This is a genomic window from Pseudactinotalea sp. Z1732, assembly GCF_049724975.1.
Classification (GTDB): domain Bacteria; phylum Actinomycetota; class Actinomycetes; order Actinomycetales; family Beutenbergiaceae; genus CALKWS01.
This window is the reverse complement of the sequence record NZ_JBMPQC010000002.1, coordinates 225,823-341,165: the sequence shown is the minus strand read 5'-3', so window position 1 is coordinate 341,165 and position 115,343 is coordinate 225,823. Positions and strand designations below refer to the sequence as shown.

At 69.3% G+C, this 115,343-nt stretch carries 98 protein-coding genes, 3 tRNA genes and 1 other RNA gene (2 of these 102 only partly in view); 37 read left to right on the top strand and 65 right to left on the bottom strand.

Features of this window, described 5'->3' with window-relative positions; genetic code table 11:
• Positions 1–383 carry the end of a 3-methyl-2-oxobutanoate hydroxymethyltransferase gene (panB, locus tag ACPL7H_RS05380; protein WP_424796042.1) on the top strand. The gene continues 472 nt to the left of window position 1, outside the view, so only the last 383 of its 855 coding nucleotides appear in the window; the start codon falls outside the window, past its left edge; the stop codon is at positions 381–383.
• Positions 384–409: 26 nt separating this feature from the next.
• Here panB and ACPL7H_RS05375 read toward each other — a convergent pair whose 3' ends face one another.
• Positions 410–1,246 carry an N-acetylmuramoyl-L-alanine amidase family protein gene (locus tag ACPL7H_RS05375; RefSeq protein WP_424796041.1) on the bottom strand — a complete coding sequence of 279 codons (837 nt, stop codon included), beginning with the start codon at positions 1,244–1,246 and terminating at the stop codon, positions 410–412.
• Complete coding sequence (locus ACPL7H_RS05370) at positions 1,233–1,463, bottom strand: SPOR domain-containing protein (protein ID WP_424786099.1); 231 nt, start codon at positions 1,461–1,463, stop codon at positions 1,233–1,235. The genes ACPL7H_RS05375 and ACPL7H_RS05370 overlap by 14 nt, the downstream gene beginning before the upstream one ends.
• Positions 1,464–1,548: 85 nt before the next feature.
• On the opposite strand from ACPL7H_RS05370, the gene ppgK reads away from it, so the two are divergent.
• On the top strand, positions 1,549–2,358 hold the full coding sequence (gene ppgK, locus ACPL7H_RS05365) for a polyphosphate--glucose phosphotransferase (protein ID WP_424796040.1): 810 nt from the start codon (positions 1,549–1,551) through the stop codon (positions 2,356–2,358).
• Positions 2,359–2,511: 153 nt separating this feature from the next.
• Positions 2,512–2,772: a hypothetical protein gene (locus ACPL7H_RS05360; RefSeq protein ID WP_424796039.1), complete on the top strand. Its 261-nt coding sequence runs from the start codon at positions 2,512–2,514 to the stop codon at positions 2,770–2,772.
• A 52-nt stretch (positions 2,773–2,824) separates the two neighbouring features.
• Here the strand turns inward: ACPL7H_RS05360 and rnpB are convergent.
• An RNA gene (rnpB, locus tag ACPL7H_RS05355) (RNase P RNA component class A) lies at positions 2,825–3,190 on the bottom strand.
• Positions 3,191–3,322: 132 nt separating this feature from the next.
• Between rnpB and ACPL7H_RS05350 the strand changes: the two genes are divergently transcribed.
• Both ACPL7H_RS05350 and ACPL7H_RS05345 read left to right on the top strand, forming a co-directional pair.
• Positions 3,323–3,853 (top strand): pyridoxamine 5'-phosphate oxidase family protein, encoded by a 531-nt coding sequence (locus tag ACPL7H_RS05350; protein ID WP_424796038.1) that lies wholly within the window; start codon positions 3,323–3,325, stop codon positions 3,851–3,853.
• 46 nt (positions 3,854–3,899) lie between these two features.
• Positions 3,900–4,400: a GyrI-like domain-containing protein gene (locus ACPL7H_RS05345; RefSeq protein WP_424796037.1), complete on the top strand. Its 501-nt coding sequence runs from the start codon at positions 3,900–3,902 to the stop codon at positions 4,398–4,400.
• Positions 4,401–4,428: 28 nt separating this feature from the next.
• Here ACPL7H_RS05345 and ACPL7H_RS05340 read toward each other — a convergent pair whose 3' ends face one another.
• Positions 4,429–5,595, bottom strand: a complete 1,167-nt coding sequence (locus tag ACPL7H_RS05340) for an aminotransferase class V-fold PLP-dependent enzyme (RefSeq protein WP_424796036.1) — start codon at positions 5,593–5,595, stop codon at positions 4,429–4,431.
• Entirely contained in the window at positions 5,592–6,710 is a 1,119-nt protein-coding gene (locus tag ACPL7H_RS05335) for a tryptophan 2,3-dioxygenase family protein (RefSeq protein WP_424796035.1), read from the bottom strand. Before ACPL7H_RS05335 ends, ACPL7H_RS05340 begins: the two co-directional genes overlap by 4 nt.
• Before the next feature lie 161 nt (positions 6,711–6,871).
• Here ACPL7H_RS05335 and ACPL7H_RS05330 point away from each other — a divergent pair, with 161 nt between their 5' ends.
• Entirely contained in the window at positions 6,872–7,225 is a 354-nt protein-coding gene (locus ACPL7H_RS05330; RefSeq protein ID WP_424786106.1) for a cupin, read from the top strand.
• Positions 7,226–7,281: 56 nt separating this feature from the next.
• Here the strand turns inward: ACPL7H_RS05330 and ACPL7H_RS05325 are convergent, their stop codons facing one another.
• The 5 genes from ACPL7H_RS05325 to ACPL7H_RS05305 form a co-directional block, all read right to left on the bottom strand.
• Positions 7,282–8,673: an ABC transporter ATP-binding protein gene (locus ACPL7H_RS05325; protein ID WP_424796034.1), complete on the bottom strand. Its 1,392-nt coding sequence runs from the start codon at positions 8,671–8,673 to the stop codon at positions 7,282–7,284.
• Positions 8,663–9,685 (bottom strand): ABC transporter ATP-binding protein, encoded by a 1,023-nt coding sequence (locus ACPL7H_RS05320; RefSeq protein WP_424796033.1) that lies wholly within the window; start codon positions 9,683–9,685, stop codon positions 8,663–8,665. Before ACPL7H_RS05320 ends, ACPL7H_RS05325 begins: the two co-directional genes overlap by 11 nt.
• Positions 9,678–10,817, bottom strand: a complete 1,140-nt coding sequence (locus tag ACPL7H_RS05315; protein ID WP_424796032.1) for an ABC transporter permease — start codon at positions 10,815–10,817, stop codon at positions 9,678–9,680. The genes ACPL7H_RS05320 and ACPL7H_RS05315 overlap by 8 nt, the downstream gene beginning before the upstream one ends.
• Positions 10,817–11,845, bottom strand: coding sequence for an ABC transporter permease (locus ACPL7H_RS05310; protein WP_424786110.1), 1,029 nt, complete (start codon positions 11,843–11,845; stop codon positions 10,817–10,819). The genes ACPL7H_RS05315 and ACPL7H_RS05310 overlap by 1 nt, the downstream gene beginning before the upstream one ends.
• 116 nt (positions 11,846–11,961) lie before the next feature.
• Positions 11,962–13,578, bottom strand: coding sequence for an ABC transporter substrate-binding protein (locus ACPL7H_RS05305; RefSeq protein ID WP_424786111.1), 1,617 nt, complete (start codon positions 13,576–13,578; stop codon positions 11,962–11,964).
• A gap of 274 nt (positions 13,579–13,852) precedes the next feature.
• On the opposite strand from ACPL7H_RS05305, the gene ACPL7H_RS05300 reads away from it, so the two are divergent.
• A complete protein-coding gene (locus ACPL7H_RS05300; RefSeq protein WP_424796031.1) occupies positions 13,853–14,623 on the top strand; it encodes a YaaA family protein in 771 nt (256 codons plus the stop codon).
• A gap of 3 nt (positions 14,624–14,626) precedes the next feature.
• On the opposite strand, the gene ACPL7H_RS05295 is transcribed toward ACPL7H_RS05300, so the two are convergent.
• Positions 14,627–15,361, bottom strand: a complete 735-nt coding sequence (locus ACPL7H_RS05295; protein WP_424796030.1) for a zinc ribbon domain-containing protein — start codon at positions 15,359–15,361, stop codon at positions 14,627–14,629.
• Between the two features lie 2 nt (positions 15,362–15,363).
• On the bottom strand, positions 15,364–16,530 hold the full coding sequence (locus ACPL7H_RS05290) for a Nif3-like dinuclear metal center hexameric protein (RefSeq protein ID WP_424796029.1): 1,167 nt from the start codon (positions 16,528–16,530) through the stop codon (positions 15,364–15,366).
• A gap of 241 nt (positions 16,531–16,771) precedes the next feature.
• Between ACPL7H_RS05290 and ACPL7H_RS05285 the strand changes: the two genes are divergently transcribed.
• The 3 genes from ACPL7H_RS05285 to ACPL7H_RS05275 all read left to right on the top strand — a co-directional run bounded on the left by ACPL7H_RS05285 (position 16,772) and on the right by ACPL7H_RS05275 (position 20,063).
• Entirely contained in the window at positions 16,772–17,770 is a 999-nt protein-coding gene (locus ACPL7H_RS05285) for a carbohydrate ABC transporter permease (RefSeq protein WP_424796028.1), read from the top strand.
• A gap of 119 nt (positions 17,771–17,889) precedes the next feature.
• The gene (locus ACPL7H_RS05280) at positions 17,890–18,696 is read left to right on the top strand and encodes a carbohydrate ABC transporter permease (protein ID WP_424796333.1); all 807 of its coding nucleotides are present in this window, start codon (positions 17,890–17,892) and stop codon (positions 18,694–18,696) included.
• A 47-nt stretch (positions 18,697–18,743) separates the two neighbouring features.
• Positions 18,744–20,063: an ABC transporter substrate-binding protein gene (locus ACPL7H_RS05275; RefSeq protein ID WP_424796027.1), complete on the top strand. Its 1,320-nt coding sequence runs from the start codon at positions 18,744–18,746 to the stop codon at positions 20,061–20,063.
• A gap of 174 nt (positions 20,064–20,237) precedes the next feature.
• Here ACPL7H_RS05275 and ACPL7H_RS05270 read toward each other — a convergent pair whose 3' ends face one another.
• Genes ACPL7H_RS05270 through ACPL7H_RS05255 form a run of 4 tightly spaced genes read right to left on the bottom strand, consistent with a single transcriptional unit; the run spans position 20,238 to position 24,289 of the window.
• The gene (locus ACPL7H_RS05270) at positions 20,238–21,179 is read right to left on the bottom strand and encodes a sugar kinase (RefSeq protein WP_424796026.1); all 942 of its coding nucleotides are present in this window, start codon (positions 21,177–21,179) and stop codon (positions 20,238–20,240) included.
• Positions 21,176–21,808 (bottom strand): bifunctional 4-hydroxy-2-oxoglutarate aldolase/2-dehydro-3-deoxy-phosphogluconate aldolase, encoded by a 633-nt coding sequence (locus ACPL7H_RS05265; RefSeq protein ID WP_424796025.1) that lies wholly within the window; start codon positions 21,806–21,808, stop codon positions 21,176–21,178. Before ACPL7H_RS05265 ends, ACPL7H_RS05270 begins: the two co-directional genes overlap by 4 nt.
• Before the next feature lie 41 nt (positions 21,809–21,849).
• Positions 21,850–23,424 carry an N-acyl-D-amino-acid deacylase family protein gene (locus ACPL7H_RS05260; protein ID WP_424796024.1) on the bottom strand — a complete coding sequence of 525 codons (1,575 nt, stop codon included), beginning with the start codon at positions 23,422–23,424 and terminating at the stop codon, positions 21,850–21,852.
• Between the two features lie 52 nt (positions 23,425–23,476).
• Entirely contained in the window at positions 23,477–24,289 is an 813-nt protein-coding gene (locus ACPL7H_RS05255) for a serine hydrolase (RefSeq protein WP_424796023.1), read from the bottom strand.
• Between the two features lie 451 nt (positions 24,290–24,740).
• Between ACPL7H_RS05255 and ACPL7H_RS05250 the strand changes: the two genes are divergently transcribed.
• On the top strand, positions 24,741–26,270 hold the full coding sequence (locus tag ACPL7H_RS05250) for an MFS transporter (protein ID WP_424796022.1): 1,530 nt from the start codon (positions 24,741–24,743) through the stop codon (positions 26,268–26,270).
• A 34-nt stretch (positions 26,271–26,304) separates the two neighbouring features.
• Positions 26,305–26,889, top strand: coding sequence for a TetR/AcrR family transcriptional regulator (locus ACPL7H_RS05245; protein WP_424796021.1), 585 nt, complete (start codon positions 26,305–26,307; stop codon positions 26,887–26,889).
• A gap of 27 nt (positions 26,890–26,916) precedes the next feature.
• On the opposite strand, the gene ACPL7H_RS05240 is transcribed toward ACPL7H_RS05245, so the two are convergent.
• Positions 26,917–27,411, bottom strand: coding sequence for a beta-class carbonic anhydrase (locus tag ACPL7H_RS05240; protein ID WP_424796020.1), 495 nt, complete (start codon positions 27,409–27,411; stop codon positions 26,917–26,919).
• A gap of 262 nt (positions 27,412–27,673) precedes the next feature.
• On the opposite strand from ACPL7H_RS05240, the gene helR reads away from it, so the two are divergent.
• Complete coding sequence (gene helR / locus ACPL7H_RS05235) at positions 27,674–29,833, top strand: RNA polymerase recycling motor ATPase HelR (RefSeq protein ID WP_424796019.1); 2,160 nt, start codon at positions 27,674–27,676, stop codon at positions 29,831–29,833.
• Positions 29,834–29,848: 15 nt separating this feature from the next.
• On the opposite strand, the gene ACPL7H_RS05230 is transcribed toward helR, so the two are convergent.
• Positions 29,849–30,766, bottom strand: coding sequence for a phenylalanine 4-monooxygenase (locus tag ACPL7H_RS05230; protein ID WP_424796018.1), 918 nt, complete (start codon positions 30,764–30,766; stop codon positions 29,849–29,851).
• A 27-nt stretch (positions 30,767–30,793) separates the two neighbouring features.
• Between ACPL7H_RS05230 and ACPL7H_RS05225 the strand changes: the two genes are divergently transcribed.
• From ACPL7H_RS05225 to ACPL7H_RS05210, 4 genes are all read left to right on the top strand, one after another.
• Positions 30,794–31,261, top strand: coding sequence for an Lrp/AsnC family transcriptional regulator (locus ACPL7H_RS05225; RefSeq protein WP_424786127.1), 468 nt, complete (start codon positions 30,794–30,796; stop codon positions 31,259–31,261).
• A 151-nt stretch (positions 31,262–31,412) separates the two neighbouring features.
• Positions 31,413–33,998: an ATP-binding protein gene (locus ACPL7H_RS05220; protein ID WP_424796017.1), complete on the top strand. Its 2,586-nt coding sequence runs from the start codon at positions 31,413–31,415 to the stop codon at positions 33,996–33,998.
• A 125-nt stretch (positions 33,999–34,123) separates the two neighbouring features.
• Complete coding sequence (locus ACPL7H_RS05215; protein ID WP_424796016.1) at positions 34,124–34,684, top strand: OsmC family protein; 561 nt, start codon at positions 34,124–34,126, stop codon at positions 34,682–34,684.
• A gap of 9 nt (positions 34,685–34,693) precedes the next feature.
• The gene (locus tag ACPL7H_RS05210) at positions 34,694–35,476 is read left to right on the top strand and encodes a methyltransferase domain-containing protein (RefSeq protein WP_424796015.1); all 783 of its coding nucleotides are present in this window, start codon (positions 34,694–34,696) and stop codon (positions 35,474–35,476) included.
• 31 nt (positions 35,477–35,507) lie between these two features.
• Here ACPL7H_RS05210 and ACPL7H_RS05205 read toward each other — a convergent pair whose 3' ends face one another.
• The 7 genes from ACPL7H_RS05205 to ACPL7H_RS05175 form a co-directional block, all read right to left on the bottom strand.
• Positions 35,508–37,061: a serine hydrolase domain-containing protein gene (locus ACPL7H_RS05205; protein WP_424796014.1), complete on the bottom strand. Its 1,554-nt coding sequence runs from the start codon at positions 37,059–37,061 to the stop codon at positions 35,508–35,510.
• Positions 37,062–37,119: 58 nt separating this feature from the next.
• A tRNA-Val gene (locus ACPL7H_RS05200) sits at positions 37,120–37,193 on the bottom strand.
• Positions 37,194–37,212: 19 nt separating this feature from the next.
• Positions 37,213–37,701, bottom strand: coding sequence for a hemerythrin domain-containing protein (locus ACPL7H_RS05195; protein WP_424796013.1), 489 nt, complete (start codon positions 37,699–37,701; stop codon positions 37,213–37,215).
• Positions 37,702–37,786: 85 nt separating this feature from the next.
• Positions 37,787–41,083 carry a S41 family peptidase gene (locus tag ACPL7H_RS05190; protein ID WP_424796012.1) on the bottom strand — a complete coding sequence of 1,099 codons (3,297 nt, stop codon included), beginning with the start codon at positions 41,081–41,083 and terminating at the stop codon, positions 37,787–37,789.
• Positions 41,084–41,194: 111 nt separating this feature from the next.
• Positions 41,195–42,064, bottom strand: a complete 870-nt coding sequence (locus ACPL7H_RS05185; RefSeq protein WP_424796011.1) for a glycerophosphodiester phosphodiesterase family protein — start codon at positions 42,062–42,064, stop codon at positions 41,195–41,197.
• The gene (locus ACPL7H_RS05180; RefSeq protein WP_424796010.1) at positions 42,061–42,573 is read right to left on the bottom strand and encodes a redoxin domain-containing protein; all 513 of its coding nucleotides are present in this window, start codon (positions 42,571–42,573) and stop codon (positions 42,061–42,063) included. The genes ACPL7H_RS05185 and ACPL7H_RS05180 overlap by 4 nt, the downstream gene beginning before the upstream one ends.
• Before the next feature lie 18 nt (positions 42,574–42,591).
• On the bottom strand, positions 42,592–42,972 hold the full coding sequence (locus ACPL7H_RS05175; RefSeq protein WP_424796009.1) for a DUF3052 domain-containing protein: 381 nt from the start codon (positions 42,970–42,972) through the stop codon (positions 42,592–42,594).
• A 319-nt stretch (positions 42,973–43,291) separates the two neighbouring features.
• Here ACPL7H_RS05175 and aceE point away from each other — a divergent pair, with 319 nt between their 5' ends.
• On the top strand, positions 43,292–46,000 hold the full coding sequence (aceE, locus tag ACPL7H_RS05170) for a pyruvate dehydrogenase (acetyl-transferring), homodimeric type (protein ID WP_424796332.1): 2,709 nt from the start codon (positions 43,292–43,294) through the stop codon (positions 45,998–46,000).
• A 104-nt stretch (positions 46,001–46,104) separates the two neighbouring features.
• Here the strand turns inward: aceE and ACPL7H_RS05165 are convergent, their stop codons facing one another.
• Entirely contained in the window at positions 46,105–46,803 is a 699-nt protein-coding gene (locus ACPL7H_RS05165; protein ID WP_424786137.1) for a hypothetical protein, read from the bottom strand.
• 65 nt (positions 46,804–46,868) lie between these two features.
• On the opposite strand from ACPL7H_RS05165, the gene ACPL7H_RS05160 reads away from it, so the two are divergent.
• The 5 genes from ACPL7H_RS05160 to ACPL7H_RS05140 all read left to right on the top strand — a co-directional run bounded on the left by ACPL7H_RS05160 (position 46,869) and on the right by ACPL7H_RS05140 (position 52,030).
• Positions 46,869–48,071: a PucR family transcriptional regulator gene (locus ACPL7H_RS05160; protein ID WP_424786138.1), complete on the top strand. Its 1,203-nt coding sequence runs from the start codon at positions 46,869–46,871 to the stop codon at positions 48,069–48,071.
• Positions 48,072–48,294: 223 nt separating this feature from the next.
• Entirely contained in the window at positions 48,295–49,230 is a 936-nt protein-coding gene (locus tag ACPL7H_RS05155; protein WP_424796008.1) for an ACP S-malonyltransferase, read from the top strand.
• Positions 49,227–50,270, top strand: coding sequence for a beta-ketoacyl-ACP synthase III (locus ACPL7H_RS05150; RefSeq protein WP_424786140.1), 1,044 nt, complete (start codon positions 49,227–49,229; stop codon positions 50,268–50,270). Before ACPL7H_RS05155 ends, ACPL7H_RS05150 begins: the two co-directional genes overlap by 4 nt.
• A gap of 112 nt (positions 50,271–50,382) precedes the next feature.
• Complete coding sequence (locus ACPL7H_RS05145) at positions 50,383–50,631, top strand: acyl carrier protein (protein ID WP_424786141.1); 249 nt, start codon at positions 50,383–50,385, stop codon at positions 50,629–50,631.
• Positions 50,632–50,785: 154 nt separating this feature from the next.
• A complete protein-coding gene (locus tag ACPL7H_RS05140; RefSeq protein WP_424796007.1) occupies positions 50,786–52,030 on the top strand; it encodes a beta-ketoacyl-[acyl-carrier-protein] synthase family protein in 1,245 nt (414 codons plus the stop codon).
• Positions 52,031–52,043: 13 nt separating this feature from the next.
• Here the strand turns inward: ACPL7H_RS05140 and ACPL7H_RS05135 are convergent, their stop codons facing one another.
• The 5 genes from ACPL7H_RS05135 to ACPL7H_RS05115 form a co-directional block, all read right to left on the bottom strand.
• Positions 52,044–52,544 (bottom strand): DUF3145 domain-containing protein, encoded by a 501-nt coding sequence (locus tag ACPL7H_RS05135; protein WP_424786143.1) that lies wholly within the window; start codon positions 52,542–52,544, stop codon positions 52,044–52,046.
• 158 nt (positions 52,545–52,702) lie between these two features.
• Positions 52,703–53,188: a peptide deformylase gene (def, locus tag ACPL7H_RS05130; RefSeq protein ID WP_424796006.1), complete on the bottom strand. Its 486-nt coding sequence runs from the start codon at positions 53,186–53,188 to the stop codon at positions 52,703–52,705.
• Between the two features lie 118 nt (positions 53,189–53,306).
• Entirely contained in the window at positions 53,307–54,665 is a 1,359-nt protein-coding gene (locus tag ACPL7H_RS05125; protein ID WP_424796005.1) for a hypothetical protein, read from the bottom strand.
• 289 nt (positions 54,666–54,954) lie between these two features.
• Positions 54,955–55,027, bottom strand: a tRNA-Asn gene (locus ACPL7H_RS05120).
• Positions 55,028–55,160: 133 nt separating this feature from the next.
• Positions 55,161–55,661 carry a hypothetical protein gene (locus tag ACPL7H_RS05115; RefSeq protein WP_424796004.1) on the bottom strand — a complete coding sequence of 167 codons (501 nt, stop codon included), beginning with the start codon at positions 55,659–55,661 and terminating at the stop codon, positions 55,161–55,163.
• 71 nt (positions 55,662–55,732) lie between these two features.
• On the opposite strand from ACPL7H_RS05115, the gene ACPL7H_RS05110 reads away from it, so the two are divergent.
• A tRNA-Ile gene (locus ACPL7H_RS05110) sits at positions 55,733–55,809 on the top strand.
• 190 nt (positions 55,810–55,999) lie between these two features.
• Here ACPL7H_RS05110 and ACPL7H_RS05105 read toward each other — a convergent pair.
• The 7 genes from ACPL7H_RS05105 to ACPL7H_RS05075 all read right to left on the bottom strand — a co-directional run bounded on the left by ACPL7H_RS05105 (position 56,000) and on the right by ACPL7H_RS05075 (position 64,563).
• Positions 56,000–58,003 (bottom strand): alpha/beta fold hydrolase, encoded by a 2,004-nt coding sequence (locus tag ACPL7H_RS05105; RefSeq protein ID WP_424796003.1) that lies wholly within the window; start codon positions 58,001–58,003, stop codon positions 56,000–56,002.
• A gap of 76 nt (positions 58,004–58,079) precedes the next feature.
• The gene (dnaG, locus tag ACPL7H_RS05100; RefSeq protein WP_424796002.1) at positions 58,080–60,065 is read right to left on the bottom strand and encodes a DNA primase; all 1,986 of its coding nucleotides are present in this window, start codon (positions 60,063–60,065) and stop codon (positions 58,080–58,082) included.
• Between the two features lie 89 nt (positions 60,066–60,154).
• On the bottom strand, positions 60,155–61,429 hold the full coding sequence (locus ACPL7H_RS05095) for a deoxyguanosinetriphosphate triphosphohydrolase (protein WP_424796001.1): 1,275 nt from the start codon (positions 61,427–61,429) through the stop codon (positions 60,155–60,157).
• Between the two features lie 47 nt (positions 61,430–61,476).
• On the bottom strand, positions 61,477–62,232 hold the full coding sequence (ehuA, locus tag ACPL7H_RS05090) for an ectoine/hydroxyectoine ABC transporter ATP-binding protein EhuA (RefSeq protein ID WP_424796000.1): 756 nt from the start codon (positions 62,230–62,232) through the stop codon (positions 61,477–61,479).
• A 7-nt stretch (positions 62,233–62,239) separates the two neighbouring features.
• On the bottom strand, positions 62,240–62,881 hold the full coding sequence (ehuD, locus tag ACPL7H_RS05085; protein WP_424786170.1) for an ectoine/hydroxyectoine ABC transporter permease subunit EhuD: 642 nt from the start codon (positions 62,879–62,881) through the stop codon (positions 62,240–62,242).
• The gene (gene ehuC / locus ACPL7H_RS05080; RefSeq protein ID WP_424795999.1) at positions 62,878–63,591 is read right to left on the bottom strand and encodes an ectoine/hydroxyectoine ABC transporter permease subunit EhuC; all 714 of its coding nucleotides are present in this window, start codon (positions 63,589–63,591) and stop codon (positions 62,878–62,880) included. The genes ehuD and ehuC overlap by 4 nt, the downstream gene beginning before the upstream one ends.
• A gap of 3 nt (positions 63,592–63,594) precedes the next feature.
• On the bottom strand, positions 63,595–64,563 hold the full coding sequence (locus tag ACPL7H_RS05075) for a transporter substrate-binding domain-containing protein (protein ID WP_424795998.1): 969 nt from the start codon (positions 64,561–64,563) through the stop codon (positions 63,595–63,597).
• A gap of 468 nt (positions 64,564–65,031) precedes the next feature.
• Between ACPL7H_RS05075 and ACPL7H_RS05070 the strand changes: the two genes are divergently transcribed.
• From ACPL7H_RS05070 to ACPL7H_RS05045, 6 genes are all read left to right on the top strand, one after another.
• Entirely contained in the window at positions 65,032–66,054 is a 1,023-nt protein-coding gene (locus ACPL7H_RS05070) for a siderophore-interacting protein (RefSeq protein ID WP_424795997.1), read from the top strand.
• A 34-nt stretch (positions 66,055–66,088) separates the two neighbouring features.
• Positions 66,089–67,150 (top strand): FecCD family ABC transporter permease, encoded by a 1,062-nt coding sequence (locus ACPL7H_RS05065; RefSeq protein WP_424795996.1) that lies wholly within the window; start codon positions 66,089–66,091, stop codon positions 67,148–67,150.
• Positions 67,147–68,229 (top strand): FecCD family ABC transporter permease, encoded by a 1,083-nt coding sequence (locus ACPL7H_RS05060; RefSeq protein WP_424795995.1) that lies wholly within the window; start codon positions 67,147–67,149, stop codon positions 68,227–68,229. Before ACPL7H_RS05065 ends, ACPL7H_RS05060 begins: the two co-directional genes overlap by 4 nt.
• Positions 68,226–69,038, top strand: a complete 813-nt coding sequence (locus tag ACPL7H_RS05055; RefSeq protein ID WP_424795994.1) for an ABC transporter ATP-binding protein — start codon at positions 68,226–68,228, stop codon at positions 69,036–69,038. Before ACPL7H_RS05060 ends, ACPL7H_RS05055 begins: the two co-directional genes overlap by 4 nt.
• Positions 69,039–69,114: 76 nt before the next feature.
• Complete coding sequence (locus ACPL7H_RS05050) at positions 69,115–70,149, top strand: ABC transporter substrate-binding protein (RefSeq protein WP_424795993.1); 1,035 nt, start codon at positions 69,115–69,117, stop codon at positions 70,147–70,149.
• Between the two features lie 75 nt (positions 70,150–70,224).
• Positions 70,225–71,955 (top strand): alpha-amylase family glycosyl hydrolase, encoded by a 1,731-nt coding sequence (locus ACPL7H_RS05045; RefSeq protein ID WP_424795992.1) that lies wholly within the window; start codon positions 70,225–70,227, stop codon positions 71,953–71,955.
• A 54-nt stretch (positions 71,956–72,009) separates the two neighbouring features.
• On the opposite strand, the gene dusB is transcribed toward ACPL7H_RS05045, so the two are convergent.
• Together dusB and ACPL7H_RS05035 are read right to left on the bottom strand one after the other, a co-directional pair.
• A complete protein-coding gene (gene dusB / locus ACPL7H_RS05040) occupies positions 72,010–73,194 on the bottom strand; it encodes a tRNA dihydrouridine synthase DusB (RefSeq protein ID WP_424795991.1) in 1,185 nt (394 codons plus the stop codon).
• A gap of 110 nt (positions 73,195–73,304) precedes the next feature.
• The gene (locus ACPL7H_RS05035; protein ID WP_424795990.1) at positions 73,305–74,573 is read right to left on the bottom strand and encodes a YibE/F family protein; all 1,269 of its coding nucleotides are present in this window, start codon (positions 74,571–74,573) and stop codon (positions 73,305–73,307) included.
• A 166-nt stretch (positions 74,574–74,739) separates the two neighbouring features.
• Between ACPL7H_RS05035 and ACPL7H_RS05030 the strand changes: the two genes are divergently transcribed.
• The 5 genes from ACPL7H_RS05030 to ACPL7H_RS05010 all read left to right on the top strand — a co-directional run bounded on the left by ACPL7H_RS05030 (position 74,740) and on the right by ACPL7H_RS05010 (position 78,628).
• Positions 74,740–75,819, top strand: a complete 1,080-nt coding sequence (locus tag ACPL7H_RS05030) for a metal ABC transporter substrate-binding protein (RefSeq protein WP_424795989.1) — start codon at positions 74,740–74,742, stop codon at positions 75,817–75,819.
• On the top strand, positions 75,810–76,580 hold the full coding sequence (locus tag ACPL7H_RS05025) for a metal ABC transporter ATP-binding protein (protein ID WP_424795988.1): 771 nt from the start codon (positions 75,810–75,812) through the stop codon (positions 76,578–76,580). The genes ACPL7H_RS05030 and ACPL7H_RS05025 overlap by 10 nt, the downstream gene beginning before the upstream one ends.
• Before the next feature lie 95 nt (positions 76,581–76,675).
• Positions 76,676–77,551, top strand: coding sequence for a metal ABC transporter permease (locus ACPL7H_RS05020; RefSeq protein WP_424796331.1), 876 nt, complete (start codon positions 76,676–76,678; stop codon positions 77,549–77,551).
• Positions 77,552–77,564: 13 nt separating this feature from the next.
• Complete coding sequence (locus tag ACPL7H_RS05015; RefSeq protein WP_424786183.1) at positions 77,565–77,957, top strand: Fur family transcriptional regulator; 393 nt, start codon at positions 77,565–77,567, stop codon at positions 77,955–77,957.
• Complete coding sequence (locus ACPL7H_RS05010) at positions 77,957–78,628, top strand: DedA family protein (protein WP_424795987.1); 672 nt, start codon at positions 77,957–77,959, stop codon at positions 78,626–78,628. Before ACPL7H_RS05015 ends, ACPL7H_RS05010 begins: the two co-directional genes overlap by 1 nt.
• Before the next feature lie 34 nt (positions 78,629–78,662).
• Here ACPL7H_RS05010 and ACPL7H_RS05005 read toward each other — a convergent pair whose 3' ends face one another.
• The 19 genes from ACPL7H_RS05005 to hrcA all read right to left on the bottom strand — a co-directional run bounded on the left by ACPL7H_RS05005 (position 78,663) and on the right by hrcA (position 107,423).
• Complete coding sequence (locus ACPL7H_RS05005) at positions 78,663–79,448, bottom strand: isoprenyl transferase (RefSeq protein WP_424795986.1); 786 nt, start codon at positions 79,446–79,448, stop codon at positions 78,663–78,665.
• Positions 79,445–80,176, bottom strand: a complete 732-nt coding sequence (gene recO, locus ACPL7H_RS05000; RefSeq protein ID WP_424786186.1) for a DNA repair protein RecO — start codon at positions 80,174–80,176, stop codon at positions 79,445–79,447. The genes ACPL7H_RS05005 and recO overlap by 4 nt, the downstream gene beginning before the upstream one ends.
• 57 nt (positions 80,177–80,233) lie before the next feature.
• Positions 80,234–81,964 (bottom strand): 2-isopropylmalate synthase, encoded by a 1,731-nt coding sequence (gene leuA / locus ACPL7H_RS04995; RefSeq protein WP_424786187.1) that lies wholly within the window; start codon positions 81,962–81,964, stop codon positions 80,234–80,236.
• Positions 81,965–82,149: 185 nt separating this feature from the next.
• Positions 82,150–83,520 carry an FHA domain-containing protein gene (locus tag ACPL7H_RS04990; RefSeq protein ID WP_424795985.1) on the bottom strand — a complete coding sequence of 457 codons (1,371 nt, stop codon included), beginning with the start codon at positions 83,518–83,520 and terminating at the stop codon, positions 82,150–82,152.
• A 127-nt stretch (positions 83,521–83,647) separates the two neighbouring features.
• On the bottom strand, positions 83,648–84,961 hold the full coding sequence (locus ACPL7H_RS04985; RefSeq protein ID WP_424795984.1) for a lactate racemase domain-containing protein: 1,314 nt from the start codon (positions 84,959–84,961) through the stop codon (positions 83,648–83,650).
• Positions 84,962–84,987: 26 nt separating this feature from the next.
• On the bottom strand, positions 84,988–87,291 hold the full coding sequence (locus tag ACPL7H_RS04980) for a transglutaminaseTgpA domain-containing protein (RefSeq protein WP_424795983.1): 2,304 nt from the start codon (positions 87,289–87,291) through the stop codon (positions 84,988–84,990).
• Positions 87,288–88,532, bottom strand: a complete 1,245-nt coding sequence (locus ACPL7H_RS04975; protein ID WP_424795982.1) for a DUF58 domain-containing protein — start codon at positions 88,530–88,532, stop codon at positions 87,288–87,290. Before ACPL7H_RS04975 ends, ACPL7H_RS04980 begins: the two co-directional genes overlap by 4 nt.
• 6 nt (positions 88,533–88,538) lie before the next feature.
• Positions 88,539–89,525, bottom strand: coding sequence for an AAA family ATPase (locus tag ACPL7H_RS04970; RefSeq protein WP_424786192.1), 987 nt, complete (start codon positions 89,523–89,525; stop codon positions 88,539–88,541).
• Between the two features lie 39 nt (positions 89,526–89,564).
• Complete coding sequence (locus ACPL7H_RS04965) at positions 89,565–95,828, bottom strand: Ig-like domain-containing protein (RefSeq protein WP_424795981.1); 6,264 nt, start codon at positions 95,826–95,828, stop codon at positions 89,565–89,567.
• A 195-nt stretch (positions 95,829–96,023) separates the two neighbouring features.
• Positions 96,024–96,752, bottom strand: coding sequence for a hypothetical protein (locus tag ACPL7H_RS04960; RefSeq protein WP_424795980.1), 729 nt, complete (start codon positions 96,750–96,752; stop codon positions 96,024–96,026).
• Between the two features lie 24 nt (positions 96,753–96,776).
• A complete protein-coding gene (locus tag ACPL7H_RS04955; RefSeq protein ID WP_424795979.1) occupies positions 96,777–98,312 on the bottom strand; it encodes a serine/threonine-protein kinase in 1,536 nt (511 codons plus the stop codon).
• The gene (locus ACPL7H_RS04950) at positions 98,313–100,175 is read right to left on the bottom strand and encodes an FHA domain-containing protein (RefSeq protein WP_424795978.1); all 1,863 of its coding nucleotides are present in this window, start codon (positions 100,173–100,175) and stop codon (positions 98,313–98,315) included. It lies immediately after the preceding gene.
• Positions 100,172–101,083: a PP2C family protein-serine/threonine phosphatase gene (locus tag ACPL7H_RS04945; protein ID WP_424795977.1), complete on the bottom strand. Its 912-nt coding sequence runs from the start codon at positions 101,081–101,083 to the stop codon at positions 100,172–100,174. Before ACPL7H_RS04945 ends, ACPL7H_RS04950 begins: the two co-directional genes overlap by 4 nt.
• Before the next feature lie 67 nt (positions 101,084–101,150).
• Complete coding sequence (locus tag ACPL7H_RS04940; protein ID WP_424795976.1) at positions 101,151–102,608, bottom strand: alpha/beta hydrolase family protein; 1,458 nt, start codon at positions 102,606–102,608, stop codon at positions 101,151–101,153.
• 42 nt (positions 102,609–102,650) lie between these two features.
• A complete protein-coding gene (gene era / locus ACPL7H_RS04935; protein ID WP_424786199.1) occupies positions 102,651–103,616 on the bottom strand; it encodes a GTPase Era in 966 nt (321 codons plus the stop codon).
• Positions 103,613–104,098, bottom strand: a complete 486-nt coding sequence (gene ybeY / locus ACPL7H_RS04930; RefSeq protein WP_424786200.1) for an rRNA maturation RNase YbeY — start codon at positions 104,096–104,098, stop codon at positions 103,613–103,615. Before ybeY ends, era begins: the two co-directional genes overlap by 4 nt.
• Entirely contained in the window at positions 104,095–105,138 is a 1,044-nt protein-coding gene (locus tag ACPL7H_RS04925; protein ID WP_424795975.1) for a PhoH family protein, read from the bottom strand. The genes ybeY and ACPL7H_RS04925 overlap by 4 nt, the downstream gene beginning before the upstream one ends.
• 113 nt (positions 105,139–105,251) lie before the next feature.
• Positions 105,252–106,370 carry a molecular chaperone DnaJ gene (gene dnaJ / locus ACPL7H_RS04920; RefSeq protein WP_424795974.1) on the bottom strand — a complete coding sequence of 373 codons (1,119 nt, stop codon included), beginning with the start codon at positions 106,368–106,370 and terminating at the stop codon, positions 105,252–105,254.
• Between the two features lie 24 nt (positions 106,371–106,394).
• Complete coding sequence (gene hrcA / locus ACPL7H_RS04915) at positions 106,395–107,423, bottom strand: heat-inducible transcriptional repressor HrcA (protein WP_424795973.1); 1,029 nt, start codon at positions 107,421–107,423, stop codon at positions 106,395–106,397.
• Between the two features lie 185 nt (positions 107,424–107,608).
• Here hrcA and ACPL7H_RS04910 point away from each other — a divergent pair, with 185 nt between their 5' ends.
• Complete coding sequence (locus ACPL7H_RS04910; protein WP_424795972.1) at positions 107,609–108,481, top strand: DUF3097 domain-containing protein; 873 nt, start codon at positions 107,609–107,611, stop codon at positions 108,479–108,481.
• A gap of 7 nt (positions 108,482–108,488) precedes the next feature.
• On the opposite strand, the gene ACPL7H_RS04905 is transcribed toward ACPL7H_RS04910, so the two are convergent.
• The 3 genes from ACPL7H_RS04905 to lepA form a co-directional block, all read right to left on the bottom strand.
• On the bottom strand, positions 108,489–109,193 hold the full coding sequence (locus ACPL7H_RS04905) for a hypothetical protein (RefSeq protein ID WP_424795971.1): 705 nt from the start codon (positions 109,191–109,193) through the stop codon (positions 108,489–108,491).
• An 85-nt stretch (positions 109,194–109,278) separates the two neighbouring features.
• On the bottom strand, positions 109,279–110,469 hold the full coding sequence (gene hemW / locus ACPL7H_RS04900) for a radical SAM family heme chaperone HemW (protein ID WP_424795970.1): 1,191 nt from the start codon (positions 110,467–110,469) through the stop codon (positions 109,279–109,281).
• A gap of 20 nt (positions 110,470–110,489) precedes the next feature.
• The gene (gene lepA / locus ACPL7H_RS04895; RefSeq protein ID WP_424795969.1) at positions 110,490–112,343 is read right to left on the bottom strand and encodes a translation elongation factor 4; all 1,854 of its coding nucleotides are present in this window, start codon (positions 112,341–112,343) and stop codon (positions 110,490–110,492) included.
• A 144-nt stretch (positions 112,344–112,487) separates the two neighbouring features.
• Between lepA and ACPL7H_RS04890 the strand changes: the two genes are divergently transcribed.
• Entirely contained in the window at positions 112,488–113,156 is a 669-nt protein-coding gene (locus ACPL7H_RS04890; protein WP_424795968.1) for a hypothetical protein, read from the top strand.
• A gap of 52 nt (positions 113,157–113,208) precedes the next feature.
• On the opposite strand, the gene ACPL7H_RS04885 is transcribed toward ACPL7H_RS04890, so the two are convergent.
• The 3 genes in view from ACPL7H_RS04885 to ACPL7H_RS04875 are tightly spaced (each overlapping or abutting the next) and all read right to left on the bottom strand, a layout consistent with a single transcriptional unit that may run on beyond the window.
• On the bottom strand, positions 113,209–114,084 hold the full coding sequence (locus ACPL7H_RS04885; protein WP_424795967.1) for a transglutaminase family protein: 876 nt from the start codon (positions 114,082–114,084) through the stop codon (positions 113,209–113,211).
• Complete coding sequence (locus ACPL7H_RS04880) at positions 114,081–115,007, bottom strand: alpha-E domain-containing protein (protein WP_424795966.1); 927 nt, start codon at positions 115,005–115,007, stop codon at positions 114,081–114,083. Before ACPL7H_RS04880 ends, ACPL7H_RS04885 begins: the two co-directional genes overlap by 4 nt.
• Positions 115,007–115,343, bottom strand: the 3' portion of a protein-coding gene (locus ACPL7H_RS04875; protein ID WP_424795965.1) for a circularly permuted type 2 ATP-grasp protein. Its footprint extends 1,283 nt past the window's final position; 337 of the gene's 1,620 nt are visible here — the last part of the coding sequence; its start codon lies off the right edge, out of view; it ends in the stop codon at positions 115,007–115,009. The genes ACPL7H_RS04880 and ACPL7H_RS04875 overlap by 1 nt, the downstream gene beginning before the upstream one ends.

Here is a 115,343-nt window from a genome sequence, read left to right as displayed (position 1 = left end):
GTCTGACGCCGCAGTCGGAGAACATCCTGGGCGGCAAGCGGGTGCAGGGACGTGGTGAGGACGCCGCCGGGGCGCTGCTGGCCGACGCGCTGGCCCTGCAGGAGGCCGGCGTGATCGGTGTGGTGCTGGAGATGGTGCCGGCCCCGGTGGCGCAACGGATCAGTGACCAGTTGCGCATCCCCACCATCGGCATCGGTGCCGGTGCGGGGTGTGACGGCCAGGTGCTGGTCTGGTTGGACATGGCCGGTATGGGTTCCTGGGCGCCGCGATTCTCCAAGCAGTTCGCCCAGATCGGCACCGAGTTGAAGCACGCGGCCCAGGCCTACGCCGCTGAAGTCCGGGACGGGTCGTTCCCGGCGGCCGAGCACACCTACTGGGAGTAGAGCCTACCGGCTCGGACCTCCGGGGCTCAGTTCCGACCGGCGTCGAGGCCCTCGTGCCAGAGCAGCACGCCCTCGGCCAGTGCCTCGGCATAAGCGAGTCGGCCCTGCGCCGAGGTCATCAACTCCGCATCGGCCGGGTTCTGCATCTCGCCCAGTTCCACCTGCACCGCGGGACGTCGCGCAAAGTTCAGAGTCGCCAGGTCGGAGCGTTCGGCGATGGCGTCGTCAAGCCCGGGGTGTGGCTGTAGGCCGGCCGCACCCATGCCCTCGACGACGGCTTCGGCGAGCTGCCGGCTGGGCCCGTCCTGGGACGGCGAGAGCGCCGGGTCAGCCACCGCCACGTGGAACCCGGATCGGGTGCGGTCCTGGTTGCTGCTGGCGTGCAGCGACAACAGGATGTCAACGTCGTTGTCCTCGGCGAACCGCCCGCGCACGTCCACGCACGGCCCGATGCTGTGGTCGTCGGTACGCGTGGACAGCACCGTCGCGCCCAGGTACTCCAGCCGCTCGGTCAGCACCTGCGCCACGTCGTAGGCGAGTTCGTGTTCGGTGTACCCGTCCATGGTGGAGGTTCCGAGCGTGTCACAGGTCGTGAAACCGCCACGGCCGTCGGAGACTCGTTGGGAGATGGCGCGCAGATCGCCGAAGTTGCCGCCGTTGTGCCCCGGGTCCAGTGCAACCACCACGCCCTGGAGGGGGCGAGTCCACTTGCTGTACCGATTCAGGTCCAGCCCACCGTCATCGCCGGGGTCGGCGAGCGCGGGCGCGGCAAAGCCGAGACCGAGCACCAACGCGCACAGCAACGCGATGGCCCGACCCAGCCTGGGCATCCCGTCCCGGTCGGCCTGATTACACTCCGTCATCATCCTCACCTTCGGCCCAGGCGCGCTCACGCTCCTCCTCGGCCTCCCACTCAGCGTTACGCTCCCGTGCGATCTTCAGTGCACGGGCGGCTTCCTCCGGTGTGTCATAGGGCCCCATTCGGTGGCTTACGCCACTGACATAGCCCTGTTCGACCTTACCGGTGCTGACGTTGAAGTAGTACTTGCGTTCCACGGAGTCGTCTGCGTGCTCAGCCACGACCGACCTCCTTTGATGGCAAGCTAGATTATGGCATGGACCGGCGATGCCTGGATAGCGTTTGCCACGCACGCTCCCTTCACACGTGAGCAAAGGAACCGACAAGGCCACCATGAACCTCTCCATGGAACATTCCCTCGAGGCGGACGCCATCGGCTTCGGTATCGACATCGGCGGTTCGGGAATCAAGGGCGCTCCCGTCAACCTGAACACCGGCAGGTTCCTGACGGACCGGTTCCGCCTCCCCACCCCGAAGGAGTCCACACCCGAGGCGGTGGGGCTGATCCTGAGGACGATCGTGGAGCGATTCGACCTGCCCGAGCAGGTTCCGGTCGGAGTGACCTTTCCGGGCGTCGTCCAGCACGACGTGATCGCGACCGCGGCGAACATGCACTCCGACTGGGTCGGCACCAACCTGGCCGAGGTGGTCGAAACCCACACGGGCCGCGCAGCACACATCATCAATGACGCGGACGCCGCCGGGTACGCGGAGATGCGGTACGGGGCTGCCAAGGATGTGCCCGGGGTGGTGCTGGTGCTGACGCTGGGCACCGGGATCGGTAGCGCGCTGATCCATAACTCCGTACTGGTGCCGAACACCGAACTGGGCCACCTGATCATGGACGGCGACAGCGCCGAGAAGATCGCCTCCTCCGGTGTGAAGGACAAGATGGGGTGGTCCTATGAGCAGTGGGTGGTGAACCTGCAGCGCTACATGACCCACGTCGAGTTGCTCTTCTCCCCGGACCTGTTCGTCTTCGGTGGTGGAGTCAGCAAGGACCACAAGAAGTTCGTGCCGTTGCTGACCACCAATGCCCCGATCGTGCCGGCTCACCTGAGGAACAAGGCCGGCATCATCGGGGCGGCGATCATGGCCGCCGAAGCAGAGGCCTGAGGAACTCTGCCGCACTACCCGCAGCGACGGGTTGGGCGGGCGCCGGTGTGAGGGGCTCCCTGATCCCGCCGTAGTCCCCGGTTGGTAGACTGCGGCGCCGCGGAGCCGCTGCTCCGCTGATCAGGGGTCAAATACTCTCAGGGGGCAGTGCTAGTGAAGCGTTCCATCCGCAACGTGATCTCGGTGATGCTGGCCGCGATCCTGCTCGCGGCGGCTTGTAGCAATCCGGACGAACCTGCCGAACCGCCGATGCAGCATCCGCAGACTCCTCCCGATTCCGGCGATGACGCCGCGGCCGGAGAACGACGCAGCCCGGACGCCCACGATGAGGAACCGGACCGGAGCGCCGAGGTCGATGCCGTGGTCGCGACCACGACCCTGTGGAGCGGCATCACCGATGTGCCGGTGGAGTAGCACGCCCGGTCGCTGCACAACGGAGCGGGCCGGAACCAGGTGGCTCGGAGGGCGGATGAGTCGGCCGGTACGCCGGGTTCTGTCGCCGGGGCGTGCGCCCCGGGGGCGGCCATCCATCTAGGACCTGCGTTACCGCAGGCCTCCAGCGACCTACCCGGAAACTCGGGCGGGCAGCCCTCAGGTGTTTCCTGTCTGGTCTTGCTCCGGATGGGGTTTACCTAGCCACACCGGTCACCCGGTGTGCTGGTGGTCTCTTACACCACCGTTTCACCCTTACCGCATCAAGATGCGGCGGTTTACTTTCTGTTGCACTGTCCCGCGGGTCACCCCGGGTGGGCGTTACCCACCATCCTGCCCTGTGGAGCCCGGACGTTCCTCGGTACGGATCTCTCCGCAACGCGACCGCCTGGCCGACTCATCCACCTACATTCTATTCGACCGAACAGCCCAGCCACGTCGGCCGGCTCGGGCTTGTTCTCGTCAGTGCGATGAGTTCTGCCCCGTGCCAGGGTCAGTACCACATCACCCCATCACAACGCGGAGGACCTGGATGAACGAATCGACGCCCGCACCCGAACTCGACCGCCGCTACTCCGATGCCGATGCCCGCCCTCCGTCCTGGCGTGAGGTGAGCGCGGTGTTGCAGGAACGGCAGATGTTCTGGCTTTCCACGACGCGCGCGGACGGGCGACCACATGCGGTGCCGTTGCCGGCGATCTGGCACGAGCGGGTCCTCTACTTCGCCACCGGCGTCACCGAGCAGAAGGCAGTCAACCTGGCCCGCTCCCCCACCTGCGTTCTGAGCACCGGAACCGCTGATATGAACTCCGGGCTGGACGTAGCCGTGGAGGGCGACGCCGAGCGCGTCGCCGACCCCACCACGCTGCACCGGCTCGCGGACCGCTGGCTGGCCGAGCTCGACTGGCCCTACGACGTGGTGAGCGGCGGTTTCGCCCACCCGGGGAGCGACCCGGAGCCCGGAACCGAACCGGTTCTGGTGTTCGCTGTCCGGCCCACAAAAATTCTCGCGTTCAGCAAAGGCACGCCGTTCAGCCAGACCCGATTCCGGTTCCCGGGCTGATTCCGCCCGAGCCATGAGCGCTCCGACTGACCCGAGGGAGCAGATCATGCGGTTCACACAACCAACGATTGCCCAGCGCGATGAGCAGTACTACGTGGGAGTCCGCACCCGGGTTCCCATGCAGGAACTGGGCTCGGTGATACCCCCGTGCGTGGACGAGGCGGCGGCATGGCTGGCGACGCGGGGAATGGAGGCGACCGGAGCCCCCCTGGTCCGCTATCACGTCATTGATATGGACACCGACCTCGACATCACCGTCGGTTTTCCGGTGCCCGGGCCTGAGCGGGGCGATGAACGCATCGTCGCCGGGGTGCTGCCCGCGGGGCGGTACGCCTCGTTGCTCTTCACCGGTGTGGAGAACGGTACTCAAGGGAATGGGGCGCTGATCGATTGGATCGCGCGACAGGGACTCCGGATGGATCGCGAGGAGGGCAAGGATCGGGATGTCTTTGGCGGACGCGTCGAGTCCATGCTTGATGGACCGGACGATGACCCCGACCCATCGCACTGGCGAACAGAGGTGGCGATAAGGCTGGCGGACGATTAGCGCAACCGAAGCATAGAAGCTCAGCGCCTCAGACCCTGCCGAACTCCTTGATCAGCCGGTCCACGTCCTCCTCGTCGTGGTACACCCCCAGTCCCAGGCGCAACCGGTCGGCGCGGTGATCCACCAACACACCCCGTTCGGCGAGGGTGCGTGCGATCTGGCCCGCTGCCGGGGTGCGGTAGGTGAGGAAGTGCCCACGGTCGCACCCGGCCGCTGGGATGAGTTCGGCTCCGGCGAGGATGCCCGGATGCTGCACCAGGCCGGCCAGCACCCTGTCCTGCAGTCCGGACACGTGCCCGTGGATCTCGGCCACGCCCACGCCGAGGTCGTCGAGCCAGCGCTGCACCGCGTTGAACCGGAATAACCCCGAGGGGTCGAACGTGGATCCCGCCAACCGTTGCCCGCCCCGGGCATACGTGACGCCCCTCGATCCCGTGCCCGGGCTGTCCGCTAGGTGATCGAAGGCGGCGAACCAGCCGGTGTTGACCGGTCGCTGCGCGTACCCGGGAGGTGCGTTGACGAAGCAGACCCCCTCCCCGGCCATGGCGTACTTGTATCCCCCGGCCAGATAGAACGCCCGGTCCTCGATCGGGGTGACCGAGGTGGGCAGCGCCATGAACGCGTGGTAGCCGTCGACGACGACGAAGGTGCGCTCGTCCGGTACCGCGGACACGATCTGGGCCACATCGGGCACGGCGTAACCAGAACTGTAGAAAACATGGGAGAACAGGATCAGATCGTGCTCGGGCCCCATCGCGTCGACGAACCGCTCGGGGAACGTGTGCAACGGTTCGGCCGGCACCCGCTCCACCAGAGCCAGGCCAGCCTCGGCCCATCTGTCCAGTTGCCGGGTGGCGCTGTGGAACTCGGCGTCGGTAGTCAGCACCCGCATCGGCATGGGTAGCGCCGAGCAGATCCGCAACAACAGTTCGTGGGTGTTCTGGGCGAAGGCGATCTCATCGGCATCGCTCAGGCCCAGCCGGCCGGCCACGTGGCGCCTGGCCTGCGGCAGTTCGGTCTCCAGCACCGTGGCCCACTTGCCGTCCAGATCCCTGGCTGCCACGTCCCAGGCGCGCAGGTGTGCCTCGCGCGTCACGTCCGGCCACGGGTGGTGGCTGTGCGCGGCCAGGTGCAGCACCCCGGAGCGCAGGGCAGCGTTGAAGTGCTCGGCGAGGCTCTTTCGCCCGCCGATCATCCGCCGTCGTCCTCGAACTGGAACCGCAACTGGGCCGAGACCTCCCTCGGAAGCCGTGGCAGGGCCGAGCGGGGCACGTAGTAGGTAGGTAGGTCGAACAGGTCGTTGAACACCCGGTGCCGGTTCGCGGCGGCGGCCAGGTAGGCGTGCCCGGAGGTGCCACCGGTGCCGATCTTTCCGCCGATCATCCGGTGCACCATCACCGCGTGGCGCTGGCGCCACGTGGTGAAGCCCTCGTCGACGTCCACCACCGCGCGCAGAACCCGGAACGGGATCTGGAACAGGGGCTCGTCCCGGTACAGGTTGATCAGCAGGGCCGCCAGGAAGGCATCGCGGGACAGATGCCGTTGCCCTCGGTCCTGCAGTTCGGCGTAGCGGTCGGCGTCGAACAGGGTCTGGAAGGAGTCAGCAGTGGCGTCCAACGAGGCCAACTGCTCGGCACGCCCCTCCTCGGTCAGGCTCTCCAGATTCCGGATCGCGTCCCGTTCGGCTGCGAGCATGGTGTCGACCGCCCCGGCGTAGGCGGACCAGAAGTCGAAGTCACCGAACCGCAGGAACGGGGTCCGTGCCAGCCACTCGTCCAGTCCGGCGCGCAGGGTCGGGGCGGCCTCGGCATCGGCGAGCAGTTCGGCGTGCTCGGCCGACAGCACCGCGGTGTAGGGCGAACCGTGGATCTTCAGCCGTCGTTTGACGTCCAGGCCAAGCCGGTTCTCGATCAACCGGAACTGCACGCTCTGGAAGCCCGAGGCGGGCACCAGTGCGTCCCGGAAGTCCAGGAAGTCCAGCGGGGTCATGGTCTCCAGAACGGTCAGTTGCTCCAGCAACAGCCGCTGGATCGCGGTGATCCGTTCCAGCCGGTCGGCCACCTGTCCCATCGCATGCTCGGGTATGTGACCGGCGTTCATGATGTGCACGGCGTCGTCGAGTTCGTGCAGGATCTGCTTGAACCACAGTTCATAGGCCTGGTGCACCGTGATGAACAACAACTCGTCGTGGGCGCTGCGCCCGCCGACGTCACTGCGCGGGTTCTGGGCGCTGAGCAGATGCTCCAGGCCCAGGTAGTCCCAGTAATACAGCGCGCCGCCGTCGGTGGTCGCCCGGGCATCGGAGGTCATGCCACCAGGGTGACACCTGCTGGGGTGGCGCGGGCGGTATTCGGACTGCCCATCGCGCCGGTTCGGGCGACCCGGTCACCAGATGGCGGCTTCATCGGGTGCACCCGAACCCCGCTACCGGGATAGGCTCGTGGAGTCGGAGGACGACATCTGGAGGCATCGTGGCCAACTTGGACGATCTGTGCACCACCCACGTGGAAGCGGCCCGGGCTGACCCTCATGGGCGCAGTGCCGAACTGATCGTGCGCGACGGATTCCTACGACAATCCGTGATCGCCATGTGCACGGGCACGGAACTCGCCGAGCACAACTCCCCCCACGCTGCCAGCATCCAGGTGCTCACCGGGCGCGTTCTGGTCACCAGTCTGGGTGAGCGGGACGTCGAGGTCGCCGAGGGGCACCTGCAGGTGCTGACCCATGAGCGGCACGCGGTCCGGGCACTGACGGACTCGGTGTTCCTGCTCACCACCGTCACCAGTGTGGGCCAGCAGGACGGACCCGAGCGCGGGATCTAGCCGAGCGCGGGTCTAGGCCAGGGCCGGTTCGCCCGGCGACTTCGGTTGCGGGCCGTTCACGTCGCCGGGGGCGCCTCGTCGTTGAACCGGGGATCGTGCAGGTGGCAGGCCACCCGCACCCCGCCGGCCGGGCGCAGTTCCGGGTCCACCCCTTCGCGGAAGTCCACCCGCACTCCCGAGCCGGTCACATCGATGGCCCGCACTCCCCGCCACAGCGGCTCGTCCGGATCATCGGTGCGTGCGCTGTTCAGGACCTCGCCGACCTCCTGCGCGGTGTGACCGGACGGGGCCGGTAGCGACACCTGTTCCATGCCGCCGTCCAGATCGGCCACCCCGGTGACCAGCGGCTGTTCGGTGCGGTAGACCTCATCGCCGCGCTCCAGCCACCGCCGCTCGAACATCGCCCCCAGGTCCCGGCCCTCCCAACCACACGCTCCGAACGCGGCCGGGCAGCGCGGGTGGAAGGAACACCCGTGGGGCGGTGCGGCTGCGTCCGGGATCTCCCCCCGGGGCAGATCCCGGACCACCGATCTGGAGGGGTCGGGATCGGGAACCGCTTTGAGCAGGGCGCGGGTGTAGGGGTGCTTGGGGTCGGCGAAGATCTCCTCGGTGGGCCCGATCTCCACGATCCTGCCCAGGTACATGATCGCCACGCGGTCGCAGAAGAACTTCGCGGTGGCCAGGTCGTGGGTGATGTAGACATAGGTCAGGTCCAACCGCTCACGCAGGTCCAGCATCAGTTCCAGGATCTTGTTCCGCACGCTCATGTCGAGCATGGAGATCGGCTCATCAGCCACGAGCAGTTCCGGTCCGCAGATGATCGCGCGGGCGATGACCGCGCGCTGTTTCTGCCCCCCGGAGAGTTCTGCGGGGAGTTTGTCCAGGAACTGCTCCGCCGGGGTGAGGCCGGTCAGTTCGAGCGCCTCGATCACCCGGTCGCGTTCCTCCTCCCGGTTGTTCACGAGCCCCTGGATCCGCAGCGGATGGCCGATCGCGGTTCGCAGGTCCATCGTCGGGTTCAGCGCCGCGTGCGGGTCCTGGAACACCATCTGCAACCGGCGGCGCAGCCGCCGCATCGGCCCCTGACCCATCGTGGCCAGGTCCGCCGTGCCGTACCGGATGTGCCCGGAGGTGGTTCCGACCAGCCCCAGGAGAGCCCGGCCCAACGTCGTCTTGCCACTGCCGGACTCCCCGACCAGGCCCAGCACCTCACCCCTGCGCAGCGACAGATCCACCCCGTCCACGGCCTTGACGGTACGACCACCGCTGCCCAGCAGGCGGGCCAGTGCGCTTCCGCGTAGATCGAAGTGCACCCGCAGGTCCTCGATCTGCATCAGCACGTCCTCGGCCGGCACGGCCGAGGCGGTGCCCGCTTCGCCCCCGGCGCCTTCCCGTCCCGGGGAGGCGGCGTCGTCGTCCAGCACCGTGGCGTCGTCGTCAGGCTTCATCGGCAACGCTCAACTCCTCTCGCATCAACGGCTCGCGCCCACCGGGTTGGATCAACTCATCCGGCCCGTGCAGCCAGCACTCCACCACCTGATCCTCAATGGCCACCGGGTGCGGGAACTGACGGGCGCACACCGTCATCGCATGCTCGCACCGGGGATTGAACCGGCAGCCGCTCGGCGGATCGATCAGATCCGGCGGGGCGCCGGGGATGTAGTGCAGACCGGTGGTGTTCAGGGAGATCGTGGAGCGCAACAGCGCCTCGGTGTAGGGATGCTGCGGGTGGGCGAACACCTCGGTGACCGGTCCCTGTTCCACGATCCGGCCCGCGTACATCACCGCCACCCGGTCACAGGCCTCGGCCACGATGCCCAGGTTGTGGGTGATGAACAGCAGGGAGGTGTCGAATCCGGCGCGCAGGTCGGCCAGGATCGAGATGATCTGCGCTTCCACCAGCACATCCAGGGCAGTGGTGGGTTCATCGGCCACCACGAAACTGGGCCGCAACGCCAGGGCCAGGGCGATCATGATCCGTTGGCGCATCCCCCCGGAGAACTCGTGGGGGTAGGCCCGGTACCTGGTGGGCGGGATCCCCATCGCGCGCAGTGTGTCGATCGCGCGGTCCCGGATCTGTGCCTTGGGTGTCTCGGGTTCGTGGGCGGACAGCGCCTCCTCGAAGTGTTCCGAGACACGCATGAGCGGGTTCAGCCGCGTCAGCGGCTCCTGGAAGATCATGCCCAGTTGCGGTCCGCGCAGGCGCTGCAGGGTCTTGGGCTTGGCCCGCACGAGGTTCTGCCCACCGAAGTCGACCACGCCGTCCACGCTGGCCGCCCGGGGCAGCAGGCCCATCACCCCGCGGCCCAGGGTGGTCTTGCCGCATCCGGACTCACCCACCAGCCCCAGCGTCTCCCCCGGGTAGAGGTCGAAGGAGACTCCGTCGACGGCGCGGACCGGACCGCGGTCGGTGCCGTACCAGACCCGCAGGTCCGCCACGGACAGCACTGGTTCACTCATGGCGGCCCTCCGCATCCGACGTGGTGCCCGAGGTACTGCCCGAGGCGCCCGGCCGGCGCCGCGCCTGGTCGGAACCGCCCCCGCTGCCACCACCGGTGGTGCGGGGCCGGCGGATCAGGCGGGCCGGACCCGGCTTCATCGAGGCGTTCACGTCCCCGGGCATCCGGACCTGCAGCAGTCGGCGCACCCGGATGGCGGGGTTGAGGGCCTCGTTCAGGCCCTCCCCCATCAGCGTCATCCCCATCACCAGCAGCACGATCGCGATGCCCGGGTAGAGCCCGGTCCACCAGATCCCGGCCCCGGCATCGGCCACGGCCCGCTGCAGGTCGTATCCCCACTCGGCCGCCTCGGTGGGCTGGATGCCGTAACCGAGGAACCCCAGTCCAGCCAGCGTCAGGATCGCATCGGCGGCGTTCAGGGTGGCGATCACCGGCACGGACTGGATCACGTTGTTCAGAAGGTACCGGGACATCACGGTGGTGCGGCGCGCCCCCATCGCCCGGGCCGCCTCGACGTAGGTCTGCTCCTTGGCGCTGACGGTGGCCGCGCGTACCACCCGGAAGTACTGCGGGATGTACACCGCGGTGATCGCCAGCGCCGCGGTGGTGGCACCACCGCCCAGCCGCTCCGAGAGCAGGAACGCCACCACGATCGCCAGCAGCAGCGCCGGCAGCGTGAACAGCGCGTCCATGATCATCACCAGTGCACGGTCCAGCCAGCGCCCGACGAAGCCGGCCAGCAGGCCCAGCAGCACCCCGATGGCCAGCGAGAAGGTCAGCGCCAGCAGCACCACGGTCACTGCGGTCCGGGCGCCGAAGACCACCCGGCTGAACACGTCGTACCCCTGGGTGGAGGTTCCGAAGATGTGCTGCCCGCCGGGGGCCAGATGGTTGGCGAACCGGCCGGCGTCGTCGGCCACCTGCGCGTGCCCGAACGGGGCCAGCACCGGCGCGAGCAGCGCCACCAGCAGCATCAGCGCGGTCAGCACCGTGCCGGTGACGAGCATGAACCGGCCCACACCGTGGGAGTTGGTGTACGGGCGGGCGATCCCGCGCAGGATCCGACGCAGGCGCGAGCCTCCGTTGGCCCGCGTCTGGGACGACGGGGCGGTGGGAACGGCTTCGACGGCCATCAGTACCTCACCCTCGGGTCGATCATCGCGTTGATGATGTCGATCAACAACGACGCGGTCACCACCGCCAGGGCGAAGAAGGTGATGATGCCCTGCACCGCGGCGTAATCACGGGAGTCCAGATAGCGCACCAACTGGCTGCCGATGCCGTTCCAATTGAAGGTCTGCTCGGTCAGGATCGCCCCACCCAGCAGCAGCGCCACCTGCAGTCCCAGGATGGTCACGAACGGGACCATCGCGTTCTTGAACGCATGGTTGATCACCACCCGCGATTCGGCCACGCCCCGGGCCCGGGCTGCCTCGACGTAGTCGCTCCGCAGCGTCTGGATCAGGTTGATGCGGATGATCCGGATGAACACCCCGGTCAGGAGCAGTCCCAGGGTCAGCGCCGGCAGCACCAGGTGCTGCAGGCCGTTGATGAACGCCGCGGTGTTCTGGGCCAGGAGGGCATCGATGAGGAAGAAGTTTGTGCGCGCCGGCACCGAGGCGAACATCACCGGCGACGCCTGTGAACTGGACGGCAGCCACCCCAACGTGCGGGCGAACAGCAGTTGCATCAAGAGCCCGACGAAGAACACCGGCGCGGCGTAGGTCAGGATGCCCAGCACCCTCAGCACCGCGTCCAGGGCGGTGTCGCGGAACCGCCCGGCGAGCAGGCCCAGCGGCACCGCCAGGACCAGCGCCACCAGGAAGGCCGCCAACGTCAGCGTGAGGGTGGCGCCACCGTTGACGGCGAAGATCTGCGTGACCGGCCGGTTGTCCACGATGGTGGTTCCCAGATCGAACCGGAGCACGCCCCCGATGTACTCCGCGTACTGCACCAGGATCGGCCGGTTGTACCCGGCCGCCTCCCGCAGTGCCTGCAGTTCCTCGGCGCTGCGCTGGCCCCCCAGGGCCACACTGACCGGGTCCCCCGGGGCCACCCGCATCAGGATGAACACGATCGTCAGGATGATCAGCACCTGGGGCACGAACAGCAGCAGCCTGGTGATCAGGTAGGTGCGTAGTGAACCGGTGGCCTGTGACACTCACCCATCCTTCCCGCGCATGGCGCACCCCGATGGGGTACGAACTCGTGGGGACCGGTCGGTGCCGGTGCGCTGGGGAGTCCCGCACGCACCGGCATCGATCCGGCCCGCGCCACCTACTCGGTGGCGCCGCTCACGCCGGCGTAGTAGAAGATGAACGAGGGGTCGAGGGTCTCCTCCACGCCGGTCACCCCGTCGCGGACGGCGGCGATCTGGTCGCGCTGCCACAACTGCACTATCGGCACATCCTCCGCCGCGATCTCCGAGGCCCGCTCGAACGCCGCCAGGCGGGCGTCCTCGTCGGTGTCGGTCACGATCGTGTCGATCAACTCATCCATCTCGTCGTTGGAGTAGCCGTTGTTGAAGATGTTCGCCGTGCCGTAGAAGGGCTGGATGTAGTTGGAGGCATCCGGGAAGTCCGGGAACCACCCCAGGTCGAACGCGTCCATGGACTGGTCGGAGAACGTCTCGGCGTACTGGGCCCAGGACAACTGCTCCAGGCTCACCTCGAACAGGCCGGAGTCGTTGAGTTGACGCTGGATCTCGCCGTACATGTCACCGATCTCCTCCCCGTAGCGATCCGGCATCCACCAGGCGTCGAAGGCCACCGGGATGTCCACGCCCGCGTCCTCGAGCAGCGCGCGGGCCGCATCCACATCGGGTTCACCGTAGGCGTCGTCGAAGGCGGGCACGTGCCCGGCCACCCCGTCGGGAATCGGGCCGTACAGCGGGGTCACGGTGTCCCGGTAGACCGAGGAGGCGATGGTCTCCCGATCGATCACCTGCGCGAGCGCCTGCCGCACCGCGGGCTCGTCGAAGGGTGGGCGCGAGACCTGCAGCACCAAGTAGTTGATCTCGGTGCCCTCACCGACGACCACCTGCACACCGCGCTCGGCGCCGTTCTCGCGCAGGTCCTCGATGTCGGTCACGGCCAGGGACCGGTAGGCGACCATCACGTCACCCTCCTCGATCGCCTGCTTCAGCGCCGACTCGGTTTGGTAGAACTGCAGGATCACCCCGGAGTTGCTCAGCTCCGAGTCACCGGAGTAGTTCTCGTTCAGCCCGAGCTGGATCTGCTGGGTGGCGTCGAAGGTGTCCACCGTGTACGGGCCGGAGCCGAACACCTCGGCGTTGGGCTGCAAGTCATCGCCGGGGAAACTCATCGGCACGATCGCCGCCGCACCGGTGGTCAGGATGTACGGGAAAGTGGCGTCGGCGTTGGACAGCGTGAAGGTCACCGTGGACTCATCCGGCGCCTCCACCGACTCGATGCCGTCCAGCAGTTGCCACCCGTTGGAGGAGTGCTGGATCGCGAGCTGGCGCTCGACCGAGTGCACCACGTTCTCTGCGGTCAACTCGCTGCCGTCGGCGAACATCAGGCCCGACTTCATCGTGCAGGTGTAGGTGACCTCGTCGTCCCAGTCGCAGGCCTCGGCCGCATCCGGGGTGGGCTCGGTCTCCCCCAACGGGACCGACAGCAGTCGTTGGTAGGTGTTGTAGATGATGTTCCAGGACGGCTTGTCGTAGGAACCCGCTGGGTCGATGTTCGTCACCGTGTCCGTGGTGCCGATCACCACGGGCATCGTGCTCGCTGCGTCATCCTGCTCGGCACCATTGGTGTCGGTGCCGGTTCCGTTGGTGTCCTCATCGCCATTGCCGTTGCCGCAGGCGGCCAGCGTGAGAGCACCGACCGCGGCGATAGCCGCGGCGGCCTTCAAACTACGTACACGCATCTGCATCTACCTCGATGTCATCATCGCTTGGATCTCGCGTGGGGCCCGATGCCGGTCGGGCATCCTTGCCAGCGAGCTTCTGGGCAGGTTAGCGCACCGAGCGAGCCCTATAGCCCCTCCCCCGGGGTTGTGTCCAAACCGATATCCAACGAGGCAACCTGAGAACAGGTGGGCGGCCCAGTGGTCCGGCGCGGATAGGCTGCCCGATGTCTCCCGGACCGGTTGGCGAAAGGACCCGAATGCGGCGGCACCTGCGGACACGCCCGTGCTGATCATGCTTCCTCCCTCGGAGGGCAAGGCCGCGCCCGAGCGGGGACGCCGGTTCGATCCCGGCGCGCTGAGCCACCCGGAACTGGCCGGCCCGCGTGAGCAGGTGCTGCAGGCGCTGATACGCGCCTCGGCCGGCGCCGACGCCACCACTCGTCTGCGGTTCGGTGCCTCCCTGGCCGAGCAGGTCGAGGCGAACACCCGGTTGCGCGACGCCCGGGCAGCGCCGGCGGCGCAGGTCTACAGCGGCGTGCTCTACGACGCCGCCGGCCTGGTGAACCTGTCCGGGACGGCCCGACGGCGTAGCAACAGTTCGGTGCGGATCGTCTCGGCGCTGTGGGGGGTGCTCCGTCCGGACGACGCGATCCCCGCCTACCGGCTGTCCATGTCCACACCGCTGCAGCCCCTGGCGCCGCTGGGCACCTTCTGGTCCCGGCACCTGGGCGGGGCTCTCGACCCGGGAGGTTCCGACGTCGTCCTCGACTGCCGTTCGCAGGACTACGCGCGGGCCTGGTCACCAGCCCCGGACCGGGAGTGGCTGGCGGTCCGGGTGGTGGCCATCCGGTCAGGTAGGCCCGTCGTGGTCTCCCATCACGCCAAGCACACCCGGGGCGTGCTCACCGGTCACCTGTTCCGCCGGCCCGAGCCGTTACCGCGCACCGCGGCGGGCGTGGCCGCGGCCGCGGCCGAACTCATCGGCCCGGTACTGGCCGACGTCGGCCTGCATCCCCCCGTCCGGTCGGGGCCGGCCACGCTGGAACTGGTGCTGTCGGACTGACGCTCAGTCGTCCAGGCGCACCAGGATGTAGTCGTAGTCCTCGCTGCGCAGCACCTGCTCGGGCGGGGCCGCCTCGATCGCTGCCTTCTCGGTAAGGGACAGCGGTACCTGGACGCCCTGGGTCACACTGCCCCGCAGCGCCACCGCCCCCAACCCTCCGGTCTTGGCGCGGACCCGCTCGTACAGCGCCAGCAGCGCCTCATCGATCCCGGCGGCGAGTTCGTCCCGAGCGGCCTTGTGCTGCTCGCTCTCGGCGTCCAGTTCGGCGAACGCGGCATCACGCTCGGCCTCGACCCTGGTGATATCGGCCCGGATCGCTTCGAGCTGGGTGGTGGTGGCCTGCAGTTCGTGCTCAGCGGCCTCCAGGCGTTCCATCACCTCCAGTTCGACCTCCTCCAGGCTGTTCTGGCGCTTGCCCAGCGACTCCAGCTCGGCCGAGAGCGCCTGCAGGTCCTTGGGCGAACCGGTCCCGGACTCCAGCCGTTGGCGGTCCCGGTCGGCCCGGTTGCGCACCTGTTCCACATCGGTCTCGGCCTTGACGAGTTCGCGGCGGGTGTCGGAGACCAGCATCTGGGTCTGCGCCCGGCTGCGGTCCAGGTCCTCGGCCCGTGCGGTCAGCTCCGCCAGGGTCGCCAGCGTGGGGTGGGAGTTGCGCTGGTGGGCGAGTTTGGCCAGGGCGGTGTCGAGTGCCTGCAGGTCCAGCAACGCACGCTGGTCGGATACGGGCGCAGTGCTCACAGTCACACACGTCCTTCCTGGTTGGTGGATTCCAGCCTATCGGTCCACGGGTCGGTGGGATGCGTGCTGACCCGCACCTCGATCCGTGCCCCGGCGGCCTCGGCATCGGCTCGCAGATGCTCGGCCGCCACGGGCAGCCAGGGCCACTCACTGGCCCAGTGCGCCACGTCGATCAGCGCCGGAGCGCCGGTGCGGGCCAGAGCCTCGCCCGCGGGATGGTGCCGCAGGTCCGCGGTCACGTAGGCATCGGCGCCGGCAGCGGCGACCACCTCCAGCAGCGAGTCTCCGGCGCCGCCGCAGACGGCGACAGTGCGCACTGTCGCATCCAGGTCGCCGCCCACGCGCACCCCATGGGCCGTGGCGGGCAGGACATCGGCGACGCGTTCAGCCAGGTCACGCACAGTGATCGGATCGGCCAGCTCTCCGATCCGGCCCATTCCGGCCGGAGACGGTGGCGCTGCGGTGGGCACCAGGGAGAAGGCGGGTTCCTCATACGGGTGCGCCCGGCGCAACGCCTCGACGACGGCGCTCCGCCGGCTGGGCGGCAGCACCATCTCCAGGCGCACCTCCTGCACGCGCTCGTGCTGCCCGACGGTACCGATTGCCGGGTCGGCCGCCCCGACCGGAGTGAACTCCCCGGTACCGGTCACCGACCATGCGCACCCGGTGTACTCCCCCACCTGCCCGGCACCGGCGGCACCGAGGGCCTGGCGCACCGACTCTGCCTGGGGTGTGGGCACATAGGTGATGAGCAGGTCCAGGTCGTCACCGGGCAGTGGTTGCAGCGGCCGGGCGCCGGTGAGGCCGAGCAGGTCGGCGAGGGCCTCGTTGACCCCGCCCGCAGCGGCATCGGCGTTGGTGTGTGCCACATACAGGGCGATGCCGGAGCGGATCAGCCGGTGCACCAGTGCACCCTTCGGGGTGGTCGTGGCCACCGAGTGGACGCCGCGCAGCAGCAGCGGGTGATGAGTGATGATCAGGTCCGCCCCGCACTCGATCGCCTCGTCCACCACGGCATCGGCCGGGTCCACCGCGAGCAGCGCCCGGCCGATGGGGGTCCGGGGATCGCCCACAACCAGACCCACGGCGTCCCACCCCTGCGCAGTCGATGGCGGATAACGTCGTTCGAGGGACTGGATCAGGTCCTGCAGGGTGAGGGTGGTGTGCATGTCACCAGGCTGTCGGCGACCTGCCGGGGAAGCAAGCCCCACCCGAGCAGCGCTGATCGACCTTCGGCTGCGCACACGCACAACGGCTCGCCGACAGCGCACCGAGGGTCTGCCACACGGGTGTGCACAGCAAGCGCTCGGTGCCCGGTTGCCAGAGTTCAGGGTAGATTCATCGCGGGTTACCCCGACGCTGGCGCGTCGAGAGGTGGCTATTGCGCCGAAGCATGCAGAAGGAGGGTCGATGACGGCACTGCCTAGTCCGGCAGGGTCGCGTTCGCGGGGACCGGTCGATGCGCCGGCGGCAGGCGGCGCGGGACCCGTGGACGAGGAGGAACGCGCGCGGCGACGCAAACTAGCGCACCGTCGTCGGCTCTCGCGGAACTGGTCGCTCTTCCTGCTGTTCGCCGGCCCGAACATCCTGCTGATCCTGGCGTTCATCTACTTCCCGCTGATCAGCAACATGTACTACTCCACCCTGGACTGGCGGCTGGGATCCCCCAGCGCCACACCCGTGGGGCTGGACAACTATGCGCGCTTCTTCACCTCGCCCTCCGGGTTGGAGGTGTGGCGGGTCACCGGCATCTTCACCGGTGGCGCGGTGGTGGGCTCCATGGTGCTGGGACTACTCATCGCCCTCGTGTTGAACAAGAAGATCCCCGGGCGCACGGCGGCCCGTACTGCCGTGTTCGCCCCCTATGTGCTCTCCGGCGTGGGGGTGGCGCTGGTGTGGAACTTCATCTTCGACCCCACCAGGGGTGCACTCAGCTACCTCCTCGGGTTCCTCGGTATCGCCTCACCGCAGTGGTATCTGAACGAGAACTGGGCACTGGTGATGGTGATCATCGTCTACGTCTGGAAGAACCTCGGTTTCTGCGCCGTGGTCTTCCTCGCCGGACTGCAGGCAGTCCCCCAGGATCTGTTGGAGGCAGCCACCCTCGACCGGGCCGGGGCGGCGCGACGGTTCTTCGCCGTGGTGCTACCACTGCTGACTCCCACGGTCTTCTTCCTGCTGGTCACCAACATCATCTTCTCGATGACCAACGCCTTCGACATCCTGCGGATCATGACGCCCACCGGGCACGGCACCAATACGATCATCTTCGAGATCTATCTGCAGTCCTTCGGCGCCTACCAGCGGGCCGGGTACTCCGCCGCTATCGCGGTGGTGCTGTTCTTCACGCTGTTCCTCATCACCGCCGTCCAGTTGCGCTACGTGGAGAGGAAGGTGCATTACCAGTGACGCAGCGACCCCTCGCCACACCCGGAACCGATCCCGGGCGTCTCGACGGCCGGCAGCCGACGAAGAAGACGCGCCCGGACTGGACGAAAGCCTTCAGCCCGCGCCACCTTGCCGACACGATGCTGGCCGGCTACCTACCGATCCTGATCGCACTGTTGGTGATCGTGCTGCCGCTGGCCTGGATGATCTCCTCCAGCTTCAAACCGCCGCCGGAGATCCTCACCCTGGCCCCCACGTTGCTGCCCCAGGACCCCACCCTGAGCAACTACGGAGCCGTGGCGGACCGGGTGCCGCTGCTCACCGTGCTGCGCAACAGCGTGATCGTCACCATCATCGGCGCCACCATCAAGGTCTTACTGGCGGTGACCACGGCCTATGCGTTGGTGTTCATCAAGGTACCCGGGGCGAACCTCATCTTCCTGGGCATTCTGGTTGCGCTCATGGTGCCGCCGGAGGTGTCGATGCTGCCGAACTACCTGACCATCACCGCGCTCGGCGGCCGGGACACCCTGTGGGGCATCATCCTGCCCGGACTCGGGACCGCGTTCGGGACCTTCCTGCTCCGGCAGCACTTCAAAGCACTCCCGAAGGAGTTGTTCGAAGCCGCCGAACTCGATGGCGCCGGACACCTGCGCAAACTGTTCCAGATCGCCGCACCGGTGTCGCTACCGGCAATCGCGACCGTGGCGCTGGTGACCATCGTCAACGAGTGGAACAACTTCCTGTGGCCCCTGATCATCATCGACTCCCCGGCACGGATGACCCTGCCGGTGGGTCTGAACATGCTGCAGTCGATCGAGGGCCAGACCGGCAACTACGGCGTGCTGATGGCCGGTGCGGTCCTGGTGATCGTCCCTGTCCTACTCATCTTCGCCGCCCTCCAGCGCTACATCGTGGCCGGCCTCACCCAGGGGGCGGTCAAGTGAACCCATCGACTCCGACGACCAACGAAGAAACGAAAGAAGGAGCACCCATGAAACAGTCCACCAGCCGCACCGTACGCAGCCTTGCTGCGCTCGGTGCCGCGACCCTCGTCCTGGCCGCGTGCGGCCCGGACACCAGCGGTGGTGACGGTGACACCCAGGAAGACGTGGATGTCTCCGGCGTGGAGCCGGCCGACGAGATCACCTTCTGGACCAACCACCCCGGTGGTTCGGCCGACGTCGAGAACGAGTTGATCGCCCAGTTCACCGACGAGACCGACATCGAGGTCAACGTGGTGACCTCCGGGGCGAACTACGAGGAGACCTCGCAGCGGTTCCAGACCGCACAGGGCAGCGCTGAGGTGGACGTGGTGGTGTTGTCCGATGCCACCTGGTTCCCCAACTATCTGAACGGCTCCCTGGTCGCGGTCGACGGCCTGATGGAGGAGGCCGGGGTCGACACCAGCGGATACGTCGAAGCGCTGTACGAGGACTACCAGTACGAAGGCAGCCACTACGGCGTCCCCTACGCCCGCTCCACCCCGCTGTTCTACTACAACGTCGACCATTACGAAGAGGCCGGCATCGAGGCGCCCCCGGAGACGTGGGACGAAGTCGCCGAGGTCTCCGAGCAGTTGATGGACGCCGGGGTGGCGAACTCCGCCTTCAGTTTCCCGCCGCAGGATGAGTACCCGGCCTGGTGGATGGCCAACATCGTGTGGGGTTACGGCGGTGCCTGGTCCGATGAGTGGGACTTCTCCCCCGTCTCCTCCGATGCCACCATCGAGGCGCTGGAATTCGCACAGGAAGCAACCAACTCCTGGGCCTCGGTGTCCTCGGGCAACCCGGCCGATGACTTCTCCGCCGGCGCCACCAGCCAGATCGTGCAGTCCACCGGTTCGCTGGGCGGCATCCTGGACTCGGCATCCTTCGAGGTGGGCACCGCGTTCCTGCCCGGCGGTCCGGCCGCCGAGGGTGAGACCCCGACCGGTGGTGCCGGTCTGATGATCGCCTCCGACAGCACTCCGGAACGTCAACTGGCCGCGGCGATGTTCGCCGGCTTCATGGGCAACCCGGACTCGACGGCCGCGTTCTCCGCTGCCACCGGGTACGTGCCGGTCCACCAGGACGCGGACATGTCCGACGTCTACGCCGAGACCCCGCAGTTCCAGACCGCGGTGGAACAGCTCGAACGCGCCCGGGTGCAGGACTTCGCCCGGTTGTTCGTGCCCGGTGGTGACCTGGAGTTGTCCCAGACCCTGCAGCGGATCCTGACCTCCGACGTGGACGTGGCCGAGGAGATGCAGCGCGTGGAGGAAGAGTTGCAGTCCCTGTACGACTCCGACGTGGCCTCGGAGGTGGAGGGCTGAGTCAGCCCTTCACCCCGACCCCGGTGGGCCCGGATGGGTATCGCGGGCGTTGCGAGTGCGACGCCCGCGGCGCCCATCCGGGCCCTCGGTCGTCCGGGCCGATCCGCATAGTGGGCGAGGTCGGCCCCGGCGGCGCGACGACATCAACGGCCTCGATGCCCTGCCCGGGCCGGGTCAGCGCTGGACGTCGCCGGGGGCGGTGTCCAGGGAGTCCAGGTCGGTGCGGGTGAGCATCGCCTCCCAGTCCCCCCGGCTGGAGACCACCGCGGCCCCGCAGGCGTTCCCGCGTTCCAGTCGCTGCGGCAGCGGCAAGTCCTCGAGCAGGGCGGAGAGGTACCCGGCCACGAACGCGTCGCCGGCGCCGATGGGGTCGACGACGTCGACGGGCAGGGCCGGGCGAAGGACGTCATCCCCGGCGGTGCGCACCCGGGCGCCGTCCCCACCGAGTTTGATCACCACCTCCCCCACGCCCAGACCGAACAGGGCCTCGAGGTCCATCCGGGCACCGGACGTGATCAGCGCAAGTTCCCCGGGGTCACCGAAGACGACGTCGGCGCACGTGGCCAGTTCGGCCAGCACCGGCCGGGCCTGCTCCGGTGACCAGAGCCGGGACCGGAAGTTCACATCCAGGCTGACCTTCATACCGGCCGTCCGCGCGGCCCCGGCCAGCGCCAGGGTCGCCTCGGCAGGCCCTGGGCCCAGCGCCGGGGTGATCCCGCTCAGGTGCACGACTCCCGGCCGTAGGTCCAACGCGGCCCGGGCGTCGGCCGGCCCGATCGCGGTGAAAGCCGAGTGGGCCCGGTGGTAGTCCACCCGGGCTCGCCCCATCGGGCGTTGCTGGGACACCAGGATGCCGCTGGGAGCGCCCTGTTCACGGCGTACCGCGGTGGTGTCGACCCGCTCGGCGGCCAGGGTGCGCACGATCAGGTCACCGATCGCATCACTGCCCAGCACGCTCGACCATGCCGACCGGTGCCCGAGCCTGGCCAGCCCGATCGCGACGTTCGACTCGGCACCGGCGATCGAGATCCTCGGCTCCGGACCGACGCCGAGGGTCCCCTCGGCGCGGATGGTGCCCATGGTCTCCCCGAGGGTGAGCACATCGATGCCGCTCATCGGGGGCGTCGTTCCACGCCGTCGTCCCAGGCACGCACCATGGCGGCGGCCCGGTCGCGGATCTCCGCCCACGCCTGGTCGGCGACGAGGTCGTCGTTGACCAGGTGTCCACCCACACCCACGCCCACACATCCCATCGCGGCGTAGGTGGTGGCCTCGGCCGCGCCCACGCCCCCGGTGGGCAGCAACGGGATGTCATCGAGGGGCTCGGCGATCGCCTTGATGTAGTCCACCCCGCCCAACGGTCCGGCCGGGAACACCTTGACCGCAGCCACCGCGGGGTGGCGGTGAGCCAGTTCGATCTCGGTGGGCGTGCTCGCGCCGCAGTAGACCGGCCGGCCCGCCGGTGCTGCGGCCCCGAGCACGCCGGAGTCGATCGTGGGGGTGACCAGGAACTGCGCCCCGGCGCTGATCGCTTGGACCGCCTGGTCAGCGCTGCGCACCGTCCCGGCACCGACCTGGGCCTCGGTGCGGTCCCGCCACTCGGTGATCGTGGCACGTGCGTCCGGCGTGGGCAGCGTCACCTCCAGGCGGGTGATCCCCCCGGCCGTCAGCGCCTCCAGCACCTCCAGGGGCGGGCTGCGCCGGCGGAGCCGGATAATGGCCACCACCCCGACGTCGGCGGTCATCGCGGGCCCTGCTCAGATGCTTGCGTCATCACGCCACCAGGTTAGTCGCTGCCCGCCCGCAGCATCGTCCCGGCTCGCACGCCGGTGACCTCGCCGCCGTCGAAGGCGACCCGCCCGGCCACCAGCACCGCGTGCATCCCGGTGGCCAGCCGCCAGGGGTCTGAGAAGGTGGCGTTGTCGGTGAACGTGCGGGGATCGAAGACGGCGACGTCGGCCACCGACCCGGCGCGCAGGATGCCACGGTCGGACCAGCCGAGCCGGGAGGCCGGCAGGGAGGTCATCTTCCGCACCGCCTCGGGCAGGGTGAGCAGCCCCCGCTCGCGCACGTAATGGGAGATCACCCTGGGGAAGGTGCCGAAACTGCGCGGGTGCGGGCGTCCTCGACCCTGGTCCCGTAACACCCACCCGTCGCTGGCCACGGCCACCCGTGGGTGGGCCAGCACCCGGTCCACATCCTCATCGGACATGGAGTGCAGCACCACGCTGGCCCCGCCGTCGTGGGCGGCCAGGATCCGCAGCGTGGCCTCGGCGTCGTCCACGCCCTCGGACCGGGCGATCTGGGCCAGGCTCTGCCCGGCTGCGTCCTGGTAACGGCCCGGGCCGAGGTGGGCGATCATCACCCCGGAGGCCACGGTGGCCTGCCCCTGCCGCATCTCGGCGAGGATGCGCTCACGCGCCTCGGTGTCGGCCAGCCGGCGCAGCAGCGCAGCGGTACCGCCGTCCAGGGCCCAGGTGGGCAACCGGGTGGTCAAGGTGGTGGAGGAGGCGGTGTAGGGGTAGACGTCGGCGGCGACGTCCAGGCCGGCCTCGGCGGCCTCATCGATCAGCCCGAGTGCCTCAGCGGTACGCCCGTGGTGGCGCTCTCCAGCGGCCTTGAGGTGGGAGATCTGCAACCGCGCGCCACCAGCGGTGGCGAGCCGGATCGCCTCCTCGACGGCCTCGGTGAGTCGGGCACCCTCGTTGCGGATGTGGGTGGAGTACAACAGCCCATGCCGGCCCGCCGCGCTGACCAGGTACTGCAGTTCGCGTTCGTCGGAGTAGGTGCCCGGGGCATAGATCAGGCCGGTGGAGAACCCGTATACCCCCTGGGCCGCTGCGGTGGCGAGCAACTCACCCATGGCAGCCAGGTCGTCGTCGGAGGCGAGGCGTTGCTCCCCGCCCATGACGGCTTCCCGCAGGGCGTTGTGGCCCACCTGGGTCACCATGTTGATCGCCGGTCCTGCCGCGTCCACCGCGTCGGCGAACCCGCCGGGATCGGTCCACTCCCAGCCCAGTTCGGGTTCCAGGAAGGCCGAGGACGTACGCATCGCCTCCAGATCGGCCACCGGGAACGGGGAGAAGCCGCAGTTGCCGCCCACCAGGGTGGTCACGCCCTGTGGCAGTTGGGTGCTGGCCTGTGGGTGGCCCTGGATCCGGAAGTCGGCGTGGGAGTGCAGGTCGATGAAGCCCGGGGTGACGATCAGGCCGGTGGCGTCGATGACCTGCGCTCCGCGCAGGTCGGCCCGGCTGATCTCGGCGACCCGTCCCCCGCGCACTCCCAGGTTGGCGCGGATCGGTTCGGTGCCGGTTCCGTCGAGGATGCTGCCCCCGTGGACGACGACGTCGTGGTCGGTCATGTAGTGAATCCTCCCGGTGCTGTGTCACCACAGCGGTATCGGTTGTGCCGGTTCAGTTGGCCGAGCCCCGCGCGGTTGCCACCACGGTTGCTGCCGCCCGGCCGACGATGTCATCGACGGGACCGGGACCGTCGTCGTCGATCACGTCCTGAAGGTCGCTGCCCAGGGCGGCGAAGGAGATCATCCGGTCGTCGAAGTCCAGCACCCCCACGTCGTGGCGGATGCCGATGATCTCCCCGGTCTTGTGCCGGCAGAGCACGTCCGGGCCCAGGCGGGCGGGCATGCGGGAGTTGAACTGCTGGCGCAACAGCATGTCCAGGGCCAGGGTGCGCAGGTGAGGTGGCAGCAGGTCGGCGCACAGCGCGTCCAGCAACAGGGCTTGGTCGGCGGCGGTGGTGGCGTTGCGGCCCGGCAGGTGGGTGTCCATCAGGGTGCGCTGGATCTGCGTGTCGTGCATGCCCCACCGGGCCAGGTGCTGGGCGATGCGGTCCAGGCCGAGCAGGCGGATCAGCATGTTGGTGGCCTCGTTGTCGCTCACCACGATCATCATCTCGGCCACTTCGGCCACGGTGAGTCGCTGCACCGAGGGCAGGTGCACCAGCACGCCGCTACCGCCCACGCGTTCCTCGGGTACCTCCAGCACCTGCTCGAGCGTGAGCTGGTCCTCGGCCACGTCCTGCAGCACCATCAGCAGCACGGCCACCTTGATGGTGCTCGCCGGGGTCGTCACCCGGTGGGCCTCGACCTGGGCGATCACCTGCCCGGCTTCCCGGACCGCGAAACTCCAGTGTCCCGGCGCCTCCCGGGCGATCGTGGTCAGGTGCTGCTGCAGTGCGTGCTGGTTCTTCTCCGGCCACGTCGTCATGTAGACCTCCTCCGGCCAGCCATCCTGTCGCATGAGTGGGCTCGAGGTTCCCGGGGCACGCGGGGCGGGGCCCACATGAGCCACGTCCTGCGACGGCGCGTGTGGGCACGCGCCCGTGCGACACAGCCGCGCCAACCTTGATCCATCGCAATCAAGGCCTGCGCCTTACTCACCATTCGGTGCAGTTCCACAGTTCCGGTTCGGCCGGCGGCCTCGCCAGCCCGGCACCGACCGCGACTTCCGCCCCACCCCGGCCGGGTACGTCCCGAACCCGCTGATGACGATGCCGCACCCATTACCTACTTCTCCTCGCCGGCCGAGCGACACCGTCCAGGCGCCCGGTTCAGATCAGCGGTCACCGTCGTCCGGAAACTCCCTTGCACCATCGTCCTAGTTGTGCGACCGTCCTACTTGTATATCTGTGCAACTAGAGACTCTGAGGGAGAGATCCATGCTCGATGCGCCACCCCACCTGGCCGGACGGCGCGAGTGGGCGGGCCTCGCCCTGCTCTCGGTACCAACGGTGCTGTTGGGACTCGATGTCACGGTGCTGTACCTGGTGGTGCCGAGCATGGTGGCGGCCCTCGATCCCTCCACCACCCAGACGCTGTGGATCATGGATGCCTACGGGTTCTTCATCGCCGGGTTCCTCATCACCATGGGCACGCTCGGGGACCGGATCGGCAGACGGCGTCTGCTGATGATCGGGATGACAGCGTTCGCACTCGCCTCGATCTTCGCGGCCCTGGCCCCGAACGCCGAGTTGTTGATCCTGGCCCGGGCCCTGCTGGGCATCGCCGGCGCGACCCTGATGCCCTCGACGCTGTCGCTGATCTCGAACATGTTCGCCGATGCGCGTCAGCGCGCGCTGGCCATCGGGGTATGGGCCACGATGTTCGCGGTCGGGATGGCTGCCGGTCCGGTGGCCGGCGGCGCCATGGTGGACGCGCTCTGGTGGGGCGCGGCGTTCCTGCTCGCGGTTCCGGCCGCCGTCCTCGTCCTGCTCGGCGCCCGCAGGGTGCTACCCGAGTATGCCGACCCGGCTGCGGGGCGGCTGGACCTGGCCAGTGTCGCGCTCTCGCTCGCGGCCATCCTTCCGGTGATCTACGCCGTCAAGCACACCGCCGTTCACGGCCCCGAGCTGAAGTCGGCGTTCCTCCTGGCGGTCGGTGTGATCAGCGGGACTGCGTTCGTTCGCCGCCAACGTGGTCTGCGCGCTCCCCTGCTCGACGTCAGCCTGTTCAGCAACCGATCCTTCTCCGCCGCCCTGGTGGTGCTCCTGGTCGGCCTGATCGGCGTCGGAGGAACCATGTACCTGGTGACCCAGTACCTGCAGTTGGTGCAGGGCCTCACACCTTTCGTGGCTGGCCTCTGGATGGGACCTCCCGCGCTGGCCATGTTCGCCGCTGCCATCGGCGCACCATTCGTCGCCAGGCGCCTCCGACCCGGGTCGGTGATGGCGCTCACGCTGGGCCTGTCCGTGATCGGATACGTGCTGCTCACTATCGTCGGCAGCGGCGACGGAGCGTGGGTGGTGGTCGCATTCGCGTTCGTCTACTTGGGCCTGGGCGCCATCAGCGCGCTCGGCACGGACGTGGTCGTCGGTTCTGCCCCGGCCTCGAAGTCCGGCTCGGCAGCGGCGATGTCGGAAACCGTCATGGAACTCGGGATCGCCGTCGGCGTCGCCCTGCTGGGCAGCCTCACCACAGCACTCTACGCCGCGAGAATGACCGCGCCGCCCGGGACCGCACCGCAGGTCACCGACGGCCTCACCGGCAGCCTCCCGGAGGCACTGGCCCTTGCCGACGAACTCTCGGCCGATGTCCTTGTCCGCGCGCAGGAGACGTTCACGAGCGCGATGAACGTCGCGGCCGCCACGGCGGGATCAGCGATCATCCTCGCGACCCTCCTCTGCCTGGTGGCGCTCCGGCACCTCCCCCCGCTCGGCCAGGAGCAACGTGTCGAGGCCGATCAGCGGTGAGATGCCACTACCCTGTAGACCAGAGGTGAGGTGCATGGGAGCGGACGAGGAACGCCACATCGATGGACGGCTTGCCCGGGGCAGCAAGCGCCGCGCCCAGATCATCGAGGCGACCCTAGCCGTCGTCACTCGTGACGGCGCGTCGGGGGTCACCCACCGCACCGTCGCCGCGCAGGCGGACATCACCACCAGCCTCATCACCTACTACTTCGTCACCCTGGATGACCTGCTCGTTGCGGCCCTGGCCAGCGTCGCCGACACCTATACCGAGCACATCCGCGCCATCATCGATGGCCCGGGCGACAACCTCCACGGCCTGGCCCAGTTGATCGCCGACTCCGCCGGTCCGGGTCGTGACCGGGCATTGGCCGAGCGGGAACTGGCCACCATGGCGGCCCGCCGGCCCGCACTTGCCGAAGTGTCACGCCGGTGGCGCGAGAACGTCGCCGAACTCGGCGCCACCCTCACCGAGGATCCCGAGGCGATCGCCGCCCTCGTGGCCACCTCGGACGGCCTGTGCACGGCCGTCCTCATCGACAACGTCCCAGCCGATCCCGAGTACATCCACCGGCTGTTGCGCCGGGCACTGAACCCGGCGCGGGCGACGGCGGCGGGGTGAACCCCATCGCCCCGACAGCCGGTCGATCTAGGCGTTGACTTCGGTCAGCGTGCCGTCGGTGACCGAGTAGACGAACCCGCGGACCCGGTCCTTGTGTGGCACGAACGGGTTGGCGGCGATGCGGGCCAGGGACTGACGCACGTCGTCGGCAGGGTCCCGGAAGGATTCCGGTGCCCATGGCGGCCGGATGCCGGTGTCGGCCTCGATCTGAGCTTTGAACTCATCGTCGGTGAACGTGAGCATCCCGCAGTCGGTGTGATGGATGAGGATGACCTCCCGCGTGCCGAGCAGGCGCTGGCTGATCGCGAGGGAACGGACCTCGTCCTCGGTGATGACCCCGCCGGCATTGCGGATCACGTGGGCGTCCCCTTCCTCCAGGCCGAGCAGGCCGTAGGGATTCAGCCGGGCGTCCATGCAGGCAACGACGGCGACCTGACGCCCTGGCGGCATCGGCAGGTCACCCTTGTCGAACGTTGCGGCATAGGCCTCCGCGTTGCGGAGCAGGTCGTCGGTGACAGTCATGCCTCGGTCCTTTCGCGTCCGTGGGTCGACATCGGTGGTCAGCGCCTCCTCAGCCATTTTTCACCCGCGGTGACGTCGCGGGTCGTCACCCGCCCAGGAGTCTCGCGTACCGGGACGCGGCGAGCACCTCAACACCGAGGAGTCCCCCTGCCGTACACCTACCGTATCGCGCGAGGGGGGCCTTGCCGCAAGACCCCCTCCGTGCCGCAGAATGCGGGGTCCCGAGCCGAGCCCATGCCCCTGTGACCTGTGGAGTTGACGCGTGCCCACCACCCGGACCGACATCTTCGACCTTTCCGAATCCAGGACCGCCAAGGCCGATCCCGCCCTCATCGGCACCGACCAGACGCGGTTGCGGATCATCGCGGAACGCCTGAGCGAGCAGGTCACCGCCACCTCCGACCAACTCGCGACCGAGCGTAGGTCCCCCGGCGGTGGTGGCCAAGCGGCGTTGGAGCGCGATCAGCGGGTGCACCGGCTAACCACCCGACTCAGGCTCCTGCACCGGTACGGGATGGACCTGTGCCTGGGCCGGATGGTGCGCGCTGGCGATACCGGTCCGGTCTACATCGGCCGCATCGGCCTGACCGACCAGAGTGGCGAGGTCCTGATGGTCGACTGGCGCGCACCGGCGGCAGAACCGTTCTTCGCCGCCACCCACGCCAACCCGATGGGGCTGACGAGCCGGCGGCGCTACCGCTGGAGTGCGGGGAGGATCACCGACTACTGGGATGAGGTCTTCGCTCCCGGTGCGCTGCAGGGGCACGCGGCCCTGGATGATCAGTCGGCCTTCATCGCCAGCCTGGGGACGAGCCGCACCGGAGCGATGCCCGATGTGCTCAGCACGATCCAGGGCGACCAGGACGCGATCATCCGGGCCGGATCGCGCGGCCCGCTCGTGGTCGACGGAGGACCCGGCACCGGGAAGACGGTGGTGGCTCTGCACCGGGCGGCCTACCTGCTCTATTCCGACCCCCGGCTGGGCGTTGGTAGTGGCGGAGTGCTGGTGGTCGGCCCGCACCAGCCCTACCTGTCCTACGTCGCCGATGTGCTGCCCAGCCTCGGGGAGGAGGGTGTGCTCACCTGCACGCTGACCGACCTCGCCGGTGCGCGCGAACACACCCCGGCAGAGAGCGACCCGGTGGTGGCCGGCCTGAAGGCCTCGGGGCAGATGGCCGGGGCGATCGAGAAGGCGGTGGCCTTCTACGAGCAGCCCCCCACCGAGTCGCTGGAGGTGTCGACCTCGTGGGCCGACGTCCAGGTGACCGATGTCGACTGGGCGGAGGCCTTTGCTGCGCCGGATCCGGGCACCCCGCACAATGAGGCCCGCGAACACGTGTGGGACGCGCTGGTGCAGTTCCTGATCGATCAGCACGATAGTGAGGTGCCCACGGACCTGGTACGCCGGGAGGTGTCCCGGGATACCGAACTGACCGCCACGCTGAATCACGCGTGGCCGCTGCTCGGTGCCTCGGACCTGATCGGCGATCTCTGGTCGGTTCCGGCTTACCTACGCTTGTGTGCCCCGTGGCTCGCTCCAGAGCAGATTCGCGCGCTCCAGCGCCAGGACCCGCACGCCTGGACCCAGTCCGATCTGCCGTTGCTGGATGCGGCGCGGCACCGGCTCGGTGAGGCAGGTGATGCTCGACGCCGGCGGCGACAGTCAGCGGCCGCCCAGGCGGAACGTGACCAGATGGATGCCGTCGTGACCGAACTCATCGCCGCCGATCACGACGGCGAGAGTGTGATGACGATGCTGCACGGGGAGGACCTGCGCGACGCGTTGGTCCAGGACGCGGCCGATGGCGTCGCCGGTGCAGACCGGCTCGCCGGACCGTTCGCACACATCGTGGTCGATGAGGCGCAGGAGTTGACCGAGGCCCAGTGGCAGATGCTGCTTCGCCGGTGCCCCTCACGTAGTTTCACCATCGCGGGCGACCGTGCCCAAGCCAGGGACGGGTTCACCGAGTCGTGGTCCCAGCGCCTGCACCGCGCGGGCTTGGGTGAGGCCAGGATCGCGACGTTGAGACTCAACTACCGCACCCCGGTCGAGGTGATGTCCTATGCCGAGCCGGTGATCCGGGAGGTGCTTCCCGATGCCAATGTGCCCCGCTCGGTGCGCAGCAACGGTCTGCCGGTGCGGCACGGACATACCTCGGAACTACAGGCGATCCTGCAGGAGTGGGCCGCCGCTCACGCCGAGGGGGTCGGATGCGTCATCAGCACACGTCCCCCTTCCCCTCCCCTGCCCCGCAGGGTGCAGTCCGTGACTCCCGAGTTGGCCAAAGGCCTCGAGTTCGACCTGGTGGTGCTGATCAACCCCGAGGGGTTCGGCATCGGCGTGCAGGGCGGGGTGGACCGCTATGTCGCGATGACCCGCGCGACCCAGCAACTGGTCGTTCTCACCGACTCCGCAGCCTGACCCGGCGTAAGCACCTCAGGCCGCGGCGGCGGCCAGGCGAGCGGGGGTGTCGTCGTCGAACTCGGCGAAGAACTGCCCGACCCGCTCGGTGAGTTCGTTCATGCCGTCGCAGGCGAACAGGATTGGTTGGTACTTGCTGATGTCGTAGTCCAGCGTGGCCATCAGATGGAAGTCGAGCGGGCGCACATCCGCGCCGCGGAATTCCTCGATCTCCCCGTAGGAGGACAACAGGCCGGCTCCGTAGCAGCGCAGTTCGCCGTCTTCGTACATGACCCCGAACTCGATGGTGAACCAGAACACGTCGGCAACGTACTGCAGCCCATTCTCGGTCTCACACCGCCGGGCCGCCTCTCCGGCCAGGCGCTTGACCTCGGCAACCTGCGGGGAGGCGAGCAGGTTCCCGTGGCCGACGACCTCGTGGATGATGTCCGGTTCGGGTGTGTACAACGGTTGGGAGGAGTGCCGGAGGTACTGGGTGGAGTGAAACACCCGATCCGCCAGGGACCCGTAGAAGACGTCCAGGGGCACCAGCCCGGCGGCCGGATGCAGCCGGAAGCCGGTGAGCCGCTCCAGGCCGGCTGAGACCTCGTCCAACTGCGGCACCCGGTCGGTGGGTAGCCCCAGCGCTTCCTTTCCCTCCAGGAAGGCCCGCACTGCGAGGCGTTCATGCTTGGGTGCCAGCTCCGCGCAGACCCGGGCCCAGATCTGGTTCTCCTCATCGGTGTAGTCCACCTGTGGGATCGGCATCCCGGGCTGCCAGGTCATCACCGGGGCAGCGATCTCATTACGACGACGGCGGTACTCCGGATCGTTCACGCCGGGGTGGTTATCGGCCAGGTGCACCTGGACACCGTTCTCATCGGTGGTCACGGGGGCGTAGAGCTGTGCTTCTTCGAACATGTCGCCGTTGTACCCCGATGTGATGTGAAGCACCACCAGATCTTGCGTAAAGTATCGAAAGTGGGAACACGTGTACCCATCGATGAGGTGGATCGACAGATCCTTACATCGCTGCGCCTGGACGGTCGCCGCACCTTCACCGACCTGGGCCGGGAGTTGGGGCTGTCCACGCCTACGGTCAAACGTCGGGTGGACCGGCTCGAGGCGCGCGGGGTGATCCGCGGATATGCGGCGGTGGTGGATTCCACGATCAGCGGTCAGGGTATCGAGGCGATCGTGGAGGTCTACTGCGCCGAGCGCACCGCTCCCCGGGACGTGCTGGCCGCTGTGCAGCACCTGCCAGAGGTGCTCAGCGCCGTGACCGTCTCCGGTGATCCCGACGCGGTGCTGCGCGTCCAGGTCGACGGCGTCCGGCACCTGGAGCGGGTGGTGGAGAACCTGCGCCGCCACGAGATGGTGATCCGCACCCGCACGATGGTGATCCTGTCGGTGTTGGTCGACCGGCCCACGGGTCTGAACGGGTCCTGACCCGGCCGAGCCCACCGGCTCCCGAAGGGGGCAGCCACGAATTTGCTGATGAGACCCCTGGTCCGGGAGGTTCCCGCTAGCATCGGAACCGGGAAGGCGGACCAGGATTCGGTCGGACCCTGCAGGCGAAGGCGAGGTGCAGGTGGTGGCCATGGGTGCCATGCTTGAACGCGACGCCGCCCTACGCGCACTGCGCAGGACCGTCGACGTCGCCGCCGACGGTCGTGGATCGGTGGCCATCGTGGCCGGTGAACTCGGCATGGGCAAGACGATGCTCGTGTCGAGTTTCGCGCCCACGACCGATGCCGAGGTCTACTGGGGCACTTGTGATGATCTGTCCACATCCCGACCATTCGGGCCGTTCTGGGATATCGCCGCGCAGGCGCCGTGGGGTTTACAGTCCATGCTCGACGCCGGCGACCCTCCGTATCGACTGCACACCCGGGTTCTGGAGGAGCTGGCCGCCGCCGAGCGACCGACGGTGATCGTGATCGAGGACATCCACTGGGCGGACGACGCCACCATCGATGCCATCACCGTCCTCGGGCGCCGCATCGCCGACCTGCCCGCTGTGCTCGTGCTGACATTGCGATCCGGAGAGGCAGCCCCCGACCACCCGGTGCAGTCGGCGTTGGGCGTGCTGCACCGTGTCGCCGCGGTGCGTGTGGAACTGCCCCCGTTGTCACGTGCCGCCGTGGCCAGGCTCAGCGGCGAGGAGAACGCCGACTGGGTCTATGACGTGACCGGCGGAAACCCCTTCTTCGTCACAGAGTTGGTCGCTGACCTTCCCGGTGATCTGCCGCAGTCGGTCACGAGTGCGATCCTGGGGCGCTGTGCCCGGCTCGATCCGTCTTCACGCCATCTGGTTGAACTGGTCTCGGTTGCGCCGACACGTCTTCCTATCGCCGCCCTCGACGCCGCCCTGCCGGAGTGGACGGCAGCAGCGGAGGCGCCCGAACGTCTTCGGCTGTTGACCCTCGAGCCGACGCACGTGCGTTTCCGGCACGAACTCATCCGTCGCGCGGTCCACTCGAGCCTGACCGCCACCCGCCGACGTCACCTGCACGCGCAGGTCCTGGAAGCGCTGCTGGCCACCGGAGGCGCCGCAGCCGACATCGTTCACCATGCAGAGGCAGCCGGGAGCACCCACGCGGCTGCCTCGCATGCCCTGGCCGCGGCGCGCGAGGCGACCGCACTGGAATCACATCGCGAGGCGTTCGAGTACTACCGCCGCGCCGCTGAGTTCGCCCACGAGTTCCCCATCGGTGACCGGGCCGGCCTGTACGAGGCGTACGCCGAGGAGGCATGTCACGTCGGAGACCTGAGCGAAGCATTCAACGCCTCGGACCGTGCGATCGCGTTGCACCGCGAACACGGCGACGTGCGTGGGGTCGGGCGGTGCAAGACCGCCCGGGCCCGCTTCAACTGGTTGGCGGGTGACAGCCGTGCGGCCTGGGAACAAGCCCAGGGCGCAATCGCGGTGCTCGAGCCGCTCGGCGCCACCACCGAACTGGCCTCCGCGCACAGTCAACTGTGCGACCTGGCCACGCGCTCCGGGAACTCCGAGCAGACGCAACGGAGCGGCCACCGCGCCGTGCGACTGGCCGAGGAACTGGGCAACGAGGACGCCAGATGGCGCGCGCTGGTCGCGATGGCGGCGATGGGTATGCAACTCAACCCAGCCGAGGCGGGCACCCTGCACGGTGTGATCGACGGTGCGCGCCGGGCCGGAGCGCACGACACGGTCATGAACGGCCTGGTTGCGCTCGCCTTCTTCAATCTGTGCTGGGTACAACCTGAGGCGGCGCTGCGGAGTATCACCCAGGGCCTAGCCCTGGTGGAGGAGCGTCAGCGCGACGTCTTCAAGGACCACTTCGAGACCCTGCTCGCCTGGCTGAAGGCACGATCGGGCTACTTCGATGAAGCCCGGGCACTGGCCGAGCGTGTGATCGGGCGACGGGCCAGCAGTACGATCGCAGGCCTGCAGGCCCAGACCGTACTCGCCGAGGTAGCCGTCCGTCGCGGCGACGATGACGCAGCCGCACGCCTGAGCGACCTGATCGCCCTCGTAAACGAAGCAGGCGAACCCAAGTTGTCGGGTCCGGTCCTCGAACTCGAGATCGAGTGGGCCCTCACCCACAGTCGCCATCCCCCGGTGGGCAGGACCGAACAGGTCCTGGCAACGATCGCCAAGGAAGGTGCAGAAGGAGGTTTCCTCGGCGCTCGCCTCGCCGCCTGGGCCACGATCGTGGGGGTGCCTATTGTGTTTCGCGGGGTCGCGCCCCGGCCACACGCCGCCATGATCCGGCGAGCGTGGCCCGAGGCCGCCCAGGCATTCGAGGCGCGCGGCTGGCGCTATGACCAGGCCTTGCTGCTCTCCATGTGCGATGACGAAGCCGAGTTGGCTACCGCGGTGCGCATCACGCAGAGGTTGGGTGCGAAACCGCTGGAGGCGCACCTGCGCCGCAAGATGCGTGCCCACGGCATGACCGTGCGGCGTGGCCCGATTCGTTCCACGCGCGCCAATCCAGCAGGACTGACCGAGCGGCAGGCCGAGGTGCTGGCGCTGCTGGCACAGAATTTGACCAACGCCGAGATCGGTGCCCGACTGGCGGTGTCACAACGGACCATCGAGCACCACGTGGCTGCCATCCTGACCGGACTCGCCGTCGACAACCGACGCGCGGCCGTACGCCGCGCGATCGACCTAGGGGTGTTGAGCCCTTCGCCTGAGTAGTCCGCGCACAGCAGGTCCCGAGATATGGGTGGGGCCGCCCGGAGAAATAGGGGCGAGGCACCGATGCGCGGTCACGGTGGACTTCGTAGCGTCGGGTGCCCACACACTCGCGGAGGGAGCCACACGTGACTACCACGACCGACAATGGCATCGACGTCGAGCGCCTCGTCGCCACGATCGATGCGATCAAGGAAGACCCCGGATTGGCCACGTTCACGTTCCGGGCACGGAGCAACTGGGAGGAGGGCACCCACAACATCGGAGAGATCTCCACGTTCACCCACGCAGGGGAGACCGACGAGAGCCGCTCGGCGTCGTTCGTGCTGCACGGTGACGAGCCACCGGTCCTGCTCGGCTCCAACAAGGGGGCCAACGCGGTCGAACTGCTTCTGCAGGCCCTCGCCTTCTGTTACGCCGTCGGATACGTCGCGAACGCGGCAGCCCAAGGTATCCACATCACCCGGATGGAGTACGAGGTGGAAGGCGAACTGGACGTGCGGCCCTTCCTCGGTCTCGAGGGCGCCCGGCCCGGATTCACCGCGATCCGTGCGCATGGCCGGGTGTCGAGCCCCAATGCCAGCGAGGAGCAACTGCAAGGGCTGTGCCAGTACGTACAGGACACCTCGCCGGTGCGCGACTGCCTCGCCAACGCCGTCCCGGTCGAGACCACCCTCGACGTCATCTGAGGAGCGGACATGAGCACTATTCGCCAAGCGCGCATCGACGTCGATGAGTTGACCACCCGGGTACAGGCGATGTACCGGTCGGTGGCCCAGGATCCCGACTCCGAGTTCCATTTCGAACTAGGTCGGCAACTCGCGGACCGGCTGGGGTATCCGGCCGAGACTCTCGATCAAGTTCCCACAGGGGCGGTCGAGTCGTTCGCCGGCGTTGGGTACTTCTTCTCCCTCGCCGATCTCGGTGAAGGAGAATCGGTCATCGACCTGGGATCGGGGTCGGGGATGGACTCCTTCTTCGCTGCCGTGCAGGTCGGCCCAGGCGGACAGGTCGTCGGCGTCGACATGACACCCGAGCAACTGGACAAGGCCGAGCGACTGCGAGCGGCTGCGGGATTCGGCCAGGTCACCTTCCACTCCGGAAGGATCGAGCAAGTGCCGTACGGAGACGGCAGTTTCGATGCGGTCATCTCCAACGGCGTGATCAACCTTGCGCCGGACAAGCCACGGGTCTTCGCCGAGGCCGCCCGCGTACTCCGACCCGGGGGCCGCTTGGCCGTGGCGGACATCGTCACCGAAACCACGCTGACCGATGCCATAGTCGACGACGTCGAACTGTGGGCTTCGTGTATCGGTGGCGCCCCCCAGCAGGATGCCTACCTCGCCGCCATTGAGGACGCAGGCCTGCGGGTCGAGATGGTCACGACCAACCCGTACCGGTTCCTGTCCGACCAGGCACGTGGCGCGAGCGACCGGTTCGGCGTCAAGAGCGTCTGTGTCCTGGCCCGTCAACCCGAATAGCTCCAGCCCGGCATCCGGTGCGACGCGGGGGTCACCGCAGTGGCCCCGCGTCAGGTGACGCCTCGCCCCCGGCCTCGTCCGTACGCTGGGCTCTATTGAGCGCGGCAACCCGGGCGACGGCCAGGGCGATTCCGGTACCGGTGGCCACGGTGAGCCAGGCGACGAGCTCGGGCATGGCCGGGACCAGTAGGCGCAGGGGAAACACACGCCCGCTAGCGCCACTGATCAGCAAGGGCAACGCCGCCAGGAGCAGCGCCGGGATGAGCAACCGGAGGATGCCGAGCCAGCGCAGCCACCTCGGATCCCGGGCGCGACGATGCGCCCACCGGTCCCGACGACGGATGCTGCGAACTCGCAGTAGCAGGCCGATGATCATCCCCACCGCAACGAGTCCGATCAACCGCCAGTGGGTCTCTACGTGGGTTGGTCGCGGTTCGCCGACCAGGAGGGCGAGGAGACCCTCCTTGATACGCGTGACGTCACCGAAGGCATGGTTGGCGTTGGCGAGCAGAACAATGCCGTGTCCAGTCTCGGGCAGCATCACCTGCTCCGCATAGAACGTCATGAAGACGCCGGTGTGTTCCAGCGCCGGCTCCGCGCCGAAGGCGGTGGTCTCCCAGCCCATCGCATAGGTGGAATCCACGTACGAGGGGGGACTGTGCGCGAGTTGGAGGCTGTCGGCTGCCAGAACGCGTGGGCCATGGGCGGCGCCCGCATTGCCATGCACCGGCAGCCACCGGGCGAGGTCAGCAGCGGTCGTGACGATTCCGCCGGACCCTGCCACGTACCCGTCCGGTTCGGCACGGGGCACGGCCGCCCCGAACAGGACGACGTGACCGTGCGCGAGGCTCGGCGTCGCCGATACCGCGTCCTCGGCCCGGGTGAGGCTCACCGTGTCGACCATCCCCAGCGGTGTGAAGATCTCGCGCTCCAGATAGGAATCGAAATCCTCCCCGCTGGCCACTTCGACCAGCCGGGCGAGGACGTCGTAGTTGGGGTTGAAGTAGGAGAAGGTCTCCCCCGGACCCGTGCTGAGCCTGGCATCGGACATATCGGCGACTCGTTCGGCAGGACTGTACTGATCGAGCCGCCACAATCCCGGAAATCCCGGGTCGCTCAGGCCGCTGGTGTGGTGCAGCAGGTGGCGGACGGTGATCCTTCCTGCAGCCGAGTCATCGGCGAGAGTGAAGTCCGGCAGGTAGCGACGCACCGGCTCGTCCAGATCCACCGCGCCCCGCTCTACCTGCTGGAGCACGGCTACCGCCGTGAACGCCTTGCTGAGCGACGCCACGCGCATCGGCGTGTCCGCCGTCATCGGCCGGCCCCCGCCGGCGGTGCCGTATCCGCCGAGGTGCACCACGTCCTCTCCCTGGGTGACCGCCACCGCCAGACCGGGCAGCGGGCTCCGGTCCACCTGGTCCTGAAGGTAGGCATCGACTTCGGGAGAGATCGACTGCGCAACGGCGGACGTGGGCGATGACACGCCCGCGGGCGCCGCCACCACGAGTGCGACCACGAACAGGATTGCGCCGGGCGGTCGCCGGCGACCGCCCGGGCAGCGGCTCATCCGCTCATCGTCGCTCATCCGCTCATCGTCGGTCGTGCGCCCGACGGCGGTCCCGCGGTGGGCAGCGGGACTTGGGTGGGCCCAGAGGGACTCGAACCCCCGACGCCCGCGGTGTAAACGCGGTGCTCTAACCAACTGAGCTATGGGCCCTGGCAGACCAAGGTTACCGCTACTCGCCCGCACCGGTGATCTCGACCTTGCCCGCCAGCAGTGCTTCCACGTCCACCCCTGCCTCGCGCAGCATCGGCAGCAGGACGGACTCCTCCTTCTCCATCCGCAGTGCAAACAGCAGCACCAGGCTGCGGGCCGCGAGCGCAGCCTGCAGTCCGGTTCCCGCCCGCTCCATATGCTCGATCAGGGCCAGGATCGCCTTGTGGTCCAGATCCAGGGCGGCGACCAACGCATGGGCTCCGACGCCGCGGGCAGTCCCGTGCAGTACGGTCTGCTCCGCCTCCATGTGGCCGGCCACCTCTCCGCGCAGGTAGCGAACAAAGGCATCACGTGCACCGGTGAAGTCCGCACCGGTCGAGACCGTGCGAATGAGTTCGGCCTCCAGGATCGTCAGTTCGGCCCACAACTCGCTGTGGTGCTCATGGGCAGCATCGGTCATCGTGCCCAGAACCTGATCGGCATCCGGGATGGGGTCAGACACTGTCATCGCCTCCTCGGTCTCGGCTGGTATCGCTCACCTATTCTGACAACTGGGGTTGTATTAATGCTAGAGGGGCCGCGTCGAACCGGGCTCAGGTGCGCCGGTTCACCTTCGGCTCCGGTAGCGGCGGCTCATGTTCGGAACCCTCCCGCTCCAGCAGTTCCAGGGCCTCGGCAATCGCCCGGTCGAGTTGCGGATCGGTGTCACCGAAGAAGTCGCCCGGAGTGTGTTCGACCTCGATATCGGGGTCCACACCGTGGTTCTCCATGCCCCAGCCCTTGCCCTTCATCCAGGTCGCATACCGGGGCTGCGTGACGGTGGTGCCATCGACCAGGTCGAAGCGGCCATCGATGCCGACCACTCCGCCCCAGGTGCGCATCCCGACCACCGGCCCGATACCCATCGCCTGGGCCGCGGCGTTGACGATGTCGCCATCCGATCCGGAGTGCTCATTGGCCACCAGCACCACCGGGCCCCGGGGTGCGTGCGCCGGGTAGGTGCTCGCCTTGGCATAGTGACGGCCAGTACCCCAGGAGACCACCTTGGCGGCCAGCCGGGCCACCACCAGTTGGCTGGTGTGCCCGCCACGGTTGTACCGCACATCGGCGATCAGGGCCTCGGCTCGGCTGGCAATCCGCAGGTCACGGTGCAGTTGCGCCCATCCGTAACTCATCATGTCCGGCACGTGTAGGTAGCCGAGGCGCCCGTCGGTGTGTTCGGCCACATATTCGCGCCTGGACCGGACCCAATCCTGGTAGCGCAGTACCTCCTCATCGCCCAGGGGCACCACCACGACCCGTCGGTCCGAGCCGTCGCGCCGCAGGATCAACTCCACCGGCTTGTCCGCCGCCCCGACCAGGCCGTGCGCCGGCCCGGCCCGGCGGTCCACCGGTCGACCGTCCACCGCCACGATCACATCACCTGCGCGGGCATCGACCCCGGCTGCCCGCAGGGGTGAGCGCGCCTCGGGCTCACTGGACTCTCCGGGCAGGACCCGGTCGATCCGCCAGCCATCCGCGGCCGGGGACAGGTCGGCGCCGAGCAGTCCCAGTTTGCGCTCCTGCGCTCCGGGCGGCTCGGTGGGCATGACGTAGGCGTGGGAGGTGTTGAGTTCGCCCACCGTCTCCCAGAGCAGGTCCACCAGGTCATCATGGCTGCGCAGCCGGTCCACCAGGGGCCGGTACCGCGCGACCACACCGGCCCAGTCCACCCCGTCCATGTCCGCGCGCCAGAAGTGATCGCGCATCAACCGGGCGTTCTCATCGAACATCTGCTGCCACTCGGCCGCCGGGTCCACCTGCCACCGCAGTCGCTTCAGATCGACGCTGACCTTGGCCTGATCATCCTCCTCCTCCACCTTCCGGTCCGCGGGCACCACGGTGACCTCGTCCTTGTGCCGCACCACCAGGCGCTCACCGTCACCGGAGACGGCGTAGGAGTCCACCTTGTCCACGATGGTGGTGACCTTGCGGGTCTCGAAGGTCCACAGTTGCAGGGTGTCGGCAGCCGGCTCACCGGCCACCCCGGCACGGCGGCTACCCAGCACGCCAGCTTCCCCGGCCACGCTGATCCACACCACTCCGCCCTTGACGGCGCGCAGGTCCTTGTAGGTTCCCGAGGGCACCGGGAACGGGGTGATCCGCTCCTCGGCCCCGGCGGCGTCGAGGTCCGGGCTGGGCGGCGGGACCGACGCCCCGGTGACCTGCTCACGAGGGCCGGCTGCGCCGTCGTCGGCCTTCGTGCCCGCTCCCCCGGAACCGTCCCGCCCAGTCGCACCGGCCTGACCGGCCTTGGAGATGCGCCAGCCGTCGGCGCTCGGGCCGAACGGCGCCGGCTCGGTGGCCGCCAGGGGAATCAACCACGGCCGGGTGGAGCCGGTGAAGGACAGCGCGAACTCGTGGTTGTCATAGGCCGGGTCGAAGGTCCGGTCGGACAGGAACACCACGTACTTGCCGTCATCGCTGAAGACCGGGCTGTGATCGTGGAACCGGCCCGAGGTCAGCGCGTGCACCTGCCCGTCGCCGTGCAGGTCGACCAGGCGCAGCGCGTGCAGGCTGGCCTCATCGGCGGTGGGTACGGTCCACATCAGGTAGCGCCCGTCCGGGGAGAAGGTGGGCGAGGTGGCCTCGCCCTGCTCCGATCGCCCCACGTCGCGCACCGAGGCATCGGCGAGCGTGACCAGCCGGATCGCGCCGTCGTGGGAGATGACGGCGACGCGCTGCCCGTCCGGATCACTGGCCAGGTGCAGGACACGGCCCAGTTGCCCGGCGGCCAGACGTTGCGGGTCGGTGGTGCCGGTGAGGTCGCGAACCTCCAGGCAGTCCTCCCCCGTCGCGTCGCTGGCCATCACCGCCTTGCCGCTACCGCCCAGCAGTATCGGTTCACGCACGCGCACTCCCGCATCGGCGGCGATCGCCCGGGCCGGCCCCTCCCGGTGGCTTAGCCAGAAGGCGTTGCCCCGCCAGGCCACCAGGGAGGCGTCCCCGCCATGGTCGGGCACCAAGGCGTCGAGGTTCTTGGTGGGCTCGGCATCGAACGCCACCGGCGCTGCGCCCGGCAGCGCCAGGTTCACCCTGACCGGGTCACGATCCAGATCATCCAGTAGCCACACATCGCCCCGGCTGGACCACACAATGGAGGCGCCATCGGTGGCGGCGTCGCGCACGTAGCCCTCATCAGTCCCCTGATGGGTGATCTGGCGCGGTCGCCCCTGCCCGGGAGTATCCCAGGCCCACAGGTTCGCCTGCTCGTGGGCGGCATCGGGGAAGGTCGCGGCCATGTCGGAGACGAACAGCAACGTCTCGCCCCGCCACATCGGATCGGTCAGTGGCGCGGTCTCATCGGGCAGCAGACGGCGCCACTGCCCATCGCCGGTATCCAGCCACAGCCGGGCGGCGGTGCCGCCACGATAGCGCTTCCAGTGCGCGGCCGGACGACCGGCGGGGGTGCTGATCACCGCGGCACCGTCCGGGCGCAGCGCCACTGCCCCGGCCGGACCGTACCGCAGGCGCTCCACCCCGCCGTCCAGGTCCACCGCCTTGACCACCAGGTGGCGCATGTTCGCCTCACCGGCGTTGGAGGCCACCAGCACCCTGTCCTCACCGGTCCAGCCGAGCACCATGGTGTTGCTGCCGCCCCACCAGGTGAGCCGGCGTGCGCTGCCCCCGGCCAGGTCGATGACCATGACCTCCGGGTGCCCGTCCCGGTGGGAGACGAAGGCGATGTGGGACCCGTCCGGGGAGAACCGCGGCCGGCTCACCGGCACCCGGTCATTGGTCAGGCGCCAGGCCCGGCCACCACTGATACCACCCAGCCAGACATCGTCGGCAGCGACGAAGGTCAGTGAGTCGTGATGGACATGAGGGAATCTCAGATATGCCGAACCCATACCGTCAACGTAACCGCCTCCACGGGCCGTTGTCGCCGGCTTTACTGCATCGCGGGATAGCGCCACGAGTCGCCCCGCGGCATTGGACCTGTGGCATTGGACCCGCCGGGCTCAATCCGTTGCGCTCGGTTCCTGCTTCCGGGACGAGTGCGTCCCGCGCCACTGTCCCCGCTCGATCAGCACATCCTTGAGCACCTCGGGCCGGTCGGTGATGATCGCATCCACCCCGAGGTCCAGCAACGAATGCATGGTGGGTGCCTCATCGATCGTCCAGGCGTGTACCTGCAGGTTCTGTCGCTTGGCCGCCCGCACCGTGCGGGGGGTCAGCACCCGCCTGCCCCGGTAGCGGATCGGTACCTGCAGGCAGAGCGCGCCGGAGCGGGCAGCCCTGGTGGCCGCCGGACCGACCCCGTAACCGATGCCCATCGACTCCCTCGGTGAGGTTGAGGTGGCCAGGTGGGGGCGCTCGCGCCGCACCAGGTTCAGCCGGGTGCTGCTGAAGGAGCCGATGAGGACGCGGTGGTAGGCCTGGAACTCATCGAGCACGCCGAGCATCGGCTCGAGCACGTCATCGGTCTTGACGTCGATGTTGAACCGGGTGTCCGGGAATGCCTCCAGCACCTCCGCGAGGGAGGGGATCGACTCCCCACCGAGCGTGCGCAGCGAGCGGATCTGCTCGCCGGACAACTCTCCGAACAGGCGCTCCTGCCCGACCACTCGCACCAGGTCGTCGTCGTGGAAGCAGAACGCCTCGCCGTCGGCGCTGGCGCGCACGTCGGTCTCGAGGTAGTCGTAGCCCAGTTCCACCGCGTTGGCGAAAGCCTTGATCGTGTTCTCGTTGCCGGCATTCGGCGCATACCCGGCACCGCCCCGGTGGGCCATCGCCAGCGGTGGGTGGTCCAGGTACCGCCCACCGACCGGGGCAACCTGCCTCTGGCGGGGAGTCAACGGACGACGACGGCGCGGGGCGGCCGCGCTCACGGCTCCTCCACCCGGGCCGCGGCCAGGGCGCGCACGGCGTCGACGTGCTCAGTGAGGGAGCGGGTGCGGCCCGGGGGGCTCAGCGTGCTCCAGGCGATCGCACCACCGGCGTCGATCAACACACTCCCCCGCCCGGCGTGACCGGCCTCGTCGTCGAACGCGCCGTAGGCCTCGGCCACCTGGCCGTGCGGCCAGAAGTCCGAGAGCAGGGTGAGTCCGAAGCCCTCCTGGTCCCCCCACGCCCGCAGGCTGTGTAGGGGATCGCAGGAGATGGCCACCACCGCGGCGTCCAGTGCGGCGAAGGTGTCCAGCTGCTCGTTCAGGCCGGTCAGTTCCTGGTGGCACAACCGGGAGAAGGCGAACGGGAAGAACACCAGCAGCACCGGGGCGCCGCGCAGAGCGGACAACTGCACCGGCGTGCCGTGGGTGTCCGGAAGTGTGAAGTCAGGGGCGACCCGGCCCGGAGCGGCGAGGTCGAAAGGATGAATCGTGGTCTTGGTCCTACTCACCACGGCACCATCTCACGATCAGCGGCCCCGGCTGCGCGTCACCAGCCGCATCCCGGTCCAGTCCGGCGCTGCCGAGATGGCACTGGTGGCGTGCAGCCCCGCGGTGGAGGCAGCCTCCTCCACGTCTGCCGGGGCCACGTGCCCGTCCCGGCCGGGCTTGGGTACCAGGACCCAGATCAGGGCCCCGTCCTCCAGGGTGGTCATCGCATCGAGGACCAGGTCGGTCAGATCAGCGGTGTCGCCGTCGTCCGCGCGCCACCACACGATGGCGGCATCGGTGACGTCGTCGTAGAGTTCATCGGCCAGTTCCGAGCCGATGACGGATTCCAGTTCCTGGCGCACACCGGTGTCGACGTCGTCGTCGTACCCGAACTCCTGCACCACCTGACCGGGGTTCACACCAAACCGGGAGCGTACGCTTCCCGTGGCCTCTCCCACGTTCCCTGCTCTCCTCTCCGTCCCCTCCCGGGGTTTCGACAGCGGTGCCGGGTGGCACCGTTCGCACCCCTGAGTGTAGGGGTCGCCGGTGTCGGTCAGGTCACATCCGGGTTCTGGCATGAGGCGCCACGCATCGCGCAACAATAGGATCGCAAGAGCACGCAGAACGTGTGGGCCTGGCCCGTACAGGCCAACCGAGCCCGTGCGCCGCAGCCCTGGCGTACGGAGAAATGAGTTTCCCGTGACTGCACGCAACACTTCCGGACCCTTGATCAACGGCATGCTGAGCCAGGTGCCGGACATCGATGCCGAGGAGACCGGGGAGTGGCTGGAATCCCTGGACGGCCTCATCGAGGACCGCGGCGGCCCGCGGGCCCGCTACATCCTGCTGAACCTGCTCAAGCGCGCCCGCGAGCATGGCCTGGCCATCCCCTCGGCCACCACCACCCCGTACATCAACACCATCGGGGTCGAGGACGAGCCGTACTTTCCCGGCGATGAGGTGGTCGAGCGTCGATATCGCTCCTACCTGCGCTGGAACTCGGCGGTGATGGTCACCCGCGCCCAGCGTCCCGGTATCGCCGTGGGCGGCCACATCTCCTCCTACGCCTCGGTGGCCACCCTGTACGAGGTGGGGTTGAACCACTTCTTCCGCGGCAAGGACCACCCCGGCGGCGGGGACCAGATCTACTTCCAGGGTCACGCCGCCCCCGGCATGTACGCCCGCGCCTTCCTCGAGGGCCGGATGGACGAGCACGGCCTGGACGGGTTCCGTCAGGAACTGTCCCATCCCGGCGGGGGCCTGCCCTCCTACCCCCACCCGCGGCATCAGCCCGACTTCTGGGAGTTCCCCACCGTCTCGATGGGGCTGGGCCCCGCCTCGGCGATCTACCAGGCGTGGGTGAACCGCTACACGCACCTGCGGGAGATCAAGGACACCTCCCAGCAGCACGTGTGGGCCTTCCTCGGCGATGGCGAGATGGACGAGCCGGAATCGCGTGGCATGCTGCAACTGGCCGCGAACCAGGGGCTGGACAACCTGACCTTCGTGATCAACTGCAACCTGCAGCGTCTTGATGGGCCGGTGCGCGGCAACGGCAAGATCATCCAGGAACTGGAGGCCTTCTTCCGGGGTGCCGGCTGGAACGTCATCAAGGTGGTCTGGGGCCGCGAGTGGGACTCGCTGCTGGAGGCTGACAAGGACCGCGCCCTGGTCAACCTGATGAACAACACCCCCGATGGTGACTACCAGACCTACCGGGCCGAGAACGGTGCGTTCATCCGCGAGCACTTCTTCGGCCGCGACCCGCGCACCAAGGCGTTGGTGGAGAACCTCTCCGATGACGACATCTGGGCGCTCAAGCGCGGCGGCCACGACTACCGCAAGCTCTACGCCGCCTACAGCGCTGCGGTGAACCACACCGGCCAGCCCACCGTGATCCTGGCCCACACCATCAAGGGGTACGGACTGGGCTCGGCGTTCGCCGCCCGTAACGCCACCCACCAGATGAAGCAACTGAAGGAGAACGACCTCAAGCTGCTCCGGGACTCCCTGCGGATCCCGATCACCGATGAGGAGATCGAGAAGGATCCGCACCTGCCCCCGTACTACCACCCCGGGATGGACGCACCCGAGATCGAGTACATGCTGGAGCGCCGCCGCCAACTGGGCGGCTTCCTGCCCGAGCGGCGCTCGAAGTACACCTCGGTGACCCTGCCCGGGGACAAGGCCTACGCACGTCTGGCCAAGGGCTCGGGCAACCAGGAGGTCGCCACCACGATGGCGCTGGTGCAGTTGTTCAAGGACCTGCTGCGGGACAAGGAGTTCGGTAAGCGGATCGTGCCGATCATCCCGGACGAGGCGCGCACGTTCGGCCTTGACTCGATCTTTCCCTCACTGAAGATCTTCAACACCGGCGGTCAGCACTACCTGTCCGTGGACCGGGACCTGCTGCTGTCCTACAAGGAGTCCGAGGCCGGCGGCCTGCTGCACACCGGCATCAACGAGGCCGGTTCGGCGGCGGCTTTCCAAGCCGTGGGCACCTCCTACGCTACCCATGGCGAGGTCATGGTGCCGTTCTACTTCTACTACTCCATGTTCGGGTTCCAGCGCACCGGTGACCAGTTCTGGGCCGCCGGGGACCAACTCACCCGCGGGTTCCTGATCGGGGCCACTGCCGGACGCACCACGCTGACCGGTGAGGGCCTGCAGCACGCCGACGGGCACTCCCCCATCCTGGCCTCGACCAACCCGGCGGTGGTCTCCTACGACCCGGCCTACGGGTACGAGATCCGGCACATCGTCCGGGACGGCCTGGAGCGGATGTACGGCGAGAGCGACGACCGCGACCCGGACGTCATCTACTACCTCACCGTCTACAACGAGCCCATGCTGCAGCCGGCCGAGCCGGAGGACGTGGACGTGGAGGGCATCCTCCGCGGTATCCACCGCCTGGCAGAGCCCGACGACGGCGACGGGCCCGAGGCGCAGATCCTCGCCTCGGGGGTGGCGGTGCCGTGGGCCCTGGAAGCCCGCCGGATCCTCGCCGAGGACTGGGGCGTGCGCGCCGGGGTGTGGTCGGTGACCAGTTGGACCGAGTTGCGGCGGGATGGGTTGGCCGCGGAACGTCAGGCATTCATCGACCCCGACGGGGAGCAGCCCACCCCCTACCTGGTGACCAAGCTCGACGGCACCGAGGGACCATTCGTGGGCGTGACCGACTACGACTTCCAGTTGCCCGACCAGATCCGGGCCTGGGTACCCAGGGACTACTGGACGCTGGGGGCCGATGGGTTCGGCTTCTCCGACACCCGCCCCGCAGTGCGCCGGCACTTCCTGATCGACACCGAGTCCATCGTGACCCGGACCCTGCAGGCGTTGGCAGCCCGGGGGGAGGTCGACGCCGACGCACCCAAGAAGGCGCTGGACAAGTACAACCTGCTGGACGTCACCGCCGGCTCCACCGGCACCGCAGGGGGCGACGCCTGAGGCATCATGTGCAGGGCCGGGACGGCTCGGCCGACACGGCGCAGGCCCCGGAACCTTGATGGTCCGGGGCCTGCTCCGCGCCTGTCCCCGCCGGCCCGGGGTGGTCAGTCCGTCCGCTCGGACCGCGCCTCGGCGGCGGCCACGAACGGCTCCAACTCAGCCACCACGGCAGTGGTACCGGGCTGCTCGGTGCCGTACTCGGCCAGATTGCGCAGGTGCTCCCGGGCGGCGGTGGCCCGCCCGGCGTCCAGGGCCGCCTGTACCACCTGGCGGCCCGCCTCGGGGCTCTGCTGGGCCGGGGACCAGTACCCGACCCCCAGCGACAGTGCCTCGGCGGGCAGATCCGCGCCCCGCAGCATCTTGATCCCCTCCTCGAGCGCACGCCCGCTCCGATCCCGCTCACACGCGGTCCCGAGTCTGCGCAGCGCGCCCTCATGATCATCCTCCAGGGACAGCCGGGCCAGCTCGATCAACGGGTACCAGGCCCGCGGGTTGCCAGCCAGTTCCTCCGCCAGCGCCCAGTGCGAGGCATCGCTGCGTGCCTGCACGTCAGCCTCGGCATGCGCGGCGATCAGCGGGTCCGGGTGCTCGGTGCTCTCGGTGCGCCGCCGCACGAGCTCGGCCAGCTGCGCGAAGGCCTCAAGGTCGTTCGGGTCGGCGTCCAACCGTTCCCGCAGCGCCCCCTCCTGTTCCACCACAGGCTCCCCCGGCGCAACTCCACCGCCACCCTTGCCGGTGCGTGTGGACGATCCACGCGCGCCCTTGCCGCGCAGGTAGTCGGACAGCCGATCGAGGATTCCCATGTAGTGGAGGATAACGGTGATGTCGTTTGTGGGCTTCCCACAAAGGCGGGTCGTATCCTCGCTGCATGCCCCGCGACCCGAAACCGACCATCGCTCCCGGTGCGACCGAACAGATGGTGCGCCGCCTACGCACCGGCTCGGACCTGCTCACCTCCGCCGCGATGCGCCGTCTCGATGCCGAGCTCACCTGGTACCGGGAACTGCAGGCCGAGGACCGCTCCTGGATCGGGCTGGTGGCCCAGTCCGGCATCGCCAACTTCATCTCCTGGTACGAGAATCCCGACTCCGGTTCCTACAACGCCGCAGAGATCTTCCGCGCCGCGCCGCCAGAACTGGCCCGGTCCATCTCCTTGCAGCACACCCTGCAGTTGGTGCGCATCGTGGTAGAGACGGTCGAGGAGCACGCGGAGCAACTCGCCCCCACCGGGCAGTTCCGCCAACTGCGTGAAGCCGTGCTGGTCTACTCCCGCGAGGTGGCCTTCTCCGCAGCCGATGTCTACGCCCGGGCGGCTGAGACCCGCGGGGCCTGGGATGCCCGGTTGGAGGCGCTGGTGGTGGACTCCCTGCTGCGCGGTGACCCCGATGACTCCCTGCACTCCCGTGTGGCTGCCCTCGGTTGGGCCGGTACCGGGAGCACCCTCGTGATGGTCGGGACCACCGACGGACCGGTCGACGACGTGCGGGCAGCGGACCTGCGTCGCGCGGCCCGACGTGCCGCCCAGGACGCACTGGTCGGTGTGCAGGGTGACCGGCTGATCGTGGTGCTGGGCGGGACCGGCAACCTTCGCGAGCAGGCCGGCACGCTGCTGGGCCGGTTCGGTCCGGGTCCGGTGGTGATAGGGCCGCTGGTGGGCGAACTCGCTGAGGCGGGACGCTCGGCCCGAGCCGCACTGTCCACGCTGCACGCGGTGCACGCCTGGCCGGGGGCGCCACGCCCGGTGATGGCCGACGAACTGCTCCCCGAGCGAGTCCTGATGGGTGATCCCGATGCGCACCGCACCCTGCTCACCGATGTCTACGCGCCGTTGCTGGGAGTGGGTGGCCCACTGCTGGAGACGTTGTCGACCTACCTGAACGAGGGCCGGTCACTGGAGGCCACCGCCCGGCAGTTGTATGTTCACCCCAACACGGTGCGGTACCGGCTGCGGCGCATCAGCACGATCACCGGATGGGAACCCACCGACGCCCGGGAGGGGTTCGTGCTGCAGATCGCGATCGCGTTGGGGCGACTGGACGAAAGCAGCGGCGGAACCGCCCTGTCTGCCTAGCAGTCATCGGAGGCGTCCTTTCATGTACGAGGGTTAAACTCGTACAACGTGCGCTCCCATTTCAGTACACGTACATGTGCCACGCCCCACAGCAGGATGTGGCGCACACCACTGCGTCGGCGCACAGGTCCGCTAGGTTTGTCGCAATGCCACAAACACGACTGATGAGGTTGGTGCGTTCCATCGTCCGCACCACCGGGTCCGCGAGGGAAAGGTGTGAGAAGTGATCGCACTCCTGTGTCCTGGCCAAGGAGCCCAGAAGCCCGGCATGCTCACCCCCTGGGTGCAGACCGTGGTGACTGCGGACCTCCTGGCGGAGTTCAGCACCACCAGCAACGTGGATCTGGCGACGCTGGGGGGCACCGCCGATGCCGAGACCATCAAGGACACCGCGCTGGCGCAACCGCTGATCGTGGCCGCGTCCCTGCTGGCCCTGGAGCGGCTCACCCAGGCTCTGGGACCGGTGGCCCAGTGGGCCGATGCCGTGGCCGGTCACTCGGTCGGGGAGTTCGCGGCGGTGGCCGCTGCCGGCGTGCTCGAGCCCGCCGAAGCCGTCCGCCTGGTCGCCACCCGCGGGCGGGCGATGGCCGAGGCCGCTGCCCAACGGCCCACCGGGATGGCCGCGGTGGTGGGCGGGACGCCCGAGGACGTCAGCACCGCCCTGGTCGGCGCGGGACTGGTGGGAGCCAACATCAATGGCGGTGGGCAGGTCGTGGCAGCCGGCACCACCGAGGCGATCACGAAGCTGCAGCAGAGTCCTCCGGCCGGCGCGCGGGTGATTCCCCTTGCCGTCGCCGGGGCATTCCATACCGAGCACATGGCCGGCGCAACCGCACCGGTCGGCGCCGCCATCGCCGGACTCCGGCCCGAGGACCCCGAGATCACGCTGCTGTCCAACGCCGACGGGCAGCCGGTGACCGAGGGACGTAAGGTCCTTGCCCGCCTCGTCGCACAGATCACCGCCCCGGTGCGGTGGGACCTGTGCCAGGACTATCTGCGTGAGGCGGGGGTGCGCCTGGTGATCGAGCTGGCTCCCGGCGGTGTCCTCACCGGACTGGCCCGGCGCACCCTTCCCGGCGTGCAGACCGTGGCGATCAAGACCCCCGATGACATCGAGGCCGCCGTGGCCGCGGTGCAGTCCGTCAAGGAGAGCCGATGACCACGATGCTGCAGTCCGCGCCGGTGACCGCCACCCAGATCCTGGCCGTGGGCGGCGCCCGCGGCGACCGGGTGGTTCCGAACGAGGAGATCATCGGTCCGATCAACTCCTCCGACGAGTGGATCCGTCAGCGCACCGGCATCGCCTCGCGCGTCTACGCCAGCCAGAGCGTGCTGGAACTGGCCCACGAGGCTGCCCGGGACGTCCTGACCAAAGCGGGGATGAGTGGGGCCGACATCGACACCGTGCTGGTCTCCACCGTGACGCACTTCGAGCAGACCCCGTCCCTGGCCGCCCTGCTGGCCAGCCGGATCGGCGCCGCTCCCGCCCCCGCGTTCGACATCTCCGCGGCCTGCGCCGGGTACTGCTACGGCATCGCCCAGGCCGACGCCCTGGTGCGGGCCGGAACCGCCCGTCACGTGCTCGTGGTGGGAGTGGAGAAGATGAGCGACTTCATCGACCCCACCGACCGGACCATCTCCTTCCTGCTCGGCGACGGGGCGGGCGCAGCGATCGTGGGTCCCTCCGAGACCGCCAGGATCGGTCCGACGATCTGGGGCAGCGACGGCGGTCAGGCCTCGGCGATCTACCAGACCCACTCCTGGCTGGACTACCGGCGCGCCGAGATGGGTCAGGAGGTCCCCGAAACCGCTGAGACGGCCGAGGAGGTCTCCACCATGGAGAGCCCGACGCTGCGCCAGCAGGGGCCCACCGTGTTCAAGTGGGTGATCTCCACGATGCCCGGAATCGCTCGCCGGGCCGTGGAGGCCGCCGGGCTGGAACTGGCCGACATCGATGTGTTCGTGCCGCACCAGGCCAACATGCGCATCACCGACCAACTGCTGAAGTTGCTGAAATTGCGCGAGGACGTGGTGGTGGGGCGCGACATTGCCGACACCGGCAACACCTCCGCGGCCTCCATCCCGCTGGCCACCGAACGGCTGCTCCGCGAAGGCCGGGCCAAGAGCGGGGACGTCGCTCTGCAGATCGGTTTCGGTGCCGGCCTGGTATACGCCGCCCAGGTCGTGGTTCTACCCTGAGCAGCAGCGGCCGGAGCAACACCGGGCGCGGGTCCACACCGATCGGTGCGCACTGCACCAGACTTCATCACTGCACAACCAACGTCACACAACCGAGGTAGAAGGAGAAACAATGGCGCACAGCGAAGAGGACATCCTGGCCGGTCTGGCCGAGATCGTGAACGAGGAGACCGGCCTGGACACCGACGCGGTGCAGCCGGACAAGTCCTTCACCGACGACCTCGACATCGACTCGCTGTCCATGATGACGATCGTCACCCTGGCTGAGGAGAAGTTCGAGGTCCGCATCCCCGACGAGGAGGTCAAGAACCTGACCACCGTCGGTGACGCGGTCAAGTACATCAGCGCCAACCAGGGCTGACCCGACCGGGTCTGACCCGGTGCAGGCCCTCCGGGGCCCGATCGGCACCACGCCGATGTCGCACCACCTCCGCCGGGCGCATCGATCCATGTGCGCCCGGCGGCAGCACCTCACAGTTCCAGATGAACCACCGGCAGCGTGAAGGGGAGTACCAGTGAGCGAGCAGACCGAGGTCGTCGTCACCGGATTGGGCGCCACCACCCCACTGGGCGGAGACGTACCCAGCACCTGGGAGGCGGCCCTGGCCGGACGATCCGGCGTGCGCACCCTCGAGCAGGACTGGGTCGGCGAACTGGAGTTGCCGGTCACCTTCGCGGGCCAACTGGCCGTCCCGGCCCAGGAGGTACTTCCCCGCCCGCAGATCCGGCGAATGGACCCCAGCGCGCAGTACGCCCTCATTGCGGCGCGGGAGGCATGGGCCGACGCCGGCACCCCCGACGTGCCCGGAGAGCGGCTCGGTACGGTCATCGCCTCCGGGATCGGTGGGGTGTGGACCCTGCTCAGCGCCTGGGACACCCTGAAGGATAAGGGTGTGCGCCGGGTGCTGCCGCTGACCGTGCCGATGCTGATGCCCAACTCCCCCGCCGCCTACGTCTCCTTGGAACTGGGCGCCCGGGCCGGCGCGCACACACCCGTCTCTGCCTGCGCTTCCGGTGCCGAGGCGATCGGTTACGGGCTGAACATGATCCGCACGGGCCGGGCAGACGTCGTCGTCGTCGGTGGCACCGAGGCTGCCATCCACCCGCTGCCGATCGCGGCATTCGCCAAGATGCAGGCCCTCTCCACCCGTAACGACGATCCGGCAGGAGCCTCGCGCCCCTATGACACCGACCGGGACGGCTTCGTGCTCGGTGAGGGCGCCGGGGTGCTCGTGCTGGAGAGCGCCGAGCACGCCCGCGCCCGGGGGGCCAAGGTGTATGCGCGCATCGCCGGGGTCGGCATGACGGCCGATGCCTATGACATCGCTCCGCCCGACCCCACCGGCGCCGGGCAGGCACGCGCCACCGAACTCGGCCTGGCCGACGCCGATGTCCAAGCCGCCCAGGTGGTCCACGTCAACGCCCACGCCACCTCCACCCCAGCCGGGGACGGCGTCGAGGCCGCTGCCATCCGCCGCGTGCTTGGCGCCCACACCGACCATGTCGCCGTCTCCGGCACCAAGTCCATGACCGGGCACCTGCTCGGTGGCGCCGGCGCACTGGAGTCGATCTTCACGATCCTGGCGGTCAAGCACCGGCAGGCACCGCCGACGATCAACATCAACGAAGTCGATCCCGGGATCGATATCGATGTGGTGCGCGACCACCCCCGCGGACTTCCCGCCGGTGACATCGCGGCGCTGAACAACGCCTTCGGCTTCGGCGGCCACAACGTCACCCTTGTGGTCACGTCGGTCTGAGCGCGGCCCCTGGTCAGCCGACCCGGTGCAGCCAGCGCACCGGCACACCGGCACCGGCATAGCGGAACGGCTCGAGCTCGTCGTCCCAGGCCTGCCCCAGGGCCAGATCCAGTTCCCGCCGGAGCGTCAGGGGATCGCCGATGTGAGCCACGGCAGCCCGGATCCGGTCCTCGGGGACAACCACGTTGCCGTGCACATCCGTCTGGGCATGGAAGATGCCCAGGTCGGGGGTGTGGCTCCAGCGGGCGCCATCGGAGCCCCGGGAAGCCTCCTCGGTGACCTCATAGCGCAGGTGGGTCCACCCGCGCAGCGCTGAGGCCAGCCGTGCTCCACTGCCGGCCGGACCGGTCCACGACAACTCGGCCCGGAGCAGACCCGGTGCCGCGGGCTGTTCGGTCCAGTTGAACGTGGCTCGGATATCCAGCACCGACCCGGCGGCCCACTCGATATGCGGGCACAACGCGCGCGGTGCAGAGTGCACGAAAAGGACACCGCGGGTGTTGACACCTGACATGTTGGTCCCTCCATCCGGTCGAGATACGTCTTCCCCAACGCTCTCGGAGCCTTCCGGTTGAACCCGCATCGCGGCTTCGTGGTTCCTATCATGCCCCATCCGGACCGATTTGTGCACCTTTGGGGCGTTTCGATCCCCGCTGAAGCCCTGCTGCGGCCTCAGGAGATGCGGCTGCGCACCTGGCGCATCGCCTCCTTACGCACCTCCGGGTCCAGGCGCTGCAGGAAGATCATGCCCCGCAGATGGTCCACCTCGTGCTGCAGGGCGCGCGCCATCAGACCCTCACCCTCCAGGATCACCTCATTGCCCTCCAGATCCACCCCGACCACCTTCGCGTAAGCGGCTCTGGTCGTCGGGAAGTACAGTCCGGGAACGGACAGGCAGCCCTCGTCCCCGTGCTGGGTCTGGGTGGAGGTCTCGACCAGTTCGGGATTGAGAACGTACCCGACCTCGCCGTCGATGTGCCAGGAGAAGGCTTGCAGCCCCACCCCGATCTGGTTCGCGGCCACGCCGGCGCGGTCGTCGCTGTGCACGGTGTCCAGCAGGTCCTGGACCAGCCCGCGCACCCGCTCGTCCATGACCTTGACCGGATCACACGGGCTGCGCAGCACGGGGTCGGGATAGATGCGGATCGTGCGTCTCATCGTGTCGTCCTTATTCGTGCGCCCGCCGGGCCCGGCGTGATGCCGTGCCCAGCGGGATGCTACGTGTCGCCGAACCCCGAGATGCGATACCCCCGGGTTGCTGCTCGGTCGGAGTGGGTCAGTAGCCCCACAGGTAGGGCACGGCCTCGCCGGTGAAGTCGAAGAGTTCCTCCCAGACGATGTAACTGCCGTCGCTGGGCACGTCGAGGATGACCGTTCCGGTGTAGGTCTCGTTCGCCGACATCTCCGACTCGATCATGTCCGGGTTGTCGCAGAGCAGGCCCATGAACGGGTTCACTTCGTCCATGGTGTTCTGATCGGAGTCGGCGATGCCGAAGTTGATCGGCGAGAAGTCGTAGGGTTCGTCGAGATCATAGGTGGTGACCTCCACGGCGAACTCGATGTACCCGTCGAGTTCGGGCTCGGTGCAGAAGAACGCGCCGGACTCCGCTTCCCACTCCTCCACGCTCAGCACCGCCAGGGTCACCTCCGGGTCGGACTCGGTGCCCTGGATCACCGCGGCCTCACCCAACTCCAGGACCACGGCTTCGCCGTCGTCGGGGCCGACGGGACCGTTGTCGTCGGTGGGGTCATCGGTTGGTTCGTCGGTTGGTTCGTCGGTGGGGTCGTCGGTTGGGTCGTCGGTCGGTTCCTCGGTTTCGTCCGGGTCCTCGGTCGGCTCCTCCGTGGGGTCGGGAGCGGAGGTGGTCGGAATCTCCTCCGGGTCGTCATCACCGCCGAACAGGGCGATCCCGCCCCAGATCAGCAGACCGAGCACCAGGACGCCCACGACGATGGCCGCGATGAGGATCCCGGTGTTGCTCTTCCTGCCCTCCCCCGGCGCGCCCTGCCCTGGTGCTGCGCCACCGGGGTATCCCCCCTGCGGGCCACCCGGGTAGCCGCCCTGCGCCCCTGGGTAGCCACCCTGCTGGTAGTCGGGCTGTCCCTGCCCGTGGGAGGGCTGGCCCGACCGCAGGAATCCGGTGTCGTAAGGCGACTCCCCCGGCTGGTCCAGATGGCCGCTGGGCTGGTACTGGTACGAGGCAGTCGCCCCGGCCCCGGCACCCGCGGCACCAGCCGGCGGCTGCTGCCCGGGAACGTGCTGCTGCCCGCCATAGTCCGGCTGTCCGGAGTAGGGCGGGACACCTGCTCCGGCACCGGACCCGGTTCCAAAGGCCTGCGTCGAGCCTTGGTCACCGAACGCCTGTGTCGGTGCGTCGGAGCCGGCGTGCGGCTCGGGTGCGCCGGGTTGAGAGGTCTCTTCTGGCGCCGCGCCGGCCCCGGGTGCCCCTGCGGCACCGGAGGCCGCGCCCGCTTCGGTGGCGCCGGGATCGGGCAACCAGAACTCCCAACCCTCGGGTGCCGGTGGCCAGGAGGGGTCGGGCTGCCAGCCCGGTGGTGGGCTCCAGCCTTCTGGGGGCGGTGGCCAGCCTGGTGGAGAGTTGTAGCGGTAGCCCACTGGGCGCTCCTCGTTCATGTCGATGATCGGCGCCGTTTCCCCTAGCGCCCGCCTACCGGGCCCATCCTACGGGGAACGGGGGCAGTAGCAGGGCGTTCGCGAGGCGAACTCAATGTCCCGGTTGTTGCCCGGTCAGACCGTGGTCCCGGGTGTCCTCCCCGTAGTGGTGCGAGGGTGGCAAACGCGACGGACGGACGGGGATGCCGGCCGGGTCCGCACCATCCGCTACCTCCTCGCCCACGACCCCCGGGACGCGAGCCTGGAACGCAGAAACCCCCGCCAGGTTGCACCCAGCGGAGGTTATGGGCTCCCTCGGTTGGACTCGAACCAACAACCGTCCGATTAACAGTCGGATGCTCTGCCTATTGAGCTACGAGGGATCGTATTGGCCCAGACGACTTTAGCACCGTTCGCCCGGTGCTCGCCGCCTCGGGTACGTGGGCCCGGCCACATCGATGGGGTCCGGTCACCCGCGGCTACCCGGCCACATCGATGGGGTCCGGTCACCCGCGGCTATTGGGGCAGACCCACTTGAGCGCGCACCCGGCCCTCCATCGCCCGGACCCGTTGGTCCAGGTCCTCACCGCGGTGCACCCGACCGCTGACGCTGACCTGGGAGAACAACTGCCCTTCCGCGTCACGACGGATCGCGCCGCGCAACGTTCCTCCACCTGGTAGCCGCTCGACCTCGGCGTGCACGAGGGAGGCCTCCACCTCGCCGCGCAGGATGTCGGCCAGTTCGCGGTCATCGTGGACCAGTTGCAACTCCACCGGTTCGTGGCCATCCACCCAGGTCAGTTGGATCCGGTTGCCGTCGCTGCTCCATTCCCCGCGGTCCACGGTGTGCCAGGCCCGCTCGAAGTCCCCCGAGCCGGTCCCGATCACGACGACGGCCGCCGGGGTGAGCACCAGCCAGCCGCCCCCACGCAGTTGCGCAGCGGCCAGCACCTCACCACGGACCAGCCCGGCCATCTCAGCGGGAAGTCTGGTCTTTTTCCCTCGCCCGAACCTCATGTGCCGACCGTACCCGTCTCTCGCGCGCAATGCACCGGACCGCCTCTGGCGACGATAGGCTGGGTGACCGCGCCCCAGTAGCTCAGCTGGTCAGAGCAGCGGACTCATAATCCGTCGGTCGCGGGTTCAAGCCCCGCCTGGGGCACCATCGAGGCTCGCCATCGCGCCCGGCGCCCCGTCCGAACCCGCCCGAACCAACCGATTGGACGGTTCCGGCGGCATGGTGCGGGGTGCACGACAGCCGTGCGGGGCAGGCTTGGGGCGGGGCAGCCGCGTGCGGGGGAGGCTGGTGCGGGCGGTGTACCGCCCGGGTGCGGACGGGTGCGGACGGGTGCGGGTCAGGCGCGCAGGACGGGCTCGTGGTTCGCCAGGGCGTCGGCCAAGCCCGCCACGCCGTCGGCGCCGGTGGGCACCGTGGCTGAGGAACCGGTCAGGTCACCGCCCAGCGGCTCGGCCCGACCACCCAGGTGCTCTGCCAGGAACCCCTCGGCGATGGCGTTGAACGCCTTGTCGTTCTCCGGCCGCGCGAACCCGTGGCCCTCGTCGGGGAAGAGCACGTAGGTGACCGGAATGCCCTTGGCGGACATCGACTCCACGATCTGGTCGCTCTCGGTCTGCTTCACCCGTGGGTCATTCGCGCCCTGTCCGATCAGCAGCGGCCGCACGATGTTGTCCACATGGGTCAGCGGGGACCGCTCATCAAGCAGCGCCTTGCCCGCCTCGGTGCGGGGGTCCCCGATCCGGCGGGCGATCTGTTCGAAGAACGAGGCCCAGTACGGCGGGACCGTCTCGATCAGCGTGTTCAGATTCGATGGGCCCACGATGTCCACGCCGCACGCAAAGGTGGTCGGGGTCATCGTCAGCCCGGCCAGGGTGGCGTAGCCCCCGTAGGAGCCGCCCATGATGCCGACGGTGTCCTGCGCGGTGATCCCCTCCCGGACGGCCCAGTCCACGGCGTCGAGCAGGTCCTCGTGCATCGCCGCACCCCACTGCCCGTCGGCGATGTTGATGAACTCCTTACCGAAACCGGTCGAGCCACGGTAGTTGACCTGCAGCACCGCGTACCCGCGGTTGGCCAACCATTGGACGTACGCGTCGTATCCATAGGCATCACGGGACCAGGGTCCTCCGTGCACGAACAGCACCATCGGGACCGGACCGGTCGCGGCGGCGAGCTGACCCGCCCGGGATGCGCCGTCGTCGGCCGCGCGGTGCGCGGGCAGGGTCAGGTAGGAGACCAGGGTGTGCCCGTCCCTGGCCGTGATCTCCACCGGGTGCATCGGCACCAAAGGGGCGCCCTCCAGCGCCGGGCGCCCGGAGAACAAGCGGGTCAGCCGGCGCTGGGGGCGATCGTAGCGGTAGTAGGTCATGGGTTCGGTCGCCGAGGAGTACGCCGCGATCCACACGTCGTCGGCCAGGGTGCGGGAGGTGACCGAGATCTCCCCCGGCCCGACTCCGGCGAGGACGTCGAGGTCCGGGCCGACCTCGGGGTCGACCACCGTCCACTCCTCGCGCAGGTAATTCACCGCCACCGCCTGGATCCGGCCCGTGGTGGGATGCGCGAGCGCGCCGGCGATGTCGGTGCGCTCATCGGCGTGCACCAGCGATCGGGCACCAGAGGCCAGGTCCAGGGCGTACAAGCCGGAGGTGTTGCGGCCCCGGGAGTCCACCAGGTACAGGGTGGACCCATCGGCCGTCAGGCCGGCGGCGTAGGTGCTCATCGCGTCCTCGAACGGCACGTCCTCGGCGACCTGCCAGTCCTCCCCGTCGCGAGCCAGGATGTCCATGCCGCCGTCCGGGCGGGTACGCATCGCATAACGCACCACATAGTCGTGATCGGCCAGGAACCCGGCGAAACCCTCGGTGTTGCGCACCAGTAGTTCCCGGTCCCCGCTGGCCAGTTCCACCCGGTACAGGTCGTGCCACCGGGCGTCCCGGTCGTTGATGCCCACCAGGATCGCCTCCGGGATCCGGTCGCTGACCCCGCTCACCTGCGCCGTGACCTCCGGGAACGGCGTCAGGTCGGTGGCCTCACGGGTGCGCACGTCCACCCGGTGCAGGTGGAAGTCCTCATCGCCGCCGTCGTCGCGCAGGTACACCAGCGTGTGCGGCTGGTAGGTCCAGAAGTACTGGCGGATCCCGCGGGTGTCATCACGGGTGATGGCCTCGGCGGCGCTCAGGTCATCGGCGGGGGCCACCCAGATGTTCAGCACACCCTCCAGCGGAGCGAGCCAGGAGAGGTAGCGCCCGTCCGGGCTGATCTGCACGCCGGCCCGTTCGGGATTACCGAACAGGGCGTCGCGGGAGATGAGGTCGACGGCGTCTATGGTGGTGTTGGTCATCGGGCCATTCTGCCAGCGGACGACGGCGAAGATCACCGGGTGCCCGACCCACCTTTGGGCGGCGGTACTGTGGTGCTCAGCCCTGAGTCTCCAGAGCCCGGCGAGCGTTCTCCAACTCGACCAGATCGGCGAACTGCTGGGCGTAGGAGGGGTCCTCCGGGGCGGTGCGCTGCAGGGCGCCGCGGGCCTCGGCGATGCGGCGGGTCATCCCCATCCGCAACAACGCCACCACCACGCCCCTGGCGTAGGAGGCCAGCGCTCCGGGGCGGTCCTCCGGCAGCGGGGACACCGCCAACTCCGTCACGAGTCCGTCCACCGGGGGTCCGCTGGCCTCGCGCAGCCGCTCCGCCCACGCCGCAGCGGCCCGCGCTTCGCCATCGGCGCCTCCTCCGGCCGCGGCGGCTACCTGGACGTACTCGGCCAGGCCGCCACCGGCCCGGATCGCGTCGTGGACCGCCCGGTGGGCCGGCACCACGAACGTGTCCGGCGACAGGTCGTCGAAGCCCAGGTCGGTGATGTGCTGGGGTAACTGCAGCACCACCTCCAGCACCTGCCGCTCCAGGCGGGCCACCGGATCGGTGCTGGGCGCTGACCGGGTGCCGGTGCGCTGGGCGGCCTCGGGGTCCAGGCCCGGGCGTTGGCGCTGCCGCTGCGGGTCGCGCTCGGCCGGTGTGCCACCCCCGTCACCGCCGGCACCCTGCCGCTGGGACTGGGTCACCGCCCGGCGCACCGAGGTCTCCTCCATCCCGAGCCATCCCGCCAACGAACGCGCGTACTCCGAACGCAGGGCAAGGTCCCGGATCCGCGCCACCACCGGGGCTGCGGCCCGCAACGCCTGCACTCGGCCCTCGGCGGTGCTCAGATCCAGCCGCCGCAGCACCGATCGGATCGCGAACTCGAACAATGGCTCACGCTCGGCCACCAGGTCCCGCACCGCGGCCTCACCCCGCTCCAGGCGCAGGTCACACGGGTCCATGCCCTCCGGGCTGATCGCCACGAACGTCTGGGAGGCGAACCGCTGGTCCTCACCGAAGGCTCGCAGTGCTGCCTTCTGGCCGGCCTCGTCGCCGTCGAAGGTGAAGATCACCTCTCCCCCACGCGATCCGGTGGCCAGCATCAACCCGGCCGCGGCATCGGCGGTGTCGCCGAGCATGCGACGCACCACGCGGATGTGATCGACGCCGAACGCGGTGCCGCAGGTGGCCACCGCGGTGCCGACGCCGGCCAGGTGCATCGCCATCACGTCGGTGTAGCCCTCCACAACGACCACCTGACGCTGGGTGGCGATCGCCTTCTTGGCCAGGTCGATGCCGTAGAGCACGTGGTTCTTCTTGTACAGGGGCGTCTCGGGGGTGTTCAGGTACTTCGGGCCGGGGTCGTCGTCATAGAGCTTGCGGGCACCGAACCCCACCGTGGCGCCGGTGGTGTCCCGGATCGGCCAGATGAGCCGGCCCCGGAACCGGTCGTAACTTCCGCGCTGCCCGGCCGAGACCACCCCGGATGCGGTCAGCTCAGCCTCGATGAAACCGCGTTGGCGCAGGTGACGGGACAGGTTGTCCCATCCCTTGGGGGCATACCCCACGCCGAACTGTGTCGCAGCAGCCTGGTCGAAGCCGCGCTCGGCCAGGAACCGTCGCGCGGTCCCCGCCTCGGGTGAGCCGAGCTGCTCGGCGTAGAACTGCTCGGTGGTGCGGTTCACCTCCAGCAGCCGCTGGCGCCGGCCGGGCTCCTCCCGCGGGCGGCGCGGTCCGCCGTCGTCCTCATAGTGCAGTTCCACCCCGGTGACCGAGGCGAGGTGCTCGACCGCCTCGCCGAAGGGCAGGTGGTTGATCTTCTGCACGAACGAGATCACGTCACCGCCCTCGTCACACCCGAAGCAGTGCCACAGTCCCAGCTGCGGGCGTACGTGGAAGGAGGGGGTGCGTTCGTCGTGGAAGGGGCACAAGCCCTTCATCGACCCGACCCCGGCGCTCTTCAGGGTGACGTGAGCGCCGACGATCTCCTCGATCCGGGCCTTTTCACGAACGGACGCGATGTCCTCACGTCTGATCAGGCCGGCCATGATCCCGAGTCTAGGCGCTGGCGACCGGCACCACGGGCGAGGCGATCACCGGCCGACCGCGATCCCGGCGCCCGCTCACCGGGTGCGGGTCACGGGCGGCTGTCCGACTCGCACAGGCGCGCGTGCCACTCCAGGGCGGAGACGTCGGTGAGAGAGGCCACCTGATCCACGACCGCGCGCAACCGCCCTGCGTCGTCGTCGGCTTCCCGGTAGTCGGCGAGGAACGGGGGCTCCAGGGTCGCCTCGGGGCGGCTCGAGCACTCCTGGACGAGGTTGGTGACGATCTGGCGTTGACGCCCGTACAACGGTTCGTCCTCACGTGGGGCCATCACGAACATCGCCGCGATCCCTTTCAGCACCGTGATCTCGGCGAGGACCTGGTCGGGTACCACCACGTCGGCGTCGTAGCGCACCAGGTCGCCCTGGCCGAAGGTGGCCCGGGTGGCCCGAGCCGCCGCCACCGCGAAACGCCCGATCAGTTGCGAGGTCATGTCCTTCAGTCGGGCCAGACCCCGCCGGGTCCCGTCGAACGTCTCCACCCAGTACGGCATCGCCGACAGCGATTCGATCGCGGCATAGAGGTCATCGGCGCTGGTGGCTCGGCCGTACCAGTCGTGGATCTGGTCGATCAGACGTTCCCGCATGCCCTCCTGACGCAACTGGTCCAGGTCGTGGCGGCCGTTCACCACCGCGTCCTCCACGTCGTGCACGGAGTAGGAGATGTCGTCGGCCAGGTCCATCACCTGGGCTTCGATGCAACGGCGCCCGGGCGGGGAGTCCCCCCGCATCCAGGCGAACACCTCGGCGTCATCGGCATAGGCACCGAACTTGCGGGTCGGGCCGCCCGACTCACCCGCCGGTCCCTCGCCGGAGAACCAGGGGTACTTGGTGGAGGCATCCAGGCTCGCTCGGGTGAGGTTCAACCCCACCGCGCGCCCCTCCCGGGTGAACGTCTTGGGTTCCAGGCGCGTCAGCAGCCGCAGGGTCTGGGCGTTGCCCTCGAAGCCCCCGATATCGGCAGCGACCTCGTGCAGCGCGTTCTCGCCGTTGTGACCGAACGGGGGGTGCCCCAGGTCGTGGGAGAGGCAGGCGGCGTCGACCACGTCCGGGTCGCAGCCCAGGTTGTAGGCCAGCTCCCGGCCCACCTGGGCTACCTCGAGGGTGTGGGTCAGGCGAGTGCGGACGAAGTCGTCGGTGCCCGGCCCCAGCACCTGGGTCTTGGCACCGAGGCGTCGCAGCGCCGAGGAGTGCACGATCCGGGCGCGGTCCCGCTCGAAGTCCGAGCGGTGCGCCGACTTGGGTGCCTCGGCGTACCACCGCTCATGGTCATACAGCCGGTACCGGCCAACGGGCAGATCGAACACGCCATCACCCTACGCCGTCCATCCGGGCCCGGCTCCGCCGGGCGGGATCAGAGGATCGCCTGCAGGAAGGTCTTGGTGCGCTCGTGATCGGGGTTGGTGAAGATCTTGTCCGGGTGGCCCTCCTCCACGACCTTGCCACCGTCGAACATCATCACCCGCTGGGACACATCGCGGGCGAACTGCATCTCGTGGGTCACGATGAGCATCGAGATGTCGGTGTTGTCGGCGATCTCACGCAGCACCGCGAGCACGTCGCCCACCAGTTCGGGGTCGAGCGCGGAAGTGACCTCGTCCAGCAGCAGGATCTCGGGGTTCATCGCCAGGGCACGCGCGATCGCCACCCGCTGTTGCTGACCACCGGAGAGTTGCAAGGGGTGCGCCTCGGCCCGGTGCTTGAGCCCCACCTGGTCCAACAGGCCGTAAGCCTGATCGATGGCCTCCTCCTTGGACTTGCCGAGCACGTGCACCGGCGCCTCGATGATGTTGTCGATGACCCGCATGTTCGGGAACAGGTTGAACTGCTGGAAGACCATGCCGATCCGGCGCCGGATCCTGGAAATGTCCTTGGGCCGACGCTCCACCCGACGGCCGTTGCGTTCCTCATGGGTCAGCGGGTCACCGTCGATGTAGATGTACCCCCCGGTCAGGTGCTCCAAGGTCATCACCAGGCGCAGGATGGTGGTCTTGCCCGAGCCACTGGGACCGATGAGCGTCACGCGCTCGCCCTTGGCCACGTCGAAGTTCAGATCGCTGAGCACGGTGGTGTCACCGAACTTCTTGACGACGTCCTCGAATCTGATCATGGGGTCATTAGTACGCAAGTCGCTTCTCCAGTCTGCGCATGAGGATGGCCGTGGGATAACTCGCCGCGAGGAAGATCAGTCCGGCGATGGTCAGGGGTTCGACGTACCGGAAGGTGGTCCCACCGATGTTCCGTGCCACGGTGACCATCTCCGGGGCCGCGATGAAGATGAGGAACGGTGTGTCCTTGAACATCGCGATCGCCCAGTTACCCAGGGACGGGATGGTCGCCCGGATTGCCTGCGGCATGATGACCGCACGCCAGGTACGGCTCTGCGGCAACGACAGGGCCGTCGCACCCTCCCACTGCCCCTTGGGGACCGACTCGATCCCGGAGCGGTAGGACTCGGCCATGTAGGTGGAGTAGTGGATCCCGATGACGATGATCCCGACCTGCATCGCTGACAGCGTCGACACCGTCAGGTACAGGAACAGCAACTGCGCCGGCAGTGGGGTCATCCGGATGAAGTCCAGGATCCAACTCAGGATCTTGGCAGGTATGTAGGGAAGGCTGCGCAGGGCGATCGCCCAGATGAGACCGAGCACCGCAGCGGCGAGCGAACCGACCACCGTCACGACCAGGGTCACCCGGACGAAGGCCTCCAGGAGCGGGGGAAGCACATCCAGCGCGAACTGGGTATTCCAGATCATGCTGCTCCCCCTCCCGCCAGTGCCTTATCGGTGCGCGGCTTCTTGCTCTCCTTCAGCCCGAGCTTGCGCTGGGCACGCAGTTCCATCCACCGCAGCACCGCCGAACAGGCCAGCGAGATCAGGAAGTAGATCACCAGGCTCAGGCCGAATGCGGTGGCGGTATCCATGGTGCGGCGCACCTGCTGGGTGATGAACAACAGGTCCTGCAGGAAGATGAACCCGGCCAGGGACGAGCCCTTGATGAGCATGATCAGCAGGTTGTTGAACCCGGGGAGCATCAGGGCCCAGGCCTGCGGCCAGATGACCCGGCGCATCTTGTTCCACCAGGACATCGACAGCGCGGTGGTGGTCTCCCACTGACCCTTGGGAACGGCGTTGAGCGAGCCGCGCACCACCTCGGAACCGTAGGCCCCGTAGTTCAGGCCCAGGGCGATGATCCCGGTGGTCAGGGAGGCCCACTCGATCCCGAGCATCGGCAGGACGAAGAACAGGAAGAACATCTGCACGACCAGCGAGGTCCCGCGGAAGAACTCCACGACGATCCGCACCAGAGTGCGCACGATGATGAACCTGCTGTTCGCCGCGACGCCCAGCAGACAGGCAACGAAGAACGCCACGGCGGCGCCGCCCACGGAGAGCTGCAGTGTGACAACTGTGCCCTCCCAGAGGCGCGGCGCCGCCGAGACGAACGAATCAAGAAAGTCTTGCACCGATCATTCCTCGACGGTGGGCAGATCACCCTCGCAGAGCATCTCAGTGCTGACTTCATCGGTGGGCCGCTCGGCCTCGGTGAAGCCGAACGGGCCAAGCACCCGCTCGAACTCCGCCGGGTCGCCGATGATCTCCGCGGCAGCCTCGTTGTAGGCGTCCAGCAGATCGGTGTCCGCGTCACGGAACACCGTCGCGCCGGCACCCACCTGGATCTCACCGTCGACCACGGCCTCGAACGCCTCGGTCACCTCGACCGGCTGGTCGGGGTTGTTCTCCGCCATGGCGCGCAGCGAGATGCCGGTGAGGGCGTAGACGTCGGCGCGGCCGGAGACCACAGCGTCCATCCCGTCCTGCGGGGTGTTCACCGTCATCAAGTCGATGCCCAGGGCCTGGGCGTAGGACTCCTCGACCGCACCGTTCATGGCGGCGAAGGTGACCCCGGCTTCCTGAACGTCCTGCATGTCGTGCAGGTCGTTCGGGTTCCCCTCAGGCACCATGAACGCGGTGGTGTACATGATCTCTGGGTTGGAGAACGACGCCTGCTCACACCGCTCGGGCAGGATCGACATACCGGCGGAGACCGCATCGAAGCGACCTGCGTTCAGGCCGGGGATGAGGGCGTCCCAGTCCACCTCGGTGCCCTCGACCGTCTCGATGCCCATCGAAGCGAAGACCTCGCGGTGCAGCGCGATCGTGGCACCGGTGAGTTCCCCGCTGTCGTCGGTGTAGCTGTAGGGCTCCTCGCCGGCGAACCCGACGGAGATCGAACCGGCTTCCTGCAACTCCGCCAGGGTGCCGCCATCGCCGTTCGCGTCGCCGTTCTCGTCGCCGTTGCCCTCGTCCTCCTGACCGGGGACCGGGGGCGGATCGTCGAGCCCGTCACCATCGCCGTTGCCGCAAGCCGCCAAGGCCAGCGTGGCCGCGGCCGCGGTGGCAGTGAGCGCCATCATTCGGCGCGAAGTGTTCTTCATCGTGCTCCTCTCGATGTGGTGCCTGCCTGCCCAACGCACCCAGACGTGCGAAGCGGAACCGGTGACACCGACTTGTCAGAACCGCAGACCACCGTATGAGCCACCAAGCGGTGGCACAAACGGTGTGATTCGGCGCCGGCACGCCGGTTCCCACCCCTCGGCCGATGCGGCCGGAGGCGCATTCTGGTGCGGCACAGAGCGGTCACGCTCATCGCCACTGATGTGCAGGACATTGCTCGAGAGTACCTCAAAACCGTTACGGGGTTGAAACATATGAGCGGGAAACTTGAGGACGGGTTGACCTTTGACTAGCGCAGGCTGGGACGCTCATTGCCCAGCACTTGGGTAGGTCATTGAGTGGCATTGGTAGCGTCCATCGTCGGTGGCCGATCGACCGGACGTGCATCGCGGGCGGCCGCCGGTCCACCAGGGTGGCGCGCGGCGCGGCCTCGATGGTCTACTTAGGTAATGCTTGCCTTACAAAAAGCGGCCGGGACAACCGCACGCGGCATCCAGGAGATCCTCACCCGCGACGACCGGCCGGCGTACCGGCCCTTCGCCGCCGAGGTGACGAACGTACGCACGCTCGGACCGCATTTCCGCCGGGTGACGTTCACCGGTGCGCAGATCGGTTGGTTCGGCACCTACGGCCAGGACCAGCGGATCAAGATTCTGTTCCCGCTGGCCGATGGCCACCTGACCGACGTCGGGGCCGACGATGCGGGGATCGCCATGGCCGGCACCTGGTACGAACACTGGCGCGAGGCACCCCAGGAGCGGCGCAGTCCGCTGCGCACCTACACCATCCGGGCGGTCCGCCCCGACGCGGCCGAGATCGACGTGGACATGGTGATTCACGGCGACGCCGGACCGGCTTCGCGCTGGCTGCAACAGGCCGCGCGAGGCGACCGCGTCGTCGTCGTCGGTCCCGATGCCCGCTCCCGCCAGTATGCGACCGGAGCGGACTGGGCACCCGGAACGGCCACCGAGTTGCTGCTCGCCGGGGACGAGACCGCCGCTCCGGCGATCTGTTCGATCCTGGAGGATCTGGCGGCGGACAAGCGCGCCCGCGCCTTCATCGAAGTGCCCGGGCAAGGGGACTTCCTGGACGTCGACCACGGCGACCACGCACAGATCACCTGGCTCGGTCGCGACGGGGCCGGGCACGGCGAGCACCTCCTCCCGGCCGTGCGTTCCTGGGTCGCCGCACACGCGGCGGTCGTCGACGATGCTCGTGCCGTGGTCGGCCAGGCACTGGAGGACGTCGACGTCGACACCGAGCTACTCTGGGACTCCCCCGTGCTCCAGCTCCAACCGGTCGACACCTGCGGGCGCGGTCAGCGCTGCGGCTCGGACTTCTACGCCTGGTTCGCCGGTGAGGCCGGGATGATCAAGACGCTACGCCGGATGCTCGTCTCCGAGGCCGGGGTATGCCGGCGCCGGGTGGCGTTCATGGGCTACTGGCGCCAGGGACGCAGCGAGTCCCAGTGAGGGGCACGCTGAGCGCGCGGCTCCGGCACCAGCCATGACCAGGACCCTGACCAGGGCGCCCACCCCGGCGCCCGCAACCGCAGTCCCTACCCGCCGCCGTCTCCTCGGCCTGGGCGTTGCCGTCGTGCTATTGCTCATCGTGTGTGCCGCGAGCCTGGCGCTGGGTGCCCGGGAGGTGGCGCTGGGAACCGTATGGGAGGCACTGCTGGACCCGGTGGCCGGCGCGGCCGACCACGCGGTGGTGCTGGACCAGAGGCTGCCCCGCACCATCGTGGGACTGCTGGTCGGGGCCGCGCTGGGGCTGGCCGGCACCGTGATGCAGGGCATCACCCGCAACCCGCTGGCCGATCCCGGCCTGCTGGGTGTCAACGCCGGGGCCTCGCTGTTCGTGGTGCTGGCCATCACCCTGTTCGGGATCACCAGCCCTTCGAACTACCTCTGGTTCGCCTTCGCCGGTGCGGCAGCGGCGACCGTGGTGGTCTACGGTATCGGGGCCCTGGGGCCCCGGGGCGCCACCCCGGTCACCCTGGCGCTGGCCGGGGTGGCACTGACCGCCGGCATCACCTCGATCCTGACCCTGCTGCTGCTGTCCTCCACCACCGCCACCAACACGTACCGCTTCTGGGCGGTGGGCTCGCTGGCCGGACGCGGCAGCAGCACCGGAGGCGACGTCATCACCACCCTGGCACCGTTCCTGGCCGTGGGTGGCGTGCTGGTCCTGGCGTGCGGGCGGTGGCTGAACCTGCTCTCGATGGGTGATGACCTTGCCCGCGGCCTCGGTCTGCACATCGCTCGCGCGCGGGCACTGGCTGTGCTGGGTGTGGTGCTGCTGGCCGGCGGCGCTACAGCGCTGGCCGGACCGATCGTGTTCGTGGGGCTGGTGGTTCCACACCTGATCCGCCCGTTCACGGGCCCGGATTACCGCTGGATCCTCCCCTACGCCCTACTGGTGGGCCCTGCGCTCCTGCTGGCGTCCGACGTGCTCGGGCGCCTGATCGCCGGGCCCGGCGAACTCGAGGCCGGGCTGGTGGTCGCCCTTGTGGGGGCCCCGGTGATGGTGGCCATCGTCCGCCGCGCCCGGTTGGCGGGATTGTGACCGCGCCCGCGGCGCCGGCCGCCACCCCGGATCCGCCGGCTCCCCCCGCCCCAGCCGGGACGGTGCTGGCCGGGGTGCGCCGGGCCCGACGTCGGCGCACCCTGATCGTGACCGCGATCCTGGCCACCCTCGTCCTGACCCTGGCCTGGGCCAGCCTGACCTGGGGCGGTCACACCGGTGCGGTCCTGGACTACCTCGCCACGGCCCTCGGTGCCGGGAGCGGGGACTCCTCCTTCCTGATCGGACGGCTGCGGCTGCCACGGGTGGTGCTGGCGGCCCTGGTCGGCGTGGCGCTCGGTCTGGCCGGGGCGCTGTTCCAGTCCGTCCTGGGCAACCCGCTGGCCAGCCCGGACATCCTCGGGGTCTCCGGCGGTGCGAGCCTTGCCGCGGCCTTTGCGATCATGGCGCTGGGCCTGACCGGAGCAACGGTGGGTCTGTTCGCCTTCGGCGGTGCCGCAACGGTGGCGGCCGCGATCTACCTGCTCGCCTGGCGTGGCGGGGTGACCGGGTTCCGATTCGTGCTGATCGGGGTCGGTTTCGCCTTCGCCATCAACTCCGGCATCGGGTACCTACTCACCCGCGCCGAGGTCGCCGACGTTCGCACCGCACTGGTCTGGATGGTCGGCAGCATCGGCACCCCCCGCTGGAACGACATCGCGGTGCTGGCGGTGCTGGTCGGCGCCCTGCTGCCGCTGGTGGGCCTAGCGGCGCGAGGCCTGCAGGCGCTGCAACTCGGCGATGAGATGGCGGGCGGTCTGGGGGTACGCGTGGAACCGGCACGTCTGCTGGTGCTGGTGGTGGGGGTGGGCCTGGCCGCCAGTGCCACCGCATTCGCCGGTCCGGTGGCCTTCGTGGCGTTCGTCTCGGCTCCGATCGCGCGCCGGCTGCTACCCTCCGGTGGCCTCGCACTGGGGGCGGCGGCGCTGGTGGGGGCCGCCGTGGTGCTCGGTGGTGAGTTCGCTGCCACCCACCTGATCGGGTCCCTCGAGGCACCCGTCGGGATCGTCACCGGTGCCGTCGGCGCCCCGTACCTGCTGTGGCTGCTGGCCACCGACGACGCCGGGGAGCGAGGCGCATGAGCACCACCGACCACAAGAGCGGCCATGACCTGCGCGCGAGTGCGCTGAGCCTGGCATACGACAGCCGCCGGGTGATCACCGACCTGGACCTGACTGTTCCCCGGGGGGCGGTCACCGCGATCGTCGGCGCCAACGGGTGCGGCAAGTCCACGCTGCTGCGCGGACTTGCCCGTCTGCTGCGCCCCGCGTCCGGTGCGATCACCCTGGACGGCAGGGCCCTGCACGAACTGCCCTCCCGCCAGGTCGCGCGCACGATCGGGATCCTGCCGCAGAGCCCCACGGCTCCGGAGGGCATCACGGTCGCCGACCTGGTCGCCCGGGGTCGCCATCCGCACCAGGGATGGTTCGGGCAGCCGAACGCGGCCGACGACGACGTGGTCACCGCCGCACTGGAAGCCACCGGGACGCAGGGGCTGGCCGGGCGGCGTGTGGATGAGCTCTCCGGCGGGCAGCGTCAGCGCGTCTGGATCGCCATGGCGCTGGCTCAGGATCCCGACATCCTGCTACTCGATGAACCCACCACCTTCCTCGACGTCACCCACCAGCTGGAGGTACTGGACCTGCTGGCGGCAGTGAACCGGGAACGGGGCGGCACGGTGGTGATGGTGTTGCACGACCTGAACCTGGCCGCCCGCTACGCCGAGAACCTGGTGGTGATGCGGGCAGGGCGGGTGCACGCGATCGGCAGCCCGGACCAGGTACTCACCGCCGAGGTGGTCGCCGACGCGTTCGGGTTGCGTGCCCGGATCGTGCCGGACCCGGTCTGCGGCACCCCGATGGTGGTCCCGATCGGACGATTCCATCGATGAGCGGTACCGGTTTGTCACCGCCGCACACTTGACATTAGGTTAGCCTCACCTAACTTTCGATGGATGTGGAGATCTCGTGGTCCGACGCTCGCTCCTGGCCGTTCTCGCTGCTGCCACCCTCGCCCTGTCCGCCTGCGGTTCCTCCGCCGGCACCGGCGACGGAGCAGGCGGAGCCGCCGGCACCGCAGGCACCGGCGATGGCGGCCGCTACGGGGCGCCGGTCAGCATCGACCACGCCTTTGGTCGCACCGAGGTTCCGGCCGGGGTGAGCGACGTGGTCACCCTGGGCTGGGGGTCCACCGAGGCCGCGCTCGCACTCGGGGTGGTCCCGGTGGGTATCGAGGCACAGACCTACGCCGTGGACGACAACGGCCTGCTGCCCTGGGTGAACGAGGAACTCGCGCACCTCGGCGCCGAGCCCGCGATCGTGCCCGCGAACGTGGAGGAACCGGCGTACGAGGAGATCGACGCGCTCAGTCCCGAGTTGATCCTGGCCCCCTACTCGGGCCTCACCGAGGAGCAGTACCAGATCCTGTCCGAGATCGCCCCGACCGTGGCCTACCCGGACCAGCCCTGGACGACCCCGTGGCGCGAGGTGATCGAGATCGTCGGCACCTCCCTGTCCATGCCGGGCGAGGCCGCGGATCTGGTGACCGAACTGGACGGCACGTTGGCCGCCGTCACCCAGGAGCACCCGGAACTGCAGGGACTGACCGTGGCAGCGATATGGGACGTCGGCGGCACCTTCTACGTGTACAAGCCGGCTGACTCCAGGGTGGACTTCCTGCTCGACCTCGGCCTGACCAGCGCACCGTCGGTGGAGGAACTGGACGGTGGTGGGGAGTCGTTCGTCTACGCCCTGTCCTATGAGAGCACCGACGCGATCGACGCCGACATCCTGGTGAACTACGCCTCCACCGGCGAGGAGGTACAGACGTTCCTGGACCAGTCCTACGCCCAGGTCATCCCGGCGGTCCAGCGCGGCGCCGTCGCCCACATCACCGGTGATCAGTTGATCGCGGCGATGTCCCCGCCCACTGCCCTGTCCCTGACCTGGGGGCTGGAGGAGTACGTGGACTCCATCAGCGCTGCCGCGGCGAACGCCCAATAGCCCAGCACCCAGCGCGGTCGCCCGAGGTCGCGGCACAGATTGGCATCACCGCCTGTCACGGGTGAGACTGGGCCGATGGTCACCGCTTCGCACGTCGCCGCCGCCACGACCACGACCCTCGTGCACCGGGCCGACCAGGCCCCGGGATGGTGGCGCGACGCCGTCATCTACCAGATCTACCCCCGTTCCTTCGCCGACTCCGACGGCGACGGCGTCGGGGACCTGCCGGGGATCACCGGCAGGCTGGACCACCTGGCCCGCCTCGGCGTGGACGCGGCGTGGCTGTCACCCTTCTACCCCTCCCCCCAGCACGACGGCGGCTACGACGTGGCCGACTACCGGTCGGTGCACCCCCAGCTCGGCACGCTGTCGGATATGGACGCCCTCATCGCCCGCGCCGACCAGTTGGGCCTGCGGGTGATCGTGGACCTGGTGCCCAACCACACCTCGGACGCCCACCCCTGGTTCGCCGAGGCCCTGGCGGCACCGCCGGGTTCACCGCAGCGGGACCGGTACATCTTCCGCGACGGGACCGGGCCCGATGGGGCCGAGCCCCCGAACAACTGGGGCAGCGTGTTCGGCGGACCCGGCTGGACCCGCATCACCGAGGCCGACGGAAGTCCGGGGCAGTGGTACCTGCACCTGTTCGACTCCCACCAACCGGACTTGAACTGGGAGCACGAGGATGTCCGCGGCGAGTTCATCGACGTGCTGCGGTTCTGGCTGGACCGAGGTGTGGCCGGGTTCCGGGTGGATGTGGCTCACGGTCTGATCAAGGATCAGTCGTTCCCGGAGTGGGAGGGCCACCGCACGATGATCAGCGCCGAGGAGAGCGCCGAGCCTGCCGGCAAGCAGGCTCCGATGTGGGACCAGCCCCGCGTGCACGAGATCTACCGCACCTGGCGTGAGGTGCTGGCCGAGTACGGTCCGGAGCGAGTGCTGATCGCCGAGGCGTGGGTCGAGGACGATCGCGCGCTGGCCCGGTATGTCCGCCCCGATGAGATGCACCAGGCGTTCAACTTCCAGTTCCTCACCACCCCCTGGCGGGCCGGGTCGTTGCGGCAGAGCATCCAGACCTCGTTGCTCGAACTCGACGCCGTCGGAGCACCCTGCACCTGGGTTCTCTCCAATCATGACGTGGTCCGTGCCGCCAGCCGGCTCGGATTGTCCGTGACCGGCAAGGGTCCCAATGGGATCGGCGCGGGCGACCCACAGCCCGATGGCGAACTCGGTCTGCGGCGCGCACGGGCCGGGCTGCTGCTGATGCTGGCGCTGCCGGGCTCGGCCTACCTCTACCAGGGCGAGGAGTTCGGCCTTCCCGAGCACACCGATCTGCCCGGCGAGGTGCGCCAGGACCCGACCTTCGCGCGCACCGATGGGCGGGTCGTGGGCCGGGACGGGTGCCGGATCCCGCTGCCCTGGCGCTCCGACGCTCCCGGGTACGGTTTCTCCCCCACCGGCGCCACCTGGCTGCCCCAGCCCGACTCATTCGCCGCGTTGGCGGCCGATATGCAGAAGGGTGACCCGTCCTCGACCTATGAGCTGGTGCGCGCCGCACTCCGGATCCGTCGTGACTGGCGATTGGGCTCGGGGTCGCTGGCCTGGGTGGATGGGCTGCCGGCGAACGAAGGTGATCTGCTGGTCTTCACCAACCGCGAGGTGGTGGTCCTGGTGAATCTGGGCGAGCGGGCCGTTCCGCTCCCCACGGACCTGGAGGTCCTGCTCGCATCCGGCGGAGGCGACGACGTGGGCCCGGACGAGGCGGTCTGGGCGGTCATCCCCCGGCCGGCGGACGACGACGGGTAGCACTGAGGCGTACCGCGAGCCACCGCGCACTCGGGCGGGCGAGCACGGAGGGGCTCAGCCGCCGGAGACGCCCAGTTCGGCCTGCTCCAGCAGGGCTCGCAGTTCCTCATCCAGGTGCCGGGAGTCCAGCCAACCCTGCGGCAGGTGCGGGACCTTCGGGGTGCCGGCGCGCCCGCGCGGCCCCTCCGCCCCGGCGCCGGGATAGGGCTGGTCCAGGTCCAGTGCAGCGAGCCGGTCGTCCAGTTCGGCGAGGGAGGACACCAGACCGAACGCGGCCCGCACCGGGCCTCCCACCACGTAACCCTTGAGGTACCAGGCCATGTGCTTGCGCAGTTCCCGCAGGGCCTTACCCTCATCACCGAAGTGCGTCACCATCAGCTCGGCGTGCTCCCGGATCGTCGTGGCCACCTGGGCCAGGCCGGGGCGGCGACGCACCGATGAGCCGGCGAAGGCCGCCACCAGGTCGGTGAACAGCCACGGCCGGCCCTGGCAGCCGCGCCCGACCACGATCCCGTCGCAGCCGGTGTGGGCCACCATCGCCAGCGCGTCCTGCGCTGACCAGATGTCGCCGTTGCCCAGCACCGGAATGTCGGTGACGGCCTCCTTGAGTGCTCCGATCGCGTCCCAGTTGGCGGTGCCGGAGTAGTGGTCGGCGGCGGTGCGCCCGTGCAGTGCCACCGCGGCCACACCGGCGTCCTGGGCGCGCAGCCCGGCATCGAGGTAGGTCAGGTGCTCGGCGTCGATGCCCATCCGCATCTTCACCGTGACCGGCACATCGCTGCCCTCGGTGGCGCGCACGGCGGCCGTGACGATCGCCCCGAAGAGTTCGGACTTCCATGGCAGCACCGCACCGCCGCCCTTGCGGGTCACCTTGGGAACCGGACAGCCGAAGTTCAGGTCGATGTGATCGGCAAGGTCCTCCTCGACCAGCATCCGCGTCGCCGCCCCCACAGTGGCCGGATCCACCCCGTAGAGCTGGACACTGCGCACCGCCTCACCGGCGTCGTGGGAGATGATGCGCATCGACTCGGGAGTGCGCTCCACCAGTGCGCGGGACGTAAGCATCTCGGCCACGTACAGCCCGGCCGGTGCCGGACCCGGCAGTGCGGCACCCTCGGGGATCCCGGCAGCGCCGGCCCGGCGGCACAGCGCACGGAACGGCGCATTGGTCACGCCGGCCATCGGTGCCAGCACCACCGGGCTGCCCACGGTGATGGAGCCGATCTGCAAGGGATTCACCTGGGTATTCTCGCATCCAGGCCGGGGCCGGCCACGGTGATGCCCGCCACGGGCGGCCGAGCCGGATCACCTGATCGGCTCAGGTGGTCCCGGGCCACCGGCCCACCGCCTCACGTCGCCGGGCTCTGGCGATGCGCACCGTCGTCGTCGGACTCGATCTCGGCAGCCCGGTGCTCGACACTCACGGGTGTGCCGGGGCGCCCGGCGCTTCGCCGGCCGCCGGCCCGGACCGGCTCAGCACGGCGGCGGCTGGAGCGCACCAGCATGGCCGCGATGAAGGTGGTCGCCGGGATGGCCAGTACCAGGCCGATCGAGGAGACCAGGGTGCGCACCACCTCCTCGGCGATCTCCCCGGCGGTGAGTGTGCTGGTGACGGAACGGTCGTAGAGCATCACCACCATCAGGGTGGTCATCGCGGTGCCGACGTACGCGAAGGCCAGGGTGTAGACGGTGGAGGCGATGTGGTCGCGGCCGATTCGCATCGCCCGGGCGAAGACGCTGCGGGTGGGGGCGTCCGGGTTCGCCGCGTGCAGTTCCCACACCGCCGAGGCCTGCGTGATCGAGACGTCGTTGAGCGCGCCCAACCCGGCGATCACGATGCCGCACATCAACAGGTCACGCAGGCCCAACCCGGGCAGGACCGCGTCGAGCATCAGCGCACTGTCCGACCCCGCCCCGGACAGCCGCGCCGCACTCGTGGACCACCACGCCAGTCCCGTCGTCACAGCCAGCCCGATGAAGGTGCCCAGGAGCGCGGTGGTGGTGCGGATCGAGACACCGTGGGCCAGATACACCGCGAAGAACATCATCGCGCTGGCACCGACCAGCGTGGTCAGCATCGCCGGGGCGCCCGACATCAGCGCCGGCACCAGGAACGCCGCCACCACACCCAGGGAAGCCAGCAGGCCGACGATAGCCATCAACCCCCGGATCCGCGCCACCAGCACCACGACGAGCACGTACAGGCCGGTGAGCAGCAACAAGGGCACGTCCCGGACGGCGTCCACGTACACATACGGGCTACCCGAGCCCATCGCCCCGGTGGTGAAGAAGATCCGGATGGTGTCACCGGGTTCGATCCCGGCGGAGACGATCTCCGGAGGCACCTGGATCGGCACGATCCGCTCGGTGCCGTCCTGCAGTTCGGCCATCGCCTCGGTGCCGACCTCACCGGTGACCTCGGTGATCACCGCGGTGGTGAAACCCGGGCCCTCCACCGGATTCTCCCGCGAGCCCACCGGGGTCTCCCCCCGCGGCCACAGGAGGGCCAGACCCACGACGGTGGCCAACAGCAGCGGCAGCACGACCGCCAGCAGGATCCGCCGTGTTCGTCGGGCTACCGCTGGATCGAGGTCGGTATCGGTGTGCTCATGCGTCATTGTTCACACTGTGCCCGGCATCAGGCCGTGCTCGCCGCAGCGACACTGCCGTAATTCCTCGTTCGTGTTTGACGGCAGCCGGGTCAGCGCACCATCCGTGCAGAGTGGTACGGGACACACCATATCCTTATTGACACTGGTTCTCATTGCCGATGAGAATGGCACAATGTTCGCACGCACAGCGCCATTCCGATGCACGGCGACCCTGGCGGGCGTCGGCCTGCTCCTTGCCGCATGTTCCGACGCCGGCACCCCAGCCCCCACCTCTCCCGGGGAACCGGAGAACCTGAGCGTGGTGACGGCCTTCTATCCGCTGCACTTCCTCGCCGAGCAGGTCGGAGGCGACCTGGTCGGCGCCGACGACCTCACGCCCTCCGGCGCCGATCCACACGACCTGGAACTGTCCCCGGTCGATGTGGCGATGATCGAACAGGCCGACGTGGTCGTCTATCTATCCGGCTTCCAGCCCGCGGTGGATGCGGCCATGGAGCAGGTGTCCGGGCCGGTCGGACTGGATCTCGCCGAGGTGGTGGATCTGCAGGACACCTCCGCCACCGTGCGCTCCGGCACGGACTCGGGCACCGCCTCAGATGACGAGCACGCACACGACGACCACGGACACGACGACGACCACAACGACGATCACGCACACGACGACGACCACGCACGCGACGACGACCACAACGACCAGCACGCACACGACGACGACCACGACGGGCACGACCACGGCACGGAGGATCCGCACTTCTGGCTCGACACCGAGCGGATGGCCACTGCCGCTCACGCACTTGCCGAGGCGCTCGGTCAGACCGCGACGGAGCACGCCGGGACATTCGAGGCCAACGCCGCGCAGCTGCAGGCGGATCTGGACGCTCTCGATGAGCACTACCGCACCACGCTGGCCTCCTGCTCCGACGAGGTCATGCTGGTCAGCCACCTCGCCTTCGGCTACCTGGCGATGCGCTATGACCTGACCCAGGTGGGCATCGCCGGCCTGGACCCGCACGTGGAACCCTCCCCGGCCCGCCTCGCCGAGATCCGCGCCGTGGTGCTCGCCGAGGGCGTGAACACGATCTTCGTGGACCCCCTGGCCAGCGCACGGGTCAGCGATGCCCTGGCCGCTGAACTCGACCTCCAGGTCCTCACGCTGGACTCCCTGGAGAACCTGCACCCACCGGCCACCGACTACTTCGAGGTGATGGAGGCCAACCTGGAGGCCCTGGCCGAGGGGCTGACATGCCGGTGAGCACCCTGAACGCCACGAACGTGGACGTGCACCTGGGCGGCGTCCAGATCCTGCACCGGGCGAACCTACAGGTGACCAAGGGTGAGATGGTCGCGCTACTCGGTGCGAACGGCTCGGGCAAGTCCACGCTGATGCGCGCCTGCCTCGGCCTGGTGCCGATCTCGGCTGGCCAGGTGGGCATCCTGGGGGCACCCCTGGGCCACGGTGCGCCGTGGCACCGGATCGGCTACGTCCCGCAACGCCCGAGTTCGGCCAGCGGCGTCCCGGCGACCGCCGAGGAGGTTGTCCGCACCGGCCTGTTGTCACGCCGACGCTGGTGGGTGGGCAAGGACGGGCGCGCCGCCACCGAGGCCGCCCTGGAGGCGGTGGGCATGGTCGACCAGCGCGGCAAGGCACTGCATCACCTCTCGAGTGGGCAACAGCAACGCGTCAGCATCGCCCGCGCGCTGGTCCGACGTCCCGATCTGCTGCTGATGGACGAACCGATGGCAGGGGTGGACCACCCGAGCCAGGAGGTCTTCGCCGACCTGCTCAGCGAGTTGAAGTCCCAGGAGGTCACCACGGTGGTGGTGCTGCACGAACTCGGGTTGTTGCGCCCGCTGATCGACCGCGCGGTCGTGATCCGTCAGGGACGCGTGGTCCACGACGGCGACCTGCCCGAACCTGCGCCGTTCCACGACCATCCCGAGCATGAGCACGTGCACGCCGATCACGGAGAGTACGAGGGCCCGCCCGACCCGCTCCAGGTGACGCTGCCATGATCGCTGCCCTGGCGCTGATGACCACGGCGAGTGCGACGGCGAACCTGGCCTCGACGAGCGTCCTGGACCAACTCGCCGCGGTGCTGGCCAGCCCGATGACGCAACGTTCCCTGCTGGCGGCGCTGATCGTGGGCCTGGCGGCGCCGGTGGTGGGCACCTACCTGGTGCAGCGCAGGCTCTCGCTGCTCGGTGACGGGATCGGGCACGTGGCCCTGACCGGGGTGGCGATCGGATGGTTGGTGGGTGCCGCCACCGGAGCCACGGACATGGAGGCCTACGCTGTCCCGGGCGCGATGGCCGCGGCCGTGATCGGTGCGGTCCTGATCGAGGTGGTCCGTGCCCGCGGCGCCACCAGCGGCGACGTGGCGCTCGCGCTGTTGTTCTACGGAGGCATCGCCGGAGGCGTGGTCATCATCGGCCTGGCCGGCGGCACCAACGCCAACCTGATGGCCTACCTGTTCGGCTCGCTGGCCACCGTGTCCACCAGCGACCTGACCGTGACCGTCCTCATGTCGGCGGCGATCCTGGTCGTCGGTCTGGGGTTGGGCACCGCGCTGTTCGCCGTCTGCCAGGACGAGGAGTTCGCCCGCTCCACCGGTCTGCCGGTCCGCTTGCTCACCATCCTGATCGCCGTGGTCGCAGCCGTGACCGTGACGGTGGCGATGCGGGTGGTCGGGCTGTTGCTGGTCTCGGCCCTGATGATCGTGCCCGTCGCGATCGCCCAGCTCATCACCTCCTCCTTCCGTCGCACAATGGCGCTGGCGATGGTGATCGGTGCGCTGGTGTGCGTGACGGGCCTCACGATCACCTTCTTCCACCGGCTGGCCCCGGGTGCGATGATCGTGGTGGTGGCGATCGGCGTGTACGCCCTGATCGCCGCGGTGCGCCCGATCATCCAGGCCAGGCGCCCCCGGGACCGGTCGGCCCACCCCGAGATGGCCGACGATGTCCGGCTGAACAACGTCACGTAGGAGAGATGAGGCCATGCAGCGCATGACCCGCCAGCGGGCCGCCGTTGCCGAGGTGCTCGCGGAGTCTGAGGAGTTCCGCACCGCACAGGAACTGCACGATCTACTGCGCGACCAGGGCCACTCGGTGGGCCTGGCCACGGTGTACCGGACCGTGCAGACCATGGTCACCAACGGGGACGTGGACGTGCTGCGCAACGACGAGGGTGAGGCGATGTACCGCCGGTGCGCGCGGACCGAGCATCACCATCACCTGTTGTGCCGGCGGTGCGGACGCACCGAGGAGATCGGGGCGGACCTGGTCGAGCAGTGGGCCGCCAGCGTGGCCCGCGCGTACAATTTCGTCGAGGTCGAACACATCGCGGAGTTGTACGGCATCTGCGCAAGTTGCGCCGGAAGAGAGAGTTGATGGGCAACTTCTTCACCACGGGGCCCTTCTGGGCGGTGTACGTGGTGTTGTTCCTCATGGCGATGGCGCGCGGGCAGATGATGTATTGGATCGGCCGCATCCCCACCGAGCAGGCGCTGAAGCGGACCGCACCGACCACCGGGTGGCGGGCGCGGGCCCACCGCTGGCTCTCCGACGGCGGCGCCGATGCGGGTGTGCGTTCCATCCAGCGCTGGGGTCTGCCGGTGGTCTCGTTCTGTTACGTCACGGTGGGTTTCCAGTCGCTGGTGCAGGCCGCGGCCGGCATGCTGCGGATTCCGCTGCTGTGGTACATCCTGGCCCAGATTCCCGGATCCCTGGCGTGGGCCGCGATCTACTCCACCATCGGGTTCGGGTTGTGGGCGGCCATCATCGCCGCAGCGGCCGGGAGTCCGGCGGGCCTGATCGCCATGACCCTGGCGCTGGCCCTGGCCGTCACGCTGATCGCGCTACGCATCCGGCGCAAGCGTGCCCGGGCGGCCGCGGAGCCACCTCTGCTCACCGGTACCGGTACCGAGCCGGTCGAGCCGGGGAGCGTCGACGGCGGACTTGACGGCGGCGACACGGGCCTGCGCGGTGGGGGAGCGCACGGCAGCCAGACCGCCCACGCGCGCAAAGCCTCCGACGACGCACCGGTCACCCCCTCCTCCTGACGACGGGACCTGAGCGGGCCCGCGGAGGTGCCGGTCAGGAACTGCTGGGCCTGTCCACCGCAGCCCCATAGCGCCGGTCCCGCGCGGCGTAGGCGGCGGCTGCCTCCCACAGGTCCCGGCGGTCCACCTCCGGCCAGGGTTTGTCGATGAAGATCATCTCGGCGTAGGCGGCCTGCCAGATCAGGAAGTTCGACGCGCGCTGCTCTCCCCCGGTGCGCAGGAACAGATCCACATCCGGCAGGTCGGGCTCGTCCAGATACCTGGCCAACGTCCGCTCGCTGACCCGCTCCGGATCGACCCGCCCGGCCACCGCATCGCGGGCCATGGCCGCGGCGGCGTCGGCCAGTTCGGCGCGGCCGCCGTAGTTCACACACATCGTCAGCGTGCACACGGTGTTGTTGGCGGTGAGGCGCTCGGCCTCCTCGAGTTCCGCGATGACGCTGCGCCAGAGCCGCCGGCGCCGCCCGGCCCAGCGCACCCGCACCCCCCAGTCGTTCATCTCGTCGCGGCGCCGGCGCAGCACGTCCCGGTTGAAGCCCATCAGGAAGCGCACCTCGGCCGGCGAGCGCTTCCAGTTCTCGGTGGAGAAGGCGTAGGCGCTGATGTGGGTGATCCCGAGTTCGATCGCCCCGGCCACCACGTCCAGCAGCACCGCCTCCCCTGCGGCGTGTCCCTCGGTTCGGGGAAGACCGCGAGCATTGGCCCAACGGCCGTTGCCGTCCATCACGATCGCCACGTGCCGCGGTATCCGGCCGGGCGGCAACCGTGGGGGCCGGGCTCCCGATGGATGCGCGGGTGGCGATTGAACCTGTCCGCTCACACCCGTTCCACCATCCGCAGCGAACGCAGTTGCCGCTCCAGGTGCCACTGGGTGTACACCGCCACCAGACCGGAGGCCTCCTTGCGGTGGGTCTCCTCCGAGACGTCGGCCACGTCCCAGTCGCCGGTGAGCAACGCCGACAGCAGTGCCACGGTCTGCGGGGCCGGTGCCGCGGCACCGGGTGGGCGGCAGTTGCTGCACACCATCCCGCCCATGCCGGCAGAGAACGCCCGGTGGATCCCGTCGGACTGGCACCGGGCGCAGGATGCGAAACTCGGGGCCCAGCCGGCGATCGCCAGGGCCCGCAGCAGGTAGGAGTCCAGCACCAGCGTGATCGCGTGCTCACGCCCAGCGAGGGCGCGCAACGCACCGGCCAGCAGCAGGAACTGCTGGGTGGCCGGCTGGCGTTCCATCTCGGTGAGCCGCCCGGCGGTCTCGACCATCGCGGTGGCGGTGGTGAACAGGGCGTAGTCGGAGCCGATCGCCCGACCGTGCGGAGCGATCGTGTCCACCTGGGTGACGATGTCGAGGTTACGCCCGGAGTAGAGCTGGACGTCGATCAGGCTGAACGGTTCCAGGCGCGCACCGAACTTCGATGAGGTGCGCCGCACTCCCTTGGCCACGGCACGCACCTGCCCGGTGTGCCGGGTGAGCAAGGTCAGGATCCGGTCCGCCTCACCCAACTTGTGGGTGCGCAGCACGATCGCCTCATCCCGATAGGTACGCACCGCCCCATTGTCCACCATCGCCCCGGGGCAGGCCCGGTGGCCCCATCGGTGAGTCCGTCAGCGCAACGCGCGGTTGACCGCCGAGATGATCGCCTTGAACGACGCCGTGGTGATTGACGGGTCGATGCCGACCCCCCACAGCACCTGGTCGCCGACCTCGCACTCCACGTATGCCGCAGCCGCGGCGTCCCCACCGGCCGAGAGGGCGTGCTCGTGGTAGTCCAGCACCCGCACGATGACGTCGCGCCCGGCCAGCAGGTCGACGAACGCCGCCACCGGCCCGTTGCCGCGCCCGGTCAGTTCCACCTGCTCGGAGGCGTCGGTGAGGGTGACGGTCAGGGTGTCATCGGAGCCGTCACCGGCAGAGATCACCTGAGTGGCGCCGAGTTCGAACCGCCCCCACGGCCGCAGGTCGCTGCCCGGGGTGGCCGGCAGGTACTCATCGGAGAAGATCGCCCACAACGCGTCCGCGGTCATCTCCCCGCCCCCGGAATCGGTGTGGCGCTGCACGATGCGGGAGAACTCGATCTGCAACCGCCGTGGCAGGTCCAGACTGCGGGTGGAGGCCAGCAGATAGGACACTCCGCCCTTGCCGGACTGGGAGTTCACCCGGATGACGGCCTCGTAGTCCCGGCCCACATCGCGCGGGTCCACCGGCAGGTAGGGCAGGTCCCAGGGCACGTCCTCGCCGTGCTCGGCCACCTGTAGCGCCCGGTTCTGGAAGCCCTTCTTGATCGCGTCCTGGTGGGATCCGGAGAAGGCGGTGTAGACCAGGTCCCCGCCGTAGGGGTGGCGCGGGTGCACATCCATCTGGGTGCAGTGCTCCACAGTGCGGCGGATCGCGTCGATGTCGGAGAAGTCGATCAGCGGATCGATGCCCTGGCTGTACAGGTTCATGCCCAGGGTCACCAGGTCCACGTTCCCGGTGCGCTCACCCTGACCGAACAGGCACCCCTCGATCCGGTCCGCACCGGCCATCACCGCCAACTCGGCGGCGGCGACCGCGCTGCCCCGGTCGTTGTGCGGGTGCACGCTCAGCGACACGAACTCCCGGCGGGACAGGTTCGTGGACATCCACTCGATCTGGTCGGCGTAGACGTTCGGGGTGGCCCGCTCCACGGTGGCGGGCAGGTTCAGGATGATCTCGCGGCCCTCGCCGGGGGACCACACGTCCATGACCGCCTCGCACACCTCCAGGGCGTACTCCAACTCGGTGTCGGAGAAGATCTCCGGGGAGTACTGGTACCCGAACTCGGTATCGGGGTCCAGCAACTTCTCGGCGTGGTCCATCACATGCTGGGTTCCAGCGGTGGCCAGCAGTTTCGTGCCGTCCTTGTCGTTGCGGAACACCACCTCCCGGAACACCGGCGCGGTGGCGTTGTACATGTGCACGTTCGCCCGGTGCGCCCCGATCAGTGAGCGGACGGTGCGCTCGATCAGGTCCTCGCGCGCCTGGGTCAGCACCGAGATCGTCACGTCCTCCGGGATCGCGTCATCGGCGATGATGGAACGGACGAAGTCGAAGTCGGCCTTGCTGGCCGCGGGGAACCCGACCTCGATCTCCTTGTACCCCATTCGTACGAGCAGGTCGAACATGGTCCGTTTGCGCTGCGGATCCATGGGTTCGATCAGGGCCTGGTTCCCGTCGCGCAGGTCGGTGGATAGCCATCGCGGTGCCTGCTGGATCCGCCGTGAGGGCCACTGCCGGTTCGGCAGATCCACCGCCATCGTGTCCAGGAACGGCCGGTACTTGCCCACCGGCATGCCGTGAATAGTGCGAGTGCTCATCGTTGTGTTGCGTCCTTCCCAGTCCTTGTCCTTCGAGCCGGGGTCGCTAGCGCCCGCGACGAGGATCCGGCCGGGTCAGGCCTCGTCGCGGCGAGGAAGGAGCAGGAGGTGGTTCACGATGCCCACTCTAGCGCAGCCGGCCGGTCCCGTCGTCGCGGTGACTCCGGTCGACGATGGCGGGCCGGTCAGGAGACATCCTCGGGCAGCATGACCAGGATCTCGGTGCTGCCCATCCGTACCGTGGAGCCGACCCGTACCGCTGTCTCCCGCCACGGCTCAAGTTCCACCCGGGTGCCGTCCGGGCCCACCATTACGGTGCCATTGGTCGAGGCCCGGTCGGTCACGGAGACGCGGCCACCGCTGATCCGCATCTGCACATGGGTCTTGGAGACCGACTGGTCCGCCACCCGCAGCAGCGCCTCCACCTGTTCGCCCTCCCGGGCCCGCGGATCACGACCGATCAGGGTGGTTGCCTCACCGGGCAGGTGCCGCCCGTCCGGGAGCACCACGGCCACACCACCGGGTTCGCGGGTGCGTGACTCCGAGGGGACCGGGCCCAGCCGGGCAGCCAGGCGGGTACGCTCCAACTCCTCCCCGTCGCCGGCAGGGGCCTCCGGGGCGTACCCCGTCCCCTGGGCGGCACCCGCACCTGCCGAACGCTGCGGTGGCGCAGCAGGGCGGGCCGGCGATGCCGGTGGGCCGGGCTCCTGGGCCCAGCCCACCGAGGGCACCGGCTGTCCGGGCGCGGTCGGTGCGCCCGGCACGTCCTGCGCAGCGGGGGGCACCTGCTGCGCCGCCGGGCCGGGATGGTGTGCGGTGGGCATGAGCGTCTGGTCCGGCGGACCGAACGTGACGGCGTGGCCCGGCTGCGGGGCGCCGGTACCGTCGGCAGACACCTGCGGCTGCCCCGGGTGCGCGGCGTGCGTGCGGTCCTGGCCCTGTGCGCGAGCCCGGGCCTCGGCCGAGGGACGACGCCGCAGCGCCACCAGCATCGCCACGAGGCCGGCCAGCACGGCCAGGCTGCCGATTGCCAGTACCGCTGCCAGCGCAAGGTAGGCACCCGGGTGCCCGGACCGGGCGCCGGTCTCCGGTGCCGCGTAGGCCAGCGTCCAAGCGGCGCCGGCAAGTAGCCCGAGGGCCACGGCGATCCGCACGACCATCGCGGTGGTGAAGACATCCCGCACCGAGGGAGTGGTGACGTGCCCACTGGCTCCGGTGCCGCGCACGTAGGCAGCGTGCCACCGGCCGGCCGCAGCGATGGCCCGCCACCCGCTGCGTTCCAGCCACAGCCCCCACAACACCCACGCCAGCAGCGCCACCGCGGCGGTGGCGACCAGGAGCCAGAAGAGCGCCCCCTGCGCCATTCCGGAGGTCGCCAGTACCAGCGTGCTCGCACCGGCCACGCCGAGCAGCAGCACGAACAGCCCGTGGATGTTGCGCGGCCACCCGGCCACGTCCTCGATCAGCGCGTGCAGCGCTTGAGCGCGCACCTGCGGCAGGTGCCACGCCCCGGGTCGTGACGGGGCGTCCGGGGGCAGGTAGACCGCTGACCGCACACTCGGGGACCATGGCGAGGGCGCGGGCTCGGGCGCCTGCCCGCCCGGGCCAGGTGGCCCGGGTGCCTGCGGTCCGGGCCGGGCCGGCACGGCCCGGCCAGGTAGGGGCTGGCTCATGACGGCGGTCTCAGTGGTGTCGCTCGTGCGCGGACCGGGCGGCCAGCCGCTCGCGGGTGGCCCACAACCCGGCCGAGGGGGTGGAGATGTAGAAGACGCGTTCGCCGTCATCCATGGTGTTCCAGCCGTCGGTCATGATCTCGGGATCGTAACGGCGAAGCGCCTCGCCGGGGTCCATGTACCGGTAGCCGACGGACTCGATCTCGGCCCGGGTCAGCCCGCCGGGGGCGTAGGTGATGGTGAATCGGCCCTCGGGTGAGCCGTGCACGAGGTGGGCGGTGCCGTGCGGAATGTCCTGCATGTCCGCCTCCACCGCGTAGTGGGCCAACACTTCCTCCTTACTCAGGTATCCGTACTTGCGGATCAGCGCATCGACCTCGGGTTGCTCGCCGAACCGCTCGACACCGGGGGCGATGACCACGAGCTCACCGCCGTCGGCCATCGCCATCCGGGTGCGGTACACAGCCTTGTTCGCCACCCAGGTGGCCCGGAACTCATCGGCCTGCATCACCGCGACGATCTTGTCCACCGGCTCATCGAAGGGAATGATGTTCTGCTCGGTGCTGGCGCGGGCAGCGGCCAGGTAGGTCTCCAACCCGTCCCCCACGTACACGCCGGTGTGGCGCAGGGTGGAGTCGGAGTCGTAGTCCATCACCACCTGCAGATAGACGTCGGGCAGGTGGGACAGGAAGCGCTCCTCGGCGTAGTTGAACGCCTGGCGCACCGGAGTGAGCAGATTGCCCAGGTTGTTCTCGATGCCGTAGACGGCCGAGGCCATGTGGGAGGCACCCAGCAGCCGTTTCCCGCCGAGGCCGATGAAGTAGTTCTTGTTGTGGTTGGCGAACCCGAGCACCTCGTGCGGCACCACGTGTCCGACGTTGATGATCAGGTCCCAGTCCCCGGTGACGGTCATGGTGTTGACGTCGATCGGGATATCCCAGGCCACCGCCCCCCCAGTGAACTCGGCCACCTTCTCGGCCGGCACGGTGCCGAGGTGGGTGACCCCGTCCTTCCAGTCGTGCACGTGGATGCGCTCATGCGGCACGGAGCCGAACATGAAGGTGTTGTCCGCCGGGGTGTGTGGCACGTGCTGTCCCAGGGTGGGGATCAGGTGCACGTCCGCCCCGGCGTCGGTGAGCAGGTGATAGAGGTGCTCGGTGATCCAGCCGACGCCGGAGTGTGCCCGGGTGATGTCGGGCGGGAGCAGCAGCACCCGGCGCAGGTCCGCGATCCCCAGCCGGCTGCGAGCCTGGTCGATCAGTTCGACGCACAGGTCCTTGATGGTCTGCTCGCTGACCCAACGTTCCTCGTGATGGAACCACATGGGCCCAGCCTATCGTCGCGGGTACCTCAGCGGCGAAGCGATCGCGGGGAGAAGTGGGAACGGAACCTGGCTCGCCGCCCCACGCTCCCGCGCAGCCGGGATCGGGCGGCCCGCACCTCGACCCAGAACGTGGCCGCCTCCTCCTCATCGGGCAGGCGCGGACCGAAGACACCCGCGTCGGCGGCGATGGCCAGCCCCGAGGTGCCCGCGCCCTCGAAACGGGCGTCCAGCTCGGCAGCGGCCTCCCGGCGGGTGAGCCCGTCGGCGCGCCCGGATCCGAGGTCGATCGCCTGATCCTCCAGCTCGGTCCACCCCCCGGCGATCCGCCGGTCCGGTGTCCCGACGGTGCGCCGGCGCCGTCGCCGTCGGGCCTTGACCGCAGCGATGATCAGGAACGGACTGAGCAGCAGCAACAGGGGGATCGCCGCAACGGCGGCGATCAGCGCCCAGGTTCGCTGCTCCTGCTCATCCTCGGTGGTCTCGTCCTGGACCTCCGCGTCGTCGCGGTCCTCCGGTGGCACGTCCGGGGGTTCCTGCGGGGGATCCGGCGGCTGCAGCACCTGGGGCTGGGGGTGGTCCAGGGGGTCGGGGTCCTCGGCCTGGGGCACCTGGTCCTCATCCGGCGTCGGGTAGAAGGGCAACCAGCCGTGCCCCTCGAAGGGCACCTCGACCCAGGCGGTGACATCCTCGCCCCGAACCTGCACCGTGCCGCCGGCGGGATCCACCTCGAATCCCATGACGACCCTGGCGGGGTAGCCCAAGGCCCGCACCATCAGGGCCATCGCGGCGGCGTACTGCTCGTGGTCGCCCACCATCTGCTCGGCCTCGAGCATGTCCAGCATCCGCCCGGCCCCGTGGCCGGGCCGGGAGGGCACCTCGTTGACCAGGCCGTGGGAGAAGAAGCCCTGGGTGGACAGGGTCGAGGCGATCGCCTCGATCCGCGGGTAGTCCCCGGTGTACCCGTCGGCGAACTGGGTGGCCAGTGAGGAGACCACGTCGGGCACCTGACGGGGCTCGGGCAGTGCGAGGCTCTCGGCCACCAGACGCGTGGTCTCCAGGTCCTGGACGGGCTCGGGCTGATGGGCCGTCAGCTGGTAGGAGTCTCCCTCCCGCAGTCCCGCCGTGGTCAGGCCCGTGTGGGTGGCGGTGTTGTAGTAGAAGCCCTCGGTCTGATCGCTCGCGCGGGGCCCGGTGAACGTGACGTCGATGCTCATCCCGATATTGGGGACCCACACCCCACCGAGGGCGTCGACGTCCACCTGGATCCGGGCGGGGTCCTCGGGGACCTCCACGGTGATCCGGTCCCCGGTCCGGGTGAAGGACCCGGTAGCCGGGGTCTGCCCGGGCGTGACGTCCCAGACCATCCCGTCGTAGGAGTCCATGGTGGCCAGCCGCAGGGCCGGTGTGCCGGCCGGCACACCGGTGGCCCGCAGCAGGGTCTCCTCGCCCAGGTCATCCACGAAGTAGCGGAAGGCGGCCAGGGGGCTGGTGTAGTCGTGCGGGTCCGGCGGTGGCTCGACGTAGTCGCGCAACACCATTCGGGGCTGGCTGGGGGTCAGCACCAGGGAGGCACCGGTGCCGGCCACCGCCGCCATCCCGAGCACCACCGAGACCGCCAGCACGCGATTCAGTTCCAGTCGTCCGGCGCGTTGGGCCACCCAGGTCAGGCTGATCAGCACCCCGGCCACCCCGAGCACCCCGGGCAGCACCGAGAGCCGGGTGCCGAACAGGATCGAGGCCACCAGAACCGCACCCGGCAGGATCAGGGACAGGGAGTAGTGCCGGGCCCGTAGCGCGATCGTCACGGCGACCAGGGACCCAACGAACGCCAGCAGGTAAGGCAGCAGCAGCAGCGCTCCGGTGCTGCCCAGCGGCGGGGCGATGGTCAGGACCTGTTTCCATACGGTCACCACGCCCCGGCCCATGAGTTGCCAGGTGGTGGGAGTGGGGATGACCCCGCCGATCGCACTGCCGGGGGCGACCAGGCCGCCGAAGGCGAAGAACGTCGGCAGCGCCACCGCGAGCACGGTCAGGGTGTGCCAGCGCACCATCGCCCCGAGCACCGCGATCGTGGTGCCGAGCACCAGGGCGACGCCGGCGACGAGGAAGAGCCGCGCCGACAGGTACACCGGTTCCAGGGGGGCCAACGCCATCGCGATCAGCAGCACCGGCACCACGATCGCCAGGACACGCTCGGTGGTGAACCAGCCGGCTCCGGGCCACCAGGACCCGCGGCCGACGCGGTCGCGCCGGGTCCCGCCGCCCGCCGGGCCCGAAGCGGGGACCGGTGAGCCCTCCGGCGGCCTCGCTGCCGGTGCCGGGGCGCTCACACGCGCTCCAGCTTCCGGAACCCCCGGGGCAGGTCCTCCAGGGAGCCCAGGGTCAGCGTGGTCACCTGTCCGAGCCGGCGCACGGTCGATTCGGCCCCGATCCGCGCCTGGATCGCCAGGGACCGCACGCCCAGGGGCAGGACAGCACCGGCGGCGCGGATCTCCCGCGGCCCCACCTCGGAGCCGCACAACAGCACCACCACCGTGGCGCGCTGGACGTCCCGGGTGACGGCACGAGCCAGGTCCACCAGCGTGCTGGGGCTGTGGACCGCCTCCAGCCGGGTCAGGTCATCGAGGAGTCTGCGTGTGGTGGTGCTCGAGATCACCTCGTGGCTGGCCATCGCGGTCAGGTCCTTCGAGGCGTGGATGGCCTCCAGACCCAGGGAACCGAGTGCGGAGATGACCAGTTCGAACTCCTCCGGGTCACCGTAGTCACGTTCCTGGGAACTCATCGCCACCACCATGTGGGAGCGCCGGGTCTCCTCGAACTGGCGCACCATCAAGGTGCCGGTTTTGGCCGAGGAACGCCAGTGCACGTATCGACGGTCATCCCCGGGTCCGTACTCGCGCAGCGCGTGGAAGGACAGGTCCGCGTTGGTGACGTCGCGGGTCTCCTGGCCCTCCAGGTCGTGCAGGAAGCCTGCGGCGGACGAGCCCATCCGGACCGTGCGGGGGTGGACGTAGAGTTCCTCCGGATCGGTCCACAGCACCGAGCGGCGCACCAGACCGAGCGGGTCACCGCGAACCGAGGAGACCGGACCCACGGTGATCACGCCGCGCCGGGCGGTGGGGATCACGAACAGTTCATCGTGCTCCTCCGCCGGGGCCAGGGCCGGCAGAGCGAAACTGGCTCTGCTCCCGCCCACCGGCAGTTCGATGCGGGCCGGCAGCACGGGCCGGTCCCCGACGTTGCGCACATCGACCCCGCCCATGGCGCGCTCCCCCACCACCACCCGGCCTTCGCGCAGGCGCAGTCCGATGGCGTAGGGGTGGCGGCCGATCGCGAAGATCGCGGCCACCATCACCGTCGCGGTGAAACCCGCGCCCAGCACCACCAGTTCGACCCAGCCGAGCATCCGCCCGGCCACCAAACCCACCACCCCGAGGGCGAGCAGCACCCACGCGGCGCGGGAGATCCAACTCAACGCCTGTGTGGTGCGACGCACCTGACCGACCAGTTGGGTGACCGTCCGGGTCACCGAACGGGTGGTCTCGGGTGTGGATGCCTGGGTGGTGCTCACGAGGAATCAGGAGGCTCGTTGCGCCGGAGGATTCACCTCGGTGAGGATCCGGGCCAGGGAACCGGCGGCGCTGGCGCCCTCGAACTCCGCCTCGGCGTCCAACACCATCCGGTGCGCCAGCACCGGTTCGGTGAGCTCCTTGATGTCATCGGGGATGACGTAGTGGCGGCCCTGCGAGGCAGCCCAGACCTTGGCGGTCCGCACCAGTGCCAAAGCGCCCCGGACACTGGAGCCCAGTGCGATCTCGGGAGCGGCGCGGGTGGCCTCGACGAGTTCGGTGACGTAGGTCAGCACCGCCGGGTCCACATAGACCGTGCCGGCCAGTTCGGCCATGTCCACTACGGCCGGGCCGGTGATCACCGGGGTCAGGGAGGCGGTTCGGTCCCGCACCGCCGACCCGGCCAGGATCCGGGTGGTGGCCTCGGCATCGGGGTAGCCCAGCGAGGTACGCATCAGGAAGCGGTCGAGCTGGGCCTCGGGCAGCCGGTAGGTGCCGGCCTGTTCGATAGGGTTCTGGGTTGCCAGCACGATGAACGGGCGGCCCACCTCGTGCGGGACACCGTCCACGGTGATCCGGCCCTCCTCCATCACCTCCAGTAACGCCGACTGGGTCTTGGGCGAGGCCCGGTTGATCTCATCGGCCAGCACCACCGAGGCGAAGATCGGGCCCTTGTGGAAGTCCCACTCCTTGGCCTCCTGGTCATAGATGGTCACACCGGTCACGTCGGAGGGCAGCAGGTCCGGGGTGAACTGGATCCGGGAGTGTGACGACTGCACGGTCGCCGCCAGTGACCGGGCCAGCGAGGTCTTCCCGGTGCCGGGGAAGTCCTCCAGCAGCAGGTGCCCGTTGGACAGCAGACACGTGAAGGCCAACCGGACCACGTGGTGCTTGCCCAGGATCGCCTCGGAGACGTTCTGCACCAGGCGCTCGAAGGTCTCGGCGAACCAGGTGGCGCGCTGCGGCGTCATCGTGGCGTGGTCAGTGACGGTCATGAGGTCCTCTGGTTGCTGGGGCTGTGCAGGTTCGGGGAGTTACCAGTTGCGCGTCTCGATGACGGCGTTGCCCGGCGCCCCGGAGATCGTGGGACGCACCGTCGCGGTGCAGTTGGAGCCGTAGTGCGGGGGTGTGTATCCCTGGTGGGTGATGATGGCGCTGCCGTTGCCCCCCATGGACATCCGGTAGGGGCCGTTCCGCTGGGAGGTGTCGAAGGTACCGCACTGGCTGCCCGAGGCCCGCACATTGACGTCATGGGTCCCCGCGGGCCAGTCCGACCAGTGCAGGCGGAACGTGTGGCAGTTCGTACCACGGTCGCAGGGCCGCGCGTCGCCCTTGGTGACCCAGGCCCGGGGTACCGGTGGCGGTTCCGGTGGTGGCGGGCGGTCCGCGGCGCGCCGGGAGTCCGCCGCGACCGGCGAGGTCTGACCGTGGTTGTTCACCCAGCGGACCTCGATCCGGTGCGTCTCCTCCCAGTCCCCGCGCAGGGAGGTGCTGTCTGTGGGTGTGCCGCGCTGCCAGGAGGTCCAGCCGCTGCTGCCGCTGCGGGTGCGGTACTCCGAGCGCTCGATGCTCGCGCCGTTACCGGACGGGGAGCGCCAGGAGAAACTCACCCGCCGCTCATCGACGTCAGAACTCACCGACCCCGCCACCGGCGGCCCGTAGGGGGTGAAGGAGTTGGAGGAGGCACTCCACTGCCCGCAGTAGGTGTTGCAGGCACGCACCTGCGCGGTGTAGCTGCTGCCGTTGTTCAGGCCGCTGATCCGGCCGCCGGACGGCAGGGCCTGCACGCTGCCGCCGTTGAGGCGGTACTCATAGCGGGAGATCGGTTGCCCGTTGTCGTTGGGGGCGGTGTAGGAGATGGTCGCCCGGCCGTTCTCCCCGTCCGCGGAGGCGCTGACCCCCTGCGTGCGGCCGGGTGCGCCGAAGGAGCGCACCGGGGTCGACTGCGGCGACGCCTCGGACTCCCCCGCACGGTTCTGCGCCACCACGGCGAAGGTGTAGTCGTGGGCGTTCTCGACGTTCACGGTCCGCTGCCGGGTGCTGCCCCCGACGGTGATCACCGGCTGCGCCACACCGTCCTTGTACATGTACAGGTGGTAGGCGTCGATGGAGTCACCGTTGGTGTTCGGCTCGGTCCAGCTGACCTGCAGTTGCCCGCCGGCAGCGATGTCCACACGGGTGGCGCGCGGCGCGTCCGGCTGGAAGGGCGGTCCGGAGGGGATCTCCGCGGCCGACCAGGCGCTCCAGTCCCCCGGGTCAGGGGCCTCGTTCACCGCGCGCACCTGGAAGGTGTAGGCCTGACCGTTGGTCAGTCCGGTCCAGGTGTGGCCGGTGCCGGTCACGCTCACCTGATCGCTACCGCCCCCGCCGGGTGAGATCCGCACGTCGTAGTGCGTAATCGGGGTGCCTTCGTTGTTCGGCTGGTTCCAGTTCAACGTCAGCTCGGTGTCACCGAACTCCACGGTCGGCGCCCCGGGCGCATCGGGCTTGACGTCCGGGCGGGCGTCACCGGAAGCACCGCTGGCCGGGGACTCCCCGACCGCGTTGATGGCAATCACGGTGAAGTTGTACACGGTGCCGTTCGTCAGCCCCGTGATGGTGCAGGTGGTCGACCCGCACATCTGGGAGACTCCGCCGCCCTCCACCCGGTACCCGGTGATCGGTGAGCCGTTGTCGGTCGGCGGGCTCCAGGACAGTTGCGCCTGCTGGTTGCCCACCGACTCCACTCTGGGCGGCGCCGGGGCCTCCGGCGCCCCGATCACCGCAGCGCTCACCCGGGCCTGGACCTGGCGGTCCGGGTCGCCGGTCACATCCACGACGGTGTAGACGATGGAGAGCCGGCCCACGTAGTCGGACCCGGGGGTGAAGGTGACGTTGTCGCCACTGACGGACACGTCGGCCACACCGGCTTCGGTGGTGGCGAACAACAGCGTGCGCGCCTCCCCCGGGAACGGGTTGGAGTCGTTGGCGAGCACATCGACGGTCACGCTCTCGCCCTGGTGCACCTCCCCGGCGTCGTCGTCATTGGCTACGATCAGCGGCCGGTTGCTGGCGGTGGCGGTCAGGGTGATCTCGCCGGTCACCGAGGCGCCCTCGGGATCGGTCACCTCCACCTCCATGACCTCCTCGGTGCCGGGGGTGGTGTCGTTGCCGGCGGAGGCGGTGAGGATGTTCGCGTCGTCGATCGAGGCGTCGAACCCGGCCGGGACCGAGACGATCTCGTAGGTGAGCAGGTGCACCTCGCCGTCGGGGTCCTCCGCCAGGCGCTGCAGGTTCAGGCTGCCGGGGTCCCCGCCCGCTTCCAGTTCCAGGGAACCGGGACGCATCTGGGGCGCCACGTTCTCGACCGAGTGCACCGTGATGTCCAGGGTGATCACCGAACTGCGCAGCCCGTCCACGTTCAGGTCGAGGGCGTCGGTGACCTCGAAGGTGATCGTGGCCGGCCCGTGGTACCCCTCCGCGGAGGTGTAGGCCAGGGTCTGTTCATCGACCACCAGTTCGGAGCCGTCGGAGTTGGTGGCACGAACCAGGGAGAAGTCGGTCAACTGCACCGGGTCCCCGGACATCGAGGTCACATGATCATCCAGGGGGATCTCGATCCGGTCACCGGAGTCGACCTCGATCGGCGGAGCATCGGAGCGCTTCACCGGGCCGGTGTCCTCCAGGCCCGGAACCTCCACGAACGCGTAGGAACTCAACTCGTCCTCGTCGGTGATCTGGTAGGTGATGACCTGGCGCTCCGGCGTCAGATCCACCTCCAACTCCCTTCCGTCGACGCTCAGCCGTGCGGTGGGGTTGCCCTCGGGAACCGACAACCTCAGGGCGTCGACGCTGCCGTCGGGGTCGTAGTCGTTCTCCAGCACCCCGACGGTGATGGTCTCCATGCCTGCGATCGCGTCCGCGGGGACCTGGTCATCCACCGCGACCGGTGGCTGCGGATCCGCGTCCGGGTCCACGGTGATCGACAGGGTGCCCACGTCCTCCCCGCCGTTGCGGTCGCTCACGAGATACTGGATCAGATAGGTGCCGGGCTCGCTCGGGGACGTGAACAGCACGGTGGCGTCCCGGATGCCGACGTCGGCCAGGCCCCCGTCGTCGGCGATCGAGGGGTCGCCGAAGACCAGCCGGTCCCCGTCCGGGTCGGTGTCATTGGCGAGCACGTCCACCTGGACCTCACGGTCCGGGCGCACCGTCACCTCGTCGGGCACGGCGACCGGGGGCCGGTTCCGGTCCGGGGGATTGATCACCCCGACCGTGATGCTGGCGGCGGCGACCGCGCCGAGACGGTCCTGGACGGTGTAGCGGAACTCATCGGTGCCACGGGAGTCGGTGTAGGGCTGATAGTCCAGGTACCCCGGACCCTGCTCCACGATGCGACCCAATTCCGGGGAGGACTCCACACCGAGCACCCGAACCGAGTCACCGTCGGGATCGATGCCGTGGGTGTTGATCGGGATCCGCACCCGTTCACCGGCGAAGGCACGGGAGACCACGTCCTCCGGTACCGGCGGGGAGTTCGACTCGTCCCCACTGGCGACCACATTGACCGTGATCGGCGCCGAGTGGGACTGTCCGTTCTCGTCGGTGATGCGGTAGACCCCGGTCACGGTCTGCGGGGTGTCAGGGGCCATGTACCGGACCACGTCACCGGCCACGAACATCAGCCCGGCCTCCGGTTCCTCCACCAGGTCGGTGTCGAGGGAGAACTCCAGCCCGTTGGGGTGGGAGTCGTTGGCCAGCACCGGGATGGTGACGTAGTCCCCCACCCGAACCCGGGCCGAATCGCGCACCGCGATCGGGGGCCGGGCGGCCTCGGCGTGCACCAGGGGCAGCACCTGCACCTCACCGACGGCGCTCTGGTCCCCGTTGGAGACGGTGTAGGTCAGGGTGACCGGCTCGGACAGGGTCTGGTTGGAAGAGATGCGCAGCAGCCGGTGGTCCACGATCGCCACGTGCAGCCCGAGTCCGGGCGGCACGTCGATCTGCTGCACCGCCAGCACCCCGCCGGCCGGGTCGGAGTCATTCTCCAGCACATCCACCAGCACCGAGCCACCCGGCGGCAGGAGTGCGGTGTCGGCCACCGCAACCGGCGGTGCCCCCTCGTCCTGGCCGACGACGCTGACGCGCACCAACCCGGTGGCCGAACTGCCGTCGTCATCGGCCACGATGTACGTCATGTAGTAGTCGTCGGCGATGTCGGACGTGAAGGTGAACGTGCCGGCATCGTTGTCGGTGACGATCTGTGCGTTCGGCACCTGCTCCACGTGCGACAGGCGCAGCGGGCGGCCGTTCGGGTCGATGTCATTGACCAGCGGCTCCACCGTGATCGTCTCCCCGACGAACGCCGTGGCGAAGTCGAACACCGCGGTCGGCGGGTAGGGCCCGTCCGGGAGCACCTCGATGTCGATGAGCACCTCACCGATATCGGTGCCGTCCCCCACGAGCACCACGATCTGCTTCAGGCCCACCTCGATGCCACGATCGGTGATGCTGGTCAGCCCGTTCGGAGAGGTGATCACCTCCAGGCTCTCCGGCGCCTCGGCACCGATCACGTACATCGGATCGCCGTCGGGGTCGCGCACATCGTTCATGATGTTGACCTCGACGGACTCGCCGGCGACCACCTCGGCGCCGATGTCGCGCAGTTGCTCGGGCGGCGAGTTCTGTCCCGGCGGCACCACGTCCAGGCTCACCTGAGCGCTATCGGTGCCCCCACGGCCGTCATCGGCGGTGTACGAGAAGCGGTGCTGGCCGCTGGCTTCCGCGGCGACGTGGATCTGCAGGGCGCGTCCGCCCAGCACGTGCTCCACGGTACCGAAACTCTCCGGCACATCCTCGAACTCGGAGACGGTGAGCAGGTCGCCGTCGGGATCGGAGTCGTTGTCCAGAACCGGGAGCATCACGGTGCGCCCTGCGCGCACTCCGAAGGAGTCCGGCTCGGCGTTCGGGTCGCGGTTCTCCGCCTCCCTGTCCAAGGGGACCTCGTCACGGATCTCCTGCAGGGACTCCTCTTCCTCCTCCTGCTGATCCTGGGGCGGGGTGATGTCCTCCCAGTTGTCCACCAGGATCAGGGTGTCCTCCAGCATCCAGGAGTCACCATTACGCATGTCGTTGAGCACCGCGAGCTGCCGGTTCACCCGGAACACCAGGTCCGCACCGGCGCCGGCGGAGGGGATCGCCTGTTCGACCGGGTCGGCGCCGCGGCAGGTGCGCAGGTGCAGCGGCGCGGACCCGGTCCAGGCCCCGTGCAGGCAGCCGCTCACCTGCACCGGCTGAACCGGCTCCCCCGGCGTCTGCACCTTCCACACCACGGGTTCGCCGCCACGCAGCGGGACCTCGATCAGGGCGTCAGTGGTGGCGATCGCCACCGAGTTCCCGTCTGGACTGGCCGCCTGCAACCGCGCCGAGGCCAGATCCACGTCCAACCCGGACAGGTCCAGGACGTTCTCCCGTGGTTGCACAAGCACAGCCTCGACCGGTGCGTCCGGGCCCTCCTGGCGCATACTGAGCACCACCGGGGTGGTGCCCACGGCGGTCATCTGGGTCTGGACGCTCGCATCGAAGTAGGCCTCCTCGAGTTGGCTGATCTCGGGCTCCAGGGCCTCGAGATCCACCTCCTCACCTTCGCCGTCCTCCTGTTGTGCGTCCGTGTTGGCGTCCTCGCCGGCGGCGTCGGTATCGTCGGGCTCGGAGTTCTGCGCACCGGTTCCGCCGGAGTCCGCGTCCGTCGCACCGTCGTCGGTGATCGACTCTGCCGCCGCGCTCCGCTCAGCCCGCAGTTCGGGGCTCACGGTGAGCAGTTCCCCGCTCAGGCCGTTCAGGCCGAAGGCGGTTCCGTCGTCGGCCACGACGTGGGCGGCCTGGGCTCCCAGGTCCGCCAGCGGCGGGGCGGTGCCCTCATCGAGCACGCCGAGTTCGTCCAGACCGAGCACGTGGTATTCACCGCTACGGGAGTTCAACACCCCCACGGTGCCCTCGCCCATGGCCACGTCGGCGTTCGCGGGCAGTTGTGTAGCCGGCCCGGAGGTCGCGACCTGCGCGGTGTCGACCCGCTGGATGGTGCCCGAGGCCAGGTCGCGCATGAACACCACGTCGTGACGTTGCAGCAGGTCGATGTTCTGGCTCGTCGCCGCCAGGGAGGCGTCGATCTGCTGGACCGGGTAGTTCAGCCGGCCCATGGCCAGTTCGGTGCTGTTGGAGACCCACACGCCGCCGTCGTTCAGTTCGACATCAGCGGTGGCCACGCCCTCGTAGTTCAGGCTCAGGGCCACCACGGTACCGAGCACGAGGGACACCACGGTCGCACTTGCGATCCTGCGGCGGCGTATCGTCGTGCGTGCCCGCACTCCCAGACTCCTCCCCGGTTCCCCCGGCACAACTGACGGGGGCCACACCCCGTCCCGGTCCGAATCCTAACGGATGGACGTGGGCGTGGACATGGGCTGTTCTACCCGCCCATCGGGGTGGACGTGGGCTGCCCTAGCCGCCGCGACTCAGGAACCGGTCCGGGCTTCCTCGGCCCGTTCCAGGCTGGCCCGCCGGTAGTTCTCCTCCAGCAGGTCCAGATCGCCGGCCACCACCAGGCGCGAGGCAACGGCGTGCTCGACCAGTCTGGCCCGCCGGTTCACCGCCAGCTTCTGCTGACCACCGCGCAGGCCACGGATGCCTTGCCGGGACAGTTTGTCGCAGACGTTGTCCAGTTTGCGGTTGAACCGCGTGATGGTCCATCCCAGTTTCGCGGCGGCCTGGGCCGACGTGGGGATCGACGCGCTGGACCCTCGGCCGCGCAGCACCGCCTCGGCCAGGGACAGGATGAGCAGCTTCTGCGACTCGGTCAGGGCGACCGGGCCGATCGTGGTCTCCCCCACCTGGGTACGTTCGGGAGAAGAGGACTCGAACGTGGGCGTCTCCCCCACGATGCCGACCTCATAGGTGGTGGGCCCGGCGGTGAACAGCACCGAGGTGCGGGCGAACACCAACGGCAGCCGGGCACCGGGAGCGAGCCAGGCCTGCATGTTGCCCTCGGAGTCGGAGACCGTGGCCGACAGGCGGGAGCCGGTGTTGGTGAGCCACCACAGGTCGTCCTGGTAGGCGATCGTCAGGAACTGTCGGTGCAGGTAGGGGTTGTCATCGACAACCAGGTCCCCCTCGCGCCCGATCGTGAACGGTTTGGTTCGATCGGCATCGAACCATTCACCGCAGAACTCCACCTTCAACGTCATCTTCTACCCCCAACACCGACCATCCTAGGCGCACGCCTCGCTCCATTCCGACAGCCTAGAGCTCTCCACCGAAATTGCGGCGACTTCCACGCAGACCCGCTCCGGAACGTCGGTGAGGGTGATCTCGGTCTCGGTGATGCGTTCGGTCCCGGTATCGGCGCCGCCGACCTGGCGCCAGGCGTAGGCGAGGTCGGCATCGAACTCCGGGGCCCTCCATGTGAAGGTGACCTCGTCCTCCCCCTCCACGCGTTGCCCGGTGAGCTGCTCGGGCGGTCCCGGACGGGAGGCGTCGGTGACCGGCGGATCGGGGGGTGCGGTAGTGGGGTCGGTGGGTGGTGGGGGATCGTCGGGAGCGTTGACCGCGCCGTAGATGACCACCCCGCTGACCACCAGGATGACCAGGATCGAGGCCGCAAGCGTCAGCCAGCGCAGCCGGCGGCCCCGGCGCTCGTTGCCGCCGGCCTCCTGGTCGGGGCCGACGCCGGCGTGAGGGGGGCCGTCCCGGCCGGCTTGTGCGGGGGCACCGGCGGAGTCTGCGGCCGGGACGACGCCGGGGGTGCGCACGCGCGTTGCCTCGGTGTCTACGGCGTCCCCTCCGGTGCGCGGGGCGGCCGGGATCTCCACGACCGAGCGCACCCGGGTGCGCAGGTCCTCCCCGACGGTATCGGGCACCTGGATCCAGGAGGTGTCGGGCAGGTCCAGGCTGGTCTGAGCCAGCTGGAGTTCCTGTTCGACCCGCTGGAGTGCGCGGGCGAACTCCGCGGCCGTGCCGAACCGTTGTTCCGGTGCCTTGGCCATGCCGCGCTGCAACACCTGCTCCAGGGAGGGCGGGACGTCATCTCGCAGCAGCGGCGGCAGCGGATCGCGCTCGATCCGACCGATGATGTCCAGAGCGGAGTTCTTCCCCTCCCGGAGTTCGAAGGGGGATCGACCGGCGAGCAGGGTGTACACCGTCGCCGCCAGGGCGTAGATGTCCCCGGGAGTGCCGCGCTCGGCGTGCTCGTCGAAGAATTCCGGGGCCGACCACGGGATCGACATCCCCACCGCCTCGGACTCCTCGCTGGCGTGCTGGACGACGGATATGCCGAAGTCGGTCAGTGCCGGCCAGCCGTAGTCGGTGGTGAGCACGTTCGCCGGCTTGATATCGCGGTGCAGAATGCCGGCCCGGTGGGCGGTCTCCACCGCACCACCCAGGCGGACCCCGATCCGCAGGGCCTCGGCCACGCCCAGCGGCGCGGTGCGGTAGCGCACCGACAGGTTCGGCCGCGGGCAGTACTCCATCATCAGGTACGGGCGTCCGTCGTCGGCGGTGTCGGCGTGGTAGATCGTGACGATCGAGGGATGGGCGGACAACTGGGCCATCACGTTGGCCTCGGCCACGAACTGTTCACGACTGGCCGCGTCGGTGGTCGGCGCGAGCAGCACCTTCACCGCGACGCTACGCCGCGGTAGCTGCTGGGTGTACAGGAAGACGTCGGCGAAACCACCCGAACCCAGGAGTCGTTCGTAGGTGAATCCGGGGATCTGCGGGGGTTGCGAGGGTGGACGGCTCGGAGCCACCTAGCGTGCACCACCCTGGTACGGGCCGTAAGGGTCCACGACGGGCCCCGCGCCGCCGGCGGATCCGTAGCGGTCCGGTGGTGGCGGCACCCCGGGTCCCTGCGGGGGTGGGCCGTACGGGCCCGGCTGGGACGAGGAACCGGGGGCCGGCGGTTGGCCATAGTGCCCGGGCTGGGCCTGCGCGCCGGTTGGCCCGTACGGATTCGGCTGGCGGTAGGGTGCGGGCCGGCCGTACGGAGCCGCCGGTGCGGCCGGGGTCTGCCCGGGTGCGGGTTCGCCGGTTCCGGCGCGGGGAACGGGTTCGGATTCCCCGCCGCCGTCCTGGTCGTTGTGGACCTCCGCGGTGACGCCGTCCCCGAGGTCGATCACCGCTCCGGCACCCACCGGGATCGCCTCGGCGGGATGCAGGCGGCGGGCCTCGGCACCGGGCAGCGTGACGACCGTGCCGTTGGTCGAACGCAGGTCGGTCACCACCACGTGGTCACCCTCGGGCTTCAGTTCGACGTGGGTGCGGGAGATGTCCTGCTGCGGGCTGGGCACAGCGACCAGGTGCGGTGCGACCGGCCCCTCGAACCGGGTGGCCTCCGGTGCCCGGCCGAGCAGTGCGGGCCGGTCAAGTTCGACCCGCTGTCCGGTGGAGATCACCACTACCGGCACCACGCGCGCGGGTTGTGACCCGGCGCCGGCCAGGACCGTGTCCTCCCCGACCGCCTCCTGTCCGCCCGAGTTCAGGGCCTCCCGCAGATGCGCCACAAGGACGGTGTGGCCGTCGTGGTCACCGTCGTCCTCATTCGCCTCGCCGGCGACGTCCTCCCCGGTGGCGTCCCCGGCGGCGACGTCATCGGAATGATCTGACTCGTGCTCGCCGGTGCTGCAGCCACCGCCGACCGCGGGGGCGGGGAACACGGTCGCCTCTGAGAAGTGGTCGCTCCCGGCGGCGGATCCCGGGCGATCGGATTCCGCCGTCTCGGCCGTGTCGTCTTCCTCGGCTTCGAGGACGGCGGCCTCAGTGTCGGAATCGGCGCCGCTGTCGGCGGCACTGTCAGCGTCGGCGCTCTCCGCCTCCGCCGAAGCCCCGGTGTCGGCGACCTCCGCCTCCGCCGAAGCCTCACCGCCCTCGCCCTCCGAGGTCTGGCCGGCCTTCATCGCCGGGACGTTCCAGGGCAGGGAGTCGATCAGACCACGGTCACCGCCTGCCTCCGATCCCGCGGTCCCTCCGTCGGACTCCGCCGCATCGTCAGGCTCATCCGGCGTCTCGGCCGCACCGGCGTCCTCAGCCTCAGCCGGGGTCTCAGGCTCTTCCGCACCCTCGGGCTCGTCCGGGGTCAGGACCCCCTCTTCCGGCCCACCCTCCACCGGAGTGTGCTTCCGCGCGTCGGTGTCGACCTCACTGGCGGCAGCCGTCCCGGCGAGGGCGGAACGCTCCGCGTCCTCCGACCCGGACTGCACCGCTGCTGCCGCCACCACACCCGAACCCAACGGCCACTCCTGGCCACCGTCCTCGGGCCCGCTGACCCGCAGGCGCTGCGGGAGGGGACCCACGTGCTCGCGCCAGGTACTCATCCCCTCGGCCCGGATCTCGGTTCCGTCGCAATCGACACTGACCTGCCCCCGCACGAGGACCCTGACCTGGGTGCCCTCGGTCCGGACCAGCGCGAAGTCCGGGAGTGCGGAGAGACTTCCCCCAGCGATCGCCTCGAGCCACGCCGACAGCGGGCGCTCGGCCACCATCGCCTCCCAGAGGGACCGGGCGGTCACGGCAGCGAAGTCCGGGGCCAGCAGCGCCAGTCCCCCGGGCGCGACCAGGCCCGTCCAGGTCCCGCTGCGGTAGGAACTCATCATCACCTCATCAGCCTCTCTCATCGGATCGCACCGGCTCGTGGAAGTGTGTCATCAAGCTCCGCGCCGGCATCAGCTGAAGATGCGCGCCGTCCACCACACCGGGGTGCAGTGGACTGCGCGGCGCCGTCGGCGAGCAGATCCACCACCACCGCCGACACGTTGTCGCGTGCACCGGCTCTGGTGGCCCGCTCCACCAGGTCCCGGCAGGCCTGCTCGGCATCGCCCGGAGCGGCCAGGGAGGCGGTCACCTCATCGGGTGTGAGTTCCTCGGTGAGGCCGTCGCTGCACAGGAGGAGCCGTTGCGGCCCTCCGGCGTGCAGCATCCAGAAGTCGACGTCGACATCGTGGCTACTGTCCACCGCTCGCGTGATCACGTTGCGTTGCGGATGCTCGCGCGCCTGACCGGCGGTGATGGCGCCGGCGTCGAGCAGTTCCTGCACCACCGAGTGATCCACGCTGACCTGGACGAGTCCGTCCTCGTCGTAGCGGTAGATGCGCGAGTCCCCCACGTTGAACGCCAGCCAGTACGGCACCCCCTGCTGGGTGGTCAGGACCAGACCGGCCGCGGTGGACCCGGCCAGCGGGGGCTCCCCCGACCCAGGATCATCGTGTCCCCCCGTCTCGCCGGTGGGCCGGGCTCGCGATTCAGGCCGGTCCCCCTGTGCAGCCCTCACCCCGGCGCGGATCAGGTCCCGGGAGTGGTCGATCACCGCCAGGATCTGGGCCGGCTCGACCGGTGCGCCGGGCTCGAGTCCGGCGGCGAAGGCCTCGAACGCCTCCACCACGCACTGTGCCGCCAGGGCACCGTAGACGTGCCCGCCCATCCCGTCGGCCACCAGGAATACGGGCGGGGCGGCAAGGACGGCGTCCTCATTGACCCGGCGGCGTCCGCCGGCGTCGGTGACCGCACCCCAGTCCGTGTGCACCACGCACCCCTTCTCCTGCCTCGATTGGGCCCGATCCTACCGACCGCACCCGGGCCCGGCGGTCCGGCGCTCACACGAACGAGGGGAACACGCCCCAGTACGCGGCGATGATCAGCAACGAGACCGCACCCAGGTGTACCAGCCACCAGACCAGGCGTCCGGGCCCGCGCCAGACACCCAGTGCGCGCGCCCGGTGGGTGCGCTCCAGCGAGGCGTACAGCACCCCGGCGGCGAGCACCCCGGTGCCCAGCACCAGGAAGTAGCCTCCGACGACGACGAGGTCGTTGCGCAGATAGTTCAGGGCGTACTGGGCAACCTGGGTCAGGTAGGCCACGAACATCACCAGCGCCGCCAGCGCCGCCAGCGCGGTCGCGGCGGCGTACCTGGCAAGTGATGCGGGCATGATCGGCTCCCGCGCGCGCTGCGCGATCCGGGCCCCAGCCCACAGCGCGGGCCCCAGCACCAGCAGACCGAGGGAGCCGAGCAGGGTGTACATCACCCAGTCCCCATCGGCGTACCAGCGGGGTGACGCAACCGGGGCTGCGGCGTACCGCTGTTCCGGCTCGGCGCCGGCCACCTGGGGGACGGCGCTGGCCGTCTGCGGCAGACCCTGGGTCCAGCGCGCCAGGTCCCGGGTGAACCCCGGGGCCAGATCGCCGTTGGAACGGATGCCGTGGTTGGCGCCGTCGTAGTAGCGCACCGTGAACTCGTCGTTACCGGCGACCGCCAGGTCGTCGCGCATCACCACCGCCCCCTGCACCACCGGCATCGAGGCATCATCGGTGCCGTAGACCATCAGCACCGGCACATCGAGGCGCTGCTGGTAGGGGCTGGCGTCGAAGTCGGCGTACTCGAACCCCCCGCCGGGGATGTTCATCCCCACCGCTCGTGGGATCGCCCGCAGCAGTGCCCCCGGAGCGCCGGTGTTACGCAGGTAGACGTCGGCCGCGAATGCGACTTGCTGACGGGGCTGGACCACCGGGGCGGAGACCAGCACCACGAAGTTGACCTGGTCGTAGGCGGCACCGGCCACCGTGGCGATGTAGGCGCCTTCGGACTCCCCGTAGATACCCGTCTGACCGGAATCAACTCCCGGCCAATCGGCGAGTACGTCGAAGGAGACCATGTAGTCGGCCGCCATCTGGACGTAGTTGCGGTTGCGCACCGTGTAGGTGTCCATCCGCTTGGCCGGCACCAGCACGTAGAGACCGGCGCTGGCGAGCTCGCGGGCCTGGTCGGCGAAGGAGGTGGCCCGACCGGTTCCGGCCCCGTGCATCAGCAGGATGCCCGGCCGGTCCGGCCCGGCATCGACGGGATAGGTCAGGCGTGCCGGCACGCTGACCTCACCCAGATCGACCTCGAAGTCCTCGCTGGCGGTGGCGTAGGTGCCCACCGGGTCGGTGCGGACGTCGGAGCCGATGGTGGTCTCCCGGGTCTGGGACTCCACCTGGTCCTGGATCAGCTCCGGGTGCCAGCGAGGCCCCGCCAACGAGCCGATCGTGCCCAGGATCAGCACCAACCCGAGCACGGCAAGCCACCTGCGCACCACCAACGCGAGCCCCCCGGGTACTCAGAAGCCCAGACGCTGTAACTGCTTGGGGTCACGCTGCCAGTCCTTGGCGACCTTCACGTGTAGGTCCAGGAACACCGCGGCACCCAGCAGCGCCTCGATCCCGGCCCTGGCCCGGGTGCCCACCTCGCGCAGGCGCGCACCCTTGGCACCGATCACGATGCCCTTCTGTGAGTCCCGCTCCACGAACAGGTTCACCCGCACATCCAGCAGGGCGCGACCATCCTTGGCCGGGCGGTCCCGTTGCACGATCTCCTCCACGACCACGGCCAGGGAGTGTGGCAACTCATCGCGCACCCCGTCCAGGGCGGCCTCGCGAACCAGTTCGGCGACCATCACCGAGTCGGGCTCGTCGGTCAGATCCCCGTCCGGGTACAGCGGGGGCGACGGCGGCAGGTGGGAGAACAGCACACCGGTCAGCACGTCGAGCTGGTGGTTGGCCAGCGCTGAGACCGGCACGATGTCGGCCCACGAACCGAGGTCGGCCACGGCAAGCAGGTGCTCGGTCAGCGCCGGCCTGCTGACCACGTCGGTCTTGGTCACCACGGCCACCACCGGGGTGGTGGCATCGGCGAGCTGCGCGGCGATGTACCGGTCCCCGGGCCCGATCGGTTGATCGGCGGGTAGACAGAAGACGATGAGATCCACCTGCGACAGGGTCTGCATCACCAGGTCGTTCAGGCGCTCCCCCAGCAGGGTGCGAGGGCGGTGCAGGCCCGGAGTGTCCACCAGGACCAGTTGGCCGTCCGCACGGTGCACGATGCCGCGGATGGTGTGCCGGGTGGTCTGAGGACGTCCGGAGGTGATCGCCACCTTGTGCCCCACCAGGGCGTTGGTGAGCGTGGACTTGCCCGCGTTCGGGCGTCCCACCACACAGGCGAAACCCGCCCGGTACTCGGGACTCGCCTGCTGCCCGCCCTGCCCCTGGTGAGGCGCCCGGGCGGACTCCTCTCCCGCCTTCGTCATGAGCCCTGCTCGGAGCGGCCCGGAACCGTGGGCCGTGAACCGAGGAAGGTGAGCAGCAACCGGCGCTGCAGGGCGAACATCTCCTTCTCCTCCTCCGGCTCGGCGTGGTCGTAGCCGAGCAGGTGCAGGATCCCGTGCGTGGTGAGCAGAAGCATCTCCTCATCGGCGGAGTGTCCTGCGGTGCGCGCTTGGTCGATGGCCACCTGCGGGCACAGCACCACCGATCCCAGGATGCCTTCGGAACTCGGTGTGCCGGGGCTACCGGGGCGCAGTTCATCCATCGGGAAGGCCAGGACGTCGGTGGCCCCGGTGGCGTCCATCCACCGCTCGTTCAACTCGGTCATCACCTCGGCGTCGACGAAGCGAACCTCGAGTTCGGCCTGGGGGTGAACATGCATCTCGTCGAGCACGAAGGTGGCCAGTGCCGCGAACTCGGACTCATCCACCGCGTGCGCGGACTCGTTGGCGACCTCGGTGCTCATCGTCGTCGTCCCTCCTGGGAATGGGCGCTGCGACGGTGCATCTCGCTACGGCGCAGGCCCTCGTCATAGCGCCCGTAGGCGTCGATGATGTCGGCCACCAACCGGTGCCGCACCACGTCCTTGCTGGACAGTCGGCAGAAGGCGACGTCGTCGATGTCGTCGAGGATCTCCTGCACCACGTGCAGTCCCGAGCGGGTGCCGTCGGGCAGGTCCACCTGGGTGACGTCACCGGTGACCACGATCGTGGAACCGAATCCCAGGCGGGTCAGGAACATCTTCATCTGCTCCGCGGAGGTGTTCTGGGCCTCGTCCAGGATGATGAAGGCATCGTTCAGCGTACGGCCACGCATATAGGCCAGCGGCGCCACCTCGATGGTGCCGGCCGCCATCAGCCGCGGGATGGACTCGGGGTCAAGCATGTCGTGCAGGGCGTCGTAGAGCGGGCGCAGGTACGGGTCGATCTTGTCGTTCAGGCTGCCGGGCAGGAATCCCAGCCGCTCCCCCGCCTCCACCGCGGGCCGGGTCAGCACGATCCGGTTCACCTGCTTGGCCTGCAGCGCCTGGACGGCCTTGGCCATCGCCAAGTAGGTCTTTCCGGTGCCGGCCGGCCCGATCCCGAACACCACCGTGTTGGCGTCGATGGCCTCCACGTACTGCTTCTGTCCCAGCGTCTTGGGCCGGATGGTGCGCCCGCGGCTGGACAGGATGTTCATGGTCAGCACCTCGGCGGGGCGTTCCATGGTCGCGGCGGTCAGGATCGTGATTGCCCGCTCCACCGCGTCGGCGGTGAGCGGCTGGGCCGAGGAGGCGATCTGCGTCAGTTCATCGATGAGCCGCTTGGCCAGGTCCACATCGCCCTTGGGGCCACTGAGCGCGATCTGGTTCCCGCGCACGTGCACATCGAGGCCGGGGAACCCCTCCTCCACGGCACGGAGCACCTCATCTCGCTGACCGAGCAGGGCCACCATCGGGACGTGCGCCGGTACGGTGACCTCCTCGCGGACATGGCCGGGTTGCGGTTCAAGGGTGGGATCGGTCATGGGCCGGGCCGTCGCCCAGGGTCTCCTTGCTCGGACGGGGTCCACACATCGTGGGGACCGGACACTGCGGAGTCTACGAGATCGACCGATCCGGCCGTGGTCTGGCCCTCGGGTCAGCGTCCGGAGAAGCGGTCCCGCAGCCGTGAGAACATCCCGGAGCCGGCCGGGGCCAGCCGCCCCTGCGGGCGTTCCTCACCGCGCTCGGCGGCCAGGTCCTTGAGTAGCCCCTCCTGGGTCTCGTCCAGCCCGGTGGGCACCCTGACCTGGATGTGTACGTGCAGGTCACCGCGGCGGCCACCACTGCTGAGCACACCCACGCCCAGTCCGCGCAGGGTCAGGACCTCCTCGGGCTGGGTGCCGGCACGCACGTCGATGTCCTGGTCGCCGTCGAGGGTCTCGATGGTCAGCACCGTGCCCAGCGCCGCGGCCGTCATCGGCAGTTCCACCGTGCAGTGCAGATCGTTGCCGCGGCGGGTGAACGTCGGGTGGGACTTCTCCCGGATCTCCACGTACAGGTCACCAGGGGGTCCACCGCCCGGACCGGTCTCACCCTGACCGGTGAGTTTGATCCGGGTGCCCTCGTCCACCCCGGCGGGGATGTTGATGTTGATGGTGCGGCGGGAGCGGACGCGACCCTCGCCGGAGCACTCGGCGCACGGGTGCTCGATCACGGAGCCGAAGCCCTGGCAGGCCGCGCACGCCTGGCTGGTCATCACATTGCCGAGGAAGGAGCGGGCTACCCGCTGCACCGAACCGCGGCCCCCGCACATGTCACAGGTGCGCGGACCCGTCCCGGGCGCACAGCAGGTGCCGTGGCAGGTTTGACAGACCACGGCGGTGTCCACCTCGAGGTCCTTGGTCACCCCGAAGGTGGCCTCCTCCAGCGTGACGGTGACCCGCAGCAGCGCGTCCTGGCCGCGCCGGGCCCGCGGGGTGGGGCCACGCTGGCCGCCGCCACCGGCAGCGGCGGAGAAGAAGTCGAAGATGTCGGAGAACGGGAAGTCCCCACCGCCACCGCCGTTCATCCCACCCAGTCCGCCGGCGTCGTACTGGCGACGCTTGTCCGGATTGGACAGCACGTCATGGGCGGCGGCGATGTCCTTGAACTTCTCGGCACCATCCGCTCCGGCCACGTCGGGATGGTGCTGGCGCGCCAACTTACGGTAGGCGCGCTTGATCTCCTCGGTACTGGCGTCGCGTTCGACACCGAGAACGGCGTAGTAGTCGCTCACTGATCGCTTTCTTGACTCATCGACTCAGGCGGACAGGATCCTGGACAGGTAACGCGCCACGGCGCGGACCGTGGCCATCGTGGTGGGGTAATCCATGCGGGTCGGGCCCAGGACCCCCACCTGGGCGATCGCCTGGCTTCCGGTCCCACCGTAACCCCCCGCGACCACGGAGGTCTCGGACAGGTGCTCGGAGGAGGTCTCGCGACCGATCCGTACCGCCGGCGAGGCACCGGAGGCGTCCTCGGCCATCTCCGAGAGCAACCGCAACAGCACCACCTGCTCCTCCAGTGCCTCCAGGACCGGTGAGATGGTGCGGGTGAAGTCGGTGTCGGATCGGGCCAGGTTCGCCGTCCCGGCCATCACGATCCGATCCTCGACGTCCTCCCCGACGGTATCCAGCACCGCGCTCACCACCTCGGCGACCATGGCCCGCTCCTCGGGGTCGAAGACGTTCTCCAGATCGGTCAGTGCGCTGCGCAGCCCGGGCAGTTCCCGGCCGGCACCCAGGGCGTTGATCCGGGCCCGCAGTTCCCCGAGCACCGCCGCATCCATCGCCTCGGGCATCGCCACCATGCGCTGTTCCACGCGCCCGGTGTCGGTGATGATGACCACCATCAACCGGGTAGCCGAGACGGGGATCAGTTCGACGTGGCGCAGGGCCGACCGGCGCAGAGAGGGGTATTGCACCACGGCCACCTGCTGGGTGAACTGGGCGAGCAGTCGCACGCTGCGCTCCAGCACGTCGTCGAGGTCCACCGCGCCCTCGAGGAAACCGGCGATGGCACGGCGCTCAGCCACCGATAGGGGCTTGAGCGCGGCGATCTGATCCACGAAGAACCGGTAACCCTTGTCGGTGGGGATCCGGCCGGCCGAGGTGTGCGGCTGGGCGATGTAGCCACCGTCCTCCAGCGCCGCCATGTCATTGCGGATCGTCGCCGGTGACACGCCGAGGTTGTGCCGTTCCACGAGGTTGCGGGACCCGACCGGCTCACGGGATCGCACGTAGTCCTGCACGATCGCGCGCAGTACCTCCAGTTGACGTTCCGAACTCATCCCGGGCCTCCTCTCCGCGTGGTCCCTCATCATGCGCCTCATGGTCGGCACCGGCGCCCCGAGGGCCCTTGGTGCCGTGATCGACCGCCACCGGCGGCAGTGTGGATCAGCACTCACCGGTTTCGAGTGCCAATTCTACGCGTCGCTGCGCCGAATACCCCAGCGATGTGCGTAGCCTCACCCGGATGAGCCCTTCGCAGTATCCAGGATTCGATCGTTACGGCACCGACGTGCTCTCCGCCGACCCCCACCCGGTCGCCGCACCGGTGCCCAAGGTCCCGGCCCAGGTGGGCCTGGTGGTGGAGGACGCCGAGACAGGCTTCACCGGTGCGGTGGTGCGGGTGGAGAAGTCCGGCGGGATGGTCGTGGTGGTACTGGCCGACCGGCACGAGAAGGAGCGGGCGTTCCGGCTCGGGCCCGGGTTCTGGGTGGACGGTAAGCCGGTGCACCTGGTCCTCCCACCGGCCAGTGCTCGGACTACCCGGGCCCGCACCGCCTCGGGTTCTCGCGCCGTGACCGGCGCCCGGGCTCGGGTGGCCCGGGCTTCCCGGATCTGGGTGGAGGGACGCCACGACGCTGAACTGATCGAGAAGGTCTGGGGCGAGGACCTGCGCCTGGAGGGAGTCGTCGTGGAGATGCTCGACGGCGTGGATCACCTTGCCCGCGCCGCAGCCGACTTCGCGCCCGGTCCGCACCGGCGCCTGGGGGTGCTGGTGGACCATCTGGTGCCGGGATCGAAGGAGTCCCGGATAGCGGCCGAGGCGATGCGCGCATGCGGCGCGCAGAACCTGCTGGTGCTGGGGCACCCGTACGTGGACGTGTGGCAGGCGGTCAAGCCCGCCCGGCTCGGGCTGACCCAGTGGCCCTCGGTGCCACGGGGCGTCGACATCAAGGTCGGCACCCTGACGGCACTGGGTTGGCCGGCCGAGACCCAGGCCGATGTCGCGCGTGGCTGGAAACGCATCCTGGGCCGGGTGCGGTCCTACCAGGACCTGGAGCCGGCACTGCTGGGCCGGGTGGAGGAACTGGTCGACTTCGTCAGCGCAGGTCCCCAATGACGGGCGCTCAGCCGCGGAACAGGGTGAACACCCAGTAGCCGATCAGCACCCCGGCCGGGCCCGCCGCGGCGATCAGCACGCTGCGCCGCACCACCGCACCGGCCTGCCAACTCAGCACGGCGGCCGCCGCGATCAGCACCACGATGGCCGCCGAGACCACCGGGGGCCACGCGCCCAGCCCCACGATCGCGGCCAGGCCCAGGACCAGCCCGATCAGGATCGGCATCAGCATCCACGCCGCTTGCTCCGGGACTTCCGGACCGGACCGTTCCTGATCCGCACCGGAGGGTTGGGCAGCGCCCGCGTCACCGGGTGCGCCATCGGGCCGGGACGGTGCGCCGATGACGCCGGTCGTTGCCTCACCGGGTCCGGGCGCCAACGTCTGGTCGTCGCCGGCGTAGCCGGGACCGGGCGACTCGCCGGCCTCGGGCGGTTGCACCGGATCGATCCGGAAACCGCCCTCGGCGGCGGTGGGGTAGGCCGAGCGCAGCGGCGGGGCGGCAGCGTAGTCGCCGACGGGCCAGGGCCCTCCCGGCTCGCCCGGTTCCCCGGTGCCGGCACCGGGTGGAGGAGTGGTGGGGGTCGGCGCGGTCGGTGCGGTGGGCCCGGCCGGCTGCCCGGCCGACGGTTGCGTCGGCGGCACACCCGGCTGGTTCGTCGACCGCTCGGCCGGCTCGACCGGATCGGCCGGCGTCGGCGCTTCCTGAGTCATCCCACCCACCTGTCGTCGCTGGTCATGGCCAGAATAGGCCACCCCGGCGGCATCACTGCGGCGCAGTTCGTCCCAGGCGTGCCCCTCAGCCCAGCACGCGATGCACCACCGAGTCGGCCAGCAGCCGGCCCCGCACGGTCAGGACGAGCATCCCCTGGCGCGCCGGGAGTTTCTGGGCGAGGCCCTCGGCCACCAGCCCCTCCAGCACCGCGCTATCGGTCACCGGGAAGCCCTGGGCCAGACGCACCCCCAGCAGGACCTCCTCGGCCCGGCGCTGGGGAGCGGACAGGTGCTCCTGACCGGCCACCGGGAGACGTCCGGCCTCGACTGCTGCGGCATAGGGGCGCGGGTGCTTCAGGTTCCACCACCGCTGTCCCCCGATGTGGCTGTGGGCACCCGGGCCGACCCCCCACCAGTCCTGCGAGCGCCAATAGGCGATGTTGTGCCGGCACTGCTGGGAGGCGCCGCGGGACCAGTTGGAGATCTCGTACCACTCATACCCTGCCCGGGTGAGCATCGCCGAGGCGAGTTCGTACTTGTCCGCTTCGTCGTCGTCGTCGGGCATCGACAGTTCCCCGCGCCGCACCTGCGTGGCCATCCTGGTACCGGGTTCGACCACGAGTGCGTAGGCGGAGACGTGGTCCGGGGCCATCGCGATGGCCACGCGCAGGCTCTCCTCCCAGTCCGCCAGCGACTCCCCTGGAGTGCCGTAGATCAGGTCCAGCGAGACCGACAGCCCGGCCTGGCGCGCCCAGGCCACCGCCTCGGGCACGCGGGCCGGGTCATGGGTGCGGTCCAGGGTGGCAAGAACATGCGGGACGGCGGACTGCATCCCGAAGGAGACGCGGGTGAACCCGGCTCCGGCGAGTTCGGCCAGCGCCTGCGGGGTGACGGAGTCGGGGTTGGCCTCGGTGGTGATCTCGGCATCGGGGGCCAGGGACCACGCCTGCCGAACCGCCTGCAGCATCGCCACCAGATCGGCCGCCGGTAGCAGCGTGGGGGTCCCGCCGCCGAAGAAGACGGTGCGGACCTCTCGGGCGGGGATCCTGGCGGCGTCCATGGCGGCCCGGGCCAGGTCGATCTCGGCGATCGCGGTCCCGGCGTAGGCGTCCTGGCTGGCCCCGCCGCCCAGCTCGGTGGCGGTGTAGGTGTTGAAGTCGCAGTATCCGCAGCGCACGGCGCAGAACGGGATGTGCAGGTACACACCGAAGTCCCGGTCGGCTGAGCCGGTTGCTGCCCCGGCCAGGTCCAGCTCGTGGCTGCGCTCCGTACTCACCTGCGGGTGCCGATCGGGGGTCAGTCCGAACCGCCGTCGGAGGTGAGCGCGGCCACGAACGCCTCTTGCGGGATCTCCACCCGGCCGATGTTCTTCATCCGCTTCTTCCCCTCCTTCTGGCGTTCGAGGAGTTTGCGTTTGCGGGAGATGTCGCCCCCGTAACACTTGGCGAGCACGTCCTTGCGCATCGCGCGCACGGTCTCCCGGGCGATGATGCGTGAGCCGATCGCGGCCTGAATGGGCACCTCGAACTGCTGGCGCGGGATGAGTTCCTTGAGTTTGCCGGTCATCATCACCCCGTAGGCGTAGGCCTTGTCCCGGTGCACGATCGCACTGAACGCATCGACCTGCTCCCCCTGCAGCAGGATGTCGACCTTGACCAGGTCCGCGTCCTGCTCCCCGGACATCTCGTAATCCAGGGAGGCGTAGCCACGGGTCCGGGACTTCAGTTGGTCGAAGAAGTCGAAGATGATCTCTCCCAGGGGCAACTCGTACCGCAGTTCCACGCGCTCGGGTGAGAGGTAGTCCATGCCCTGCATCACCCCGCGCCGGCCCTGGCACAGTTCCATCACCGCTCCGACGAACTCGGTGGGGGTAAGCACGGTGGCGGCCACCATGGGTTCGGTGACGGTGTTGACCTTCCCGGCCGGGAACTCACTGGGGTTGGTCACCTCGACCTGCGTGCCGTCCTCCATCGTCACCTGGTAGATGACGTTCGGGGTGGTGGCGATCAGGTCCAGGTTGAACTCGCGCTCCAGCCGCTCCCGCACGATCTCCAGGTGCAACAGGCCCAGGAATCCGCACCGGAACCCGAAGCCCAGGGCCACCGACGTCTCGGGCTCGTAGCCCAGCGCGGCGTCGTTGAGTTTGAGTTTGTCCAGCGCATCGCGCAGCGTCGGATAGTCCGATCCGTCGATCGGGTACAGCCCGGAGAACACCATCGGGCGTGGGTCGCGGTAGCCGCCCAGGGACTCCGTGGCCGGGTTCGCCGCATTGGTGACGGTGTCACCCACCCGGGCCTGGCGCACATCCTTGGCACCGGTGATCAGGTAGCCCACCTCACCCACGCCCAGTCCCTTGGATGCGGTCGGGTCCGGGGAGATGACGCCGATCTCCTGCAGTTCATGGGACTGCCCGGTGGACATCATCTGGACCTTCTGGCCAGGGGTCAGGTGCCCGTCCACCATCCGCACATAGGTGACCACACCGCGGTAGGTGTCATAGATCGAGTCGAAGATCATCGCCCGGGCCGGCGCCTCGGAGGACCCCTGGGGGGCGGGCACCTGGGCCACGATCTGGTCGAGCAGGTCCGTCACCCCCACACCGGTCTTGCCCGAGACCTGCAGGCAATCCTCCGGCTCGCCGCCGATCAGGCCGGCGAGTTCCTCGGCGAAGCGTTCCGGCTGCGCGGCGGGCAGGTCGATCTTGTTCAGCACCGGGATGATGACCAGGTCGTGCTCCATCGCCATGTACAGGTTCGCCAGGGTCTGGGCCTCGATCCCCTGGGCCGCGTCGACCAGCAGGATCGCGCCCTCACAGGCGGCCAGAGAACGGGAGACCTCGTAGGAGAAGTCCACGTGCCCGGGGGTGTCGATCATGTTCAGGGCGTAAGCGCGTTCGCCCACCTGCCAGGGCATCCGCACCGCCTGGGACTTGATGGTGATACCGCGTTCGCGTTCGATATCCATCCGGTCCAGGTACTGGGCGCGCATCAGGCGTTCCTCCACCACGCCGGTGTTCTGCAGCATCCGGTCGGCCAGGGTCGACTTCCCGTGGTCGATGTGGGCGATGATGCAGAAGTTGCGCAGCAGTTCCGGTGCCGTCGTGGACGGCTGGATCAGCGCGGATGCATCGGCGGAAGCGATCGGGGACACCTGCTGGTCTTTCGGTCGGTTGGTGGGGCTGTGCCCTATCGTCCCACGTCCGGTGGGTACGGGCTGTCCGCCGGGCGTGGCCGGGTTACGCCCGTGGTGAGCTCGGCTCGTTGTCGGCGGCTCTCATCAGGCATCATCGTGACCATGTCTTCCCTGCCGGAACACCTGAGCATGCTGGCCAAGGGCGTGGGCCAGCTCCTGGCGCTGCCGACCAAGATCCTGTTGGTGATGGCCACCGTCGTGCTCGTGGTGCTGGGCCTGCTCGTGGTGGTCTTCGTGACCTCCGGTCACGCCGGGACGGCGGGCACCGTGGCTTGGGTGACGATCTGGGTGCTGTTGGTGCTGCCGGTGCTCCTGCTCGCGCGGAGACGGCGCCGCTGGCTCGCCCGGACCACCGAGACCGGCACCACACACCAGGTGATCCTGCCCGGGCCCTCCGAGTCCACCGATCTCGCGCCGGTGGACCTGACCGCACGGATCTCGGAGGACATGCGCGGCCGGCCGGGACAGGAGGACGTGCAGGTCCTCTTCGACGCCGTCAACGAGTCCCGGGCTCCGGGTTCGGGTCGTGGCGCCGGCGCGCGAGTGACGCGTGTCTTCAGCCTCGGGCGGCTCTCCCCGGTGGGCCGGGCACTGGCCGCCATCGATCGCGCCCAGCGGGCCCTGCTCACCGCCGCCGGTGGCACCGCCGGCGCCCCGTACCTCAAGGACGACCTGCGCCTCACCGTGGCGTCCCTGTTCGGGACGATGCTGGCCATCCCGCTCGGGGCGCTGGCCCTGATCGTCCTGGCCCTGGTGCTGCTCACCCAGTAGCGCTGCTGCTCCCCTGCCCGGGAGCACCGCTGACACGGGAGCGCCGGCCGGGTCACCCCTCGATGGTGATGTGCACCTGCACCTGCTGACTCGAGGCACCACCGCCGGCCACCACACCCCGCAGCGGCGCCACGTCGTCGTACTCCCGGCCCCGGCCCACGATCACGTGGTGGGGCCCGGTGGGGATGGAGTTGGTGGGGTCGAACCCGAACCAGTCCCCGCACCAGTACTCCACCCAGGCGTGTGACTCCGCGGCCACCGTCTCCCCTACCCGAGCGGTCTCGGCGGAGGGGTGCAGGTAGCCGGACACGTACCGGGTGGGGATGCCCAGGTGGCGCAGCGCGCCCGCGGCCAGGTGCGCCAGATCCTGGCACACACCCTTGCGCTCGGCCCAGGCCTCCGCGGCCCAGGTGTGCACCCCGGTGACCCCGGTGACGTACTCCATCTGCTCCCGCAGCGCCAGGCAGACTGCCTCCGCCGCCGCCCCCGGGGCGGCGGTCCCGGCCGCGTCGGTGGCCAGGGCCTGCAGATCCTCCGGGATCCTGGTGCTCGGGGTGGACATCAGGAACTCCGTCATCCGGTCCTGCAGGTCCGGCGCCCTCAAGGTCTCCCAGCCGGCTCCGCCCGAGCGGCCCTGCAGGGGGCTGAGCTCGACCCGCGCCCGGGCCAGCACGCCCAGTTCGGTGTGCGGGGTGAGCGCCTCGAAACTGAGCACCGCGGTGCCGAAGTAGTCCCGGTACTCCGACCGGAAGGTGCACGGGTCGGCCGCGATGTCGGTCTCCAGCACGGTCTGCCCGGGCAGGGTCAGCGGCCGCATCCGCACCTCGTTGTAGGAGGCGGTGACGGCCCGCTCATACGTGATCGTGGTGCGGTGCTCGATCAACAAGGTGGTCCTGGTCGAGGTAGGTGCCGGAGCCTGGGAACTCACAGTTGCCCTCCGATCCACTCATCGTCGGTTGCCGAGGGGAAGAACTTCACCCGGATGGCGTCGCTGGCCTCCGAACACCCCTGCTGGACGCGCTGCATCTGCTCGGGCAGGTTGTGCAGCAGTGCCAGCAGCGGCTGGTACTCCAGGTCTGAGCGCACCCGGCCCAGGGTGCGGCGGGCGTCGGCCTCGCTGCGGTGGTGCACCTCGCTGGTGTCCAGCCGGGCGAGGCACCGCTCGGCGGTCTCCAGGGCGTACAGCACCGAGCGCGGGAAGAGCCGGTCCAACAGCAGGAACTCCGCGGCCAGGGAGTCGGAGTCACGGCCCCGGTAGGTGCGCAGGAACACCTCGTAGGCCCCGCAGGAGCGCAGCAGGGTGGTCCAGTCCGGCGCGGACGGCCCGGCCACCGCTCGGGTACTGATCAGCCGCGCGGTCATGTCGGCCCGTTCGATGCTGCGTCCGAGGAGGAAGAACTGGAAGGTCTCATCGCGCCGGGTGGCCGCGTCGGTGATACCACCCACCACCGCCGCCCGCTCGCGCACCCAGCTGAAGAACTGATGGGAGGTGGAGGTCCCGATCATCTGCGGGAGTGCGTTCCAGGTGGAGTTCAGGGCCTCCCACAACTCCGAGGAGAGGGAGTCCCGGGCCCGGCGGGCATTCTCCCGGGCCGCGGCCAGGGCACCGGCGCAGGAACTGGGTGAGGCCTGGTCGTAGGCCAGCCTGGAGAGCACGTCGAAGCGGGTGACCTGGGACTCGCCTGCTTCCAGGCCCATCACCCCCAGCAGTGAGCGCAGCGCCAGGTCGTCATCGATCCAGGCGTCCTCGAGCAGGTGCTGCAAATAGGCGTCCACGATCCGGGAGGTGTCGTCGGCGCGCTCGACGTACCGCCCGATCCAGAACAGGGACTCAGCGATCCGGGAGAGCATCAGCCACCCACCTCTGTCGCCAGCGGGAACGAGCGAGCACCGGGCGCATCCGACGTCTGTTGTTGCTGTCGGGCCTGAGCGGTCAGGAAGCCGTCGGTCGGATTGGCGTCCCGTGCCACCCCCGGGGGCGCGGGCTGGGAGTCGGACCGGGTCCACTCCGGTAGGTCGGAGGTGCGGGCCAGGGGGCGCTGCTCACCCAGCACCCAGGTGTCCTTCGACCCACCGCCCTGGGAGGAGTTGACCACCAGCTGCCCTTCGGCCAGGGCCACCCGGGTGAGCCCGCCGGGCAGGACCCACACGTCAGTCCCGTCGTTGACCGCGAACGGGCGCAGATCC

What these genes read in the sequence shown, in the direction of transcription:
- ACPL7H_RS05375 (WP_424796041.1), bottom strand. Translation starts at nt 1,246, where the DNA reads ATGACGGAGTGTAATCAGGCCGACCGGGACGGGATGCCCAGGCTGGGT.
- ACPL7H_RS05350 (WP_424796038.1), top strand. Translation starts at nt 3,323, where the DNA reads ATGAACGAATCGACGCCCGCACCCGAACTCGACCGCCGCTACTCCGAT.
- ACPL7H_RS05345 (WP_424796037.1), top strand. Translation starts at nt 3,900, where the DNA reads ATGCGGTTCACACAACCAACGATTGCCCAGCGCGATGAGCAGTACTAC.
- ACPL7H_RS05340 (WP_424796036.1), bottom strand. Translation starts at nt 5,595, where the DNA reads ATGATCGGCGGGCGAAAGAGCCTCGCCGAGCACTTCAACGCTGCCCTG.
- ACPL7H_RS05335 (WP_424796035.1), bottom strand. Translation starts at nt 6,710, where the DNA reads ATGACCTCCGATGCCCGGGCGACCACCGACGGCGGCGCGCTGTATTAC.
- ACPL7H_RS05325 (WP_424796034.1), bottom strand. Translation starts at nt 8,673, where the DNA reads ATGAAGCCTGACGACGACGCCACGGTGCTGGACGACGACGCCGCCTCC.
- ACPL7H_RS05320 (WP_424796033.1), bottom strand. Translation starts at nt 9,685, where the DNA reads ATGAGTGAACCAGTGCTGTCCGTGGCGGACCTGCGGGTCTGGTACGGC.
- ACPL7H_RS05315 (WP_424796032.1), bottom strand. Translation starts at nt 10,817, where the DNA reads ATGGCCGTCGAAGCCGTTCCCACCGCCCCGTCGTCCCAGACGCGGGCC.
- ACPL7H_RS05305 (WP_424786111.1), bottom strand. Translation starts at nt 13,578, where the DNA reads ATGCGTGTACGTAGTTTGAAGGCCGCCGCGGCTATCGCCGCGGTCGGT.
- ACPL7H_RS05300 (WP_424796031.1), top strand. Translation starts at nt 13,853, where the DNA reads ATGCTTCCTCCCTCGGAGGGCAAGGCCGCGCCCGAGCGGGGACGCCGG.
- ACPL7H_RS05290 (WP_424796029.1), bottom strand. Translation starts at nt 16,530, where the DNA reads ATGCACACCACCCTCACCCTGCAGGACCTGATCCAGTCCCTCGAACGA.
- ACPL7H_RS05285 (WP_424796028.1), top strand. Translation starts at nt 16,772, where the DNA reads ATGACGGCACTGCCTAGTCCGGCAGGGTCGCGTTCGCGGGGACCGGTC.
- ACPL7H_RS05280 (WP_424796333.1), top strand. Translation starts at nt 17,890, where the DNA reads ATGCTGGCCGGCTACCTACCGATCCTGATCGCACTGTTGGTGATCGTG.
- ACPL7H_RS05275 (WP_424796027.1), top strand. Translation starts at nt 18,744, where the DNA reads ATGAAACAGTCCACCAGCCGCACCGTACGCAGCCTTGCTGCGCTCGGT.
- ACPL7H_RS05270 (WP_424796026.1), bottom strand. Translation starts at nt 21,179, where the DNA reads ATGAGCGGCATCGATGTGCTCACCCTCGGGGAGACCATGGGCACCATC.
- ACPL7H_RS05265 (WP_424796025.1), bottom strand. Translation starts at nt 21,808, where the DNA reads ATGACCGCCGACGTCGGGGTGGTGGCCATTATCCGGCTCCGCCGGCGC.
- ACPL7H_RS05260 (WP_424796024.1), bottom strand. Translation starts at nt 23,424, where the DNA reads ATGACCGACCACGACGTCGTCGTCCACGGGGGCAGCATCCTCGACGGA.
- ACPL7H_RS05255 (WP_424796023.1), bottom strand. Translation starts at nt 24,289, where the DNA reads ATGACGACGTGGCCGGAGAAGAACCAGCACGCACTGCAGCAGCACCTG.
- ACPL7H_RS05250 (WP_424796022.1), top strand. Translation starts at nt 24,741, where the DNA reads ATGCTCGATGCGCCACCCCACCTGGCCGGACGGCGCGAGTGGGCGGGC.
- ACPL7H_RS05245 (WP_424796021.1), top strand. Translation starts at nt 26,305, where the DNA reads ATGGGAGCGGACGAGGAACGCCACATCGATGGACGGCTTGCCCGGGGC.
- ACPL7H_RS05240 (WP_424796020.1), bottom strand. Translation starts at nt 27,411, where the DNA reads ATGACTGTCACCGACGACCTGCTCCGCAACGCGGAGGCCTATGCCGCA.
- ACPL7H_RS05220 (WP_424796017.1), top strand. Translation starts at nt 31,413, where the DNA reads ATGGGTGCCATGCTTGAACGCGACGCCGCCCTACGCGCACTGCGCAGG.
- ACPL7H_RS05210 (WP_424796015.1), top strand. Translation starts at nt 34,694, where the DNA reads ATGAGCACTATTCGCCAAGCGCGCATCGACGTCGATGAGTTGACCACC.
- ACPL7H_RS05205 (WP_424796014.1), bottom strand. Translation starts at nt 37,061, where the DNA reads ATGAGCGACGATGAGCGGATGAGCCGCTGCCCGGGCGGTCGCCGGCGA.
- ACPL7H_RS05195 (WP_424796013.1), bottom strand. Translation starts at nt 37,701, where the DNA reads ATGACAGTGTCTGACCCCATCCCGGATGCCGATCAGGTTCTGGGCACG.
- ACPL7H_RS05190 (WP_424796012.1), bottom strand. Translation starts at nt 41,083, where the DNA reads ATGGGTTCGGCATATCTGAGATTCCCTCATGTCCATCACGACTCACTG.
- aceE (WP_424796332.1), top strand. Translation starts at nt 43,292, where the DNA reads ATGCTGAGCCAGGTGCCGGACATCGATGCCGAGGAGACCGGGGAGTGG.
- ACPL7H_RS05165 (WP_424786137.1), bottom strand. Translation starts at nt 46,803, where the DNA reads ATGGGAATCCTCGATCGGCTGTCCGACTACCTGCGCGGCAAGGGCGCG.
- ACPL7H_RS05160 (WP_424786138.1), top strand. Translation starts at nt 46,869, where the DNA reads ATGCCCCGCGACCCGAAACCGACCATCGCTCCCGGTGCGACCGAACAG.
- ACPL7H_RS05150 (WP_424786140.1), top strand. Translation starts at nt 49,227, where the DNA reads ATGACCACGATGCTGCAGTCCGCGCCGGTGACCGCCACCCAGATCCTG.
- ACPL7H_RS05145 (WP_424786141.1), top strand. Translation starts at nt 50,383, where the DNA reads ATGGCGCACAGCGAAGAGGACATCCTGGCCGGTCTGGCCGAGATCGTG.
- ACPL7H_RS05135 (WP_424786143.1), bottom strand. Translation starts at nt 52,544, where the DNA reads ATGTCAGGTGTCAACACCCGCGGTGTCCTTTTCGTGCACTCTGCACCG.
- def (WP_424796006.1), bottom strand. Translation starts at nt 53,188, where the DNA reads ATGAGACGCACGATCCGCATCTATCCCGACCCCGTGCTGCGCAGCCCG.
- ACPL7H_RS05125 (WP_424796005.1), bottom strand. Translation starts at nt 54,665, where the DNA reads ATGAACGAGGAGCGCCCAGTGGGCTACCGCTACAACTCTCCACCAGGC.
- ACPL7H_RS05115 (WP_424796004.1), bottom strand. Translation starts at nt 55,661, where the DNA reads ATGAGGTTCGGGCGAGGGAAAAAGACCAGACTTCCCGCTGAGATGGCC.
- ACPL7H_RS05105 (WP_424796003.1), bottom strand. Translation starts at nt 58,003, where the DNA reads ATGACCAACACCACCATAGACGCCGTCGACCTCATCTCCCGCGACGCC.
- dnaG (WP_424796002.1), bottom strand. Translation starts at nt 60,065, where the DNA reads ATGGCCGGCCTGATCAGACGTGAGGACATCGCGTCCGTTCGTGAAAAG.
- ehuA (WP_424796000.1), bottom strand. Translation starts at nt 62,232, where the DNA reads ATGATCAGATTCGAGGACGTCGTCAAGAAGTTCGGTGACACCACCGTG.
- ehuD (WP_424786170.1), bottom strand. Translation starts at nt 62,881, where the DNA reads ATGATCTGGAATACCCAGTTCGCGCTGGATGTGCTTCCCCCGCTCCTG.
- ACPL7H_RS05075 (WP_424795998.1), bottom strand. Translation starts at nt 64,563, where the DNA reads ATGAAGAACACTTCGCGCCGAATGATGGCGCTCACTGCCACCGCGGCC.
- ACPL7H_RS05070 (WP_424795997.1), top strand. Translation starts at nt 65,032, where the DNA reads ATGCTTGCCTTACAAAAAGCGGCCGGGACAACCGCACGCGGCATCCAG.
- ACPL7H_RS05065 (WP_424795996.1), top strand. Translation starts at nt 66,089, where the DNA reads ATGACCAGGACCCTGACCAGGGCGCCCACCCCGGCGCCCGCAACCGCA.
- ACPL7H_RS05055 (WP_424795994.1), top strand. Translation starts at nt 68,226, where the DNA reads ATGAGCACCACCGACCACAAGAGCGGCCATGACCTGCGCGCGAGTGCG.
- ACPL7H_RS05045 (WP_424795992.1), top strand. Translation starts at nt 70,225, where the DNA reads ATGGTCACCGCTTCGCACGTCGCCGCCGCCACGACCACGACCCTCGTG.
- ACPL7H_RS05035 (WP_424795990.1), bottom strand. Translation starts at nt 74,573, where the DNA reads ATGACGCATGAGCACACCGATACCGACCTCGATCCAGCGGTAGCCCGA.
- ACPL7H_RS05030 (WP_424795989.1), top strand. Translation starts at nt 74,740, where the DNA reads ATGTTCGCACGCACAGCGCCATTCCGATGCACGGCGACCCTGGCGGGC.
- ACPL7H_RS05025 (WP_424795988.1), top strand. Translation starts at nt 75,810, where the DNA reads ATGCCGGTGAGCACCCTGAACGCCACGAACGTGGACGTGCACCTGGGC.
- ACPL7H_RS05020 (WP_424796331.1), top strand. Translation starts at nt 76,676, where the DNA reads ATGACGCAACGTTCCCTGCTGGCGGCGCTGATCGTGGGCCTGGCGGCG.
- ACPL7H_RS05015 (WP_424786183.1), top strand. Translation starts at nt 77,565, where the DNA reads ATGCAGCGCATGACCCGCCAGCGGGCCGCCGTTGCCGAGGTGCTCGCG.
- ACPL7H_RS05010 (WP_424795987.1), top strand. Translation starts at nt 77,957, where the DNA reads ATGGGCAACTTCTTCACCACGGGGCCCTTCTGGGCGGTGTACGTGGTG.
- leuA (WP_424786187.1), bottom strand. Translation starts at nt 81,964, where the DNA reads ATGAGCACTCGCACTATTCACGGCATGCCGGTGGGCAAGTACCGGCCG.
- ACPL7H_RS04985 (WP_424795984.1), bottom strand. Translation starts at nt 84,961, where the DNA reads ATGTGGTTCCATCACGAGGAACGTTGGGTCAGCGAGCAGACCATCAAG.
- ACPL7H_RS04970 (WP_424786192.1), bottom strand. Translation starts at nt 89,525, where the DNA reads ATGACCGTCACTGACCACGCCACGATGACGCCGCAGCGCGCCACCTGG.
- ACPL7H_RS04960 (WP_424795980.1), bottom strand. Translation starts at nt 96,752, where the DNA reads ATGACGTTGAAGGTGGAGTTCTGCGGTGAATGGTTCGATGCCGATCGA.
- ACPL7H_RS04950 (WP_424795978.1), bottom strand. Translation starts at nt 100,175, where the DNA reads ATGAGAGAGGCTGATGAGGTGATGATGAGTTCCTACCGCAGCGGGACC.
- era (WP_424786199.1), bottom strand. Translation starts at nt 103,616, where the DNA reads ATGACGAAGGCGGGAGAGGAGTCCGCCCGGGCGCCTCACCAGGGGCAG.
- ybeY (WP_424786200.1), bottom strand. Translation starts at nt 104,098, where the DNA reads ATGAGCACCGAGGTCGCCAACGAGTCCGCGCACGCGGTGGATGAGTCC.
- ACPL7H_RS04925 (WP_424795975.1), bottom strand. Translation starts at nt 105,138, where the DNA reads ATGACCGATCCCACCCTTGAACCGCAACCCGGCCATGTCCGCGAGGAG.
- hrcA (WP_424795973.1), bottom strand. Translation starts at nt 107,423, where the DNA reads ATGAGTTCGGAACGTCAACTGGAGGTACTGCGCGCGATCGTGCAGGAC.
- ACPL7H_RS04910 (WP_424795972.1), top strand. Translation starts at nt 107,609, where the DNA reads ATGAGCCCTTCGCAGTATCCAGGATTCGATCGTTACGGCACCGACGTG.
- ACPL7H_RS04905 (WP_424795971.1), bottom strand. Translation starts at nt 109,193, where the DNA reads ATGACTCAGGAAGCGCCGACGCCGGCCGATCCGGTCGAGCCGGCCGAG.
- ACPL7H_RS04890 (WP_424795968.1), top strand. Translation starts at nt 112,488, where the DNA reads ATGTCTTCCCTGCCGGAACACCTGAGCATGCTGGCCAAGGGCGTGGGC.
- ACPL7H_RS04880 (WP_424795966.1), bottom strand. Translation starts at nt 115,007, where the DNA reads ATGCTCTCCCGGATCGCTGAGTCCCTGTTCTGGATCGGGCGGTACGTC.